Raw genomic sequence first — 113,603 nt, 5'->3', positions numbered from 1 at the left:
CGGTGCTAGTGTCAGAAAATGGCTGATAATCATTGGTTTCCATTTGCCAATGGCAGCCATGGAGGTACTGCATCCACCATGATCCGATACTTCAAGGAACTGTTGCTGGTTCTGTATTTACTCAAAAGCTACGACTATTACCTCGATCGTCTCGAGGCATTGGGCATCGGTTTGCCGATGTTGCTGTATGGCGGGATGTTCGTGGTGCTGACGATCGCGCTGTTCATGACCGCCTATATTCGTCAGACACTGGTCCGTCATTTGTTTGCGTTGGCGCTGTTTGGCTCGGCGATTTTCTTTGACGTGTATACGCACGTGACCGCCAGTTACCTGACCTACAGCAGTTTTGTGTCGCTGGTGTATTCCGGTGGGTTCATTCAGGAAGCGGCTTACCAGTACCGCGATGCGATCATCAGTGCGACGGTCAGTGGCTTGTTGCTGCTGTTGGGTATCGGGCTCAAGCCGCGTCGACGGCTACCATTGCCGGGACCGCTGTTGGTGGCGGCACCGGTGCTCGGCGTGCTGCTGCTCAGTGTCGTGTTGTTCGTGCGGGCCGGCGAGGGCGCCCGTGGCTTGCCGATCATGTACACGCCGTTGGCCTATCTGAATCTGTTTACCTATGAAGCGCTGCACAACACTGTCGGCCCGCGCGAGCCGGTGAGCCTGGCGCGCATCGATCGGCCGGTGGGTTACGACATCGTACTGATCATCGACGAGAGCATTTCCGGTAATTACCTGGACATCAACACGCCATTCGGTGTGCACAGCAACCTCAAGGAAGCGCACCCGGGCGTGGACATCTTCAATTACGGCTACGCCGCGTCCATCGCCAATTGCAGCGCCGACACCAACGTCACGTTGCGCTATGGCGGCACCCGTGGCGATTACATGCGGATCAACACCACGCTGCCGTCGATCTGGCAGTACGCGAAAAAGGCCGGGCTGCGCACGGTTTACATCGATGCCCAGCGCACGGGCGGCAACTTGCAGAACCTGATGAGCAATGCCGAGAAGCAGGACATCGACGAGTTCGTGCAATTCGACCAGACCAGCGTGCGTGAGCGCGACATGGCTGCGGCGGCCAAGCTGATCGACCTGCTCAACGACGGCATACCGGAGCTGGTGGTGATCAACAAGGTCGGCGCGCATTTTCCCGTGCACGACAAATACCCAGACGCGTTTATGGCCTACCGCCCGACCTTGCCTCGGGGGCAGTTTGTCGAGGTGGCGGACTCCGGTAAACGCGATGGCTTCAACGGTCAGCCGGATGATTGGGTGTTGTACCGCAATGCCTACAAAAACACGGTGCTGTGGAATGTCGGCGAGTTCTTCTCACGGGTTTTCGCCCAGGCGGATATGCGTAATGCGCTGCTGATCTACACCTCGGACCACGGGCAGGATCTGCATGAGCGCGGTAACCCGGGGCTCAACACTCACTGCGGCAGTGATCCGGTAGAGGAGGAGGGCTTAGTGCCGTTGGTGGTGATCTCGGGCAGCGATTTGAAGACGATGGACTGGCAGGCGCAGTTGCCGGCCAACAAGGACCGCTCCAGTCACTACAACATCTTCCCGACGTTGTTGCAGTTGATGGGCTATGACCTGGCGGGGGTCGAGGCGGTGTATGGCAAACCGTTGAGCGTGTCGACGGCGGATGATTTCACTTTCAACTATCGCTTCAATGCGCGGCTCGGCGCTGTGCCTGCGTGGAAGTACATCGATCTGAAGAGCATTGTGACGCCGGGGCCAGTGGTGCCGAGTGTGGCGGTGGGGGAGTGAGATTTTGATGAGATGACCTGGCCTTATCGCGAGCAGGCTCGCGATAAACGATAACGCGGTCCTGCTGCCGTCCGCTATCCTAGGCCCACTGCCTTCAACGAGCCTCCTCTCATGCTTTCGGTCCAGGGCGTCTTCAAAAGCTACGCCACCCCCCAAGGCCCTTTGCCGGTATTACAAGGCGTCGACCTCACGTTGAAACCCGGCAGCAGCCTGGCGTTGATGGGCGAGTCGGGCAGTGGCAAAAGCACCTTGCTGCACCTGATCGCCGGCCTGGACAAGGTCGATCGCGGCAGCATTCGCAGCGGCGAGCATCGGCTGGAACAGATGAACGAAGGCCAATTGGCCCACTGGCGGCGCACCGAAATCGGCCTGGTGTTTCAGCAGTTCAACCTGATCGGCAGTTTGCGGGTCGAGGACAATCTGGCGTTTCAGGCGCGTCTGGCCGGACGCCACGATTCGCGCTGGCAAGCGCATCTGGTGCAGCGTCTTGGGTTGGTGGATCTGTTGCAGCGCTATCCGGAACAACTGTCTGGCGGGCAACAGCAACGAGTTGCGCTTGGCAGGGCGTTGGCCTCGCAACCGAAACTGCTGCTGGCCGACGAACCCACCGGCAGCCTCGATGAAGCCACCAGCGATGAGGTGTTGAAGTTGCTGCTGGAGTTGCTCGACGACAGCCCGACGACGTTGTTGATGGTCACCCACAGCCCCAGAGTCGCCGCGCGGCTGGCGGAAAAAGTGGTGCTGCACAATGGCCGTCTGGCTGGCGCGGACGAGCGCTGAAGTGCGGGTTTTTCGCGAGACATTGCGGGCACTGCTCAGCCATTGGCGGCAACATCCGGTGCAATTTTTCAGTGTGCTGACCGGGCTCTGGCTCGCCACCAGCCTGCTGACCGGCGTGCAAGCGCTGAACAGTCAGGCACGGGAAAGCTACGCGCGGGCCAGTCAGTTGATCGGTGGCGAACCTCAAGCCAGCCTCAGTGCGCCCGGCGGTGGGGTGTTCCCTCAGCAATTGTTTATCGACCTGCGTCGCGCGGGTTGGCCGGTATCGCCCGTGTTGCGAGGTCGGGTGACGCTCAAGGGCCATGAAGACCAGCGCTTGCAGTTGATGGGTATCGAACCGGTGTCGCTGCCGGCCGGTTCCGCAGTGGCCGGGCAGGCGTTGCCGATCGAGCAGGTCGTCGAGTTCTTTACGGCGCCGGGCAGCACCTGGATCTCGCCGCAGACCTTGCAGGCGTTGGGCTTGCACGAAGGTGAAACACCGACGGCCGAGAGCGGCATCGCCTTGCCGCCACTGCGTGCCCAACCCGACATGGCCCCCGGTGTGTTGCTGGTGGACATCGGTTTCGCCCAGCAGATTCTGCAATTGCCCGATCAACTGTCACGTCTGTTGCTGCCCAAGGATTTCACCGCGACCCTGCCTGATCAGTTCAAGGGCCAACTCCAGCTCATCAGCAGCGGTGAAGAAAACAATCTTGCGCGCCTGACCGAGAGCTTCCATCTGAACCTCGATGCCTTGGGCTTTCTGTCGTTCGTGGTTGGCCTGTTCATCGTGCACGCGGCAATCGGCCTGGCGCTGGAGCAACGTCGAGGTTTGCTCAGAACCCTGCGCGCCTGTGGCGTCAGTGCGCGAATGTTGATTGTCGGCCTCGCCGTCGAGCTGGGTGGTCTGGCGTTGATCGGTGGTGTCGCCGGTGTGCTCAGCGGCTACCTGCTGGCTGGCGTGCTGTTGCCGGACGTCGCCGCCAGTTTGCGCGGCTTGTACGGCGCCGAAGTGCCGGGACAGTTGAGCCTCAGCCCGCTGTGGTGGTTCAGCGGCATCGGTCTGAGCTTGCTCGGCGCGTTGCTGGCAGGCGCCAACAGTTTGCTGCGCGCAGCGCGTTTGCCGCTGCTGGCGCTGGCCGATCCGCAAGCCTGGCATCAGGCCCACGCGCGCTGGTTGCGGCGCCAGGGCTGGGTCGCGGCGATGGCTGCGTTGATCGCGGTGTTGGCGTTGATGTTCGGCGACAGCCTGAGCAGTGGTTTCGTGCTGATGGCCGCGTTGTTGATCGGCGCCGCACTGGCCTTGCCGGTGGTGTTGAACAGCGTGCTCAACCGGGTGCTGCGGCGCAGTCGCTCGGTGCTCGGCCAATGGTTCGTCGCCGACTGCCGTCAGCAGTTGCCGGCCCTGAGCCTGGCCTTGATGGCGCTGTTATTGGCGCTGGCGGCGAACATCGGCGCCGGCAGCATGACCGCCGGTTTCCGCCAGACCTTCAACAACTGGCTCGAACAACGCCTGACCGCCGAGTTGTATGTCAATCCGCAAAATCCGGCCCAGGCCCGAGAGCTTTACACATGGCTCAAACAACAACCCCAAGTCAGCGCGGTGCTACCCAACTGGCAAGTGTCGATTCAGTTACAGGGCTGGCCGGCGGAAGTCTTCGGCGTGATCGATCACCCGACCTATCGCCAGCACTGGCCGTTGCTGGAAGCCTTGGGCGACGACCCTTGGGAACGACTGGCCAAGGATGACGCACTGATGCTCAGCGAACAACTGGCCCGGCGGTTGAAGGTACGCCTGGGTGATCACTTGACCATTGCCACGCCCAACGGTCCATGGTCGCCACGGATCGTTGGGATCTACGCCGACTACGGCAATCCCAAGGGCCATCTGCTGGTCAACATCAATCACCTGCTGCGCGGCTGGCCGCAGCTGACACCCAGCCGTTTCAACCTGCGCATCGAGCCCGCGTCGATTCCCGCGTTCCTGGCCGCGCTGCAAGCGCGCTTCGCCCTGGACGACAGCCGCATCGTCGACCAGGCCCGGCTCAAGGGCTGGTCCACGCAAGTGTTCGAGCGCACCTTCGCCGCCACCGCCGCACTCAACAGCCTGACGCTTTGCGTCGCGGGCGTGGCGCTGTTCATCAGCCTGCTGACCCAGAGCCAGAGTCGCCTCGGACAACTCGCGCCCTTGTGGGCGCTGGGCGTGACGCGGCGACAGTTGATGCTGCTCAACCTCGGGCAGACCTGGTTGCTCGCGGTGCTGACATTGGTGCTGGCATTGCCGTTGGGCATCGCATTGGCGTGGTGCCTGGACACGGTGATCAACGTGCAGGCCTTCGGCTGGCGCTTGCCGCTACGGGTGTTTCCGCTGCAACTGTTGCAGTTGATGGGCCTGGCCTTGCTCGCCACGTTGCTTGCGTCGGCGTGGCCGTTGTATTCGCTATATCGCACGCAACCGGCGGATCTGCTGAGGACGTTTGCTCATGAAGATTAAAATCTGCGTGTTGCTGCTGGCGTTGCTGAGCGGCTGCGACAACACGCCTGCGCCGGAAAAAGGCTTCGCCGGCCTCGGCCATCAGGCCACCGCATTTACCCCGGTGGTGCCCGGGCGAGAATTCAGTTTCCCGGCGGACCACGGCGCCCACGATGGCTTTCGCATTGAATGGTGGTACGTCACCGCCAACCTCAAGGACGATCAGGGGCGCGAGTTCGGCGCGCAATGGACGCTGTTTCGCAGCGCCTTGAAAGCGACGCCCGAGCAACCTGGCTGGGCCAATCAGACTATCTGGCTGGGCCACGCGGCCGTGACATCCGCCACCGCACACCATGCCGCCGAACGCTATGCCCGAGGCGGTGTCGGCCAGGCCGGAGTGATCCTTAAGCCGTTCAACGCATGGATCGATGATTGGCGTTTCAGCAGTCAGGCCACCGACGAAAACCCGCTGGCAGACCTGCAACTCAGCGCCCGCGACAAGGCGTTCAGCTACCAGCTTCGACTGACGTCAAGCCGGCCATTGGTACTTCAGGGAGACAAAGGCTTCAGCCAGAAATCCGAACAAGGCCAGGCTTCGTACTACTACAGCCAGCCTTTTTTCCAGGCCAGCGGCACCCTCGAAATCGACGGCAAAACCTACACGGTCAACGGCCCGGCCTGGCTCGACCGAGAGTGGAGCAGCCAACCGCTGACCGCCAACCAGACCGGTTGGGACTGGTTCTCCCTGCACCTGGACAGCGGTGAGCAAGTGATGCTCTACCGCATGCGGCAAAAGGACGGCGCGCCATACCTCACCGGCACCTGGATCGACGCTCAGGGGCAGACGCAGTTGCTGCACGCCGACGACATCAACCTTACACCGCAAGATACCGCCAAGGTCGCCGGGCGTTCGATGCCTGTGCGCTGGTCGATCAACATCCCGGGCAAGCACCTCGAAATTACTATCGACGCCCTCAACCCCAAGGCCTGGATGGACTTGCGCATTCCTTACTGGGAAGGGCCGGTGCGGCTGAGCGGCAGTCATGGGGGGCAGGGGTATCTGGAGATGACCGGGTATTGAGTTGGAGCTCTCGACGCCACGTTATTCGGTGAAATTGAAAGATCTGAACGTAGGGTAGAGCGTTGTGCTGACCTGTAGCGATGTGCTGAAAGTGGCCTGCCAGCACCCAAGCTGATCATTACTTGTACGTATTGATTGTTCTTGTGCGGATAGCTGTATAAGAACAATCAATTTTAATGGTCGAACCGGTGCGTTTAGGAAGTTTGTAGACGTTGTGTAAGCGGGGCCTTACGAAATATTACGTGCATAAATTTCATGTTTGTACACGAGGACATATCTGCCAAATTCTATTAAAATCCTTCCCGTTCGCCCGGTGTCAGGGCTCTTTACCGGTGCATGGATTGCCAGGCCATTACACTGGGCGAACACCTTCTTTGGGAGGTGCTGTTTAAAAGTTTCGGATATAAAAATGGGCGACCTTGGGGTCGCCCATTTTTATTGGCTGATGGAGCCAATCCGGGTCAGGCGCACGGTGTACGCCGTCAACAGCCAGATTCTGGCGTCAACTTGAAATGGTATTCACTCCCCGCGTGCTGGCCTGGAGCTGCTGTCGGTAATTGGCTGCTCGTTGAAGCACTCGGGTCAAGGACTGAAAGTTTGTCGGTTTGGTTAAAATATCATTGGCTCCGGCGGCCTTGAAACGTTCAATCTCGCTCGAAAAAGCGTTTGCGGTGAAAGCAACGATATAGCAAGTATCGCCCTGCGGTCGTTGGCGGATTTTACGCATGGCCGCTAATCCATCCATAACAGGCATATTGATATCCATGAAAATGATATCCGGAGTCGATGTCATACACTGATTGACCGCCTCCAGGCCATTTGACGCGAGGTCAGGCGTATAACCCAATGCCTGTAACATCGCCAGAGCAACTTTCTGGTTAATTGGATGATTCTCCACCAGCAGGATATCCAGTGGATAATCCTGGGCAAAAGAAGCGTCGAAACCAACCGCTGCCTGATTGCTCTCGATGGGTATCTCCGAAACTGAAAAAAGCTCCATGGGGAGTGAGAAAAAGAACGTCGATCCAACGCCAGGCTGACTGGTAAAGGACAACGTCCCCTGTTGTGCCTCGACCAGATTCTTGCAAATGGAAAGACCGAGCCCGCTCCCGGTAAAGCGTTGACTGGTCGGCCCTTTAAACTGGGTAAAGGGCTTGAACAGGCTGCTTTGCCGAGCCAAGGGGATACCTATGCCGGTATCGCGTATGGAGAAGTCGAGGCGCGCTCGAGGGCCGTAACCACGAGTCGTGACCACGAGTGATACTTGTCCGGCTTCGGTAAATTTGACCGCATTGCCCAACAAGTTGATCAATATCTGGCGAAGGCAATCACTATCGGCTTTGACCCACGGCGGTACGTCCGGTGAGACCTGGGCCTCAAGGACTATTGGTTTGTCCTGAATGTTTTGCCGGATCATTTCAATACTGGATGAAACCAGCACTCTCACGTCGAATACACGAGGCTTCAATTCAAGTTTGCCCGCTTCGATTTTTGCCAAGTCAAGAATATTGTCGATAAGAGACAACAGGGTTCGTCCACTGGTATGAATCGTTTTGACCAGATTGTTTTGCTCGGGAGTGAGGGCAGACCCAGCCAACAACTCGGTCGCGCCGATAACCCCGTACATGGGGGTGCGGATTTCATGACTCATGGTGGCCAAGAATCTGGTTTTTGAACGATCAGCGTCCTCGGCGGTATTTTTTGCCTGATTCAATACCTGTTCGTTTATTTGCAATTGCTGAAGATGCGCGCGCATGCGTAAAAGACTGAAGGCGAGAAATACCAGAATGGCAAGGAGGATATGGTGCAGGGAGTCCTGATTGAGTTGGTGGTAGTAATCCGCCAACGTCATCTCCGCCCCCACCACATAAACTGTTCCGTCCTGGGACTTCATCGGGACGAAGACAGCGCGAAAGTCTCCCCAGTGATCCGAGTAATCGATCCAGGTGGGCTCGGTGCGCTCAAAACTGTCGAGCAAAGCCTGACTGGCATCGGGATAAGGATCGAAAAAACGTACGAAATTCTGCTCTTGAATTTCTTTTTTCGATGCGCTGGAACTGACTAGATAGGCTTCCCCAGCGCGTTTGACCACGCTGTAGACAAACGCGGTGCCCATGGACTCGTTAAACCGGGAGAGCCGCTGAATGGCATCCCAGTCTTGCGCTTCCGTTTTCGACTGTTTGTCGATCAGATTGTCATGGTAGCGGTCGCCGAGGATGGCCGAAGCGCCCAACGCGGCATGCAGCAGCTTGTTATTAATGTTGTCAGTGAGGATGCCTTGGGTCTCGACGTAAAGGTAGTAGATATAACCACTGACACCTACGATGTAGACCAAAAGTAACGCCCATGTTTTCCGTCTGAGTTTGAACATTCATCACAGCCTCCATACTGTGAGCTCAAGCATAAATTGAAGACCGGCTGAAAACCAATATTTCTCAGTGTGGAAATTACTTGACCGAAGCGCCAGCTTTTTGGGTTTCCTGGTGGTCACGATTTTGCGGTAGAGTCCAATATAGTGGACGTTTGAAGGCTTTTGCTCCTGTATCAATAAATTTGCAGACGATGTTTTAGCAACCTCTTGCGAAATGCTGTGTGGATCAATTTGAGGAATGATATTAAACGTCGGATATAAAAATGGGCGACCCTGGCGTCGCCCATTTTTATTGGCTGAATTAAAGCTGCGCCCGTAACCGTCGGCCGACCACATCCAGCAAATCGCAGCCGTCCCGCAATGGGATTGCCAACACCCGCGCAAACTCTTGCAACAGTGCAGCGTCACCGCCAGGCGCTTCGCCCATAGACAGCGTTTCCAACAGTTGAGTGACGCAACGAATGCGATGCGCCGCCGTGTCGTGCAACACGTCGACAGGCGCTGCGGTGTCGATTAGCAGGGAAGGGATCGTGCAGTCGATGCCGGTAATCGGCATGTATCGAGTCATGGTTGAACCTCCTGAGCGTCGGACGTCCCACCGGTCGGGTCGAGGTTGTCCAGCGCCCGGTTTACCAACAACTCACCCAGTACAGCCAATTGCTGAATCGATAGCGCCAGGCTGCGGTGCGAGCCTTCGAGTTCACGGGCAAGGTCGGTGGTCAGTACGTTGAGCGAGGCGAGGGTTTCGCAGGCGTGGCTTAGCAGGGTTTCGGTGCGGATGTTGGGGAGAAGGGTGAAGACGTGGCTGATGGGGTCGGGGTTTTTGGGGTTGCGGAGGCGGGCGCTGACGGCGCGTTGGGTTGCTTGGCTGAGTTGAATGGGATCGAGGGAATCGGGTGGAAACTTTTTCACCGTGAAGCTCCTGAATCAAAGGAGCCGCAAAGCGGCATTTGCATGCCTTGTGTTCGGTCTGTCAAAACCGGTCGCTGAGGTTGCAGTGACTGAGGGAGGTTATCTGGGGAGGAGGGGGTTTACAAGTTCATGGATGGCGATGGGGGGGGCGGGAAATGTCCGATGCTTTTGTCAGACGACTCAAAGGGCAGAAAAATGAGTTAGATTTTTTAAGTGAGTACGGGCTTTTTGTCGTTCATATAAACTGAGGGGCCACAAAGTAGCGGGGATTTCGTTGTGAATTCAATTATCGAGCTGCTGTTCGAAGCATGGAGCGTGAAAATGTTTTCGCTCTGAGTGATTGTTATATTGGGTTTTTCTTTTGTAGGTATGTTTTTGATCGTCAGGTTGCTGATTTCGCTGCAGTTTAAACCGATGCGGCATGTCTTGAAGTCACTGATGATGGCCTGAGCATCTGGTTGTTTCGCTGTCAGGTTCCCAACGATCGAACCCATCAAAATGCTCATACGGCCACCTCATTTTCCAGATGGGCCTTCAACAGCCCGGTGAAATTTTCTTCCGTGAGTGGCGTGCGTTTTACGAAGCGCGCCACTTTTTCTCGAAGGTTGGATTCAGGGAACGAGAAGTACAGATCGGCATGATCCTCCTTCAACCACTGCATCATGTTGCCGATGACGGTCGACGGATTTTGCTTGGTCAGGCCATCCAGCAACGCCTTCGGCACCTCCCACCAAGGCCAGTCCTTCGCCGGTGGCACCGCGCGCGGCCCCACCTCCAGGCTCTTTCCATTGATCAGGTACCGATCAAACACCGGCAGCACTTCACCGGCGGCGTCGCCGAGTCCTGCCAGAATCGGGTAGATATGCCGCCCGTCCCAGAACCGGAAAAACACTTCAGTCCCATCCGGCATCCGAACCAGAGTGAGGCTACGCAGGTGTTCGAACACCACGTTCGGTTCGCTGTTGGAAACGGCCAGCCACCCCCAATCGAGGGCGTCGGTTTCGGCAATCCACGGTAGAAAACTTGAGTTGGGTTTCAACTCAATGAGGTAGGGCATCACCGGCTGCCAGCCCGCGTAAGGTGTACCGCCCCAAATCGGGGTCGCCTGGGTTGTGGGTTCGTTTTGGTAAAGCGACTTGAGCGCTTCGACATCACTGGCCGCACTAACAATCAAGTACAACCGCTCACCCGTCCGCAACGGCCGTTCAGCCAGCCACGCTTGTGGAGTCATCGGATCAGATCGCACAAGCACCTGCCTTGCACTTCTCGCACTCTTCACAGAACGGCGCATTGCGCTTCAGCGTATTAATCTGCGCCGGGGTCAACACCGCGCCAGCCTTGTCCGCATCAGCCTGTTTCAACGCCCCAGGCATCAACGGTGCTGCCCCGGTGCCGCTGCCCGGGCTGCCGCCGGAGTTCATGTTGATCGCCGGGCCGCTGAGGGTGACGCCGCTGGCATCGATCTTGATGAAGCTGCCGCCGGCCTTGAGGGTGAGTTCGGTGCCGGCTTCGAGCACGACTTTCATGCCGCTGCTCAGGTGGATCTCCTGGCCGGCTTCGATGAATTGGCCGGTGCCGACCTTGATGTGCTGGTTGACGCCCACGGTTAGGTGGTCGTTGGCGCGGGCTTCGACTTTGCGATCGGCGTAGACAGTGTGGTGTTCTTCGGCCTTGAATTCGCTGTAGCTGTTTTGCTCGACGGTGTCGTGGCGTTCGTTGCCGACGCGGATTTTCTGGTCGTGTTCGACGTTCTCATCCCAGTCGCGCTGGGCGTGCAGGAAGATCTGTTCCTGGCCTTTTTTGTCTTCGATGCGCAGCTCGTTGAATCCGCCGCCGCCCGGAGAACTCAGGGTTTTGAAGGTGCTGCGGGTCTTGTTCGCCGGCAGGGCGTACGGGACGACGTTTTCCTTGTGGTACAGGCAGCCGCTGATCAGCGGTTGGTCGGGGTCGCCTTCGAGGAAGCTGACCAGCACTTCCATGCCGATCCGTGGAATGGCGATGCCGCCGTAATGGGCGCCGGCCCAGGCGGAGGAGACGCGCAGCCAGCAGCTGGTCTTGTCGTCGGCCTGGCCTTCGCGGTCCCAGTGGAATTGCACTTTGACGCGGCCGTATTGGTCGCAGTGGATCTCTTCACCTTTTGGCCCGGTGACCACGGCGCTCTGGCTGCCGAGGATCCGTGGCTTAGGGTGGTTCAGCGGCGGACGGTTCGGCACGTCCCAGGGGGTGGCCTGGAAGCGGTTGCGGTAGCCCTGGTGGAAATCGTCTTTGAGATTGGTGGTGCTGCTGGTCACCGACTCTTCCAGCACTTGCGGCTGTTTGCCTTCGTGGAGGATTTCAGTCAGCAGCCACAGGTCGTTCCACTTGGCCTTGGGGTGTTGGGTCAGGGCCAGGAAGTGGCCGCTGACCAGCAACGGCTGATCGCTTCGGCCTTCGGCCAGCTGGAAGTCGCTGCGATGACGCTCGAGGGCGCGTTTGGCCAGTTGCTTGCCGCGTTCGCGGTCGATGAAGCGGCCGGGGTAGTCGTAGTCTTCGAGGTCGGGCAGGGCGTCGCCACGGTTCTCGCTTTCCAGCTTCAGGCGCGGCTTTTCGAAGTCGTAGTCGCGGCGGGTGGTACGGCTGGTGCGGGTTTCCAGGCGCAGGTCGAAGCGCTTGATTACCGGGTCGTTGGCGACCATGCCGGAGTCTTGCTGGTAGGCCACGGGCGCGAGTTTCGGGAACACCGTCTGGTCATCGCCGAACACCAGCTTGTGGGCCGTGGTGCTGTGCTGGAAGTGGTAATGGATTCCTTCTTCCTCGCACAGGCGCTGGATGAACTGCAGGTCCGATTCATCGTACTGAACGCAGTAAATGCGCTCGGGATAAATCGCCCCGACTTTGAATTCGTAGGCATTGCTCTGGATGCCGTGCTCTTCGAGGACCATGCCGATGATTTTCGGCACGGTGAGGTTCTGGAAGATGCGTTGGTTGATGCGGTGCGCCAGGTAGGACAGCTGCGGGCGCAGGGTCACGGCGTAGCGGGTCAGGCGTTTGCCCGAATCGCCTTGGGCGGCGCGGTAGATCTGGCCATGAATGCCGCTGCCGTCAGGCGAGAGCTGCAAAAAGGCCGGTTTGTGCAATAGCGTTTCGAGGTCCAGGGACGGCTGCTCACTGACCAGCTCCACCTCAAACACAAAAGGCTGGCTGATGGCTTCCCGACCTTGCAGGGCAAGAACCTGAAGGTCGTTTCCCAGACCTTCGACAGTCAGGGCAAAGTGAGTCTGATTGGCCGGCGCGAACATCCCTTGTTCCTCGTGCAGTGTTGCGGCGCGCGTTGACACCCGAAAGCCGGATCAACGGACGCGAAAATTCCTGGAAGGCGCAAATGACATCGACCAGCAGAGCTGGCCGATGTTTGGAACCGTCAGCCGCGATTAAGCGACTGGAACACGCCAGTCATCGGAACCCGAAGTACCGGATACTTCGTGGGTCCAGGTGATTTTGCGGTAGGTGAATTGCACTTCTTCCAGGTGCGTGAAGTGCGAGTTCGACGGATCCTGGCAGTTGTGCATTTTGTTGTTGATGGCGACGATGATCGCGTCTTCCAGTTTGGTGGTGTAGTAGTGCTCTTGGGTACCTTGAGCCGAAGTGCGGTACCACTGGATAACGATTTCGCTCATGCGCTCGCCGGAGGTCAGCGCCGCTTGCAGCAGTGGCGAAGACTTGTCGTAGACCTTGGTGATCACGACTGGCTTGTGTACACGCTGACCGGTCGGTTGGCCGGACTGTGGGTCACGCGGGATGATCACGTCGTGGCTGAACGCCTGAACCATGACCTGGTCTTCGTGGCCTTCCTGGTAGGTGTTGCCAACGGAGTCGGCGGTGAATGCGCCGGCAGTGATCAGGCCTTGTTTTTCGCCGGTAACGGACATGTACGCTGGTGTTGCCATGGGGTGCTCTCCTTGCGGATAAATTTAAAGTGCCCGGGAGGCGGTATCGCCCGGTGGGTGCCTGACTGTTATCAAGGAGCGTGCCGTAAATGTTTTTTGTCATATAAATCAGATGGTTGAGGCTATTTTTTAAGCGTGGAGAGGTTTTTCGGCAGCGATCACCTGAAAAAGTGCGCAACTTCTTGCGCAGTGGTGCGCAAGAAGTTGCGCACTCGGCTGGAGGGCTTGATCCACCTGACGTTCAGCGTTGTTGAGGTGTTTTTGGGACGAGTAACTGCGCAAGAAGTTGCGCATCAAGGCTATGAGCGATCATCCCGATAGACCCAGCCGTCTGTCCGGGCAATTCCAGTGGCGATGGAATTTTTTTCCGGACCTGTCGCTCTGCTGATGTAGAGACGTGCCGATTCAGCGTCCGCCAGCGAGCACCCGGTAAGCCATGAACAAGACCCTGGACGATTACAACCGCATGCGTGACTTTGTGGCGACTCCGGAACCGGCCGCCGCCAAGCGTTCGGGCAAAAAAGCGGTGAAGGATCATGCGCTGCAATTCTGCATTCAGAAACATGACGCCTCGCACCTGCACTATGACTTTCGCCTTGAGCTCGATGGCGCGCTGAAAAGTTGGGCCGTGCCGAAAGGCCCGTCGCTGGACCCCAAGGTCAAGCGCCTGGCAATCCACGTCGAAGACCATCCGCTCGATTACGCCACGTTCGAGGGCACCATTCCCGAAGGGCATTACGGCGCCGGCGAGGTGATCGTTTGGGACCGTGGGGTGTGGATTCCCCAGGACGACCCTGCCAAGGCGTACGCCAAGGGCCGGCTGAAATTCGAGTTGCAAGGGGAGAAGCTCGGCGGCCTGTGGAACCTCGTGCGCACGCACATGCCGGGCAAGCAGGAGCAATGGTTTTTGATCAAACATCAGGACGGCGCGGCCAGGCCCGAAAGCGATTACGACGTGGTCGCCGCCGAGCCCGACAGCGTACTCAGCGATCGCACCATTGTCGCCAAGTCGAAACCCAGTCCCGTTAAAAAGCCAGCGGCGAAGGCGCGCAGAGAGCGCTCATCACAACTGACAGGCGCTCGTAAAGCCAGGCTGCCGGAGCTGCTCAAACCCGAATTGGCGACACTGGTGGAATCCGCGCCGGACGGCGAATGGAGCTATGAGATCAAGTTCGACGGTTACCGGGTCATGGCGCGCATCGACCACGATGAGGTCAAGCTCTTCACCCGCAACGGTCACGACTGGACCCACAAATTGCCAGAGCAGGCTGCAGCGCTGGCGGCGTTGGGCCTGGAATCGGCCTGGCTCGACGGCGAAATGGTGGTGGCGGACGAGCAGGGTGTTCCGGATTTTCAGGCGCTGCAAAACGCCTTCGATGCCGGTCGTAGCGCCAGCATCGTTTACTACCTGTTCGATTTGCCTTACCTCAATGGCGTGGACCTGCGCGAAGTTCCTGTCGAAGCGCGCAGGGCGGCGCTGGCGACTGTGCTCAAGCCCGATGAAAACCCTCTGTTGCGGTTCTCCGACACGTTCAACGAGTCCCCGGAGGCGTTACTCGACAGCGCCTGTAAAATGCACATGGAAGGGTTGATTGGCAAACGCCTGGGCTCGCCTTACGTGTCCCGGCGCAGCAGTGACTGGATCAAACTAAAGTGCAAGCATCGGCAGGAATTCATCGTGGTCGGCTTCACCGATCCCCAAGGCTCGCGCAGTGCCTTTGGCGCGTTGCTGCTGGGGCTGCACGACCGTGACAGCGGGGAATTGCGCTATGCGGGCAAGGTCGGCACCGGATTCAGCGAGGCGAGCCTCAAGCGTCTTTACGAACAACTGAAACCGCTGCAGACGAAAAAGCCCTCGGTGGTCAACCCGCCCACCGGTGTTGAAGCCAAGGGAGTGCACTGGATAAAACCCGTTCTGCTTGCGGAAGTGGCCTTCGCCGAGATGACCAAGGACGGCTCGGTGCGCCAGGCCGTGTTCCATGGGCTGCGCGAGGACAAGCCTGCCGCCGACATCACCGAGGAGCGTCCGACAACCGTGAAAACCTCAACCACTAAAACTAAAACCTCCCAAGCGGCACCGTCACAAGTCGGCCTGGAGCAGGGCAAGGTGCGCATCACGCATCCGGATCGGGTGATCGATGCCAGTAGCGGCACCACCAAGATGCAATTGGCGGAGTATTACGCCAGCGTCGCCGAGTGGATTCTGCCGCAACTCAAGGACCGGCCGGTGGCGCTGGTGCGCGCACCGGACGGCATCACCGGCGAACTGTTTTTTCAGAAGAACGCCGAGAATCTGGCCATACCCGGCATTGTCACTTTGGACAAGGCACTGACCGGCCAACCGATGATGGTCATCAACAGTGCCGAAGCCCTGATTGGCGCGGTGCAGATGAGCACCGTGGAGCTGCACACCTGGAACGCCACGTCGGTCGATCTGGACAAGCCCGACCGCTTCGTCCTCGACCTCGACCCGGATCCGGCGTTGCCCTGGAAGAGCATGGTCGAAGCGACCCGGCTGATCCTCACGGTGCTGGATGAGCTGGGGCTCAAGGCGTTTCTCAAGACCAGCGGCGGCAAGGGGATTCACCTGGTCGTACCGCTCACCCGCAAACACGGTTGGGACGAGGTCAAGGACTTCAGCCATGCGATTGTCAGTCACATGGCCAAGCTGCTGCCGGAACGATTTTCCGCGGTGTCGGGGCCGAAAAACCGGGTTGGGCGCATCTTTATCGATTACCTGCGCAACGGCCTCGGCGCCACCACGATCTGCGCTTATGCCGTGCGCAGCCGCGAAGGGTTGCCAGTGTCGGTACCGATCTTTCGCGAAGAAGTGTCTGAGCTCAAGGGGGGTAATCAATGGAACCTGCACACTGTGCATGAACGTTTGGCCGAGGTGGGCGATGAACCCTGGGCCGATCTGAAGAAAACCCGGCAGACGATTACCGCCGAGATGCGGCGACGGATCGGGATGAAAAAATAGTGAATCGGAAGGGATGTGGCGAGGGGGCTTGTCGGAACGACGCATCGCCCCGTTTGAGTGCGTAGCACTCACAAAATCTTTGGTACATCAGAGATTTTGGGGCCGCTTCGCAGCCCAGCGGGGGCAAGCCCCCTCACCACAACAACTATTGCTTGCCCACTGCGGCAGCGAGTAGCGGCGCCACCTGTTCATCGGTCAATGCGGCGTGGACTTCCATGTTCATGAGGTCGCTCCATTCCAGTACCCACTTCTGAATCGCCACTGGATCACTGGCCTCGGCAATGCCCACTCCACTGGAGCCGCCGACAGCATGCCAGCGTCCCAACATGCTGACGCCTGCGGGTGGGGCACCACCGGTCTTGAGAAAACGTTCGATCGCGCTGTTACGTTGCTGCGGACTGATGGACCAACGGACCATGAATAACATCTGCCACCTCCTGCTACGGACTGGCACCTTTTATCTTCGCGTTCCTGGCTGGCGCCGGGGCCACGGTCACGCCTGAGTTTCCAGCTACGTCCTGGCTGGCCTGAAACCTGTTCTCCCATGAGAAGGCATAGCAGCGGACCGTGTCGCGTGTACGACCGCTGATCCTGTTTCAGGGCATTCTAATGAACGTATCGGGATAACGGTGCAAGCCATCAGGCATCACGCAACAAGTCGTTGGCATTGAGCAGCTCGTAGGCAACTTCCGGGTGCTTCTCCAGTCCTCGGCGAATGGCCGCCGGGATCGACTGACGGGTTTTGCGGCACAGGCCCGGCAGTTCGCCCAAGGTGATATTGATACCGCGCATGGTGCGCACTTCATTGAAGCCCGGAGCGATCTCCACGCGCAGACCCAACTGCTCATACATTCGCCGTTGCAGACGCTCCAGGTCGCTCAGGCTCTGGAGGTTTTCCAGGCGTTCGATCAGGCGTTTCTCTTCCGACTGGGTCAGGCTCAGGATGCGCAGGTCCGTGCCGGGGGTTTCCAACAGCTGCTCACGCTCGCAGATGCAAGCACCGGGAGGGCAGGGTTGGCGGATCGGAAGAGAGGTCGTCATGGGGTTCAATCATAGAGCGCTATGATCGGGTTTGCCCATGGGGTTGTTGTAGCTTTGAGCGCGATGTATTCCGTCGATGCAACACGCCTCCTGTTTACACAGTGTCTAGTGTGTTGCATCGACCGGTTGAATCTATTTTATCTGCACAATCACCGGACCTTCCGTCACGATCGGTGGTTTCACTTGAATATGCGAAGCATTTTTCTGAATCCAGTCGCGCGCCACTTTCAAGCTTGCATCAGTGCCGGTCTTGTCTGTGCAAACAGTTACCGCCGTGCCGCCATCACCCGTATTGAGCAGTGTGTAGCTTACGAGGCCGGGCACTGTCCGCAGGGTGGCTTCGACGTCGGCATTGCGCTCCTCCAGAAGCTTGAAAAGCTGTTCTGCTCCAGCGCCCAGGTAGGTTCTTATCACCGCATACATAGTCGTCTCCTTCGGGAGTGCGGTCTTGATGCCAATCAAGATCCGCTGATGGCCGCCATCACTCAGGTTTCAGTTCACCCCCCGATTTATTCAGCTTAGCCAAACGCCGGTGACAAGCGAAATGCAACGACCATCGGCCACAATTGGCCGCATTGGCGACCGTCGTTGGGCGGATTTACCTCTCTGTCGGTTCTTAGGGGCTTTACTTCTATTCAAGCCCTGTATGCACAGAGAGGAGAGCACGATGAGCGACGAACAGGTAGCACCTGAAACACAAGGCGTTGCGGTGAAGTTACTGGCAACGGTTGACCTTGGCCCCGAGATCGAAGGCATGGCAGGGCGCCAGCTTAGAATGCGCATGGTGACCATCGAGCCTGGAGGCGTCTTCGGGCCGGTTCACAACCATAAAGACAGACCCGGTACCGTCTACATACTGCAAGGAACCATCACCGACCATCGAAATGGCGTCGCCACGGACTATGGGCCGGGCGTGGGTTGGCCCGAGGACAGGAACACCACGCACTGGCTTGAGAACCGGGGCACGATTGCTGCGGTGGAGATCTCGGTCGATATTGTCAGGCAGGAGTAAGTTCAGGCCCGACATCTAGCACGGTCGGAACTAGAGTCGATTCAATCCGCTAACGGGGTTCCATAATCCGTAGTACCGGGTGCCCGTCGATATCCTTGAGCGGAAAATACGAGCGGTGTGTCGCGGCATCTACGGCAACGACATGCGCACGCGGGCCCACGCTGCCATTGCCAATTTTCGTGACCACTGCCCCCTTCACGTGGAACATCGACACAATGCCGGCCTCTCCTGCGACATAAAGTGTGTTCAGCACTGGATCGAACGCAAGCACATCGGGGGCTCCCCCGGTATCGAACGCCTGGATAACCCGCATGGTGTGCATATCCAGTACGAGGAGCTTGTCATTACCTTCGCACGCGATAAAGGCAAGCCGGTCATGCGGATTGATCAACAAACCATGATTGCCACGTGCCCCCGGCAGATCAATGCGCGCCACGATGTGGTCGGTCGCGGGATCGATTTCGATAAGTTGCCGACGAGTCTGGATATTGACGAAGACGTGTCGTGATATGGGGTCATATTGTGTATTGCCGACTTCACCTCCCAATGGAATCGTCGCAACACGAGTGTTCGTGTCCACGTCGATCACCGTTTCGGTTTCGCCGCTTTCGTTCGATACGTAAAGCTTGTGGAGGTGAGGCACATAAGCCATGCCGTCCGGATAGATGCCGCCTGGTATGCGACTGATAATTGCCAGGGTCGCTTCGTCTATTGCAACGATTTCGTTCGTACCTGTCGCTGAAGCGTAGACACGTGACAACTCAGGAATTACCAGCACACCGTGTACCGACGAGAGGTTCGCAATGCGCCCGACAACGCGGGACTCGCGCATGTCAAAGGCGATAACTTCACCGTCACCAAGATGAGCGATGAACATCAGGTTGCGCTCTGGATCGTAGCTCTCGTAGTCGAGCCGAGTGGCGCCACCGGGCAATGGAATGTCGGCGACGTGCTTCAGTGGCAGGTCGTTAGTCGGCAACTCGTCGGCGGCCAGACAGTAGCGAAGACTTGCGAAGCCCAAAATGGCTAGCACAGTCAGCAGGATCGCGAAGACTGGCAGAGTGAAACGTCGATTGTCTCGTGTGTTCATGAGGTCTTCTCCTGCTCGGACAAGGCGGGTTCAACCGCCTCGCCCAAGTCTCAGCAATGCGCAGATCAGAATGTGCCGTGTTTCACTGATCATGAGCCCAGTTCCGGGCTGGACCTCCGTGTGGACGCCTCTCACATCTGAGGAGGCCAATTATGCGACTCGCCCTGACATTCCTTGCACCAGGCATACAGGGCGTCATACAGGATCAAACCATGTGCCAGCATTTCGTGGTCATCGGCATAACATTGCGATAGTCCCAGCGAAATCGCATAGAGCCCAGCCGATTGCGGTGTCAGATCCAGGCGGGAGGTATCTGCGCCGCGCACGATTTTGGCCAACTGCTGCAAGGCAGGATCACTGAGCTGGTACTTCTTCAGGAACGCATCAAAGCTGCACAGCTCACCTACGTGGGAAAGCTCAACGCCCGGAATGTCATAAGGCGTTGCACCTTTCTCAGCGGCAATCTGCAGAACCTCTCTGCTGGGCACGTACAAGAACTCGGCCTGGGGATCGATAAAATGAGTGATCAGCCAAGGACAGGCAATGCGGTCGATCTTGGGTCGTTCACGGGTAATCCACCTCATGGAACACCTCCTGCCTAACTCAGTAGGCTGGGTGATCTGGCAGGCCCGGTGCCCGCCAGAAAATAGTTGATCATTGCGCGCTCTAGCGCAGTAAGTGCACAGTCAAACCAACGAGTGCGCAGGCCATCAGTACCTGAATCACGCCGCGCTTGAAGCGGAACAAGGCAATCGCCGCCGCAATCGCGATCAGCGCGGAAGGCCAGTCCAGGTTGCCGCTGAACCCTTTGGGCCAAAGAACGTGATAGCCGAAGAAACACGCCAGATTGAGAATCACCCCAACCACAGCGGCAGTAATCCCGGTAAGCGGTGCGGTGAACTTGAGTTCATTGTGAGTCGACTCCACCAGCGGGCCACCTGCGAGGATGAACAGGAACGAAGGCAGGAAGGTGAACCAGGTCACCAGCGTGGCCGCGACGGCTCCGGCCAGAAACACCTGATCGGCGCCGAACACCTGCGAGACATAGGCGCCGACAAAGCCGACGAAAGCCACCACCATGATCAGCGGCCCCGGTGTGGTTTCCCCCAGCGCCAATCCGTCGATCATTTGTGTCGGTGTCAGCCAGCCATAATGACCGACCGCGCCTTGGTAGACGTAGGGAAGCACCGCATAGGCGCCGCCAAAGGTCAGCAATGCGGCCTTGGTAAAGAACCAGCCCATCTGAGTCAAGGTGCCTTCCCAGCCAAAGAGCACGGTCAAGACCCCCATCGGCAACGCCCACAACGCTGCGCCGATGAGTGCCAGCAGCGCCAGTTTCAACCAGCTGAACCGGGCATGCTCAGGGGACGGGGTGTCGTCATCGATCAATGCTGGGCCGAAGGACTTTTTGGCGGCGCTATGGCCCCCGGTCCTGAATTTCTCGGGCGCCAGGCGGCCTCCTGCATAACCGATTAACGCGGCTCCCAGCACGATCAGCGGGAACGGCACATTGAACGCGAAGATCGCGGTAAATGACGCCGCCGCCATAGCCCACAGCCAGTTGTTCTTCAGCGCGCGTGAGCCGATTCGATGGGCCGCCTGCACGACGATGGCCGTCACGGCGGGCTTGATGCCATAGAAAAGCCCGGCCACCACCGGGACTTCGCCGAAGGCGATATACATCCAGGACAGCGCGATCAGGATAAACAGTGAGGGCAGCACAAACAGCCCCCCGGCGATCACCCCACCCCAGGTTCGATGCATCAACCAACCGATATAGGTTGCTAGCTGCTGAGCCTCCGGCCCTGGCAACAGCATGCAATAGTTGAGGGCATGCAGAAACCGCCGCTCGGAAATCCAGCGCCGCCGCTCTACCAGCTCCTGGTGCATGATCGAGATCTGTCCTGCGGGCCCGCCAAAGCTAATGAATCCCAACTTCAGCCAGAACCAGAACGCCTCACGCAAACTGATCGGTTCAGGCCTCGACAGATCCTCTTCAACAGCTGATGGGGAAGCCTTAATCATTGGGATGTTCCTCTTTCACGAACTCGGCGAGCAGGCCGTCAAAGATGGCGCTGGCAGCAGCCAACAAGTGGTCGTCATGGGTAATGGTTTCGCGTAGCCCTGCCAGCACCCGTTCGATGCCGGCAGCCTCCACCGGCTGAATGCCACCGATATCGAGGTAATGCACCAGTGCAGCGATGCGGCTCAGGCCCGGCTCTTGAAGTTCAAAGCTGGCTTGCAGGGTTTCAAAGGTCACGCGATTGCCGACATGACTGAAAGTTGCGTCATCGAAGTCGAAACCCAATGCATCGGCTGGGCACTCCTGTGGAGTGTTCAGCCAAAGGATCTGAGCCTGCGGATCAATGAAGCGCCGAATCAACCAGGCGCAAGCCAGGCGGTCGACCCATGGGCGTTTACGCGTTGCCCAGACACGGCATTGATAATCGTCAAGGCTCAGCGCCGTGATTGGCTGGTCGCAGCTATGCGGCTCATCCGCAGACAGCGCTCTGCTGACTGCTGTCTCCAGTTCCTGCAAAGCCGAGTCGATCTGCTGTTTGGGTTTACCTGGAAAGTAATCGATGCTGGCGAGCTGTTCATAGGCTTTGCGCAGCTTGCGAATTTGCTTGGTGGTGACCAGTGCATTCTCGGCATTGAGCTGTGCCCGGCATGCTTCGATCTCGGCGCCTAGCTTGCTGTAATCATCGCTACGGTCGAACAGCTCAATAAAGCGCTCACCATCAGGATCAACGACAGGCAGGACGTAGGCAGTGCCATTGATGGCCAAGATGTCGCGCTCGACAGACGTTAGCGCTTCTCGACAGGCAGCGGTATCAGGTAAGAGATAGGCGCCATCGCGTAAGACCACCGCTCCAGAGGCTTTTAGTGCGCGCCAGGCACGCATGCGTTCGGTGGCATTGGCAGTTGGCAGACCTAATATCAAAGCTAGCCAATTTTTCATGTAGCGTTTTCTACGATTTATGTAGGTCTTGCTACTTTATTCCTGATTCAGGCCATGGGGAAGCGCTCCTTCAGAAGTAGGGCGGCAAACGACCCTGAACGGTCATTCATTTTTGTTTTTCACCGTGCGAGCTAACAGAACCTGCCCATCCCAATCCGCATCTGCCATTCCTTCGGTCCGGGATACGAGCCGCCCACCCTCAAGAACGGCCGCTAGCATTCTGCGCGGTGTATTCGCATCGGGCTGTGTTGACGTTAACGTAATGAGGGCCAGGGGATGATAGAAACGCTCCTCGACAATCGAGCCAATCCACAGCGGCATAGTTCGCCCGTTTGTGAGCTCGATATCGACGATCCACAATCGAAGCACCAGACGCGAACCGGCAGGCCCATCATCGTTATACGGTCGAACGAGAGTCAGACTGGGAAGGCGACCACTGGCGAAAAGGGGGATGACCGGAAGATCGGCAGGGTCAGTCTGGACGGTAAACCAGTTCAGGGTATTCAACAGTGTCCATGCCGCTGAGGTGCGCCATCCGTTGCGCTGCAGGACATCTTGCAACTCCGGCAGACCACCGGCCCACTGAAACGTCAGTGGTTCATTCGTCTCGCCAGTGAGGTCGATACGCCGCACCGGCAGTTGCTGCCAATCCGACGCCCACCAATCGGTGGCAGCTAAGGTCAACGTTCCCACCTTGACGGCATAACGACTGCTGTCCGTCGTATGGTTACGGTAAATATTGAAGCCGCCGGCGAGCAGAAGTGTCACACATCCGAGGGCGAGCAGCCCCGCTGACCCAATGTGCTCGGCCTGCCGCCGCAGGTAGAAGAGGCTGAGTAGCGCCAGCCAAGCGGATCCGAATGTCAGCCCCCCGAGCACGTCGGAAAGCCAATGTGCCCCGAGGTAGAGGTGCGAGAATGCAATCAGAAATATCAGGGTGGCTGCGCCAGGAGCGACCACGAGGCGCCGTGCCGGGCGGGTATCACGCGCGATAAGGAAGGCGAGAAAACCGTATAGCACGACATTGATCGTGCTGTGGCCGCTGGGGAAGGAAAAGGCACTCCACCCGGAATAGAGAGGTTCCGCAGGGAGAGCTCGATACAGCGCTACCTTGATGACTATGGTGAGCCCCGAAGCGCCAGCAATCGCAATCAGCCAATAGGCAGCCGTACGCCAAGCGCGTTTCCACATGAGCCACAGCAAGACAACAATCGTGACCGCCAGCACGACCTTGGTGTCGCCGAGTTCTGTGATGGCGATCATCACCGCATCGCCCGGTGCAGTGCGAAGATCCTGGAGCACGCGGTATATCGCGCTATCTGCAAGCAGCAACGGGTCGCCGTTGATGATGTCCTCAAGGACACCGAAGAAAAGCCACGCGGCACCGACGAGCAGGACCGTCGACAGTGCGAGAGCCCGTGCTTCGGGCCGTGAAGGATCGAGAAAGTGAGTGAGACTGCGGCTCAGCCAGGTGTCGTGGGCGCCGGTCCAGCCCCGCAACCGCTGCACTGCGACGATGAAGTAGGGGATGCCGCGATGCAGCGCCCAGCGCACGATATGCAGGACCACCCAGCCCACCGCGACTAAAATGACCAGCAGGATCGCGAGCGGCTTTGCAGCTGCACCGAGAATGCTGAACGTCGCGCCGACGAGCACGCCGGGCAGGATATGCGACGGAGCCCAGGCGAGCGCCGACACGACATTGACGGCATAAAACCGACTGACCGCCATTCCCAGCGTGCCGGCGAGGAGCGGAACGAAGGCGCGGACGCCCGGTGTGAAGCGCGCGAAAAAGATACTTTTATCGCGATGACGGTTGAAAAAGGCTTCGCTGCGCTGAATCAGCTCAGGATGCCGGTTCAGTGGCCAGAGGCCAAGAATCTCGCGGCGGTATCGGTGCCCGAGCCAGAACGAAAGACCATCCCCCGCAATGGCGCCTGACGTGGCGGCGATCAGTAACGGCCAGAGCAATAACACGCCACTCGGCACCAGAGTGCTGAGCGCAAGGATCACGGCGGTGCCGGGAACGACGACACCGATGATCGGAATTGACTCGGAAAGTGCCAGGAGAAACACGGCCAGATACGCGATATGCGGGTGCGCCGTGAGTAACTCGATGATCGATGAGACCAAGGACGTCATATTTCGCGGCTGCCTATGGAGTACCAGTGGGGCGGCGATCGACACGGGTGTCTGCAATTCCCGGCTGCACAATCAGTTTGCGCAACAGACCAAGCATAGCTACTCATTGGCTATCGCTCCGTCCACTGCCTGCTTTTGGTCCGGAGTCGAGACTCTCGGAGGCTGTGATGGAGAGCGATTGCCTCCACGATCAAGAGGCCGCGACTGAAACTCCCGTCCGGGCAAGCAGTGTTTCGGACGCGACCATGAACTGACTGATATGCGCTTCAGTCATGCCCGTAGACGGCAGGATCGCCTGGCCCTTGCTGTTGAACATCACGCCGCTGCGATCCTCGATCTCAGGGGCAACCAGTAGCGGGACGATTCGCTTCGCGTACGTTTCGGCGGTGGGTGTCAGCATCCCGATCAGGCCCTCCGCGATGCGCGATTTCAGCGAGCCCTTGCCGAAAAAGTTATCACGGATACTGGTTTTGATCAGACCGGGATTCAAGCCAAAAGCGTCCAGGTGCGGGTAGCGCTGCACCGCATCCAGAACAAGCATTTCGTTGCCGGCCACCGTGTTCATGTGCGCGGACATGGCCTTGTAGGACCTTTCAGCATTGAGGTCGTCGAACGTCCCTATCTGGCCCGTGCCGGGATAGCCCACGACAATCACCCTTGGTTTGTTCTTAGCCTTGGGCCTGTCTGTACCCAACTTCGGCCCGACGTTGCGCAGGATGACCATGCGGTTCAGATAGCTGACTGCCAGATCGCGCTCAATGCCCTCCGCTGTTTCCTGACGTTGGGAGGCGGCGAAGATACCGGTGGTGAAAATGAGCAAATCCAGGGATTCCGCCGGCAGCAGCCTGGCGACCCGCAGCGCCTCACTCATCAGGCTCAGGTCTGCCTGGAGAAATTCGATGCCCTGGGTGCCAGCATCACGAAAGGTTTGCCCAACGACCAGGACGCGAGCGCCGCGAGCGGCCAGCAAGCGACTCAATGCCTGCCCGATGCCACCGGTGCCACCCACGACGGCAACCCGCATCCCTTTGAGGTCAAGGTTCTGTGGATCGACGTGGCGCCACGTCAGGCTGGTGTCACGCTTCATGATGGCTCTCACATAAATGGCTGGAGGCGCATCATCCCCTTTATCGTTTTTGGGATAAATATGGGTTTTTGGATTTGACTGATCCATTAATGGAGCAAACGTCCAACCCCTTGAACTCAAGGAAGTCGAGGAGGTTCTGACTGGGCCACGCTGGCTCTCAGCGCTCTGGCTACCTTGGCTTGAATCTCGTAAGCAGGCGCCTCGACGGCTGTGTAATCACGGGTATAGCGAGTGGAAAACTCCCGAACTCCCCATTGCTGGTACTGCTGCACGTGCTTCAATTCATGCGCCCACAGCGCGACATTGTTAAGAGCATCATCGGCACTGCGAAAGACGATGATGTCTATCAGGGTGACTGCAGTGACATCGGGATTCTGCAGCATGGTGTTTGCGGCGTTCAGCTCCTCATCATCGCCTACCTTGTAGCGGGCTGAATCAAGCACCTGGATGTCATAGTAGGGTTCGAGTTGGGCCCGGATATTCAGCGGGATTGTCCGAATATCGCCAGTTGCCGCGGTGTCGCGCGATTGCACGATCCAACTCTGTAATCCAGAGGAAGCTATTTGGCTCATGTTTTCAAAAATCGACCCGGTCTCCTCTTTGGAGCCCGGAGCACAAAAACAAGTGACCACGCAGACTTCGTACTGCCCTTTTGGGCAGGCGTAAACAGAGAACGAAGTGCCAACGGAAAAGAGCAGTACCGATAACCGGAAAACTTGACGCAAAAAGACAGCTGACAATTGGTTCTCCCAGAGGTAGTGGCAGTCGGCAGGTGATGCTTCTGGTAGCTCGCACCTGGTGTTCAACCGCGCGTTGGACCATTGCGGCCACCGTTTGTTGCCTTCAGAGCCCACAGCTTTTTCAGGCCACTTCCCACATTACCTGAAAGGCCGCGCTTGGCCGTTTCTACCCGTCGCGTTCACAGCCGCGCGGCCGACAAACGGTCGGTCGCGCGCTGTCGATCAATTGCTCATGATGGGGGCCAGTGCGGTCTGAATCCTGGCCATTTGTGCCGGCGTTGTCATGCGCGTCAGCAGCCGGCCAAAGTGTGGATGCTGCACGCCCGAGATAATGTACTGCCAGCGATAGGCGCTCAGCAGGCAGGCATGGATTTGCGCTGTCTCATCGACACTGAACGGTCTTGAGACACTTCTAATAAAGTAGTCGGCATCGGATGCCGATTGTGCCTGCAGGATTGCATCGACGGCCGCCACCAGCGCAATCAGATCGTTCACTGCCAGGTCACACTCGGCTGGCGACAGTTTCGCATGCTCCGCCTTCCACTCCAGTTCATCGAGTACGACGTGCCGGCTTTCATCCTTCCAGTGAAATTTGAAGACATCCTTGAATAGGGGGCACAACTCCTCGCGCGGTGCGATGCTCTGTGCGTAGTGCGCCTGAACAAAAAGCTCGATATGACAGGTCAGCGCCAGCACCGACCAAGTGCTGGCTGCAAGTACCGCACGTGCCACATCGTTTGGATCGGCAACTTGACGATATCCCGCGGGCAATTGCGAACCAATCATCGTCTCCATGCGCCGGAATAATTCCTGGTGCTTGATCTCGTCGTTGGAAAAGCGCACCAGCGCTTCGAGTGCAAGCTGATCGTCAAATACATGGGCTCGGCCTTGATCGAGCATTTTGGCACTGATAAAGCGCTCGACCAGGCCAAAGATGTACGCATAGGTCCGGCCCTGAATCTGACTGAGCAGGCGTGCTTCGGCCTCGACGAGAAAGGTCAGGCGGTCGATTTGCGAGAGTCCATCGGGCAGGAATTTGCGCGAGAAGTCGAAACTCCGGTCCTGTAGCAAATCGCGATCGATCTGCCATTCGGCTTTTTTCGATGATCTGACCATTTGAGCATAACGGGCGGCGTTGCCGGACTCTGAGCCGGGTAGGGTAGCGATGGTGTTCATCTAGATCTCCTGCTGCCTTGGTCGAGTTGGAATGGGGCAATTGCGGTTGACGTCGGAGCCAATGACCATCGATCTCTGAGTCCGCGTTGGTGCTAATCTAGGCATCGCGGTTCAGGTGGTGAATGACCGATGCGCCTGAATACCTGCTCCGGAGTCCGGAAAAGAGGACGGGCAAGTGTTGGATGCGCTTTCTGATGTCTTGCGTGTGATCAGGCTGTCTGGAGGGGTCTTCCTCGAGGCGGAACTCACTGCGCCCTGGTGCATCAACGGCAGAATCTCGGCGGATGATTGCAAACCGTTCCTGGCGGCCCCTCGACATATCATTGCGTCGCATTTTGTCGCCGCGGGGCACATGCAAATACGAATAGACGGTGGTGCCACCCTCGACGTGGGGGCAGGCGAACTCGTTCTGCTTCCTCGCAATGACGCCCATTCCTTTGGCAGTGACCTGAGCATTGCGCCCATGCCGGCGAGGGAAGCCATTCAGCCACCAGACGTCGGCGGCATTTCACGAATCAGGTACGGCGGGGGCGGCGAGGTCACGCAGTTGTTGTGTGGCTTCCTCGGCTCTGAAACACCCTTCAGCCCGTTGCTTTCGTCGCTGCCATCCTTATTGAAACTCGACCTGCGCGCGACGGCTTCGGGCACCTGGATCGAAAGCTCATTCCGTTTTGCTGTGAGTGAAATCGCGGCGGGACGGGTCGGCTCGACAACGGTCATCGCCAAGCTATCCGAATTGCTATTCGTCGAAGCCGTCAGCCAGTACGTCGCCAGCCTACCCGCTGAGCGGCGCGGGTGGCTGGCGGGTTTGCGAGACCCGCATATCGGGCACGCATTGGCGCTACTCCATGCTCGTCCAACCGAGGGCTGGACTGCAGAAGCGCTGGCGCTTGAAGTGGGCATGTCGCGCTCGGTATTCGCGGAGCGATTCACGGCATTGGTCGGACAGCCACCGATGCAATACCTGACGCTCTGGCGTATGCACGTGGCGGCTCAACACCTACGCGAAGGTCGCGGCAATGTGGCGCAAATTGGCTTTGCCGTTGGCTACGAGTCCGAAGCTGCGTTCAGTCGCGCATTCAAACGCCAGTTCGGCACGTCACCCGGCACTTGGCGCAGACAATCAGCATGAGAAGATCCGGAGCCGATGGAGACTCACTCAGCTAAATCGAAAGACCAAACCGACATTCGTGCTCTGCCCCTTTTCGAGACGCATGTTCGATCAAGAAGCCACACCGTTTGAGTACTTTTGCCGAGCCGATATTTTCAGCGTATACGGTGGCCACCAGTTGTTTAAGGTTCCAATGCAACTGCGCCTGCTGGATCAGATGCCTCACCGCCAGCGTTGCCAGTCCCTGTCCGCAAGCGCATTGGGCAATCCGGTAGCCGACTTCTGCCGACCGCTCGGTCATGTCGATGCCTTTGAGGTTCGCCCGACCCACGATGTTTCCGGCGTCATCTTCGATGACGAATGGATGCCAGGTTCCGGCGGCAAAATCAGCTAAATAAGCGTCAATGTGGTCGGTGACGCCCTGCACCGAGTAAAAAGCAGAGCCGCGCGCGTCAATGTGGCGCTCGAACCATTCGCGATTGTCCAACTCGAACGCCAGCAACGCCTCGGCATCAGTACTTTGCAGGGTACGAATTCTGACGGGCTTCATAAGGTCGCTTTCCTTGCGGGTGAAACTACTTGAATGATTGTGCAGTGGAACAACTGTCCGCTCCTGGCCGGTAGGGCGGACAGTCAGGACACTAGCGTCAGGCTTCGGATCGATGAGCCGCCCAGTGTTTCATCTCTTCGGCAATGAAGTGGTTCACCAGGTCGCTGTACATCTTCTCGATGGCATCCGGGCTCAGGCCCTCGGCTTCGGCCCATTCGCGTCGTGTTGCCAGCATGGCCTTGAAACGCTCCGGAGCGCGCACCGAAGTCACCGAGGTCTTGAACTTCGAGGCGGCCAGCACGTAGTGAAAACGCTTGCCCAGCAGCTTGATAACGGCCTGATCAAGGGCGTCGATTTCGCGTCGGATATCTTCCATGCCTGCACACTCTGCGGGCTGCAACTGATTGATGACTTCCATGTAGGTGACTCCGTTTGTTGAAAAAAATCGTGGGCTTCAAGTGCTGATTTTACGACGGCTACGCAGCCTCGCGAGCTCTGATAAATTCGATGAGCGCTTTCAAGGCGGGTGGCACATGGCGCCGGCTTGAGTAGTAAAGAAAGAACCGGCTGGGCGGTGCTTTCCACTCCTGGAGTATTTCTCTGAGATGCCCGTTCCGGAGATCGTCGCGCACCAGCTCCTCGTAGACATAGGCAATACCAGCGCCGTCTTTCGCTGCCTGGATCATCAGCCCATCGTCTTCCAGAATCAGCGGGCCGGTGACGGACAATCGTATCGGTTGACCGTCGGCTTGATACTCCCAGGCGTAAAGTTTGCCACTGGGAAAACGCCTGGCAATGCACGCATGGTCGAGCAAGTCGCGGGGGACGTGCGCGGTTCCCTTCGCGGCCAGGTAAGCATCCGAAGCAACGGTCACGAACGATTGAGGTGCGCCGACAGGGACTGCGATCATGTCACCGGCCAGGCTTTCACCAAAGCGGACTCCAGCGTCAAATCCCTCATTGACGATATCGGTCAATCCATCATCGGTGATCAGGTCCAACTGAATACGTGGATACCTGGCCACGAAGGGCGCCAGCACTTTCGCAAACACGATGCGAGCCGCGGGACGCGCCACGTTGAGGCGAAGTTTGCCAGTGGGCACTTCCTGCATCGAGGTCAATTGCGCTAATGCATCGTTAACCTGGTGCAGGCTCGGGACCAGCGTCGCCAATAGCTGCTGGCCGGCCTCGGTCGGGGTCACGCTACGAGTGGTTCGGTTCAGCAGCCTGATGCCCAAACGTGCTTCCAACGCTCGCATTGCGTGACTCAACGCGGAAGCCGAAACGCCACGTTCGTCGGCGGCCTTGCGAAAGCTGCGATGGCGAGCGACGGCGGCAAAGGCGTCGAGTTCAGAGAGATCGGGGTGATAACTCATGAGTGTTGTTCAGTAGTTCAAATACGATTACCTATCTTATCGTCATGAGACCTCTGCCGGATACTTCCTCCATCATTCGTGGAGAGGTCGCTATGCAAAACAATCGTCTTGGATCATCGGATTTTCTGATTTCGCCGATTGGCCTGGGAACCTGGGCAATCGCCGGCACCGGCTGGGAGTACAGTTGGGGAGCGCAGGATGACAAGGACAGCCTGGGCGCACTTGAATATGCTGTCGAACGCGGCGTTAACTGGATTGATACCGCTGCGGTTTATGGCTTGGGCCATGCGGAGCAACTGGTGGGGCAATTGCTGCGGCGGGTGCCGGCCTCACGGCGTCCTTTGGTGTTCACCAAAGGCAGTTTGGTCTGGGACCCGGTCACGAAGAAGATTTCGCATTCACTGGCCCCTCAATCCTTGCTTGCCGAGATCGACGCAAGCTTGCGCCGGCTTCAAGTCGAGACCATCGATCTTTATCAGATCCACTGGCCTGCTTTTCCTGCCGACGCCAGCAGTGAAGGCATTGAAATGGCGCTTTCGGCTTTGGCCGCCGCGCGCGATCAAGGAAAGATCCGCGCGATCGGTGTATCGAATTTCGATGTCGCTCAACTCAAGCGGGCGCAGGCGGTGACAGAGATCGTTTCGCTCCAACCGCCATACTCAGCCTTGATGCGGGACATCGAGCAGGACGTTCTGCCATTCTGTGAGCAGGCCGGGATGGGTGTGCTTGCCTATTCCACGCTTCAATCAGGGCTACTGTCCGGCAGCATGACGCGCGAACGCATCTCGCAACTGCCCGATGACGATTGGCGCAAGGCCCGAAGTGCTGATTTCCAGGAACCCCGTTTGAGTGCGAACCTGGCATTGGTTGACGTCATGGCACGCATTGGAGAAAGGCACGGGGTGAGCGCTGCTGCGGTCGCCATCGCCTGGGTTCTTCGCAAACCGGTCGTGACGGGCGCCATTGTCGGAGCCCGCCATCGCGCACAAGTAGACGGGCTGATTGCAGCCCTGGAGTTGCGCCTCAGCGCTGCGGAAATCGATGAAATTCGACCGTTCCTGCCGGCGGGCATGGGAACCAATGTCCCTGGTGCCGCCTGACACTATTAAGAAGAGGATGAGTGTTCAGTTTGCATACTGAACGCAGGCGTTCGATGGGTAGCAGAGCGGTCGATCAAGATCGCAATGCTACCCATCACACGGTGGGGGACACTCATCACTCAGAAGCGAGCGTGGCGTTCCCCCGTACCTGTGGGGTATCAGCGGCCGTCTGGCGATCCACCTTGAACCATGCGGCGTACAACGCCGGGACGAAGAAGATCGTCAGTAGCGTCGCCACGGTAAGACCGCCCATGATCGCAATTGCCATCGGCCCCCAGAACACACTGCGCGTTAGCGGGATCATTGCAAGCACGGTGGCCAGCGCCGTCAGCATCACCGGACGAGTCCTGTGAATGGCCGCATCCAGCACGGCATTCCACGGGTCGCGTCCTTCGGCGATCTCGGTTTGCACCTGGTCGATCAGGATGACCGAGTTGCGCATGATCATGCCACCCAGTGCAATGATGCCCAGGATCGCGACGAAGCCCAGCGGCGACTGGAACACCAGCAGCGCCGGCACCACACCGATCAAGCCCAGCGGCGCGGTCAGTACCACCATCCACATGCGAGAGAAGTTCTGCAGTTGCAGCATAAGCAGCAGCAGGATGCTGATCATCATCAGCGGGGCCACCGCCAGCAGCGCCTTGTTGGCCTTGTCGCTTTCCTCCACCGCGCCGCCCACGTCGATGCGGTAGCCCGACGGCAGTTTCGCTTCGATCTCCTTGAGCAACGGCCGGATCTGCTGCGTCACCGATACACCTTGCTCGCCATCTTTCACGTCGGCACGCACCGTGATCGCCATGTCGCGGTTGCGGCGCCACAGCACCGGCTCTTCCAGTTCCGAGCGCACCTGTGCGACTTGCGACAGTGGCACCACCGTGCCCTGGCGCGTGTAGAGGTTGATGTCTTTGAGTGTGTCGAGGCTCAAGCGCTCCTCAGGCACGGCGCGGGCCACGATGTCGATCAGGTCCTCGTGCTCACGCAGCTGCGACAGGGTTGCGCCGTTCATCACGGTCTGGGTCGCCAGCGACACGTCGGCCGGCGTGAGGCCCAGCGCGCTCGCCTTGTCCTGATCCAGCTGCACTTTCAGCGTACGCACCGGGTCGTTCCAGTCGAGCTGGAGGTCACGCACCTTCGGGTTGGACGCCACCACCTTCTCTACCTCGCGGGCGATCTGGCGCACCATTTGGGTATCGGGGCCTACGACGCGGAACTGCACCGGGTAGCCGACAGGGGGGCCCAACTCGAGCCGGGTCACCCGCACCCACGCCTGCGGGAATTGTTGGTCGGCCGAGGTCATCAGCCGTGCACGGACTCGCTCGCGTGCATCCAGGTCCTTGGTCATCACAACGAGCTGGGCAAATCCGGGATTCGGCAGCTCGGGGTTGAGCGAGAGATAGAAGCGTGGTGCGCCGGCGCCGGTGTAGGCAGTATAGAAACGCACGTCCTCGTCCTTCGCCAGGATCTCTTCCATGTGCTTGACCTGCTCGGTCGTCGCGGCGAACGAGGAGCCTTCCTTGACGCGCAGGTCAATCACCAGTTCAGGACGCGAACTGTTAGGGAAGAATTGCTGCGGCACTAGCTTGATACAGGCCAGCGCCAGCACCAGGGCGCCAAACGTCGCGCCGATGACCACCCAGCGGTGCTCGATGGCGGCGTCGATCAGGCGGCGCAGGCTGCGGTAGAACTTCGTGTCATACAGATCACCGTGCTGGTGCTTGCCCAAATCGTTGGGCAGCATCTTCACTGCCAAGTACGGTGTGAAGATGCCGGAGCAGATCCACGAGAACAGCACCGCGGCGCCGACGATCCAGAAAATGCCACCTGCGTACTCGCCGGTGGTGGACTTCGAGAGGCCGATCGGCAGGAAGCCTACGACGGTGATGAGTGCGCCGGTCAGGCGCGGCATGGCGGTGGACTGATAGGAGAAGGCGGCCGCCTTTATGCGGTCCATGCCGGTTTCCATCTTCGCCACCATCATCTCGATGGCGATGATGGCGTCATCCACCAGCAGTCCCAACGCGATAATCAGCGAGCCGAGCGAGATGCGTTCGAGGTTCCAGCCCATCGCCAGCATCACCAGCGCCACGCCGCCCAGCACCAGCGGCACCGTGGTCGCGACCACGAGGCCGGCGCGCCAGCCCAGGCTGGCCAGGCTCACCGCGATCACGATGATCAGCGCCTCGGCCAGCGCATGACCGAAGTCCAGGATGGCGTCCTTCACCGTGGTTGGCTGGTCGGCCACCAGCTCCAGCTCCACGCCGTGTGGAAGTTCGGACTGGATCTTGGCGACTGCCGTATTCATCGCCTTGCCAAGGTCCACGATGTTGCCGTCGCTGGTCATCGTGATGCCGAGCATCAGCACTGGCTGGCCGTTGTGGCGTACCGTGTAGGTGGGCGGATCTTCGAAGCCACGGGTAACGGTCGCAATGTCGCCGAGCTTGATCAGTCGACCGCCCGCAGTGATGGGCACGTTACGGATAGCTTCTTCACTGGCGAATTGGCCGCTTACGCGCACCATCACGCGGTCGCCTCGGGTGTCGATCTGGCCTGCGGGCAACAGGGCGTTCTGGCTCTTGAGGCTTTCGGCGATGGCCAGCGGAGTAATGCCCAGCGCTGCCAGGCGCTCGTGCGAGAACTCGACGTAGACACGCTTGGCCTGTTTGCCGATGAGGTCGATCTTCTTGACCATCGGCACCTTCAGCATCTGGCGCTTGATGTCTTCGGCCGCGTCCGACAGGTCGGCGTGACCGATGCCGTCGCCCTTGACGGCGTACATCAGGCCATACACGTCGCCGTACTCGTCGTTTACGATCGGCCCGATCACGCCGTCAGGCAGCTCGAGGCTCAGGTCGTTGAGTTTTTTACGCGCCTGGTACCAGGCCTCGCGCTGGTCAGCCTTGGAGGTGCCGCCGCGCACGGTGAGCGTCATGCCCGCGTAGCCTTGGCGCGCATAGGTGACCACCTTCTCGAAGTTGTCGATCTGCTCGAATTTCTTCTCCATGCGATTGAGGACCTCGTCCTGCATTTGCTGGGCGGTAGCGCCCGGCCAGATGACCATGGTGGTCATGGAGGGCACGGAAAAATTCGGGTCCTCGAGCTGACCGAGCCGGGTGAAGCTGAAGGCACCGGCCACCGCGACGAGGATGAGCATGAACAGGACGATGGCGCGGTGACGCAGTGCCCAGTCGGTGAGGTTGAAGTTGTTCATCGGGCGGCCTGCTGCGGGGTGTTCGCATCAACAATCGACGCGCCGGGAAGCGCGACTTTCAGCCCGGATGCCATCTTCTGCACCCCGGCGGTGACGACCAAAGCGCCGGCCTGTGGCCCGGAGACGAGCACCTCGTCATTGCGATAGCCCCACACCGCCACCTGCACCAGTTCGACGATGCCCGCCGGACCCTTGCCCTCGGGCGTGACCACCCACAGCGCTGGCTGGCCGCCGATTTGTGTCAGTGCCGTGGCTGGCACCGCCGCCACGGAGACATTTGTCATCATCCGCTCGGCGGTTACCGTGGCAGTGGCGCCCAGTGGCAGCGCCTGCACCGGCTTGAGCCGCGCGCGATAGGTGCGTGTCTGCGCCGCAGCTTGCGGCGACAGTTCACGCAGCGTGACATCGAAGACTTCGTTCGGTGCACTGGCCAGCGAAGCCTTGAAACGCGCCTCCTTGAAGACCGACAGCTGATCCTCGGGCACATCGATGACGATCTCGGACTCATCCGGATTCGCAACCGAGACGATCGGTTGGCCCTCGGCCACGACCTGTCCGGCCTCAAAGCGTACAGCCGTGACAACACCGCTACGCGAGGCGCGCAGCACGGTGTATTTGAGCCGGTTGCGCGCGAGTTCGAGCTTTCGTGCCTCGGCCTCGGCGGTTGCATGCGCGGTTTGGGCGTTGGTCTGCGCGCGCTCGTCATCGGCCGCACTGACCGAGCCATCAGCCTTCAGCGCGGTCAGGCGCTGGCGGTCGGAATCGGCCTGGCGCGTCTGCTCGACGGCAACCGTCCATTGTTGCCGCGACGCGTCTTCGGCGAGGCGGTAGTCGCTGTCATCCAGCACAGCCAGGATGTCGCCTTCGTGCACATACTGGCCGACATCGACCTTGCGCTGGGCGACCTTGCCGCCCACGCGGAAGGCCTGGTCGACTTCGTGCCGCGACTGTACGGTGCCGACATAGCGACTGATATCGCGGGCATTGTCGTAGCTGATTTCAGCGGTGCGAACCGGTCGTGGTGCCTGCACGATGGGTTGGTCCGGGCTGCACGCGGACAGCATGACGGCTACGGCCAGGGCGCCGGCCGCAGTAAGGGAATTCTTCAAGACGGTTCCTCTTTGGAAAACGACAGATTCTTAGGAAAGTGGTGGCCGGTCGGCTTCGATGGTTGCGGTGGGAGTGGCGGGGTGTTCGAACACCTGCCAGCCTCCGCCCAATGCCTTGTAGAGCTGCACGCTGTCGAGCAGCAGGCGGGTGTTGCTTTCGTTGGCGTTCAGGCGTGCCGCCAGACGCGCTCGCTGTGAATCCAGCAGCGGCAGCAGATCAATCTGGCCTCTATCGTAGAGTGACTGCGCGTGGCTCAGCGCAGCCTCCGCGGACTCGGTGGCCGACTGCAACGATTGGGCACGCTGGCGCTCCTGGGTCTGGGTGACGAGGGCGTTTTCCACGTCCTCGAGCGCGCGCACAATGCCGTCCTCGGCGCGCAGTAGCGCTTCACGTTGGCCGCTCTCGGCGACCTCGTTGATCGCGCGCGTGCGCCCGGCGTTGAAGATCGGCATGGTGAGCAGGGCGGCTACGTTGGTGAAGCGGGCGGCGCCCAGGTCCAGACCGTTCATCTCAAGGCCCTGGCGGCCATAGGATGCCCCGAGGAACAACCGTGGAAACCACTCGGCTGCGGCTTGTTGACGGCGCGCATTGGCGGCATCGAGTTGCGCCATCAACGCCAATACATCAGGCCTGCGCTGCAGCAGGGTGGCGGGCTGCCCTTGTCGGGCCGCGGGCGCCACCACGTTGCCGGGGGAGGGCTGGATACTCGCGGCATTAAAGGCCTGGTCACCGATCAATACCGCGATGCGGTGCCGCGCCACAGCCGCCTGGGTTTCCAGCGCAGGGATCTGCGCGCGCGCCGAAGCGGCATCGGTCTGTGCGCGCTCGACGTCGAAGGCGGTGGCCAGCCCGACACGGTGGCGGGCATTAACCAGGCGCAGTGTCTCGTCCTGCGCGGTCGAGATCGCGCGTAACGTTTCGGCCTGGCGCAGCGCACCGACCAGCGTGAAGTAGTTGCTGGCAACGTCGCTCATTACCAACAGACGCACGCCACGCACGCCGTCCTCCGCAGCCAGTGCCTCGGCCTCGGCTGCTGCCGCGCCTGCGCGCAGGCGTCCGCTGAGGTCGAGTTCCCAAGAGACGTCCAGGCCTGCGCCGACGGTCTTGGTGTCCGGAACTCCCTGCTTCTTGGCCGTGCTGTAGCCGCTACTACTGTCGGAGCCGAAGGCGGACATTCCGACGCTCGGAAAGAGCCAGGAGCGACTGATCGTCTCGCCGGCGCGAGCGGTGCGCACGCGCTCGGCGGCAATCTTGATATCACGGTTCTCGTGCATTGCGCGGCGCACCAGATCGGTCAACACCGGGTCGTTGAACGTTTCCCACCACGCGGCTTCGGGTTCCATCTCGGAGGCTGTGCTTGCTGCGAACTTGGCTGCCAGGGGCACCGACGGTTTGGCGGTCTCCGTGGAGCAACCGGTCAAGACCAGGGCGATAGAGGCGGCGAGCGCCGCACCCACGACGACGCCGAGCAGGCGTTCGGCATGTTGCAGGGGCGTGCGCCCGGCGCAGCGGGTCAGCGGATGGGAGGTTGGAGGTCGCGGCATCGGATTGGACTCGTGTAGATTCGAGGTGGCATCAGCGTAGGGCCCGGTGTGTGCGAAGTCGTCAGCGAAGCGTCGCCGTTCGGTCGCCATATCGAGTGTTGATTCAGGTTGGAGGTGTCACTCGCTGTCGGCATCTGCCGCGTGCTCGCCGGTCGCTGACGCGAGGTCGGAGTCAATCGACTCCAGCAACGCTTCGGCGGACGAAAACTCGCTTTGACGTCCGGTAACCAGGTTTTCGAGGCGGCCCACGAGCGCCCCGGGCATGGCGTCGCTACGCAGCTTCACGACATACGAGCGGCGGTTCGGGTACTTGGATTCAGGGTTCAGGCTCATTGCAGACCAGGGGATCAGAAAGTTCGACGACAGCGTAGGCCGTCCCCCTGGTCAAGTCGTAAGCGAAAGGTCGTACTTCGGTCGGGAATACTGCAGCCCTTGTGGGAGCCTGCCTCGGTGGCGAGGGGGCTTGCCCCCGTTCGACTGCGAAGCAGTCGTAAAACCGGTCGCCGCTTTCTAACTCAAAATCGCGGTGACTGGATTCGGGTGCGCTCCGCGCCCCAACGGGGGCAAGCCCCCTCGCCACAGAGGCTCGCTCCCACAGGTTTTGCGTCTTTAATTCACGGGCTTTGTAGCCTGAAGCAGCGAGCGCGCACGCTTCACCAGCTCGGTTCCATCGGTTTCGGGCAATTGCTCAACCAGCGCCGCCAGGGTCCGGCGGTCCTCGGTAGCCGCGTCGTGGTGCTCGCACAACTCGACCAGCGCGAGCAGCTCCAGCCACGGTGCCGCCTGGGTGCGCGCTTCCTCAATCGCTCGCCGCGCTGCGATGTTGCCGGCATCGAGCCGGTCCTGCATCCGCGCAATCGCTGCCTCCAGCAGCAACAGTTGCGGCAGGTACACGCGCTCGCCCAGTTCTTCCCCCACTCGTAGTGCTTCCTGTAGTTCGACTTGCGCAGCGTTCAAGTCACCCGCCAGCAGCAGCGCCTCGGCGGCGTAGCCGAGCACCTCGCTGGCACCGGAGCGCATGCCGAGTCCGGTGTGTTCGTCGTAGGCCTCGCGGATGCTGCGATAGCCGTCACGCGGTGCGCCATTGCGCGCCTCGGCCCAGCCGCGCCACCAGCGGCAAGCCGTGCGCCCCAGTGCCAGAGAATACTCGTCGACCAGCGTCTGCATGTCGTCAGCCAGCGCTGCCACCCGCAGAGGGTTCCCCATCCGCACCTCGATCAACACCTCTTGCCAGGTGGCGACCAGCCAAGTCATGGGCTGGCGAAGCGCCTGCGCGCGGGTTCGCGCCCGCTGCATGTGGTCCCGGCCTTGCACAACAAGACCGGAACGCACGAGTTCTATGGCCAACATACCGTGCAGCATGACCTGAGGATCGGCCGCAAAGATCTCGTTCGCCCCAATGTCCAGCGGCTCGGCGATTGCGAGCGCGCGCTCCAGCCAATGGCGGGTCGCTTGCGTGCGCCCCTGAAGATGATGCACCTCGCCCTGTACGATGCATGCCACCAGCATGAGCGCTGGATCATTCGCCTCGCGCGAAAGGGTTTCGGCGCGCTCTGCTACCGCCAGCGCCTGCGCATAGTCGCCGCGCAGCCCTAGCAGATAGCCGAAGCCATGCAGCAGGCGCCCGCGCATCGGATGCTCGGGTACCTCCGCTAGCCGCGTGTACGCGCGTTCGAACGCGTTCCTGGCTTCGTTGCCGACACCTAGCGTATGGAAAGCCGATACGCCCTGCAGCGTCGCCAAGGTAATTTCGAGCGTATCGCGCTCGATCCCTTCCGGTGCTTGCCGCAGCAGGACCAGCGCGCGCTCGGTGAGACCGATGCACAACGCCGGGCTGAAGTGCAGCAGCGCGGCTTCCGCGGCTTCGGCGTAATAACGCAGCGCGATCATCGGCTGCCGAGCCCGGTCGAAGTGTGTCGCCAGTTCCGAGGCAGCAACCGGCACGCCGGCCATGCGTTCGTGTTCGAGCGCAGCGCCAACCTGGTGATGAAGGTGGGTGCGCAACGAGCGCGGCGTGCGGTCGTACAGTACCTGGCGGAAGAGGGCGTGGCGGAACGAGTAGGGTAGCTCCGCCATTTCATCAGGTTCGGCGACCCGCGACCGCGTGAGCCACATCTGCTCGCGTACCAGTTCCTCGCAGGTGTCGGCCACGCAAGCGAGATCGCGCTCGAGGGCCAGCGAAACCGTCTCGACCCGAAATTCGACTCCGCAGACTGCTGCCGCCGAGAGCAGCGCACGCTGCTCGTGCCCGAGCCTGGTGATGTAGTGATCAATGATGGCCGCGAGGTTTTCGGGAACCGCCATTCCCGCCAGCCGGGCTTCGATGGTGGCGTCGTCGTCCGCCGGATCCATCACTTCACTGATGACTGACGACACGAACAGCGGCACTCCGTCGGTGCGCTCGTGCAGGGCGCGCACGAAGGCTTCATCGCGCGCCAGCGATGTCGAACGTAGCGCGATGTAGTCAGCGACTTCGGTTTCCGAGAACGGATCGAGCACCACTTCCTCGCACAGACGTTGTTGGCGCAGTTCGTGGCGCAACGAATTGAGCGGATGTTCGAGCGCTACCACCTCGGCGACGCGGAAGCTCGACAGCCACATAAGTCGTGTGCGGCCGCGCCGACGCGCCACATAGTCGATGAGCTGGACCGTCGCCCGATCGCTCCAGTGCAGGTCTTCAGTCACCAGCAACAGCGGTCGCTGCTCTGTGTAGCGGTCCAATAGCTCGCCCATTTCTCGCAGCATGCGATCCGGACCGATGCCCGCAAGTTCTCGCCGCAGCGCGTCTCGCTCTTGCGCTGTGCTCAGCCACGGCAGTTGCAGCAGCCAGGTCGGCGCCACGGTGCGCAGCAGTGCCGGCAGGGCAGGGTCGCTGCGGCACAGATCGGCCAAAGCCTCCAACACCGGCAGGTACGGTTCGCCGGTGCCGTAGTGCTCCACGCAGTGGCCGCGGGCACAGGCGATGCCGCCTAGGCTCGCGAGGAAATGCTCGATCAACGTGGTCTTGCCAATTCCCGGTTCTCCGGCCAGCCAAACCACCGCACGCTGCCCGCCGCAAGCCCGCTCCCATGCCCTTTGCAGTCTTGAGAGTTTGTCGGTGCGACCAATGAATGGTGTCGATGGATACGCGCCGACCACTGGCACCGTCGTGGATGCAGACGGTATCGAAGGGGCAGGGGATGGCCCGGCGATGAACCGATAGCCGCGCCGCGACACCGTCTCGATGAAGCGGGGCTGCCTGGGGTCGTCGCCCAGCACCTTGCGCAGATCGCTGATGGCCGTCTTCAACACTGAATCGCTGACAAACCGATGTCCCCATACTTCATCCAGCAAAGCATCCTTGGTCACCAGCGATCCCGGCTGGCGTGCAAGTGCACAAAGCAGCATGAAGGGCGTTGGTGCCAACGCCACGGCTTCTCCATTACGTGACAAGCAGGCGTTGGTTTCGTCGAGTTCGAACTCGACGAAGCACAGCTGGACCGGGTTCGGATGGGATTGCGGACGTGCCACGTTGGATTCCTGAAACTGAAACAGAGTTATGCGCCGTGAGGCAAGACACGTGGTCACTCCAATAACAACGCTGATCGGCTCGGAAGCCAAGCCTCGTCGGTCGGAAACTGGTGCCAAAAAATTAATGACAAGAATTTCAATATTGAAAAATGTTTCAATTTTACATACCTTCACCTTGCCTGACGATGAGACCTGCGTGTCTCACGACTTCAATCACAACAAGGGCTCGAGATGAACAACAACAAGAAAGGTTCCGAATTGCCTTCCACCGCTGTCGATGTGCTGGTCGTCGGTAACGGTCCGGTAGGGGCGACAATCGCGGCGTTGCTCGGCGGCTATGGTGTAAAGACGCTGGTATTGGACAAGTCCCATGAGGTCCTGCTGATGCCCCGCGCCATTGCCCTGGACAACGAGGCGCTTCGCATCCTGCAACTGGCCGGATTGTCGGAAGACGCTTTCGAGAAGATCGTTATCCCTGAAGTGAAGATGCATTCCCCGGTCCTCGGGCAATTCAGTCGGGCCAATACCGCGGGGTGCATCGACGGTCATCCCAAACTGGTGACGTTCTATCAACCCGATCTTGAACATGCGATGCGCAACCAGGTCTCCCGACTGAAGACAGTGACCAGCCTGGGCGGATTCGAGCTTGAGAATCTGGTCGAGGAGTCGGAAGGTGTCGTTGCCTCCGTACGGGATCAGGATGGCCACGTGCATTCCGTTCGCGCCCGATACCTGATAGGTGCCGATGGAGCAAGTTCCAGGGTCAGGGCCTTGATTGGCCAGGAATTCGAAGGACAAACCTATGCAGAGGATTGGCTGATTGTCGATACCAGGAACCGGCATCAATCAGCGATCGATCACGTTGAATTTATCTGTGATCCACGGCGCCCGACACCGCACATGCCCGCTCCCGGCGGAAGGGAACGTTGGGAGTTCATGCTGCACCCCGGCGAATCCCGGGAAGAGCTGGAAAGCCCGGAAAGCATCGCCCGGCTGATCGCGCCATGGATCAATCCGCAGGAGCTGGAAATCGAGCGCAAGGCGGTGTATCGATTCCACGCGCGCTGTTGCAACCGATTCAGCAAGGGGCGAGTCTTCCTTGCAGGGGATGCGGCCCACATCACCCCGCCCTTTGTCGGGCAAGGTCTCGTCGCAGGACTTCGAGATGGCGCCAACCTTGCCTGGAAACTGGCTTGGGTCCTTCACGGGCAAGCCGCGCCTTCAATACTCGATACCTATGACGTGGAGCGCCGGCCCCATGCCCAGGCGATGATCAATCTGGCGAAACTCATGGGCCGCCTGGTGATGCCGAGAAACAAGGTCGCCGCTTTCTTCATCCACGGCATGATGCGCACGCTGGCGTTGACGCCCGCGTCCAGAAAATACTTCGAACAGTTGGACATCAAGCCGAAGAATATCTTCAAAAACGGTCTGTTCATGCAGCATCGTCGTAGCGACAAACTGGTTCGCGGCAGTCTGTTTCCCCAGGCCTGGGTGCGCAACACACAACAGCGGATCCAGCTGAGCGACGATACGCTTGGACACAACCTGACCCTGGTCGGGTTCGGTGTTGACCCGTTATCACTGCTGAGCACTGCTCAAGTCTTTTCATGGATCAAGATGGGCGGTCACTTCTTGCAGATCGGCCCCTGTGGTCAGCGCTCCGACAGCGGTTGCGACTTCATCGAAGACCTGAACCATGAGATCCTGCCGCTGGCCGCCAAAGGCACGCTCGTTGCGATTCGCCCCGACCGTATCATCATGCACCACGCTCCCGGCACAGAGGCAGACAGTCTGGTTCGAGAGTGCCAGATCCTGATGGCCAGCGTCGATTCCACTGCCGATAGCGTTTCCATTACCATCAACGAGCCCCCTCGATTAAGAGCGTGAAGATGCCGTCCCCCACTTTTCCTTCAGAAGAAACTGCGCAAGAACCTCTCACTCGAGGCCACAAGAAGCGTGAACGCACCCGTCGCGGCCTGGTGGACGCGGCATTGCGTCTTGTCGCACGTAAGGAGGTGGGGGAGATTGCACTGCTCGAGGTCGCCGCGGAGGCTGCGGTATCCAACGGCACCATCTACAACTATTTTCGAACGCGCGACGAAGTGCTCGAGGCCGTTGGCATCGCCATGGCGTCCGAGTTCTCCGATGCCATTTCCGCCTTGAGCTCGGACGTGCATTGCGGCGCACAGCGGCTTTCGATCGGCGTGCGCATGTTCGTCCGTCGGGCTGCCTACGACCATCAATGGGCTAACGCGCTTCTGCGCATCATCCATTCCGATCAGGCCATGCGTTCGCGTTTGGCTGATCATGTGCTGGGTGACCTGCGTGAAGGTCTGCGCGCGGGCACTTTCGCTTATGAGGACGAAGGGGTCGCCCTGGACATGGTCGTATCGTGCACAACCGGAGCCATGCGCTCGGTTGTCGAGGGGCGTGCGGCGGCAGAGCACGATCTGCTGGTCGCCGAGATGATTCTCAAGGCTCTGGGCGTAACACCGGCCAGAGCCAAGAAAATCGCCGGTAAGCCGCTACCTTAGCCCCTGATATCATTCTCGATTCGCCAGGCCTTCTGCTGAACATTCATGTTCATTTTTGTTGGTGAATAGAACTCCAAATCTTTTCGTGGACCTTGAAAAAACATTCGAGGAATCCGTTTTTATGCGGCATAGAACGGTTTTCCTGGATGGTTTCATTCTTGATTCAAAAAACTTTGTTGACTGCAGCTGAACACGCGTGTTCAATTGACTCATAAGGTAATTTTGGAGAGAGAACGTGGAATCCCTGAATCCGACACAGCGCCGCATTCATCAAGCCGCTTTCCGCCTATTCGCTGAAAGAGGTACCTCCCAGGTGAACATCCTTGACCTCGCACAAGAGGCAGGAGTAGCGCGCGGAACGATCTACAGCAACATCGACAGCATGGAAAACCTGTTCGAGGCAGTTGCCAGCCATCTCGCCAGGGAGATGCATGAGCGCGTCAACAAGAGCTTCGACGCTCTCACCGATCCGGCTCAGCGTCTTGCCAATGGCATTCGACTCTTCATTCGTCGCGCTCATGAGGACTCCCATTGGGGGGCGTTCATCCATAAGTTCGCCATGAGCAATGCTTCGTTGCGTGAAATGTTCAGCAGCCAGGCGACTACCGATCTTCTAAGTGGACTTGCCAGTGGGCGGTACACGTTTGCGCAGGAGCAATTGCTCTCAGTTTTGACGCTGATATCGAGCAGTGTGCTGGGCTCGATTTTCCTGGTGCTGGAAGGGCATAGAACGTGGCGCGAATCGGGCTCTGACACGGCCGAGCTGGTGCTGCGGGCATTGGGTGTGGCACCAGAGGAGGCCCGTGCGCTGGCGACTACAGAGCTGCCAACACTTCCTTCTCTCGACTAGTTCGTAAGCCGATTCAACTAAACGCCTCTGGATTTTCAGGGGCGCGGGGACGGCTTTACCCTAAAAACCCGGAAAACAAGAACAATGAACAACAAAAACCAATTGCACCGGTTGGCAACGCAACAACCCGCCCGGCATCCGCAGCCGACGGTGAAGGCCCAGGGGCTGACTCACCTGATCTTTCAGCGGCCGGACTTGAACGAGGCGGCGCGGTTTTTGACCGATTTCGGCCTGACAGTCAGTCAGCAGGACGCCGATACGCTTTATCTGCGCGCCACCGACCCCACTGCGTACTGCTACCGAGTCCATCGTGCAGAACAGGCACGTTTTGTCGGGTTCGCACTGGCAGTCGAGTCGCTCAAGGAGCTGCAAAAACTAACGCGCATCCCAGGCGCCTCAGCGGTAGAAAAATCGGAACATCCTGGTGGCGGGTATTACGTCAGGCTGACCGATCCTTCCGGTTTCATCGTGGAAGCTGTTTGCGAGCAGATTCCAGGTAAAACGCTGGTACACAGAGCGCCTCTTGCCTGGAATCTGGCGCACGAGCAACCGCGAATCAACGCCACGCAGCGTCCGCCGATCGCTCCCCCTGAAGTACTCAGACTCGGTCACATCGTCATCGAAGTGGCCGACTACCAGGCGACCTGTGCCTGGTACACCAAGCACTTCGGGTTTATTCCCAGCGATGTGCAGGTGCTCCCCGATGGCACACCTATCGTCACTTTCATGCGCCTTGACCTCGGTGAAGTTCCCGCGGCTCACCATACGCTCGCGATAGCGCAAGGGTTCATGGCCACCTATAGCCATAGCGCCTATGAGGTTGTCGATGCCGATGCGGTGGGAATGGGGCAGCGCGTCCTGCGCGAGCGCGGTTGGGAGCACTCATGGGGAATCGGTCGACACATTCTGGGCAGTCAGATCTTCGATTACTGGCAAGACCCTTGGGGCGATAAGCACGAGCATTACTGCGACGGGGATGTGTTCACGGCCGCACAGCCTACGGGTATTCATCCCGTAAGCCCCGAGGCAATGGCGCAGTGGGGGCAGCGCATGCCCAAGAGCTTTACAAAACCCAGGATGAGTTTGAGCAAGCTGCGTGCGCTGATCCGGAACCTGCGACGCAGCCCCGACCTGACCCTTCGCAAGCTGGTAACACTCATGCGGATGTTCGGGTAGGGCTGCCAGCCTTTCCACAGAACAACACCACAGATCTCGCGCCGCCGCGGGCGGGACAAACGCTGCTCCAGGAGTACCTTCAATGTCTGCTGTACACGTAGTCCGCTTTGAATTTCAGAACGGTATCCACTGGGGCGTGCTACGCCAGGGCCGTATCACGGTTGTCCCCGGTGTTTTTGAAACCACCGGTGACTTCATTCGCCAGAACAGCCTCGACGACCTCGCTCAAATAAAAGGTACGGAGCTTGCGGAGGGCGAAGTGAAACTGCTGTCGCCGATCACCCGTAACCAGCAGTTCGTCTGCCAGGGCGCCAATTACCGTCAGCACATGATCGAGTCGGGCATGGACCCGGATGCGAAGAAATTCAACATGATCTTCACCAAGGCGACCAGTTGCCTGGTGGCGGCGGACAGCGACCTGATCAAGCCGCGCACCGTGCGCTTCCTTGATTACGAGATCGAACTGGGGCTGGTGATGAAACGCGCAATCACCGGCGCGGTGGCTGTTACCGACGCCAATCTGCATGAGTTCATCGCAGGCGTCGTCATCGTCAATGACTACTCGGCTCGTGACATTCAGATCCCTCAGATGCAGTTCTACAAGGGCAAGAGCTTCCGCACATTTGGCCCGGTCGGCCCGTACCTCTGCCTTCTGGATGCCAAGAGCATGCCTTACCTCAAGGCATTGCAGTTGCGCCTGACGGTCAACGACCAGGTGCGCCAGAACGACAGCACGGCCAACCTGGTTTACGGCCCCGCCGAAACCCTTACCGAACTCTCTGCCGTGCAAGACCTCGCCGTTGGAGACCTGATCGCCACCGGTACACCCGCCGGCTGTGCGCTGACCGTTCCTTCGCCGGCCAAACAGCGCATTGCGGCCCTGATGCCAGAAGCTACCAAGTGGAAGCTGTTCCTTAAGGCGCAGGAAAGCCGGACGCAGTATCTCAAGCCGGGTGATGTGGTCGAGGCGCGCATTCGCAGCGCTGATGGTGTGATCGACCTCGGCGTGCAACGTAACCGTGTCGTGGAGGAAGCCTGATGACGGTGCAGACCCTGAGTGACATCGAAAGTCTCGAACGAGTCCCCTTGTCGGAGCGTGGCCTGGCATCCAGCACTTATGAAGCGCTGCGGCAGGCCGCCAAGTGCACCCCCCGGGCGCCGGCGCTGAGCTTCTTCGCCAATGCCGCCGATTTCAAGCGCACCTGCGAGTGGAACTACTCCCAGCTCTTCGCGGATATCACCCGCGCGGCGAATGCCTTCCATGACCTGGGCATCAAACCGGGCGAGGTGCTTGCCTTCATCCTGCCCAACCTGCCGGAAACCCATTTCACCATATGGGGCGGGGAGGCGGCTGGCATCGTCATGGCGATCAATCCTCTGCTCGAAGCCAAGCAGATGGCTGGCTTGCTGAATGCCGCGAAGGCCTCCGTGGTGGTGACGCTCGCACCGACCCCGGGTAGCGATCTGTGGCCCAAACTGGCTTCGCAGCTGGATCAGTTACCTGCGCTCAGGTCTGTCGTTTGGGTCAGCATGGAGCCCTATGTCGCCGAACCGGTGTGCGGGATCCTGCAAGCCATGGCACTGAAGGAGCGAGACTTACACAACGGTATCGCGATCCACGATTGGCTATCGCTGATGAATACTCAGCCGCACACACACCTGATCAGCGGTCGACAAATCCGCCAGGATGAGTGCTCTTCCTACATCTGTACGGGCGGCACCACCGGGCTCCCCAAGATCGCCGCGCGAACCCATGGCTCGGAAGTATTCAATGCATGGGCCATGGCCGCTCACATGCAGCCACGCACAAGTGGCCAGGTTATCTTTTGTGGCCTGCCGCTGTTTCATGTCAATGGACAAATGGTGACTGGCCTGATGCCTTGGACTCAAGGCGACCATGTGATCCTCGGGACGCCTCAAGGGTATCGTGGCGAGGGGGTGATCCCGCGATTCTGGGAGATGGTCGAGCACTTCGGTATCAACTTCTTTTCCGGCGTGCCAACGGTCTATGCCGCACTTCTGCAAAATGAATGGCAGGGTCGCGACCTGTCCAGTCTTCGCTACGCAATGTGTGGCGCGGCGCCCATGCCGGCTGAGCTTCTGCGAGAGTTCGAGCGCCGGACCGGGTTAAAGATCCTTGAGGGTTACGGTCTTACCGAGGGCGCCTGCGTTTCCTCAATCAATCCGCCCCATGGCGAGCGCCGCATCGGCTCCATCGGGATACGGATCGCCTACCAGAATATGCGCGCGGTCGTGCTCAATGACGCGGGTGAATACCTGCGCGACGCCAACGTGGATGAAATCGGGCTCATCACGATCAGTGGTCCGAACCTCTTCGATGGCTATCTGGAGGAGCGTCATAACCAGGGCCTCTGGATCGATATCGACGGTCAGCGCTGGCTGAATACGGGTGATCTGGGTCGCCAGGATGCGCAGGGTTACTTCTGGCTGACCGGGCGCAAGAAGGAGTTGATCATCCGCGGTGGCCACAACATCGATCCGAAGCAAATCGAAGAGGTTCTGCAGGCGCATCCCGCCGTCGCCCTGGCCGCGGCAATCGGCAGCCCCGACGTTTATTCGGGCGAGGTGCCGGTGGCCTACGTTCAGTTGCGTCCCGGGCAAGTTTGCAAGGCCGAAGAGCTGGAGGCGTTCGCCCATCTCCACATCAGTGAGCGGGCGGCCGTTCCCAAGCGCATTGAAGTCCTGGAAGCATTGCCGCTGACGGCCGTGGGCAAGATATTCAAACCCGCTTTGCAGCAGCGGGAGATTGCCAGAGTCGTCCAGCAGGAAGCGGGGCGCCTGGGGCTTTCGGATATTGCTGTCGAGGTCGTGCAGGACACTCGTCGTGGGCCTGTCGCCTGCATCCGGGCCGGAGCCGACCAGGAAATCCTGGCGCCGCTCTTGGGACACTACAGCTTCCAGATCGAGTGGCTTACTTGAGTCTCTGATTCGCATCTGTCAGTCCAGCAGCCATGCCCTGGCGCTGTTCCGCCAGGGTTTTTTACACAACTTCGATCAACTCCAACCGGTGCTGAAAAGTTCACAGGAAGGCGAAGCCTTGCCTGCGTGCAATCAACAAAAACAATAAACAGAGGTGGAAAATGAAACTGAATAGCCGTGTGATCCCGTGTCTTTCTGTTCAGCGAAAGTGTGCTGTCTGGATTAAGTTCGCCAGTGCCATGGCACTGCTCAGCGCCTCGACCATTGCCGGCGCCAATGGCATTGGCCTCAACGAACAAAGTGCAAGCAGTGCGGGAACTGCTTATGCGGGACGGTCGTCATCGGCGCTGGACGCCAGCACCATTTACGGAAACCCCGCAGGCCTGACCAAGTTGCGGCGCAGCGAGATTTCCGGCGGGGCCGCAATTGTCTCGGTAAGCGATGACATCAGTGATGCGCAGAGCAGTGCCACGGGAACGAACAAGGGGGATTCGGTCCCTTTGGGGGTTGTACCCTTCGCCTATCTGTCGACACCGCTTGATGATCGTTTTTCGATGGGGCTGGGCCTGTATGCGCCGAGTGGTCTGATCAATGACTACGAGAGCACTTTTCAGGGGCGTTACCATGGTTCCTACAGCACGACCAAGGAGATAACCCTGCAGCCCACACTGGCCTATCGGATCAATGATTACGTGTCCATTGGTGGCGGACCGACCCTGAACCATTTCGATGCAAAGCTTCAGAATTACATGGCAACCGGCGCCCTGAACAACGGCCAGGACACCCTGGTCACCATCAAGGGCGATGACACGGCCGTTGGCTACAACGTCGGCCTCTTGGTTGACTTTAGTGAGGCCACCCATTGGGGGGTGACTTATCACTCGAAGGTGAGCTATCACCTAAAAGGGCATACAGAGGTTTCCGGCTCCCCGAGCGTTATCCCGCTGGACGGAAACTATGACACCCAGATAGATCTGACGATGCCCGAAAAAGTGGACACGTCCATCACCCATCATTTCAATAATCGCTGGACCGGATACCTGGGGACCACCTGGACACGCTGGAGCCGGATCCAGAAGGTCGAGGCAATCAACAGCGGTGTTTCCGCCATGGGCCAGGCTGCCGGCCTGGGGCGTGTGGCCGAACAAATGAATTGGCATGACACCTGGTCCACCGCGGTTGGCGCCTCCTATCAATTGAACCCGCAATGGCTGATACGCGCAGGCTATGCCTATGACCCGGCGCCTGTTGGAAATGCCGATCGCAGCGTGCGTGTTCCGGTCGGCAATCGCCAGGCCGTGACCCTGGGCGGCGCATATTCGCCGAACCCCGATCTGACGATCGACTTTGCCTATGGTTATCTCTGGGATTCAAAAGCTTCCGTAAAACACTCGAACGATTCCGGTCTTCAACCGGAATACAGTGCCCATTACGAAAACAGTGCGAATGGAATTTCAGTGCAGGCGACCTATCGGTATTAATTGCCGCTCCTATCAGTTTTTGCACTCCGCCATCACCACATGACAGGTCGTCGGCGTGCCACCGGATTGGCCGGCATAGCGTACGCAATTATCCATGGACTTTTGGCGAGCCATGTCCAGGGTGGAGCCCCAGGCCAGGCCGCCCTCGCCAGCAGTGGGTAGCGCTTTTGCATAGCAACTTGAGCCTGCGCTTGAGTCTGCACTTGAGGCCGAGTAGCGGGCCGTGGAAGTTTTGCCCGCACAGCCCGCGGTCAGGGCCAGGTTGATGACGAGCAGGGAAGGGAGGATCCATGACGAACATTGGCGTGCTGTTTTGCCGATCATCCCGTTTCCCCTGTATCAAGAGGCTGGAGGCGTGTTTGTGGTCGTGTTCTATTCAGATTAGACGGTGTTGCGCCTGCCTTGGTTAAAACGGCTCGTTAAATAAACGAGCCGTTTTTGTGAGGGTGTTCAGCGGGGCAAGTGCATGGATGTCAGATCACCTCAAAGGTGATCCGCATCAATCACAGCCTTGGCGAACGCCTGCGGATCTTCCTGCGGCAGGTTGTGGCCGATGCCGCCGCTGATCAGCCGGAACTCGTATTTGCCGGTGAAGCGCTTGGCGTAATCCTCGGGGGCGGGGTGCGGCGCGCCGTTGGCATCGCCTTCAAGGGTGATGGTCGGCACGCTGATGGAAGGCGCCGTGGCCAGTTTCTGCTCCAGCGCTTCGTATCGGCTCTCGCCCTGGACCAGGCCCAGGCGCCAGCGGTAGTTGAACACGGTGATGTCGACATGGTCGGGGTTTTCCAGCGCCTTGGCGCTGCGGTCGAAAGTGGCGTCGTCGAACGCCCATTTCGGCGAAGCCAGTTGCCATATCAACTTGGCGAAGTCGTGGGTGTTTTTCTCGTACCCGGCGCGACCGCGATCGGTGGCGAAGTAAAACTGATACCACCACTGCAATTCAGCCTTGGGTGGCAGCGGGTTCTTGCCGGCCGCCTGATTGCCAATCAGATACCCGCTGACCGAGACCAGCGCCTTGACCCGTTCTGGCCATAGCGCCGAGACAATATCAGCCGAGCGCGCGCCCCAATCGTAACCACCGAGCACGGCTTGTTTGATCTTCAGCGCATCCATGAAGTCGATGACGTCACTGGCCAGCGCAGCCGGTTGGCCATTACGAACGGTTTTATCGGACAGAAAATGCGTATCGCCATAGCCACGCGCATAGGGCATCAGCACTCGATAGCCCTTTGCGGAAAGCAAAGGGGCGACCTCGTCATAGCTGTGAATGTCGTACGGCCAGCCGTGCAGAAGAATCACCACCGGCCCGTCCGCCGGGCCTGTTTCGGCGTATGCCACGTTGAGCAGGCCGGCGTTGACATGCTTGAGCGGGCCGAATGGGGAGGGTGTTGCATGAGTGGCACCAGCATTGACCGAGGTTGGCTGCGCCGCGGCGGTCGTTTGTGCGTGGGCCGCACCGAGAACGCCGAACAGGGTAAACGCGAGGATCGACGAGCCGACCAGGCGGTGGCGGGTTTTTCCGGTTTTGTTCTGCAGTGCCATCTTCATGTGATGTCTCCGTTGCAAGTCGTTGGCCAGGGGTTCTGACTGAGCCCCTCGAAACCTTGTTTGCATTTGAACGCGGCGACGTATCTGGTCTGTGTCGAATCGCAGGCCAAGTGAAAAGCCATGTATCGAGAGGCTAATCAGACACACTGTGATACATAAGGAGAAATCTCGGTATCAAGTCGCATATCTGAAAAAGGTGGGGCCATTGAAATTAAAGTTCAGCCATGTGGATGTTCTCGTCAAAGACCTTGAGGAAGCGTGCAGGTATTACGCCCGTGTCTTCAGTGCCAAAATTTCAAAGACACTTGATTGGCAGCGCGACGGTTTGCATGTGCGCTATGCGATCGTCATGTTCGGCACGGAGCGCCTTATGCTGGTGCAACCGTTTACCGGAAATCTCAAGGCTCTGATGGACGCCAACGGCGAAGGCACCATCTACCGGCACTGCTATTCCACACCGGACATCGAGGCAGCCTACGACGAATTGATCGACGCAGGCGTCCAGCCGGAAAATGAGAACGGCAAACCGCTGTCTCGCGATAACCTCCAGTCGCCAAGTGGGACACGCATACTCTGGTTACCGAAACGCTTCGGGCATTTTTCTATTGAGTTGCTTGAAGAGAAAGAGCTGGAGGCATTTATCAAGGAGGCATTTGCTGAGGAGGATTTATCCCTGGTAGCGATAAATTCGGACATGTGTCTCCAGTCAGATCTTGATGATTAGTGTCGAGAGGGCGCGTTGCGGGCCGATACTGCTGTTGACCTGCGCCTCGATGCTGACCAGTACATCGCCAGCATGATAAGTGGGCAGGATTTCATTGGCATACCGAGGCCACTATCCTGCTCTTGGACGAAAACGATTCGGCTACCTACGGCTGCTCCCGGACCGGTTTCGGCCTGTCTCGATCGCAATAAAACGGCAAAAATGCAGATGCTTGATTATGAGGCAGGTACATTCAGAATACTTACTAAAAGAAAATGTACATGAAGAAGCTAAGTAATGATTTCAGTGGAGCACTCCGAACGTTTGCGTACTTCATGGCAAGTGGACGCCACTACATGCTTGAAAACGTGAAGTACCTCGACATTTATGGCTCTGAACCGAGTGCAATTGAGATGGTCTTCGCGATATTCGCGAACGTAATAGAGATGGACAGTGAAGGCAACGTGCTCAATTTCACCTACGCCCAAAGGAGAGCGACTGACTACTTAAGGTCATACTGCGACCCATCTTTCAAAGTAACGCCTCCTCTTGAAGACTGGGAAACTGAGCTCTATGGGCCGCCCTCACTCGGACGCTAAGAAATGGCTTTAGCTCGCAGACACGAGGGACCGGAAAGGGTCAAAAGTATCCAGACGAGTGGCAGCTTTTGGCCGACCGCTGTCTGTTCCGAAAGACTGCAACTTTTGGCGAACACTCGTCAACGTCCGTCAGGGTCGATAGCTGCTTGCTCCGCTATTGCAGCGGAACATACACGTCAGTCTGCCATTGATCCTGCGGCGTCTCGGGATAGACGCTCAGGTAATTGAAGAACAGCGGGTGGTCACGGAGTTCCTCGCCACTGGCAGGAAGCCAATCGCGGTAAATCGGATAGATCGTTTCGCCGATGTGATCCGGTGACCCCACGTGTCGCACCACGACGCAGCGACCACCAGGAATGACGATCTCGCGCACACCGAACTCATTCGGCGCCACAGCCTCGTGAATCTCGCCGCAGATGGCGAAGCGGAATGCTTGTGCAGGTGTCGTGTCGGGGTTGCCATAGGGAATGCCAAAGGTGCGACTCGATGCCACCGGCGACTGTCCGCTCTGCATGCGCCACTCGATGAACTTGCGCACGCTCTCATTGACGAGCCCGGGTGGTCCGCAGTGCTCAAGCGCTGCGACCCGGACTTCAGGGAACTCCACGATTCGTACTTGCATGATGATAGTCCTGGAAAAATGAGGGATTGCGAATACCGCATTCCAGACCTGCCAGTTCGGTTCCTTCCTGAACGCACTCGGCGTCATACCGAACGCCCGCCTGAACGCCCTGCAAAATGCCTCGGGGCTTTCAAAGCCGGCACCGAGTGCGGCGTCCAGTACCGAGTGATCAGCGAGGGCGGCCAGGCGATGTGCCGCGCGTCGTAGCCGCATCAGTTGCACATAACGTGAGACCGGCACACCTGCGAACGCGCTGAATTGTCGATGGAAGTGAAACACCGAAAAGTTCGCCACATGACTCAACGTCTTCACCGACAGGTCACCTTCAAGATTGGCATCGATGTAGGCGAGTACGGCGTTGAAGCGTTTTGTGTAGGCGAAGTTGCTCGGCATGTCAGACACTGGGAAAAGGCTCCTGGAAGTACGGTCGGCAATAGAATCGACTATAGCGGTGTAAACGTGCCTAGCCGCGTTTGCTCAAGGTACGTTTTGGGTTGGCCAATGTGATCTCTTCCACCATGAGACACCGTATATCCAGTCCGATCACTTCTGATCGACTGTTGCTGTCGTTGTGAGGGCAGCAATTACCCCCCCCAGGCAATCATCGAAAAGAGACCCGACAGGGATGCGCTAAAGTTATGCGGGTCATCGATCAATTGTGATCCGCTGTTCGCGTTGCTTCCGTCCCTGGAGGGCCCAATGCCGCCCATCATCACATGCCTGGTGGCGCTGTCTGTTCTTGGCCTGACTCTTGTAGTACAAGCCCAGACTAACGCCTGCCCACCTGGCGAGAAACAAGTGTGCCTGAACGGCTGCATCTGCCTGCCAGATCTGGGGCAGATGCCTGATGGCGTCTACCAGGTCGCGGCACCTGCCCTGGCGCTGTGGCTGACCCAAGCCCGCGCTGAAGCAGCCAGCGCCGAGATCCAACCCATTCCACCGCACATCCGGGAGCAACTGCTGCGCTGGTACGACCCCAGCGTCCTCGATGCTGCGCACTACAAAGTGAGCGACAACGGCCAATTCAGCGCCGCCACTTCCATGCTGCAAAACCCCGACGTCGGTGCCGTGACGCTGATCGACATCATCCTCTTCCGGGACACTCAAACCGCAGAACAGGACATCGCGCTCTGGGCTCACGAACTGAAGCACGTGCAGCAGTTTCGGGAATGGGGGGTAGAAGGATTTGCCCAGCGCTATACACAAGATTTCAATGCTGTGGAGGCGCCGGCTTATGCCATACAGGCTGAAGTTCGACGGTCGGTGCGGGGAGGGACTCAATGAAGGGTAGCGAAGCCGCCTGACATTACAGGCACAAAGCGGTCATTATTGGCTGAAAGCAGCCTGTCAGTTAGGGAAGAGTTGAATGGTGTTCAGGGTGATGGTGGTCGGTGGCTACGGAAACTTCGGTAGCATCGTTTGCAGGCATTTGGCGGTGATGCCAGATGTGGAACTGGTGATTTCGGGTCGCGATCCACACAAGTTGCAGAGCAAAGTCGATGAGTTGAAAAGCCAATCGGGCACTGTCGCCGAAAGTTGGTGCGGCAATGCCATGGGCACTGAGTTCAAATCCGTTTTGCGCTCGATGGACATCCAGTTGGTCATCCATACTGGCGGCCCGTTTCAGGGGCAATCCTATGCGGTCGCCGAGAGTTGCATCGAGGCTGGCGTGAACTACTGCGACCTGTCTGACTGTCGAACTTTCGTCAACGGCATTGGCGTACTCGATGCCCAGGCGAAACAGGCCGCAGTGGCGATCCTCAGTGGCTGCAGTTCGGTACCGACGCTTTCGTCAGCCATCATCGATCAGCAGCGCTATCGCTTCAGTCGTATCGATTCGATCGAGCATGGCATTTCCTCTTCGGCGAAGATGCCGGGATTGTCGACCGTCGAAGGCGTACTCGCCTACGCAGGTAAACCGATCAGGCAACTCAAGAATGGCAAGGTGCATGAAGTGTCGGGTTGGCAGGATCTGACGCTGCGCAAGATGCCGCATCTGGGCACTCGCGTGCTGGCCAATGTCGATGTGCCGGACATGGATATTTTCGCCAGCCGCTATGGCGCGCTAACCCTGAGCTTCAAGGCCGGCGCGGGCTTGAAGCTGGGTGGTGTCGCCAACTATCTGCTGGCTCAGGCGTTGAAGATCGGGCTGGTTCGCGACCACGCCCTTTGGGCCGCCAGACTGCATCGGCTGGGGACCCGGTTCGAACGCTTCGGCGATGGCAAAAGCGCGATGTACATCGACGTTCAGGGCAGGGGAGTTGATGGGGAACCGCTGGCTATGACCGTGCAACTGACGGCCATGAATGACAAGGGACCGCAAATTCCAAGCTGCGCATCCGTAGCCTTGGCCGCAAAAATGGCCCAGGGCTATGTGCCGCAACCCGGTGCCAGGGCTTGCGTGGGTGAAATTACCGTCGATGAATACATGGCAGCGATCAACGACCCTGACAATTTGAGCCTGTCTGTGCAGTTCTCTGAGGAGCCGCGCTGACATGCTCTATCTGTGCCTGAAGTACCTCCACATCATTGCCGCGATTTTCCTGTTCGGATTCGGCATGGGCTCCTACCTCTACCTGATCGCTGCCAGCCGCACGGCCAACCCTCAAGTGATCGCGCATGTGGCCCGAATGGTCGTGCGCTTCGACACCTGGATTACCACGCCGGCAGGCTTTGTTCAGATCATCACGGGCTACCTGCTGATGAGGCTCTCCGGACTACCCATGACCACGGAGTGGGTACTGACTTCGTTGATTATCTTCTTCTGCGTGGGTTCGCTTTGGCTGCCGGTGCTGGTGTTGCAGAAGCGGCTGTACCTGATGGCGTCGTGCGCAGTTGAGGCTGGCAGCGGACTCGATGATGAATACCGATCCGTGTACAAAAAATGGTGGTGGATGGGGGTGGTCGGTTTTGTCGGGATGTTTGTGATTGTGCTGATGATGGTGACGAAGATGACGCCGGTGCAACTGGTTGGGCTATTGGGGTAACAGGATCGGTTGGCTCAAGACTTTGGTGTTCAAGGCCTCTGCCAAACGTGAACGCGAGGCGGTCCAGTTAATGCGGGTGAGGGCGTTCATAGGGGCGCTTTCAAAAAGCGCTGTTCATGATCAGGATCCGGCAGCAGGCACGTGTCGTATTTCCCGAAGAGCCGATAACGATTAAGCGCAATGCGGTCGTATGCCCAATCTCGAAGCATGCGAGGGAAGATGCGCAACAAGTTCACTGGGCGCCAGAGTGCGGGCAACTGGGCGATGACTTCGAAAAATGCATCCGAACGCTCCCAGTAGTGTCGGTCGCGGATCACCGCCATGGTGTCGAATTGATCCACGGGCAAACCTGCCCACGCGAGCAGAGCCTGCCCCTCGGGTGACTGAACCGCCGCCAACCGCACGCGCCGCTGGCGGTCATGGCGAATCAAAAACCTCGCCCAGCCATTGCACAGCTTGCAGACACCGTCGAACAAGACCACCGTTTCTCCTGGTTTGAGCAGCGGCGCGGGTGAGGGGCGGACTTGCGAGGTGGGCATAAGCGTGGGTCCAAGGGAATCTGATTATCCGGATCATAACCGCGTGCCAGCGTTAAAGTCTGCATTTGGCCGAAGGGGGGGCTGCTCCTTGCCGGCAGCCGCAATAGCCAATGCGTTATCATTGTCCCTTTGAAATCAGCCAAGGAGGCATCCATGAGTGTGCGTGGTAAAGACCGGCAGATCGACAATATTGAATTTAATGTCGACGACATTGCTCGCAGCAAAGCTTTCTACGGCAGTGCGTTCGGCTGGACATTCGTCGACTACGGCCCAACCTATACGGAATTCAGTGATGGCCGCCTTACCGGTGGCTTCACTACGGGAGAGCCGGTTCGACCTGGTGGCCCTTTGATCATTTTGTACTCGGATGATCTCGATGAGGCGCAGCAACGGCTCAAAGCCTTGGGCGCTGTTATCACCCGCGAAATATTCTCGTTCCCTGGTGGAAGCAGATTCCACTTCATTGATCCGGATGGCTATGAACTGGCCGTTTGGACAGCTCAGCTGTAGGTCTCAGGTCGGCCCAAAGCGGTCCATTACCAGGGTTTGCTTTGGGCCGATACTCAAGCGGTAGGTGCGGGTCGAGCCATGACCCTGGTCACATAAATTTGAAATGCACAGCGTTGCTCGCCAGAATCGCGGGCCGATCCGGTCAAAGGTGCCGGACGTTCGTGGTGAAAAGGGGCAGCAGTTGAACCAACAGACATTGTCCATGCGCCTGGAACGCGTGGCGGCACATGTGCCAGCAGGTGCGCGCCTGGCCGATATCGGCTCGGATCACGGCTACCTGCCTGTGGCATTGATGCGTCGTGGCGCCATCGTGGCGGCGGTGGCCGGCGAGGTGGCATTGACGCCGTTTCGTTCGGCCGAACGCACCGTGCGCGAGAACGACCTGGACCAGTGGATCACCGTGCGCCTGGCCGATGGCCTGACGGCAATCGAGCCGGGAGACGGGATCACGGTGATCAGCATCTGCGGCATGGGCGGCGAGACGATCCGCGACATTCTCGACAGCGGCAAGGCACGTCTGAGCGGGCAGGAGCGCCTGATCCTTCAACCCAACGGCGGCGAGCAGCCACTGCGCCAATGGCTGATGGAAAATGGTTACTGCATCCTCTGCGAGGAAGTGCTACGGGAAAACCGCTTCGACTACGAAATCATCGTCGCCGAGCGCACCGGGCCGGTGATGTACACCGCCGAGGAGCTGTATTTCGGTCCGCTGCAGATGCAGGCACGCAGCTCGGCATTCCTGATCAAGTGGCAGCGCCTGTTGCGCGAGAAGCAGCGGACCCTGAGCAACTTCGCCAAGGCGCGGCAGGCCGTGCCCGAGGAGAAGGTGCAGGACGTCGCCCGGCAGGCCCGGTGGATCACCGACCTGCTGGCTTGAGCCCTTGACTAAGTAATTGCAGGGGCAAATTTCAACCTGACGGTTGCTGCTCTTATAGGGCTTGCGGTTAGCGGCAGCACAGGCAACCGCTGATCAGCGGTTGGTCGGGGTCGTTTTCGAGAAATGTAACCATGACTTCCATGCCCGTTCGGGGGGGCGTCATTTCACAACTCCAATTGGAAGTCCCCCTCAGCCAACAACAACTCTTGTCGTCAAATCTACCTTCGCGGTCCCAGGGGAACTTGACCTTGACCCTTCCGAGGCGCCTATCACCCTGGATCTCCTCGTCTTCCAGAGCGATGACCACAGCGGTGTGGTTGCTTGTTGCCTGAGGTTTCTTGTGAGCCAAAGGCGGGCGATAGGACACGTCCCACGGGAGAACGATAAAGCGGTTGCGGTAACCCTGATGAAAGTCATCCTCGTTGTCAGTGTTGCTTCTGGCGACGTTCTCGCTCAATACCTGTGGTTGCTTGCCTTCGTGGATGACCTGAGTCAGTAACCATAGGTCGTTCCATTCCTGGCGCGGGTGGCCAGAGATCTCCAGAACATGGCCACTGACTAACCGGGTCTGGTCACCTTGCCCTTCAGCTTGACGATAAGCCGCGTGGCGGCGCTCCATAGCACGCAGACTTATCTGCTTGCCGTGCTCATGGCTTGTGAAAGGCTTCAGCTTGATATCGTTTTCCATGCCTGGCTGTTGCTCGTTTCTCCCCAGGCGTAGGTTGAAGCGCTTGATCAGTGGCTCGTTGGCCACTCTATCGCTCTCTTGTCCATAAGCAGTGGGTTGCCCAATCCTGGGAAAAGCTGCCTGATCATCGCCAAAGACCAGCACGTGGCCTTGAGCGCTGTGTTGGAAGTGGAAGTGGATACCTTCTTCTTCGCACAAGCGCTGAATAAAGTGCAAATCCGTTTCATCGTACTGGGTACAGTAGTCACGCTCGGGGTAGGTCGACCCCAGATTAAACCGATAAGCTTCACCCACAATCCCGTGTTCTTCCAGTATCAAGGCGACGATTTTCGGCACCGAGAACTGTTGATAGATCCTCTGGTTGATGCGGTGGCGCAAGTAGGACAGGTGCGGTACGAGGGCCAGATTGTAGCGCGTCAAACGCTGAGCATTACCGCTTTGGGCGATGTGATAGATCCGTCCATGGATGCCGCTGCCTTTCGTGTCGAAGGTCAGAAAAGCCTCTACGTCGAAGAGGCTTTCGAGATCCAGGTCAGACCGCTCGCTAACAAGCTCCACGTTGAAGAGATAAGGCCTGCTGATCGCCTCATCTCCGGTAAATGCGAGTACTTGAAAATCGTGCGCAAAACCGTCGATGGTCAAACTGAAAGGCGTCTGATTGGCTGGGCTGAACATCCACTGTTCTCTTCTTGCATAAGGAGTTGAATCGGCGCTGTCGCAGATGTCAATGTCAGGAAGCCGGGTAAGTCCAGCTCAGGGCAAGAGCCTATAACAGGCACTAACCCACTAATTTGGCGCCCCTGTATATCGGCGTTTGCGTCTTACTTTCCGGACATAAATAGCCTCAACCTGCTGCTCACAGCATGTCCGCGTATAAAACAAAGACATGAATAGAGCAACAGGTGACAAATCAAGTCAGATCACACACCACTCTTCACTTTGGTCCAAATCCGTGTGCGGATTCGCTCCAGCTTCAATGGCAATGGCTCAAGTGGGATAAGTGTGGCAATAGTCTTTTTGTCTGGATAAATCCAGGGGTTGTCTCGCAACTTCTGCTCGACAAACTCAGCGGCATCTTTATTAGCGTTAGGGTAGAGAGTGTGGTTTGAGGTCTTGGCAATAATTTCTGGTCGCAACATATAATTAATAAACGCCATACCTTCCTTTGGGTGGGGCGCGTCTTTTAGAAGAACCAGATTTTCCGACCAGACCAGCGCTCCTTCGCGAGGAAGGCTGTAGGTAATCTTGCGTCCAGTGTTGGTCTTCTCGTTTATGGCCTGCGCGGCAAGGGCACCATTAGCCCATCCCACGACTGCACAAATATTGCCGTCAGCCAGGTCAGCGTCAATTCGGGAGGAGTCGAAATAGAGGACGTAGGGACGGATTTTTAACAGTAGGGCTTGAGCTTTCTGGTAATCATCCGGGTTCCTGCTGTTGCTGGGGAGCCCAAGGTAATGCAAAGCAATCGAAATGATCTCACTTGGAGAGTCAAGCATTGCCACACCACACGACTGGAGCTTGCTGATATTTTCTTCTTTGAAGATCAAATCCCAGCTATTCACCGGAGCATTATCACCCAATGCCGCTTTGACTTTGTCAACGTCATAGCCAATGCCGGTAGTGCCCCATAGATAGGGCACGGCGTAGCGATTACCAGGATCATTGACCGCGACCTGGGACAAAATATCAGGATCGATATGGGACAAATTACTCAGTTGATTACGATCCAGCGGCTGAAGCACTCCCGCCTGGATCAGGCTTGGCAACACATTGGAGGTGGCCACAACCACGTCATACCCCGTGCGCCCAGCCATTACCTTGCTCTGCATGATTTCGGCGCTGTCGAAAGCATCCATATGCACTCTGGTGCCGGTTGCCTGCTCAAACTCCTTTGGGGTCTCCGGTGCGAGAAGCCCGAACCAGTTGTACAGATGCACCCCAGGCTCTACAGCTCCCACTGATGTGCTCATCCCAGCACAGAGAAGCGAGGCCGAAAAAATGGTTCGCAAACGTGATTTTCTCATGCAACATCCTTGTCAAGACGATGTGCCCTCATGGCCATCGTAAGTCCTGGTAGCGAATATACCGGGCGTTACCAAATAGTAAATACCTACGAATACTTACCTCTGACCTACGAATCCCTAACCCAAAAGGGGTAGAAAATGCCGTTCGACCTTCATAGCCTGGCTTGGCACCGATCGATTGGGAAACTGATCATGCAGTTGAACCGTCCAGAATTCTGGAGTTCGCTTGTTCGTATATTAAACGAATACGTGCAAATCGATAATTGGGTTGTATTGATCTTTAGCAATCAACAAGTGCAAGTTGTTAGTCTTCCTGAGGTCGCAGATGTCGAAGAGGTGGACGCGTTCACTCATCGCTATGTGAAGGGGCTTTACCTGCTGGATCCATTTTATATAGCTAATCGAGAAAACCCCCAGAGCGGTTTCTTTCATTTGCTGGATATTGCGCCGGAATACTTTCTTGAAACTGAGTATTATCATCAATATTTTGCGCAATATATCTCTGTGGATGAAGCCCAGTACAATGTTCAGCTCGATGCCGATAGAACGTTATGCATTTCCATTGGTAGCAAAGTCCGTTTTGATCAAGAGCAAATAACAATGCTTGATATTATCAAGCCGTGGGTGACTGCATTAATGCATCAGCGCATGTGTTTTGAAAATGATGTAGAGAAAAATCTCGCTGAGCCACCTCTATGGCCAGAAACGATTACCCAGCTTGGCACGCAAATAACAGCGCGCGAAAGCGATGTGCTCAGATTGTTGCTCAGTGGCTTCTCTAATAAAGAGATAGCCGGAAAGCTTTCCCTCTCGGTGGAAACGATAAAGGTTCATCGTCGCAATATTTATGCCAAATTAAATATCAAGTCACAATCCGAGCTGTTTGCTCGATTCTTTATGCCCAAACAAGATGTTTTCTCTACAAGTTGAAGTCGGTGTTTTAGTCTGGATATTACCGTTAAATGGTCTCACGGCTTCAGGCGCGAACCTGGCCTGACCTCTAATTCTGGCTCGGGATGAGGGCATCACGCTAATTCGCGCGGGTAATCGGAGTCATGTTCCTGCAAGCATCAAATCCAGATTCTGCACTGCTGCTCCAGCTGCTCCCTTCCCAAGATTGTCAAACACCGCAGCCAACAAAACCTGCCCCGTCTCATCATTCTCAAACACTGACAGTCGCACATCATCAGTCCCGTTAAGTGCCTGAGGATCAAGGGACGTCAGCCCTTTAGCCTCCAGCATCGACATCACCTGTACATGGCTCGCATCGGCGTAGTGCCGCATCAGACACGCATGCAACTGCACCGCACTCACACCTGGCGCCAACAACCGGGTTTGCAAGGGGATGGTCAGTACGATCCCCTGCCGAAAAGCGCCATAGGCCGGCACAAACATCGGCCGCTCCGTCAGACCGCTTTGTTGTTGAATCTCTGGAATATGTTTGTGTGCCAACCCCAGCCCATAGACCTGAAACGCCGACGCCTGTGCTGCGTCTTCTCCCTCATGCTCTTCCACCCCGACACGTCCTTTCCCGGAATAACCCGACACGGCATGAATGTTCATCGGGTAATCCCTGGGCAGTAATCCGGCCTCCAGTAAAGGGCGCAGCAACCCTATGGCCCCCGTTGGATAGCAACCCGGATTGCTGACCCGTCGTGCGGCGGCGATGCGTTGGCTCTGCTGCGGATTCATCTCCGCGAAACCATAGGTCCAGTCTGGATGGGTGCGGTGCGCCGAACTCGCATCGATCACCCGCACGGCGGGGTTTTCGATGGTCGCTACAGCGTCGCGCGCGGCTTGGTCGGGCAAGCACAGAATCGCGATGTCGCAGTTATTGATGGCTTCGGCGCGACGTTGCGGATCCTTGCGATATTCGGGGCTGAGAGTGATAAGCCGCAGATCGCTGCGGTCGCGTAGGCGTTGATGGATTTGCAACCCGGTGGTGCCTTGGTCGCCATCGATGAATACAAGGGGACTTGCCATGGAATGCTCTCGGACATAGGAAATCAGGAGTTCCAATCTTCAGTGAGGCGCTAAGATAGGAAAAGTTGAATTTATAAACGATGAAATTCAGTTTTTCTGAACGAGGGGTCACTCATGCGCGAAATCAGCCTGGACCGTCTGCGCACGTTGGTGGCGATTGCCGACCTGGGTTCGTTTGCCGAGGCGGCCCGTGTGCTGCACTTGGCGCCACCCACGGTCAGTTTGCATATCGCCGACCTGGAGTCGCGCGTGGGCGGCAAGCTGTTGTCGCGCACGCGTGGGCGCGTTCAGCCTTCGGCGATTGGGAACACACTGGTGGAACGTGCGCGCCGCCTGTTGGCGGATGCGGAGCAGGCGCTTGAGGACGTGGAACGTCAGGTGCAGGGATTGGCCGGGCGTGTGCGGCTAGGCGCCTCCACAGGGGCCATCGCACAGTTGATGCCGCACGCTTTGGAGACGTTGAGCCAGCGCCATCCCGCTATCGATGTGCAGGTCGCGGTGCTCACGTCGCAGGAAACTTTGAAGAAGCTTGCCGAGGGCTCGTTGGAAATCGGTTTGGTCGCGCTGCCGCAGTCCCCGGTGAAGGGCTTGCGGATCGAGCCATGGCGACGGGACCCGGTCATGGCCTTCCTGCCGGCTCGCTGGGAATCCCCGGAGGTTGTGACCCCCGACTGGCTGTCCACTCAGCCATTGATTCTGAATGACAACACCACACGTCTTTCGCGTTTGACTGCGGAGTGGTTCGCCAGTGGTGGGCCGCAGCCTGCGCCGCGTATTCAACTGAACTACAACGATGCGATCAAAAGCCTGGTGGCGGCTGGCTATGGTGCGACGTTGTTGCCGCATGAAGCCTCCACGCCATTGCCCGATACCAGGATCGTCATGCGGCCATTAAAGCCCTTATTGTGGCGGCAACTGGGTATTGCCCACCGTAGTCGAGACATCGAACGGCCTACGCAACATGTGCTGGATGTGCTGTGGGAGTTGAGTGCGGGGTAGGGGGATTTTGTCAGGCGAATCAATCGTGGAATTGCTAAACCAACTGGCGGACTCCCAAAGATAAAATCAAACCGCCGCACAGTCGGTCGATAGCTTTTTTCCTCCCTTGATACGCGGACGCAATCTTGGGTTGCGAAAGAGTGATTGCGACCATTCCATACCAGGTCATTGAAACCACCACTACAACTGCCAGCATCGACAAAAACGTGCCTGGTGAAACGTGGGCGGGGGCTGCTGCTGAAAAAACAGCGGCATAGAAGGCCATGGACTTGGGGTTGCCGATGTTGGTAACCACCCCCTGAATGAAGGACTGCCGGCAACTACCGGCGACGGCATCATTTAGCGGGCCAAGCGCATTCTTCCCCGCGTTGATCAGCAGTCGGAATCCGAACCACATCAAGTAGGCGGCGCCCAGAACTTTTACAACAAGCGCAGCCCAAGGGAGCGCAGCAAATACAACCCCGAGACCTGCAATTGCACAGGTGGACCAGAACAGATTGACCAGTACGATGCCCGCTACCAAGGCCAGAGCTTCTGACCGTGTAGCAGCCACCGCTTTATGGACCACTGCAACGAAATTTGGCCCAGGGATAACGACACCGGCCAAGTAGACCAAAAAGACCGTCAAAACGGCGGAACCATCAATCATGTGTTTCCTCGCGAGTCCTGTGGACGGTGTTCGTCACGCAAATAAGATGTTCCAGGAGCAAGGTCGCTCGTGACCTCAACGTCCATCGAGACAAGAGTTTTACACAGGGCTCTCGAGATTAGGGGCTTTTTACGCACTCAGGACCTGGTTGTTCCCCCGTTAGGCGAACGGCTGGCCCAGCGTTATCGACCTGACGTGGTGATTCCCGCAGGATTGTTCCCCATAGGTTTGGGGTTCCTGCTGATGAAATGGGGCAGCAATGTCGTGCACGCCAGCTGGCTGATGATGCTTCCAGGCTGTCTGATCTCCGGAATCGTGCAACTGAGGTGGCTGTCGGAGAGTTACCTGGTCTTTCGTTCGAGCAAAGCTCGGCTATCGGTCCAGCAGAGGTGCCAGCAGTGCACACATGCCGCGCCAGTGCGAACCCTCCCAGTAAATCCGTTGGCAGGCGTCGCAGCGCAGGAAGTGCGAATAGAGGACGCCAACGCGTGGCGGCACCTGCGGCCGGGCCAGTTCCGGGCTGATCTCGTGCAGCGGCAGGTTGCAATGAAGGCACAGGCTGAAGGGGCGCGCGCTACGCGCCAGGTCGAGGCGCTCGTACAATTCGCGCAGCTGCAGCGACGGTTTCAGGGCATGCACGTAACAGCCGTGGCTGATGATCCGCCGCTTGAGCAGTTCGCGGTCGCGGGTTAGCACGATGCGTCCTTGCTGCGCAGCGATTTCAGCGATCTCGCTATCCTCGAAGCCATTGTCGTAGAGGGTGTCGAAGCCGCTCATGCGCAGCAGGCTGGCCAGCCCGCCAAGGTGCGCATCAGCGACGAAGCGCAGCACCCGTAAAGGTTGCGTACGAACCTTGAGCAACGGGCTGATGTCCAGCGCTTCGAACTTGGGATACACCGCCAACCGGTCACCGTCGAAGATCACCCGCTCGAAGCCCACCGACTCGCCGTTGAGCAGCACCATCTCGACCTCGGTGTGCGGTATCCCGAGCGCCTCGATCATGTGCTTGACCGTCGCCCCTCGCGCGCACTCGCAAGTGAAGGGCTGCCGCCGTCGCTCGGCCGGCAGGAAATCGTTGAGCTCCTCGTAGAAGCGGAAAGTTGCACGGGTCATGTTGAACAGTATGGCAGGGCTGCAGGAAGAATGAGTTCAGCTGCTCAGGGGAGGGATGGACTATCCGGTTGAGCCAGCGCCTTCGAGCAACCCTGCGGTAGCTCGAAGGCGCTCCGGTTACTTCAGGTTGCCGCTGAGGAATTGCTGCAGGCGCTCGCTCTTGGGGTTGCCCAATACGTCCTCGGGCGCACCTTGCTCTTCGACCCGGCCCTGGTGCAGGAACAGCACCTGGTTCGACACTTTTCGCGCAAAGCTCATTTCGTGGGTCACCATGATCATGGTGCGGCCTTCTTCGGCCAGACCCTGGATCACCTTGAGCACTTCGCCCACCAGTTCCGGGTCCAGGGCCGACGTCGGCTCGTCGAACAGCATGATCTCCGGTTCCATGCTCAGGGCGCGGGCAATGGCGACCCGTTGCTGCTGACCACCCGAGAGAAACGCCGGGTATTGATCAGCAACCCGTGCCGGCAAACCGACCTTGTCCAGGTAGCGCCGGGCGCGATCCTCTGCGTCCTTCTTGCTGACACCCAGCACCCGGCGTGGAGCCATGGTGATGTTTTCCAGCACGGTCATGTGGCTCCACAGGTTGAAATGCTGGAACACCATCGCCAGGCGAGTGCGGATGCGTTGCAGCTCATTGGCGTCGGCCACGCGCATGCCGTGGCGGTCATGGACCATTCGAATTGGCTGGTTGTCCAGGCTCATGGCACCGTCGTTGGGCGTTTCCAGGAAGTTGATGCAACGTAGAAAGGTGCTCTTGCCCGAACCACTGGCGCCGATCAGGCTGATCACATCGCCGGTCTTGGCGTTCAGCGAAACGCCCTTGAGGACTTCATGGTTGCCGTAACTTTTGTGCAGGTTTTCAACGGTCAATTTGTACATGAACAAGCATCCTGAATTAGTGAGCCGGGCCGAGGAAAGACAACCAACGGCGTTCAGCCAGGCGGAACAGGCCGACCAGGGAGAATGTGACTGCCAGGTAGATCAACGCGGCGAGGCCGAACGACTGGAAGGTCAGGAAGGTCGCCGAGTTGGCGTCCCGCGCGACTTTCAGAATGTCCGGGATGGTCGCGGTGAAGGCCACGGTGGTCGAGTGCAGCATCAGAATCACTTCGTTGCTGTAGTAAGGCAGCGAGCGACGCAGGGCGGACGGCATGATCACGTAGGCATAGAGCTTCCAGCCGGTCAGCCCGTAGGCTTTGGCCGCTTCGACTTCACCGTGGTTCATGCTGCGAATCGCCCCGGCGAAGATCTCCGTGGTGTAGGCGCAGGTGTTCAGGGCGAAGGCGAGGATGGTGCAGTTCATCGCATCGCGAAAGAACGCATCCAGTACTGGCTGAGCACGCACCGCGGCCAGGCTGTAAATGCCGGTGTAGCAAATCAGCAGCTGGATATACAGCGGCGTACCGCGAAACAGGTAGGTGTAGAACTGCACCGGCCAGCGCACCAAGACATTGCTCGAGACCCGGGCAATCGACAACGGGATCGACATCACGAAGCCGAAGAGGATCGAAGCACTGAGTAGCCAGAGGGTCATGGCCAGCCCGGTGATGTGATTGCCGTCCTGGAACAGGAAAGGTTTCCAGTATTCCTGCAGTAGCTCGATCATCGCACGGCCTCCCGGGTGCCTGCGGCGTAGAAAATTTCCATCCGGCGCAAGACGTAGTTCGAAACGGTGGTGATCACCAGATAGATCAAGGCGGCCAGAATCAGGAAGAAGAACAGCTGATAGGTGCTCTTGCCCGCGTCCTGGGCCACCTTGACCAGATCGGCCAAGCCGATGATCGACACCAGCGCGGTGGCCTTGAGGATCACCATCCAGTTATTACCGATGCCCGGCAGGGCAAAACGCATCATTTGCGGGAACACCACCAGGCGAAAGCGCTGGGAGCGGGTCAGGCCGTAGGCGGTAGCCGCTTCCATCTGACCTCGCGGTACGGCGAGGATGGCGCCACGGAAGGTTTCGGTGAAATAAGCCCCGTAGATGAAGCCCAGGGTAATGACCCCGGCGCTGAACGGGTTGATCTCGATGTATTCCCATTCCATGAAGTCGGTGAACGAGGACAGCCAGGTTTGCAGGCTGTAGAAGATCAACAGCATCAGCACCAGGTCCGGCACCCCGCGAATCAGCGTGGTGTAGGCCTGCGCAGGGACGCGCAGCAGTGCCGATTTCGAAAGCTTGGCGCTGGCGCCGATCAGGCCCAGGCCAACGCTCACCAGCAAGCACAGAAAGGATAATTTGACCGTCATCCAGGAGCCTTGCAGCAATAGCGGGCCGAAACCCTGAAGGCTAAAGTCTGACAGCCCAAGAATCTGCAATAAGTTTTCTAGCATTGAGCAGCCCTACCTCAATCAAAAAAGTGCCCATCCGGAAATGGGCGCAGGGTCATTATTTGTCGCTGTAGAGATTCAGATCGCCAAAGTGCTTCTGCTGGACAGCCGCATAGGTGCCATTGTCGTGCAGTGCCTTGATACCTTTGTTCAGCAAGGCCTGGAGCTCGACGTTGCCTTTGGTGAGACCCACCGCGGTCTTGGCTGGAAGGAGGGGATTTTCGACCGGCTCGCTGACCTGGAAGTCGGCGCCTGGTGGCGACTTCAGGAAGCCCAGTTCGGCTTGCAGCATGTCCTGGATCGAGGCATCGAGGCGTCCGGAGATCAAGTCAGCGTACACCTGGTCCTGGTTGGCGTAGGCCTGGGTCTCTACCCCGGCCTTGTCCAGCACGGCCTTGGCGTAGGCTTCCTGGATGGAGCCTTGCTCGTAGCCGATTTTCTTGCCCTTGAGGGAGTCCGGATCGGTGCCGATGGCCGCGCCTTTCTTGAATACCAGCGCGGTCGGGCCAGAGAACAGCTCGTTCGAGAAATCGATGACTTTCTCACGCGCCGGCGTGACGGTCATGGAAGAGATCACGCCATCGAACTTGTTGGCCTTGAGGCCGGGAATCATGCCGTCGAAGTCGCTTTCAACCCACTTGCACTTTACCTTCAGCTCCGCGCAGATCGCGTTGCCCAGGTCGATGTCGAAGCCCACCAGGCCGCCGTCGGCGGCCTTGGATTCGAACGGCGCATAAGAGGGGTCGACGCCAAATCGCAACTCCTTGTACTCCTTGGCCAGCGCAGAACCGGCAGCCACACACAAAGCCAATGCAGAAAGAGTGAGAAATGCTTTTTTCATTATTTTATTCCCAGGGACCATCGAAAGCGCTTGTGCCGCAAGAGCGCGTGTACTGCGCTGCGAAATGTCTTATGCACACGCAAGTACTTGTACAGACAAGCATATGCAATCACCCGGCCAATTCGCCGATTGGGCGTTTGAGAAAACGCGTACAGCGCTCTGGGATGGGCTTGGCAGGCAGGTGAACGCTGGGGGGGAGGCAACCTGCGGGGCTGTTACCTAAGCAGGTTTTTACACCCGGCTGGGGTATGCGGTAACAAAGTGTGGGTTAAGGGTGCCGACTTTCCTGGCTCAAGCCTTGACCCAACGCTGACGGCTCCAGCTACTCAATGTATCGACGGCCAAGACCAATAACAGCATCGCCAGAATAACCGTGCTGGCTTGAGCTTCCTGGAACAGGCTGAGGCTGACATAGAGCATTTGCCCCAAACCACCGGCGCCGACGAAGCCGAGCACACTGGCCATGCGGATGTTGTTTTCCCAGCGGTACAGGATGTAAGCCAGTAGCTGTGGCAACAGGTTGGGCAGGGTGCCGTAACAGAACGCCCATACGGCATTGCCGCCCTGCAGACGGATCGCGTCGGCCGGTTCTGGCGGGGTGTTTTCCAGTGCTTCGGCGAACAACCGGCCGAGCACGCCGGTGGTGTGCAGGGCCAAGGCCAGGGTGCCGGCGTTGGGGCCGAGCCCGGCGGCCAGGACCATCAGCGCGGCCCATACCAGTTCCGGCACCGCGCGCAAGGCGTTGAGCACCAGGCGTGACGCGCTCTGCAAAGGCCAGCCGTAGCGCCCGGCTGCGGGCAATGCCAATAACAGGCCGAACACCGCCGCGAGCAGGGTGCCAAGGGCCGACATCGCCAAGGTTTCCAGGGCGCCGTGGCCGATGGCTTGCAGATGGCCCGAGCTCAGGTCCGGGCTGAGAAAACGCCGGGCATAAGCGCCCATCTGCTTCAGGTTGCCGGCGCCGCCGAGCTCGCCGAGGTCGATGCCAAGGTAGTTGAACGAGGCGATGACCGCTGCGCCGATGCACAGAAGCAGTGCCAGGTTGAACAGGCGATTCATGTCAGCCTCCAGCGCAGCAGGCGGCTGAGTTGATCGGCGAGCAGCACCAGGACGAGGAACGTTAATAACAGACTGGCCACTTCACCGCCGGCGAACATGCGCAACGACAAATCCATTTGCTGGCCCAGGCCGCCGGCACCGACGAAGCCCATCACCACCGAGGCGCGGATGGCGCATTCCCAGCGGTACACCGTGTACGACAGCAGTTCCGCAGCGACATTGGGCAGGATTCCGTAGCAAAAGGCTGCGAGCCGACCACTGCCGGACTGTAGTAGCGCGTGTACCGGGCGCTGGTCGACCGACTCGAAAATTTCCGCGTAGACCTTGCCCAACATGCCGCTGTAAGTGATGGCAATGGCCAGTACCCCGGCCGTCGGGCCGAGGCCGACGGCGCGCACGAACAGCAGGGCCCAGACAATTTCCGGCACGCTGCGCAGGAAGATCAGTAAACCGCGTATGGGCCAACGCAGCAGTTGGCCCCAATAGCTCGGGTGGCCAGCGCGGGAGGCAGCAGACAGCGACAGAGCACGACTGGCGAGCAGGCCGGCGGGAACGGCCAACAGCAACGCCAGGGCCATGCCGGCCGTGGCGATGGCCAGGGTCTGCAGGGTGGCTTGCAACAACAGCTGGATGAACTCGTCGCCATGGGCCGGTGGCCAGAAGGCGGATACAAACCGGCCCATCTCGTTCTGACTGTCACTCGCCACCAGCACACGGAGGTCCAACTCGCTGAAGCGGATGCCGGGCCACAGCAAGGCAAGGGCCAGTAGGGTGAGCAGCAGACGGGGCAGGGCGGCCGGATCGCGGGTGTCAGACGTCAGCATCGGGGGATCTGCACACTCAAGGGAGCCGGAGGAATCGGCGAGGATTGCAACTGCTCATTGGCGTAGAGCTTGTCGAGCAGCTCGCGGTCGACGGCGCTGGCCGCAAGGTCGAACAGGATCTGTCCATCACGCAAGCCGATGATGCGCGAAAAGTGCGCCAGGGCGAGGTCCACCGCGTGCAGGCTGGCGACCAGGGTGACGTTCTGCTCCCGGGCATGGCGGCACAGCACCGAAAGCGTGTGCTGGGCCAACACCGGGTCCATCGCCGATACCGGCTCATCTGCCAGCAACACCTCGGGCGCTTGATACAACACGCGGGCAATGCCCACGCGCTGTAGCTGTCCACCGGACAGTTGCTGGCAATGCGCGAACAACTTGTCACTCAGGTCCAGCCTGGCCAATGCCGCGCGTGCGCCCGGAACATCCAGCGGATGCAGCAGGTTCAGCAGGCTCTTGCCCAGACCCCACTGACCCAGCTTGCCGGCCAGAACCGCGGTGACCACGCGTTGGCGCGGGGGCAGGGGAGGCGCCTGATGGATAAGGCCGATGCGCGCGCGCAGCCGCTGACGCTGACGGGCAGAAAGCTGCCAGACGCGCTCGCCGAGCACCTGCAGCTCGCCGTTGCCCGGCCGCAGGGCGGTGGCCAGCAGGTTGAGCAGACTCGACTTACCCGCGCCGGATGGGCCGATGATCGCGACCTGTTCGCGTGCACCGATGTGCAAATCCACGCCACGCAGCGCCTGGACACCGTTGGCGTGGGTAAGGCTGACCTGGGTCAGATGCAATGTCATTTGAGCAGTTCGGCGGCGCGTGCGGCTTCCTCGATGCCCTTGTAGTTCTCAGGCTTGGTTTCGATAAAGCGGCTGGCGGCCTGCAGGTCCAGAATCTCCTTGTCTTTCGGGTTCGCCGGATCGAGCGCCAGGAACGCAGCCTTTATCTTGGCTGCCAGCGCCGGATCGAGGGTTCCGCGCACCGTCCAGTTGTAGTCGAAGTACGCTGGGGTGGTCGAAAACACTTTGACTTTGGTGGTATCGACCTTGCCGGCAGCGACCAGTTTTTCCCACACGCTGGCGTTGAGCACCCCGGCGTCGACCTTGCCAGCCTGGACCCAGGCAACGGTGGCGTCATGGGCACCGGAGTAGCCCACGCGGCTAAAGTACGTTTCCGGCTTGATGCCTTCTTTGAGCATGAAGTAGCGCGGCATGAGACTGCCGGAAGTCGAGGACACCGAGCCGAAGGCAAAGGTCTTGCCCTTGAGATCGGCGAGGGACTTGACGGCTGGGTCGGCGGTGATGAATTTGCTGGTGAATTGGGCGTCCTGTTCACGCTGTACCAGCGGAATGGCATTGCCGGTTTTCAGGCGTGCCTGCACGAACGTAAAGCCGCCCAGCCAGGCCAGGTCGATGCGATCGGTAGCCAGCGCCTCGACCACCGCCGGATAGTCGCTGACAGGCACGAACTCAACCTTCATGCCCAATTGTTGTTCCAGATAGGCGCCAAGCGGCTTGAACTTGCGCAGCAGTTCGGTCGGCGCTTCATCGGGAATCGCGCTGACTTTCAGGGTCTCGGCGGCTTGCGCCAGCAGGGTGCAAAAAGACAAGGACAAGCCGACGGCCAGTGCCAGGGTACGCTTGAGCATGGAACATCTCCGGTGCATTTACGAAAGAATGTCGAGGCGCCTGGCACAAGGTGATTGCTGCGTGGCGCTTTGTGAGGGTAGCCGAAATGGAGCGAAATTGACTGCTTTTGGGCTATTGCTGTTTATTGAGAAAGGCGGCATACGGCCCGAAGCTGCCCGTTGAATCAGACTGCAATCGGCCGCAGTCACCGGCAAGCAGCAGTTCGTAACTGTTATCCGATGCAAAGTTTGGCCATTGAATTTATAAAGGCGGCAAAGCACCGTATCAGGACGCCGTAAAGGTATTTTCCATCGGCCAGCGCATTTCCAGATGTTCAGTCAAATAATGCATAAAAGCTTTGACCTTGGGTGTGATGGCGGCTCGTTCCTGGACACATACATAAATATCGAGCGGTTCAGCGTAGGCATAAGTTGAAGCGTGGCGATGTTCAAACAGAGGAACGAGTTGGCCACTTTCGATAAAGGGCGCCGCCACGAACTCCGCCAAACGGGTTATTCCCGCGCCACGGACGGCCATTTGGGCTAGAGCGTCAACATCGTCGCTGATTGCGGTCGCATTGAGAGTAGCGTCGTAACGTTGGCCATCCCGGATAAAACCCCAACGTAGAAAGCGTCCGTCTAGTGGGTAGCGAAACGGTAGACAGGCATGGTGCTGGAGTTCTTCAGGATCGCGTGGCCAGCCGGCTCGTTCCAAATAGATGGGTGACGCGCAGATGATAAAAGGGACTGAAACGATCTTGCGAGCGACGATCCCCTCTTCTAGTTGTGGTTTTATCCGCAGGCTCAGATCAATGCCTTCTTGAATATGATTAATTTTGCGATCTGTGGTTGAGAGTTCAAGTATCAGGCGTGGGTAACGTGCAGCGAAGCCGGCGATTAGTGGCGCCAACACATGCCGCCCGAAAGCGGAGGTAGAAGCGATGCACAGTCGCCCTTGGAGTTGAGTCTGCGCGCTGGTGATCGCGCTTTGCGCCGATTCGAGATCACGCGCTATACGTTTCACTTTTTCGTAGTACACCATGCCGCTTTCGGTTAACGCCATGCTACGCGTGGTGCGCTGGAGAAGGCGCGTACCCAGGTGGGTTTCCAAGCGATTTAGGGTCTGGCTAATGGCTGCCGCACTGACGCCCAGGGTTTTGGCCGCGCCCACGATGGAGCCCGCTTCAACCACTTTGATAAAGCTAGCAATCGCCCCTAACAGGTTCATCTTTGTTCCAGCGAGAAGAGTCATTCATAAGATTTTGTTTATAAAGCAACCACTGCTAGCCGTCTAGTTGCTAATTTTTGATCTTGCTATGGTGTTCATCACCTACCACTCGAAGATCAAAAAGGTCTGATATGAATCCAAAAACATCCTCTAAAGCTCTATTTTTCAACCAACGCAAGCTCTCGGTTCGCGCTACGCCTTATGTTTTCGCACTGTATATGGCCACCATCATGGCGCTCTTGATGTCATTCGTGATCACTGCGGCAAATTCCGGTATTGAGAATGATTACCTAAGTAATGCGCTGCACGCCTATAAATTGGCCATGCCAGTGGCATTCCTGTGCATACTCGTCGTTCGCCCCATTGTGCTCAAACTGGTGTCTTTGACTGTACACCCACATCGTTAAGGGCGACCGCTTGCGGCCCAATTGATGGGGCGTTGTGGACAACCCTATTGGGTCGACTGTTGCCGGCCGTCACAGGTCGGAGTCGACCTAAAGCTGACACTGTCCGCAGTCAGCTCCAAGCCTTCTCTCGATCCAGCAGGTTGTGGGCTATTCAGCGGCGCCACGACCCCTCGGGCAATTCGACCTGCCGATGCGCCGCAGCCAAGGCAACCTTCAGCCCCTCTTTATCCAGCGGTATGCAGTAGGCGGGTTTAGCCCGTTCGAATCGCCAGCTTTCATCAAGACTGCCCGCATCTACCGCGTCGAATCCAATCTCGTCCAACAACTTGATCACCAGCGCTTTCGCCGCCGGATCATCCGCCGCGATCGGCAGTGCGCGTCGGTCGGGCGCTGCTTTCGGGCGCGCGTCCTGCACCAGGTCCTTGGCGAGGATTGCATTGAACACCTTGACCACGCTGGAGTGGGGCAGATGCTCGGCGAGCAAGCGGCTGGTGGTGGTTTCGAATCGGTCGAGAGCGGCAATGTAGAGGAGGGTTATGAAGTGACTTTCAGAATTGGCCCGTTGACCGCGTCCAGTTTGACCGCCAGGCCGTTGGCGCCTTATCGGTTGGTAGCCTGTGCGGCACCGAGCTACCTGACCGACCGCGGAGTGCCGCAAATACCGGATGATCTGAAGAACCATGAGTGTCTGGGGTATGCCTATTGGTCCCGGCCGGCCGACCGCGAATGGGTATTCTGCAAAGGCCCCGCAGTTGAACGGGTACAAGTCGTCAGTCGATTGCAGGTCAACGAGAGCAAAGCACTGCTGTCGGCAGCGCTGGACGGGTTCGGGATTATCCTTGGTCCCGAAGACTTTCTTGAGCCCGCGTTGCGCAGCGGTGAGTTGGTTCGACTGTTAGCTGATTACGAAGCACCAAGCCGACAAATGCATTTGCTCTACACGGCCAATCGTCAGAGAACAGCCAAACTCCGACGATTTATCGAGGCTGCGCTCGTCCGCTTTGGTGCTCCTTGAGCAGGCTTTTGAGTTGTCTCAGCCGCATTGAATTGTGATTGATCGCGGTCGCAGGCCACTGCTTCATTGACTGGCTGTTGTTGGGCCGATTGTTGCCTGTCGCCAAGGGCAGTAAACGACCCATTGCAAGCGATCGCAGCCAATGCAGTTACGGTCAGTTTGCCCGCGCCGAGAGTCGCGTCGTGCAAGATCTACCCGGTTGCGCCGCACTAGAGCATCACGCTGCGTCAATGCCTGTTGCAACCGCCGAGCCACTGCTACGCCAGGACAATACGTTTGAGCTTGGCGTTCAGTGCGGCGAACGCCGCTTCGGTACTGGCCTTGTGGTTGGTGATAAGCACGTCGATGCGTTCTGGCGGGCAGAAAGCGACGCGGCTCTCCACGCCGATCTTGCTGTAGTCGGCGAGGATGACCACGCCTTCGGCATTGTCGGCCATGGCGCGCGCCACTTCGGCTTCGCGGTGGTCGTAGTTGCTGGCACCGCGCTGGGCGTCGATGCCGACGGGCGATAACAGCGCGAGGTCGGCCCGATAGCGGCCAATTTCCGCCACCGTGGTGCCGCCAACCGTAGCGGGAGCACGGTCGCCGAGCGAACCGCCCAGTACGATCACCTCGTTGTACTGGCCGCCTGGCACAGCGGGATTACGCAATTGCAACGCCACGTTGAACGAGTTGGTGATCACGGTCAGCCCTCCCAGCTTGGCCAGCTCTTCGGCGAGGATGACGGTGGTGGTGCCCGCGTCGATAAACACAGTCTGTCCGTGCGACAGCAGACTGACCGCTGCGCGCGCGAGGTCACGTTTGAATTTGACGTTGATGTTCGCCCGCTCGGCGATGGGCGCTTCGTCTTCAACGCGGATGGCGCCGCCGTGTATCCGCTTCAACTCCCCCTGTTCTTCCAGAGCGACCAGGTCGCGTCGCACCGTCTCGCGTGAAACGTTCAGCTCCGTGACGATGCGGTCGGTGGTGACGCGCTGCAAAGTCGATAGTAGTGCGCGGATCCGCTGGTAACGCTCTTCTTGCCACATACCGGGTGTCCCTGCTGTTCGAGTCGCTGTCCGAGCACGCATTGTGGAGAGGCGTCAGTCGCTGTCAAGTTTGGCGCGGCCTCGTGATCATTGGGCTGGCGCAGCCTGCGCGTCATGTTTGTGTGATATTGAGGCATTATTGTTTTTTTGTGTATTTGGAGCTAGCCTCGTGGCCGGACGGTTTCTTCCCCCTCGTCCGCATTTCGAAACACGCTTTCGCCATCGCCTCGGTTGTAACCTCTCATTTAGAAGTAGGAGCTATGCCATGCAGCGTCGCCAGTTTCTGAACACCCTCGCCACCGTTTCCGTTGTCAGTCCGCTGTTGTTGTCATCCCGCATAACGCAAGCCGCCACGCCCCCGGCCACACCAAGTGCGCTGGACCCGGCGCGCTGGTCGCCGCTCAACCAAAAGCGTCTGCAGGCGGTGATCGATGAGCACGGCGTCAAGAGCGCGTCCTACCGCCCTGACCAGCGCCCGTACGCGGTGTTCGACTGGGACAACACCTGCATCATGAACGACTGCGAAGAAGCGCTGCTGGTCTACCAGATCAATCATCTGCAGTACAAGCTGACGCCCGATGAGTTCGCTGAGGTGGTGCGTCAGGACGTGCCGAACGGCGCGTTCATGAAGGACTACACCACGGTGGACGGCAAGCCGGTCAAGATGGAAGACATCGCCAGCGACGTAGAAGCGGATTACCGCTGGTTGCACGCCAACTACAAGGGGCTCGCCGGCGACAAGAGCCTGGAAGAGATTCAGGCCAGCGAGCAGTACAAGGATTTTCTCGCCAAGCTCTACTTTATGTACGACGCGATCTGCGACAGTTACCCGGTGGAGATCGGCTATAAGTGGATTCTGTATTTCTACAAGAACATGACCACGGCTGAGTTGCAGGCGATGGCCGAGGCTTCCAACAACTACGCCATCGGCGACGCACTGCGCAAGGTCAAGTACGAGAGCTCACGCACGTTGCCGGGCAAGGCCGGGGTGGTGGCGGATACGCACTTTCATGGCATCCGCATCCATGAGGAAATCCGCGGCCTGATGCACACGCTGCGCGCCAACGGCATCGACGTCTATGTCAGCACCGCCTCGATCGACGATGTGGTACGCGTGTTCGCGGGCAATCCTCATTACGGATACGACGTTCCGCCTGAGAACGTGATCGGCCTGCGCATGGCGATGGAAGGCGGCAAATACACCACTCGCTATCAGCCGGACTGGCACTTCAACTACGGGCCGGGCAAGACCGTCGGCATCAAGAACGTGCTGGTTAAACAGAAGGGCTATGGCCCGGTGTTGGTGGCTGGCGACAGCGATGGCGATGCCTGGATGCTGCGCGACTTCAACGATACGGCGGTGGGGGTGATCGTCAACCGCATGAAGAAGGGCGAGATCGGCGCCGACAGCCAGCAGGCCGCTACCCAGTTGGGCACCCCGAACGCCCGCTTTATCCTGCAGGGGCGCAACGAGCACACTGGCCTGATGATTCCAGACGAGAAATCGCTCAAGTACGGTAAAGACGAGCTTAAGCTGCTGGCTTGATGGCACTGGCTCGCGGGTGGCCGGCGGCCATCCGCGACCCGCAGTGCAACTCGCCTTGTACCTGCGGGAATGATGATTCTGCGCCGGAAAGTCGTTACCGCTACCGGCCCGAGTGAGTCAGTCGTATCGAGTCAAAATTGTGAGTGGCCCTGGAATTACGAGGCGCGCCCCACAGACCGCTTTTGGCCGTTTGCTGCCCGTCGCACACCCTTACCGCACTGATGTCTGATAATCACCCGGAAGTACCGCGGCTTATCAAGCAGTTTCGCAAGAGCGAGCTCACGGCAAATCACTGGACGAAGTTTCCGAGGGTAAAGTTGTAGCGAACTGAGTCGTTTCAGCTAGCCAACCCTCAGCGCGCCTACCTGTTAGTCTTGCGCAGCAGTCCGTGGGCCATCTCGATGGCCTGCTCGCGTGAGGCGGCGAACAGCAGCGGGTAGCCCCAGACCTTGGCGAACAGGCCGGCGAATGCCTTGAATCCCAAGCGCTTTGCCGCGCTGGGTTCGACCATGATCAGGGCCAGAACCATACTGCGCAGTTGCGCCTTGTGCTTCTTCATCCACAACGTGGTGCGTTTCTTTTCTTCTGGTGAGTGCTCATGGTCATCGCCGGGTGGCGTTTCGCTGAGCAGCACGAATGGTTCGCCGCGCTGCAGGTTGGCTGCGAACTCGTCGAAGTCCTTCTGGGTATTGTGCCCGGGCTCGTGAGCGAAACTCATCCACACCAGCGGGAATTCAGTGCTATTCATCGGCATGGCGGGTTCCTTTGCGGTTGAGGTGACGCCAGCTGGCGGCGATGGCGCACAGGCCGGGCAGGGTGATGAAGAATACCGCCGAGAAGGCGACGTACCAGCCGTCGCGCAGCCCGTCACTGATTCCTCCGAGGGTATTGAGCAAGACAAGCAGGCTGCCGAAGATCAGGACAGCCCACTGGGTCTTGCGGGTTTCGATCAGGGCGAGGAGCACCGTGACGATCCAGGAACCATAGAAGGCGGGAAACACCCACAGCACGCCAGGCTCGAAGGTGATCGCCGGAACCGTGCCCTGTGCCCTCACGAAGTCGTTTACGTAGAAGAACAATTGGAAGGTCACGAAGAGCACCGCGCCAACGGTAGTCGTCAACCAGAACAAGGTGACCTTGTTCGAGTGGTGTATGGCCAATACTTCAGCCGGGTTTAGGGTAGGCATGAGCATGTTCTCGATGTTCAAGGTAGTAGGGACGCGAATCGCCAGCGGCGAAGCGCGTCCTGCGAGTAATCAGTAGCGGTAGTCCAGCGTGGCCATCAGGTTGCGCGGGGCGCCATAGGTCACGGTGTCGAAGTCCCCCTTCTGCAAGGCGTACTTCTTGTCGAACAGGTTGTTGACGTTGAGGCCCAGGTCGATGTTCTTGCTGAGGGCGTAACGCCCCATCACCGAGGTCAGTGCATAGGCGCTCTGTTCGCCGCCCAGCGTGCTGGTGCCGACGCCCGGCACCTGGTAGAAGCGGCTCTGCCACTTCACCCCCGTGCCCAGGGTCAGCTTGTTCCACGCACCGGGCAGCCGATAAGTGGTGAAGAGCTGGGCCGTGGTGCGCGGTAGTTGAGCGTTCAGGCGCTCGCCATCGCCATCTTCGGCGGTGAAGTGGGCGACACCGGCGTAGATGTTCCAGCCATTAGCCAGCTCGCCCTGCAGGTCGAACTCGATACCGCGCGATTTGGTGCCATCGGCACCGGTATAGGCATTGGCTCCGCCTGGGGTGAACGCGCCGGGGACCAGCTGCGCGGCGTTGTCCAGCGTGGTCTCGAACACCGCCACGGCAGCATTCAGGCGCCCGTCCAGGTAGGCGGCCTTGAGGCCGACTTCCTTGGTCTTGCCCTTGGACGGTGTGAGCACGTTGCCGGTCGTGTCGCGGAAGTCGGTTTGCGGGTTGAAGATTCCCGTGTAGCTGACGTAAGCCGAGTAGGTGCTGTCGATGTCGTAGACCAGTCCGGCGTACGGGGTGAATTCGTTGTTCTTCTTGTAGTGCAGCGTGCTGCCGTTGGCGTCGTCGTCGACCTCGTAATAGTTCAGGCGCCCGCCGACGATGAGCTTCAGCGGATCGGCCAGGGAGAAGCGAGCCGCGCTATAGATGCCGCTCTGTTTGACCTCGGTGCGGGTGGGGAGATGCGGTATGGCATCAAAGTTGGGCCGTGGCGTGCCTGGGCTCAGGGTATGGATGTTGATCGGCGTAAAGCCTGCGAAGAACGGCGCTACATCGTCCTGACTGGCCTTGCGGCGTGAACTTGTCGCTCCGACCACCAGATCGTGCTGGCGGCCGAGCATTTCGAAGGGGCCGCTGGCCATCACGTCAAAAGTGTTCTGGCGGCTACGCCCCTCGGACGCCAGTGCAAACGGGAAGGCGCCCAGCCCCGTGGCGGGGTCAGGCCGGCCACCCAGGGAGACCAGTTCGGCTTCGGTTTCGGTGCGGTACTGGTTGAACACGCCCTTGAGCGTCCAGCCATTGTCGAAGCGGTGCTCGACTTCGGCAAAGGCCGTCTTCAGGGTGTTGTCGAATTGGCTCCAGTCCTGCCCATAGCTCTTGGAGCGCGAATAATCGATCTGCGAACCGTTGCTGTACCACAGCGGCAAGCCGCCCCAGGTGGCACCCTTTGGCGTGATGTCTTGATAGTCGTAGCCCAGGCTCACCGTGGTATCGGTGGTCAGGTCGGCCTCGACGATGCCGTAGAATGCCTTGCGCTCGGGCTTGTATCCGTCAAGGTACGAGTTGCCGTCCTGATAGGTGCCTACCAGGCGCGCGCGGATGCGGCCGTCCTCGGTCAGCGGTGTGGAGACGTCGCCCATGCCGCGATGGGTATCCCAGCTCCCGGCACCGAGGGAGGCGGATGCGGCGAATTCAGGTGTCGGCCGTTTGCGCACCAGGTTGATGGCGGCCGAAGGGTTTCCGGTGCCGGTCAGCAGGGCTGAGCCGCCACGCACCACCTCGACACGGTCATAGAATGCGGTGTCCAGGGCGCTGATGCCGCTGCCGTTGACGGTGTTGCCGATCACGGTGGGGATGCCGTCGTACTGCACGTTGTTAATCAGCAACCCCCGCGAATAGAAGCTGGTGCGCTCGCTGTCGGCCTGGCGCGCGGTGACACCGTTGGTGTTCTCCAGCACGCTCTGCACCGTGCTGAGTTGCTGGTCGTCCATGCGCTGGCGCGTGATCACGGTCACCGCCTGGGGCGTTTCCTTCAGCGTCATCGGCAGGCGCGTCGCCGCTGCCGTCTCGCCGGTGGTGTAGGAGCCGGTTCCCTCGGTGGTCGCGTTGTTCATTTGGCCTGTCACGCTGATTGCCGGCAGGGCCACTTCCTCCTGGGAGGAGTCTGCTGCCTTGTTCTGCGGCTGCGCCGTCTCGGCGGCAAATGCGCCCGGCGCACTGAGCAGAAGCGCTGCCGCAATCGCCGAGCCCAGCGCGCTGCAGGGCGCGGTTTTGAGGTGCCCGGCGAGCGGTGGACAGACGACTGAATCGGCGCACAGAGCAAGAGACGAGCGAGACTTCCCTGTAATGGATGAAGCGTTCATTTAAGCAATACTCATTTGCATTTAGATGGCGCATTTAACAACAAAGGCAATGCGCCATGATGGTGAAATCAGGCCAGATTGTTATTCGATTCGGCCAATAATGATCGCGCCCTCCCGTTGGCCGTTTTGAGTAATAGTTATGGTTAATTACGGAATATGGTCGACTTGCCAGGCGGACTGACGAGGGGGGAAACGGCCGGCGTGACATGCGGCGATGTCGCCGTTGTGCGCGGTCGTCTTCATGGGCGAGCGGCGTTGCCGGGTGCGTGGGGGCTTCGCTGAAGTCCGCGGCTTTTTGATAAAGCAGCGCAGGCTTGCGTCAGGACAGGCGGATTGGATCAGAGGGCGATCGGATCGGGGAGCATGATTCCGGGCGCAGCTGTCGTCACCGCGCTGCCGGTGCGATCCGAAAGGTAGCGAGCCGGCGGCTTGCCCACCGCCTTGCGAAACATCGTGACGAAGCCGCTGGCGTTTTCGTAGCCCAGTTCCAGCGCCACCGTTTGCACGCTGTCACCCTTGGTCAGCCGTTGCAGCGCCAGGATCACGTGCAGCTGCCGACGCCAGCGCCCGAAGCTCATGCCAATTTCCTGCAGCAGCAGGCGGCTCATGCTGCGCTCGCTCATACCTATGCGCGTCGCCCAGGCGGTCTTCGACGTCTTGTCAGCCGGCGTCGCTAGGATCATTTCCGCGAGGCGACGCAAGCGTGGGTCGCGCGGCATGGGCAGGTGCAGGTCCTCCACCGGCGCCGCCACCAGCTCGTCGAGCAACACCGCCAGCAGCCGTTCCTCCCGTCCGCCTGGGGCGTACAGCTCGGGAACGGCGGTCGCCTTGAACAGCAACTCGCGCAGCAGCGGCGATACCGAAATTGTGCAGCAGGTGGTCGGCAGATCCGGCGCGGCATCCTGCTCGACGAACAGGCAGTAGCACTCCACTTCACCGGAACCCCAGGCCGAGTGGGGCAGGTCGCCGGGGATCCACAAGGCGCACTGCGGCGGCACGATCCAGACGCCTTCTTCGATTTCGCAGTTGAGGATGCCGCGAACCGAGTAGATCAGCTGCGCCTTGCGGTGCTGATGCGTGGCATTTTCCCAGTCCTTGGCGACCAATGTGGCACTCAGAGCCACAACCGGCCGCGAGACGTTGTCGACGTCCATGGTGGAGGTCAGATCGGTAACGGCAATGCTCGACATGAGGTGTAGAGACTCGGATAGAAAAGGAGGCCTTGGCCTAGCTGGAAAGTATCACGAGCCACTAATGTAATGACATCCGGCCATCCCTCCACAGAGGAGCATGGATCCTCCTGGCAGGGGATAGGTCGATTCTCTCCACGACCTGCATCTGTTTCCAAGATCCTTGTGTCTAGACCTCCGCCAAGGTTTGGGGCAAATACGTGCTGCAGCGGCAGTTCACACTGAGCAATATCAAGTGGGTTCGTGACGCCTGGATTATGCCAGCACCAGGCACCGTTCAAACGAGTTATGGCTTTTGGACGAAAGCAGTCTCCTGCTAATGGCTGCTTTTGGCCGAATGCTGCCTGTTGCGTCGATCGGTTGAATCCACAACCCAAAGCTGACACTGTCCGCAGTCAGCTCCAAGCCTTCTCTCGATCCAGCAGGTTGTGGGCTATTCAGCGGCGCCACGATCCCTCGGGCAATTCGACCTGCCGATGGGCCGCAGCCAAGGCAACCTTCAGCCCCTCTTTATCCAGCGGTATGCAGTAGGCGGGTTTAGCCCGTTCGAATCGCCAGCTTTCATCAAGACTGCCCGCATCTACCGCGTCGAATCCAATCTCGTCCAGTAACTTGATCACCAGCGCTTTCGCCGCCGGATCATCCGCCGCGATCGGCAGTGCGCGTCGGTCGGGCGCTGCTTTCGGGCGCGCGTCCTGCACCAGGTCCTGGGCGAGGATTGCATTGAACACCTTGACCACGCTGGAGTGGGGCAGATGCTCGGCGAGCAAGCGGCTGGTGGTGGTTTCGAATCGGTCGAGAGCGGCAATGTGACCGTCACGTTCCGGGTAGTAGTTATTGGCATCCAGCACGGTTTTACCCTCTAGCCACCTGGCTGGCACGCTTCGGTAATGCTCAAGAGGAATTGCCACGAGTACAACTTCGCCAAATTGTGCTGCGTCCTCGATAGTGCCGACCTGACTGCCAGGAATGCCACTGCGCACGCTGCTCATGGTCTGTGGCCCACGTGAATTGCTGAGCATCGCCTCGTGTCCCGCGGCGATGACCAATTGCGCCACTGCACGTCCGATGAAGCCTGCCCCAATAATGCCGATACGCATGTCCTTGCTCCGCTGCTAAAAAGAAGAAACCATGATGATTGCCAACCAATGGCAGATAAATAATCATCGGCTACTTAGTCTCGTTACCAGGAGTGTTGAATGATGGATCGTCTGACGAGCATGGGAGCGTTTGTGATGGCGGCGGAATCCGGCTCCTATGCCAGTGCTGCCGAGCGATTGGGCCTGTCGGCGCAGATGGTGGCCAAGCATGTTGCCGCGCTTGAGCAGCGGCTAGGTGCGCGGCTACTGAACCGTACCACCCGACGCCAGAGCCTGACTGAGTTGGGCAGTGCTTACTACGAACGCTGTAAGCACATTTTGAGCGAAGCTCAGGCTGCCGACTCCCTTGCGCAGATCATGAACGACACCCCGCGCGGCAAACTGAAAATCAGTGCTCCCGTCACGTTCGGCTCCTATAGCCTCATGCCTTTTGTGACGGAGTTTTTGCGTCAACACCCGGAAGTCGAAATCGATTTGCATTTGACCGATCGCTTCGTCGATCTGGTGGAGGAGGGTTATGAAGTGACTTTCAGAATTGGCCCGTTGACCGCGTCCAGTTTGACCGCCAGGCCGTTGGCACCTTATCGGTTGGTAGCCTGTGCGGCACCGAGCTACCTGACCGACCGCGGAGTGCCGCAAATACCGGATGATCTGAAGAACCATGAGTGTCTGGGGTATGCCTATTGGTCCCGGCCGGCCGACCGCGAATGGGTATTCTGCAAAGGCTCCGCAGTTGAACGGGTACAAGTCGCCAGTCGATTGCAGGTCAACGAGAGCAAAGCGCTGCTGTCGGCAGCGCTGGACGGGTTCGGGATTGTCCTTGGTCCCGAAGACTTTCTTGAGCCCGCGTTGCGCAGCGGCGAGTTGGTTCGACTGTTAGCTGATTACGAAGCACCGAGCCGACAAATGCATTTGCTCTACACGGCCAATCGTCAGAGAACAGCCAAACTCCGACGATTTATCGAGGCTGCGCTCGTCCGCTTTGGTGCTCCTTGAGCAGGCTTTTGAGTTGTCTCAGCCGCATTGGCTTGTGATTGATCTCGGCCTTGTGTATTCCGCGGTAGCAAGGGTTCATAGGCATGACCTGAAGCTAGCCGGCAAAAGAAGCTGCGCCTTAACTGACTGGCATTTACCAAAGCGCCAGGGTGTAGCTGAGGATCAAGCGGTTCTCATCCAGATCATTACCGAAGTTCGAACGCACCGACGCGTTGCGCCATTTGAGGCCCAGCCCTTTCAGCGTACCGTCCTGCACCACGTAAGCGATATCGGTGTTGCGCTCCCATTCCTTGCCTTCACCTGGCGCTGCGCGTTGCACATTGTCGCCAGAAATGTAGCGGGTCATAAAACTCAGCCCCGGCACACCGAGTGCGGCAAAGTTGTAGTCGTAGCGTGCTTGCCAGGAATGCTCGTCGATGTTGGCGAAGTCGCCGATCTGCACGAAGTTGACCAGGAATGGATCGCTGCGCCCAATATACGGAAACGGATCGTCGCCGCTCATGCGTTGGTAGCCGAAGCCCAGGGCATGGCCACCAAGGCTGTAGGTAAACAGTGCACCAAAGGCCTTGTTGTCGAGCTCACGGAAGCTGCCGTCTTCGGTACTGCGTGCATAGCGCACGTCGCTCTTGAGCGACTGGCCCTTGCCCAGGTCCAGCAAATGCACCAGCCCGAGGTAGTTCTGCTGGTAGATATTCTCCAGCGTGCCATAGCGGTACTGCGCAGTCAGGTTTGGCATGAACTGATAGTCAGCCCCGGCAAACTGGAACTTGTCGCTTTGCCCGCCGATGCGGTTGGCGGTCATGTTCTGATAATTGGTGGAGTCAACAACATTTATCTGTGTGAGTTGACCGGCTGTGAGCTTCAAACGGTCGATTTCCTGCACATTGACCATGCCGCCCTTGAAGGTTGACGGCAAGGCAACAAACGAGTGTCATTGGAGTTCACTACCGGGTCCTTGATTTGCAAAGTCCCAAGCTTCAGGGTGCTGTTGGACAAGCGCACTTTGGCGGTCATGCCCAATTTGCTGTAGCTATTCTGGGAGCCACCGGACAAATCCGCCGGCAACAGATTGGTGCCCGCCGTCCCCCCACCGGAGTCCAGTTTGAAACCGGCCATGCCCAAGGCATCCAGGCCAAAGCCCAGAGTGCCGGCGGTGTAACCGGACTCCATCCGCAACAGGAAACCCTGCGCCCATTCCTCTGCCTTGTCCCGCGAACCTGCCTGGCGGAAATCGCGATTGAAATAGAAGTTGCGCGCTTCGAGACTGCCTTTACTGTCGGCAATGAAATCCGCCTGGGCAGCCGGTGCACAGAACAGGCTCAAGCCGAGCAATGTGCCAACCGGGACGTACACGCGCTGGGTGGAAATGAAATCGTTCATGCCATGCTCCTTTTGCAGGCGCGAGCGAACCCTCTCGGGGGCGTTGCCGCTCGCGACCGATGTTGTCGATAAGAAGTGGATCAGCGACGTCTGAGCAGTCTTGCTCAGACGTGTCGAGGCTCAGGACTCGAGTTGTCGACCGCGGGTTTCCGGCAGACTCAGCGCCGCCAGAATCACCACGCCATAAGCACCTGCTGCGAAGATTCCGATACCCGTACCAATTGGCAGCTTGTCGCTCAGCGCACCGATGAACAACGGGAACAGCGCGGCGATGGAGCGTCCGGCGTTGTAGCAGAAGCCCTGGCCCGAACCACGCATGCGAGTCGGAAACAACTCAGTGAGAAAAGCCCCCATGCCGGCGAAGATGCCCGAGGCGAAAAAGCCCAGCGGGAACCCGAGCCAGAGCATCAAGCTGTTATCGATGGGCAACTGGGTGTAGGCCAGGACTATCGCCATGGAGCCGACAGCGAACAGGATGAAGTTCTTCTTGCGACCGATGGCATCGGTCAGCAGTGCACTGGTCACATAACCAATGTACGAACCGACGATAACCATCGCCAAATATCCCCCGGTGCCGAGCACGCTCAGGCCCCGTTCGGTTTTCAGGTAGGTCGGCAACCAGGTGGTGATTGCGTAGTAGCCGCCCAGCGCGCCGGTGGTCAGCAACGACGCACGCAAGGTGGTGCTGAGCATCCGTGGTGCGAAGATTTCGAAGAACGCCCACGGCGAATCCTGCTCGGGTTTGGCCTTGCGCTCACGCCGGGTGTGCTCAAAGGTATCCGATTCCTTGACCAGCCGGCGAATCACCAGCACAAACAACGCCGGCACCAACCCGATCATGAACAGCGCCCGCCAGGCTTCTTCCGGCGGTAGAAAGCTGAACAATCCGGCATAGAGCAACGCCGTCAGCCCCCAACCCAGAGCCCACCCGGCCTGCACCATGCCTACCGCCTTGCCCCGATCCTGTGAGCGAATCACTTCGCCGATCAGCACCGCGCCCGCCGTCCACTCTCCACCGAAGCCAAAGCCCATCAACGTCCGGGCCACCAGCAATTGCTCGTAGTTCTGCGCCAGCCCACACAAAAAGGTGAAGAACGCGAACCACAGGACCGTCAGTTGCAGGGTTCGTACCCGGCCGATGCGGTCGGACAAAATCCCGGCAACCCACCCGCCTGCCGCCGAGGCCAGCAGCGTACAGGTGCCGATCATTCCGGCATCCCCCTTGGAGATGCCCCAGGTGGCGATCAGTGTGGGAATGACGAAACTCAGCATCTGAGTGTCCATGCCGTCCAGGGCATAGCCGATTTTGCAGCTCCAGAATGTGCGTTTTTCATTTTTTGACAGAGGGCCGTACCAACTGAACGGACCGGCGCGGCCCGTGCCTGAAGGCACGCTGTCAATTATGGTCTTTTCCATAGGGGTTCCTGCGGCAGCAAGCGAAGATGACGGACACGCCTCATTATTTTTTTGTGAAGGCGGTGTCGTGGGAGGCAGGCGCAGTGGCTGCGTCATGGCGTGGATTCTTCGCGCCGCGGCAGAATGGCGTCAAACGGGAAAAAAGCGAGGTTGCACATAAGAAAATTTGATACCTGCGCGACGGCTTCTGGAGTAACAATTGCCAGGTGCCGAACATGTTTCCCTGTGGGAGAGCAGTGTCCGCACTCCCACATACAAAAGCTGCGAAAGCCACGAGAGTCGCCATGAACCTCAAATTTCTCGAAACCTTCGTCTGGGTTGCCCGACTGCAAAGCTTCAGCCTGACCGCGGAGAAAATGTTCAGCACTCAGGCCGCTATCTCCAGCCGGATTGCCTCGCTGGAAGAGGAGTTGGGCCTGCGCTTGTTCGTGCGTGATTCGCGTGGGGTGTCGCTAACACCCGAAGGTGTGAAAGTGCTCGACTATGCCGAGCAGATGCTTGAGGTTCAGCGAGCGTTGAAGCACTCGCTGGACAACACCAGCCAGCAGCAGGGCCTGGTGCGTATCGGCGTGATGGATACGGTGATCCACACCTGGCTCAGCCCGTTCATGTCGACCTTGATGCAGACTTTCCCCACCGTGGAAATCGAGATCAACGCCGACGCCGCGCGCAACCTGTGCGACCAGTTGCAAAAGGGCTATCTGGACATCGTTTTCCAGACTGACCTGATCCGCCACGAAAGCGTACGTAATCTCGAACTGGCGCACTATCCCATGCACTGGATCGCCGCCAGCAACTCGATCTATGCCCGACCCTTTGCCTCCCTTGCCGAGTTGGCCAGTGAGCGCATCATCACCTTCGTTAAAAACTCACGACCTCATCAGGATGTACTCAACCTTCTGCACGCCCATGGCATCAGTACGCCGCGAGTCAGTTGCGTCAACTCTGTTTCGGCCATGACCCGGTTGATTCGAGACGGCTTCGGTATTGGCGCATTACCGGCCGCATTAGTGGCTAAGCCCTTGGCCAGTGGCGAGCTGATTCAGCTGGAACCGGGCACAAGCTTGCCGCAATTGGATGTCGTGGCTTCGTGGCGCGCCGGGGTCGGCCTGGAATTGATCGAGAGCATCGTAAACATGAGCCGCCAAGTGGTTTGCCAATACGCTGAGGATGTCGGCCCGCTTCGAATGGTTCCAACGCCCGGTCTCAACAGTCGACAGCCCCTTGAATAACTATTAGTTGTTCGGGGGTAACAACATTCCTAGTTGGACGGCGTCGTCATGGTTTTCTAAAAAGAGTCATCGAACCTGAAGAGATGCCGTGATGAATCAGTCAGTCCTGTCCTTTGAGCAATTGCAGCAGCGTTCCCCTCTGGCCCTGCGCCAAAGCATCGCCGCCGGGCAATATCGGGACCACACCAGCGGTCTGGCCCAAGGTCGGGTGCAAGCCAATATCGTGATTCTGCCCAATGATTGGGCTAACGAATTTCTCCGGTATTGCACACTCAATCGACAGGCGTGTCCGGTGCTCGACGTTACCGAGCCGGGTGATCCGCATTTTCGTAATCTCGGGACGGCCATTGATATCCGCCATGACGTGCCCCGATACAGGGTCTATCGCCATGGCGAGTTGAGCGAAGAACCGTCGGATATCGAGCATTTGTGGCAGGACGACATGGTCGCCTTTGCCCTCGGCTGCTCGTTCTCTTTTGAACAACCCCTGCTTGAGGCTGGTATCCGCCTCAGGCACATAGATCTGGGGCGCAATGTCGCAATGTTCCGGACCAACATCGACACACGCTCCACCGCTCGCCTGTCTGGCAAAATGGTGGTGAGCATGCGCCCGATGAAAGCCGCCGCGGCGATCCAGGCGATTCAGATCACCGCACGCATGCCCAATGTCCATGGGGCGCCCGTACACATCGGTGATCCGGCGCTGATCGGCATTCATTCGCTAAGCAGCCCGGACTACGGCGATGCCGTACCGATCGAGGCCGACGAAATCCCGGTGTTCTGGGCCTGCGGCGTGACCCCGCAATCGGTGGTGCAAGCTTCACGTCCGCCGCTGTGCATCACCCATGCGCCCGGTTGCATGCTGGTGACGGATTTGTGGAATAGCGCTTTATAAAGGCGTACGGGGTCTGTGTAATAGTCATGTGAGCCGCGCATGAGGCGGCTCTCAACCAAGAATGGATACGACGGACAAACAATGAACACTGCTCAACTATCGATTCGACAGTACATCAAAGCCAAGGACGGCAACCGTCCACATTTGTTAGACCAGGCCTTTGCGCCGGACGCGATACTGGACATGGTCGTGCACACCGGATCCATCTCGTTTCCACCCCACGTCGAAGGCCTTGGGCCTATCGGTGATGTGCTGGTCAGGCGGTTCGGCCAGACCTTCGAAAACGTCTATACCTTCTGCCTGGGACACCCGCCTGAACCGCAGGCCAAAACCTTCCAGTGCAAATGGCTGGTCGGCATGTCCGACAAGCACTCCGGCGACGCCCGGGTCGGTTGCGGTCTGTATGAATGGCAGTTCAGCCCCGAGTCGGGACTTGTCCAGAGGCTCACTATCACCATTGAGCACATGAAAACCCTGCCAGCGACTGATCTGCACTGCATCATGGAGTGGCTATCGCATCTGGATTACCCATGGTGCTGCCCGCAAGCGTTAGTGAGCAATGCTCCAGACATAGACACGCTTGAAGAGGTGATCCATTACGTGAAGCAGGGCTGATCGCGCTAGCTCAATAGTCGCTCAACCTGCGCCAACTCCCAGGTGCTCAGTAAACTGACCGGGTCAGTGCCGTAACGCCAGGCCTGGAGTGTTCCCTCGCGACCGTCCGGACTCCGGCAGTGTTGGCAGTGGTGCAAGCGGTTGCCGTCGAAGTCGAGGGTCAGATGCCAGCCTTCGATATCGACCTGTACCTGACCGGGTTCACACGGTTCGTGGAGGCGCCGCAACGGGAGGACTTCCAGGGCGGCGTCTCGTAGGCGTTGGCAGACTTCGCGGGCGGTGAGGGCGGGTGTCGGGGTTAGGCTCTGCAAGGTCATTCTCATTCTTGGGAGTAGCTTTTGGAGCATTGTAACGAGACACGCCGGCGTCATATCACCGGATACGGATTTTCGGTGTCACGGACATGCCGACTCGCAGCTTCGCCGCCGCGGGCTGATCGGGATCGATGCGAATGCGCACCGGCAAGCGCTGAACGATTTTCGTGAAGTTGCCAGTGGCGTTGTGTGGCGCAACGGCGGAGTAGGTGACTCCGCTGGCCGGTCCCAGGCTGTCCACCGTTCCTTGCAGCGTCTCGCCCGGCAAGGCATCCACCTCGATATCCACGGCTTGACCCTTTTGTACGCGCGCCAGTTGCGTCTCCCTGTAGTTGGCCGTGACATAGACGGCATCGAGCGGAACAATCGCCAGCAAGGGTTTCCCTGCATTGACGAAGGCACCGATACGTACCGATTTCTGCCCGATCGTGCCGCCGATCGGCGCAGTGATGCGGGTATAGGAAAGTTTCAGCTCTGCGGTGGCTTGTGCGGCTTGCGCGTGGGCAAGAGCCGCCCTGGCTTTCTCCAGATCAGCTTTCAGGATATCCACTTGCTGCCGAGCGGCCTGCAAACCCGCCTGGCTCGTTTCCCCACGGGCCTGTTGAATGCTCAATTGCGCTTCGGCCTGTTGCCGCGCTTGCACCGTTCCCGAGCCGTCGGTGGCCAGGTTGCGATAACGGGTCTGATTGACGCTGGCCAGCTTGAGCGCAGCGTCGTCTGCGGCAACGGCCGCTTGGGCCTGGCGGATGGCGGTTTCCTGCTGAATCAGGTGCGCTTGCAGGCTGGCGATGCCGGCCCGGGCACTGGCGACCTCGGCCTTCGCCGCGTTCAGGGTCGCAACGAAATCACGGTCGTCAATGATCGCGAGTAGATCGCCTTTCTTGACCAGCTGGTTGTCTTCGACCATCACTGAGTCGACCGTTCCCGACACCTGCGGTGCAACCGTGGTGAAGTCGGCGAGGACGTAGGCATCGTCCGTGGACTGGGTCGATGCGCTGGATTCGGGGCGATTGAGATAGAGAACACCGCCGATCGCCACTGCAAGCAGTAGCACCGCACTGATGATCCTGGCTTTCTTTGGCAAGGCCATGATGAGTTATCCGTGTGAGGAAGATGAAGGAGAGGTAGAGGGTGAGGCCGCGCGCACGTCGGGTGCGGGGATGTAGGTCAGCCGCAGCACCAGAGGAATCAACACCAGCGCCAGAATGCCCAGCACGCGATAGGCGTCGGCGATCGACAGCACCTGCGACTGCTGGCCGATGAGGTCCATCAATTGGGACGGCTCAAGCGCCAGGGCGTTATCTGTCAGGGCCGCATGGTCCAGCAGCATTTCCCCATGGAAACGACCGCGCACGGTCATCAGCTGTCCGACCACTGCCGCACCGGCCAATGAACCGAAGGCGCGCAGGGTGTTGATGGTGCCGGACACATAAGGTCCTTCGGGGGGCTGCACAACGCTGGTGACCAGAAACAGCATCGATACCACCGCCATTGGCTGGCCGAAGGCTTGCAGCGTTTGCACCACGACGAACTGCTCGCGGTTCCAGTCGGAGGTCAATTGCGCGCCGCAAAAGCATGCCAGTGCGATCAACAACAACCCCAACGTGAACACGATGCGCGCATCGACTCGCTTCTGATACAGCAGCAGCGCCACGACGGGCCCCAGGACCAGTTGCGGCAAGGCGACGATCAAACCGATCGAGGCCATTTGCAGGGGCCGGTAGTTCTGCAGAGGGCCGAGATAACTGGCCGGCAAGAGTGAACTGGACATCAGCACCACCAACAGGCAGACGAACAGAATGCAGCCCAGTCCCAGGTTGCGGCGTCCGAGGATCTGCAATTTGATGAACGGCGAGGGGTGATACCACTCAGTCAGCAGGTAGACGGCCAGCAGGGCCAGCCCGGCCACCAGCGATAACGTGATCAAGGGCGAATGAAACCAGTCCAGCCGCACGCCTTGATCCAGTGCAACGGTGACCAGACCGAGCGCGGGCACACCGCAAGCCATACCAGACCAATTGGCTTGCCCAAAGCGTGCGATCTGAATGGGCTCCCGCGGCAATCCCCATCCGACCAACAATCCGGCGATGAGGGCCAGGGGAATGATCTGCCAGTACACCCAGCGCCAGTCGAACAGCCCATCCGTCCAGTACCCGGCCAGCCAGATCGAGAGATTGGGCGCGAAGGTCGCGGTCATCGCATACAGCGCCAGCCCATACAGCCGGATGGGCGCTGGCAGGAATTTCAGCGCCGCCATCATCAGCAACGGAATCGTCGTGCCGCAGGCAATGCCTTGCACAAAGCGCAAGGTCAGCAGCAGGTTCAGATCGTGGATGAAGGGCAGGATCACCGCCAACAGCGCACAACAACCGAGCATCCACAGCTCGAAGCGCCGCAGCGAAAGGGTAATGGCAAACCACGCCGCAAAGGGCATGGCAATCAGTTCCCCGGCGCTGTACGCGGTGGTCAGCCAGGAGGCATCGTCGAGGCCAAAACCGAGTGCACCACGTACATCGGCCAACGCCAATGCGCCGACGCGGGTGTTCAAACCCGCCATCATGGCTGCGATGAAAATCCCGACGAGACCTGCCATTGGGCGTATCGAGGGATTGGCCACGGGCGTTGTGGTAGCAGGGACGTCCGCTGGCGACAGTGCGACTCCGTTCATTGGTCGGCCTTCGAAGGTGAAACGACCGGAGGCGCGAGGGCAACCGATGGAGGTGCCGTCGAATGATCGATGCCAGCCTGTGGGTCCCAACCGCCACCCAGCGACTTGTAGAGGTTGACCACGGTGAGCGTGGCGTTGGTCGCGCTGTCGTTGAGACTGGTTTGGCTGGCAAGCACATTGAGCTGCGCCGTCAGTACGCTCAGATAGTCCGTAGCGCCTTGCTGATAGCCGCGTTCGGCAGACTGCAGTGCTTGCTTGTTCTGTTCATACGAATCCAGCAATTCAGCGTGCCGGCGTTGTTGGGCCGCCCAGGCATCCAGGGCGTTGTCCACTTCATGCCAGGCTCGCAATACCGTTTGCCGATAAGCCAGCGCGGCGGTTTTTTGCCGTGATTCGTTCAGGGCCAGGCGTTGCGTCAACCGTCCCCCCTGGAAGATCGGAAGGTAAACCGTCGGGCCGACGGAAAAGAAGCGCGAGTCCCAACTCGCGAGATCGCTGCTTTCAAAAGCTTCCACGCCGACTTTTCCTTTCAAGCCGATACGCGGGTAGAAATCAGCCTTGGCCACACCGATGGCGGCTGTGGCGGCATGCAGCTGGGCTTCGGCGCGCAGGATGTCGGGTCGCCGGTGAGCCAATTCAGAAGAGACGCCGACCGGCACGCGGGTCGGCAGCGAAGGCAAGGGCATGGTGTCACGCAGTTGCGCATCGAGCGCGCGTGGCTGTTCTCCCATTAACAACGCCAGGGCATTCATCAGGGCGTTGCGGCGCTGGGTCAGTTCGGGAACCAAGGCTTTGATCGTCGCCAATTGCGCGCGAGCGGACGAGGTTTCGAAGCGCGTCGCGACGCCGTTACGCTCGCGGCTTTCGGCCAGGCCGAGGGTGCGTTCGGCAATCCTCAGATTTTGCTGTGCAATGTCCAGTTGTGCCTGCATTCCGCGCAACTGCAAATAGGTGCGCGCCACTTCGGCGGACAAAGCTACCCGTGCCGCTTCGCGGTCATACACCGTGGCTTCCAGGGTCGCTGCAGCACCTTCGCGCGTGCGTTGGGCACGGCCCCACAGGTCTAGCTCCCAACTGGCATCGAATCCAAGTTGCCAGAAATTATCGGGGGCAGTAGGCGCTCCCAGGGCGGCGAACTTGCCATGTTCGCTGAGCCCCTCACGCGTGTAGCTGGCATTGGCCGCCACGCTGGGCAGCAACTGCGAGGAGGCGATGCCCAGTTGCGCCCGGCTTTGTTCAATGCGTTCGGAGGCTATGAGCAGATCAAGGTTGTCAGCCTGCGCACGTGATTGCAGCTCGGCGAGCACGGCGTCGTTGAACAACAACCACCATTGGGAGGGCACTGCGGCGTCGGAAGTCAGGGGGACGCTTGGGTGGTCCTGTCTGGGCGCCAGCACCACTTCGCGAAGACCATTCTCAGGCTTCACGAAATCGGGGCCGACCATGCAGCCGGCCAGCGAAACTGCGCCTAGGGTTGCGATTGCGCACTGCCGTAATTGTGAAAGCAGCCGTTGTGAGGTCATTGCAGCGTCCTGTCGAGGAAGGTATCGCACCCCAGACCGACATCGTTGAATCGACGAAGCCGGCCGAGTAGGGCGTCACCGAGCACGCAGCTGGCCGCGTGTGCGGGCGGTGCTGTCAGTGCACCGGGGTAAAAATGGGCTTGCTCTTGTCCTTCAACAGGACGACCAGAAACTTGGCGGGTTTGGTGAGACTGGCGTTGCGCCCGACCGTGTGGACGTCGTCCGGGCCTTCGTAGAAGGTCTGGCCCGGTGTCAGCGTGACGGATTCGCCGCCGCGCACACCCATCACAATCGAACCCTCCAGCACATAGATGAATCCGTGTGCATTGTGCCGATGCACGGGATCGCCTCCACCCGGTGGAAACTCCACCGTGATCATCACCGCTTCCTTATCGGGATAGTCCGCCAGTGCTTTGGTCATCAGCGGTGTTACCTGCGCCGGTGGCAATGCCTCCTGTGCGCCAGCGGCGCCGGTGGTCAACAGAAGCCCTATGGCGAACGTTCTGAAAATGGACATGGCGTGTTCCTCGTTGTCGATCTGTCAGGGGTTAATGTCGGTCAGTCACTGTGGCGAGGGGGCTTGTCGGATCGCCGCATCGCCCCGTTTGAGTGCGTAGCACTCACAAGATCTTTGGTGTGTCAGAGATTTTGGGTCTGCTTCGCAGCCCAACGGGGGCAAGCCCCCTCGCCACAGGTCACTCCCACACTGTGCGCGGTCAGGACAGGCCGGACTTGTCTACGCCGAATGCCTTGTCGTACGAGCCGGGCACGACCTGGAAGCCCACGTTGATGCGATTCCACGCATTGATCGACATGATCAGGAAGGTCAGGTCCGATAGCTCTTTCTCGGACAGTTGTATACGAACACGCTCATAGAGCTCATCAGGCACGCCATGGGCGGGAATCTGGGTGAGGATTTCGGTCCATGCCAAGGCCGCGCGTTCGCGTGGGCTGAACAGCGTTGACTCACGCCAGATGGCGACATGGTGGATCCTGAGCGGCCGCTCGCCATGGATCGTGGCTTCCTTCACGTGCATGTCCACGCAGAAGGCGCAGCCGTTGAGTTGCGATGCCCTGATATCCACGAGATCGCGCAGCGACTCCTCGATGGCGCATTGCTTGAAGGCAAGGCTGAACTCGACGAACTTCTTGAACAGCTCGGGGGATTGCTTCTGGTAATCGATGCGCTGGGTCATGGTGAATCCTCTGTGTGAGAAATACGTAGGTGGAGATTCGATAGCGTCCTGCCTGGCTGACTGGCGCGGTCCTTAAGCCGATGTGCGGCTGAGCCAGTTCAGGAAGCGTGTCGGACCGATGTGCGCGTCGTCGCCCGCGACCAGGGATCGATCATTCAACTCATCGCCGAAGTAGCGCGCATGTACGTCGGCGATGACCTGCCGTTTGTCGTGGTGCGCGGCAAGAAACTTGCGCGCCAGTTCGTCGAGAGGGAAACGATCCGGTCCGCCCACCTCGACCATGCCATTGACCGGTGCCCCGACCGCAAGATCGGCCAGCACCGCCGAGACGTCATCCGATGCGATGGGCTGGATAAGGGCAGGCGAGAGGCGAATCGTGTCGCCGTCGGCACCCGAATTGACAATGCCTTCGATGAACTCGAAGAACTGCGTCGAACGCAGGATGGTGTAGGGGATCTTCGACGCCTTGATCAACTCTTCCTGGGCGACTTTTGCCCGGAAGTAACCGCTTTGCGGAAGACGATCGGGGCCTACGACAGAGAGCGCGACATGGTGCTCCACCCCAGCGGCCGCTTCGGCTGCAAGCAGGTTTCGACCGGACGTTTGAAAGAACTCCATGACGGCCCGGTCTTCAAATGAGGGAGAGTTCGCCACATCGACGACGACCTGGGCACCGGCAAGCGCTTCGGCCAGCCCCTCGCCAGTGAGGGTGTTCACGCCCGTACGTGGCGAGGCTGCCACCGTCTCGTGTCCATAGAGACGTAGCCTGCTGACAATGTTTGACCCGATCAGTCCGCTACCGCCAATAACGACAATTTTCATGTCCCGCTCCTCGGTTGGGTGTCGATCAAATTCGTTGCAGTGATCGATGTAGGGAGCATGCTCGCCAGCCGGGCGCGATACTTTGTCGAAGCCTTGGGTTTCCATTGAATTTGGCTTGGCTATTTGTCCAGGAACCCGTGTTATAAATCACGTCGCCTGGCCGCCAATCGTCGGCCGGTAACCACGGGCATGTGCCCGACGCGTGAGTACGGGACAGGAGCCCTGAATGCTATTGGTGTTTGATGACTGCGTGCTTGACCTGGACCGGCGAGAACTCCTTCGGGCCTCCCAGGTCGTTGCCACTGCGCCCCAGGTTTTCGACCTGCTGGTTTACCTGGCGCAGAACCGCGAGCACGTCGTCAGCCGGGACGACCTGATCAATGCGATATGGACCGGCCGAATCGTCTCCGAGTCGACCCTGGCCAGCCACATCAATGCGGTGCGCAAGGCAGTCGGTGACAACGGTCAGCAGCAGCGTGTGATTCGAACGGTGGCCCGCAAGGGATTCCGGTTCGTCGCCGACGTCAAGTCGCTGGATTGCGTTGGCCTTCCAGGCACCGAATCCGCCCCCTCGGTTCAAGCCTCTGCATCCGAGCCGGCGCTGCCGGCCAAACCGTCCATCGCGGTCTTGCCGTTCGTGAACTTGAGCGGGGACGAAGAGCAGGACTACCTGGCCGACGGCGTGGTAGGGGACATCATCGCGGCGCTGTCGCAGTATCGCTGGCTGTTTGTCGTCGCGCGCAACTCGAGTTTTACCTACAAGACCCGCACGGTGGACGTGAAACAAGTCGGTCGCGAACTGGGCGTTCGCTATGTACTGGAGGGCAGTTGGCGCAAAGCCAACAATCGCGTGCGCATCACGGCCCAGTTGATCGATGCGACAACCGGGGCTCACCATTGGGCGGGTCGTTTCGAAGGTGTGTTGGGGGACATTTTCGAACTGCAGGACCAGATTACCGAGAGCGTGGTCGGCGCGATCGCGCCACAGCTTGAGCGAGCGGAGATCGAACGTGCGAGGCACACGCCCACCGAAAGCCTCGACGCCTACGATTATTACCTGCGGGCAATGGCCAAGCTTCATCATGGCACCCGGGAGGCCATCGACCAGGCGCTGCCGCTCTTCCATAGGGCCATAGAGTTCGACCCGGATTTTGCATCGGCCTATGCGATGGCGGCCTGGTGTCATAGTTGGCGCAAAGCCAATCGCTGGATGACTGATCACCCACGGGAGGTCGCGGAGGGTATCCGACTCGCTCGCCGGGCAGTGGAGTTGGACAAGGGCGATGCGGTCGCTCTCACCAGAAGCGGCCATACGCTTGGCTATCTTGCCGGCGACCTGCGGGGTGGCATTGCATTGCTGGACAAGGCACTCGTGCTCAATCCGAACCTCGCCGCCGCGTGGTTCCTCGGCGCGTTCCTCAGGCTCTGGCACGGCGAAACCGATGCAGCCATCGAGTACTTTACGCACGCCATGCGGTTCAGCCCCCTCGACCCGGAGCTGTATAGAATGCAAGCCGGAATGGCAGTCGCGAATCTCTTCGTGGGGCGCTTCGATACGGCGTCGTCATGGGCAGAGAAAGCACTTCGGGATTTGCCAGATTTTCTGTTGGCCGTCGCCATCCTCGCAGCGAGCCATGCGCTTGCCGGACGGATGGCCGAAGCGCAGCGTGCAATGGACCATTTGCGCAAGCTCGATCCTACGTTGTGCCTCAGCACTATCTCTGATTGGCTACCGATCCACCGGCCGGAGAATCTCGCCACGCTGGTGGACGGTCTACGCATAGCGGGACTGCCGGAATAAGGGGCGCCGCCTGTTCACTGAGCGCGGAGAGGCGTCTGGAGCAACCAGAATCGACATATCCAAACGCCCAACGCGGGTTAACGCTTCAGAGCCGCTTCGATCGCAGCGATGTCGATCTTGCCCATCCCCATCATGGCGTCGAACGCGCGCTTGGCCGCCGCTCGATCAGGATTGGCTATCGCGGCGCTGAGGACGCGTGGCGTGATCTGCCACGACAGCCCCCACTTGTCCTGGCACCAGCCGCATACATTTTCCTGACCACCGTTGCCGACAATCGCGTTCCACAAGCGGTCGGTTTCGGCCTGGTCGTCAGTCGCAACCTGGAACGAAAAAGCCTCGTTGTGCTTGACCCCCGGCCCTCCGTTCAGCCCAAGACAAGGGATGCCCATCACGGTGAACTCCACCGTCAAGACATCGCCCTGTTTACCCGCCGGGTAGTCGCCAGGCGCACGAAGGACAGCTCCCACGGCGCTGTCCGGAAACGTCTCGGCGTAGAACGTCGCAGCGTCCAGCGCAGTGCCGTCATACCAGAGACAAATCGTGTTCTTGCTGATCATCTTGGTTCTCCAGGGTTGGGACAGGTACGTGGATTTTAGCAGTGCAGGCGACCGCATATTCCTGATCTACGCTACAGGGCAGAACCGAGCGGCATATATGAGGTGGGGTTATGTCTGAGGATGGTTGTGGGCGCAGCAGGACAAGTATTTTTTTACCGGTTTTCAGTATCGGACAGTGCCCGATACGGCTAATGAAAAAGGCGCCTGACGACAGGATTGGAAATGCATTACTCATCACTTGTGGGGAGAGCCCATATATGATTTTTTAGCCGCTTTAGAGTCCCCCGAAACCGATAAACCAGGGGAGCATAGCCCCGCCTTTATGTCCTTTATACTCCGACTTTCTTCCAAGCTGCCTTCGACAATAAAGCAAGCTGATCATTGCTGGGATAAATAACAAGTTGAACAGCCATTGAAATGCATCTGTTGATTTCAAGGTGACCGCTGCAAGTAAATTTATTAGAACTATGCCAATGATTATAAGGTTGTATTTAATGTGTTGGCGATTGATTAAAGCAAAGCTTTCCCAGTCATAAATCAGCCAGTCGATGGAGAATTCGCCGCATTTAGGGCACTTATGGGTTGGCGGAAGTTTGTCTGCGATATAACCACAGCCAGGGCATAGAACTTTCATGGCGCTATCCTGAGACTCTCTCATTAGGTGACATGCCATGTCGCGTCTCTTGTCGCGGTAAGTGCGAGACCTATCGAGGGGAAACGCGACTGGGGCGACGGCAAGCCCGACTATGGTAAAGAGGGTAGCAGCGCCCCCCCTGTTCGCCACTAGTCTGTCCATCGACTGATTTTGGCCAATTTCTGCCTGCCACCGACCCAATGCTGCCGGTCAGATCCCATGGATGTCGGACAAATAGCCCAAACGCCTATGGCATCATCCGCAGCGGATCAGCGTCGTCCGGTCCGGGTGCTCACATCTACCCACACGGCCAACACCAGAATGCTGCCCTTGACGATCATCTGCCAATAACTGTCGACGTCGAGCATGGACATGCCGTTGTCCAGGCTGGTGATGACCAGCGCGCCGAGGAGGGCGCCGTAGACAGTGCCGGAGCCGCCGCGCATGGAGGTGCCGCCGATGAAGCAGGCGGCGATGGCGTCGAGTTCGCCCATGCTGCCGGCCGAGGGCGAACCGGCGGCCAGGCGCGCGGTGTTGACCACGCCGGCGAGGGCGCACATCACGCCCATGATCCCGAAAATCCAGAGCTTCACGGCCTGTACATTGATACCGGACAGGCGCGTCGCTTCCATGTTGCTGCCCACGGAATAGACGCGTCGGCCGAAGACGGTCTGACTGGTCACGTAGCTGAAACCGCCCAGCAGGATCAGCAGAAGCAGGACCGGCACGGGAATGCCGTCATAGCTGTTGAGGGTCTGGACGAAACCGGCCAGTACCGCGCCGATCAACAGCACGCGTGCTACGTCACGCACCAGTGAATGTGCCGCCAGGCCGTGAAGGGCGCGATTGCGCCGTTGTTTCCAGGTCAGGAACAACGTCAGTGCGAACAGCAGAACGCCCAGGCCCGTGCCGATCGTGTGTGGCAAATAACCCTGGCCAATGTAGACGAACTCCGGCGACACCGGGGCGATGGTCGTGCCGCCGGTAATCCCCAGCAAAATGCCTCGGAAAGCCAGCATACCCCCCAGCCCCACGATGAAAGACGGAATGCGCAGGTAGGCGGCCATGTAGCCGTTGGCGAGGCCGATCAGCAGTCCGCACAGGGCGACAAGGCTCAGGTTCGCCAGCAGCGGTATGTGATAGATAACGTCGAGAATGGCCGCGACGCCACCGAGCAGGCCCAGCAATGAGCCGACCGACAAATCGATCTCGCCGCTGATGATGACCAGCACCATGCCGCAGGCGAGAATCCCGGTAATGGACATCTGGCGTAGCAGATTGGAGAGGTTGCGCGGTGTCAGGAATCCGCCCTCGGTCTGCCAGCTGAAGAACAGCCAGATAAACGCCACGGCAAACACCAGCGCGAGCATCTTGTAGCGGGTGAAGAGTTGTTTGACCTGATTCATTTACGCAGATTTCCGATCTTTATTGTTATGGCTGTCAGGCTGGCTGAGTGCGGCGGCGAGCACCTGTTCCTGAGTGAGTTCATGGTTGATGAAGTCGCCCTGCAACCGGCCTTCGCCGATCACCAGTACGCGGTCGGAAACGCCGAGCACTTCGGCCAGCTCCGAAGACACCATGATGATCGACACGCCTTCGGCCGCCAGCGCCCCCATCAACTTGTAGATCTCGTACTTGGCGCCGACATCCACACCTCGGGTGGGCTCATCGAGAATCAGCACCCGGGGTTTGGTCAGCAGCATCTTCGCCAATACGGCTTTTTGTTGATTGCCGCCGGACAGACTGGTGATCGGCAGGAACGGGCTCGCGGTCTTGAGGTGCAGGCGCGAAATTTCTCGATCGATGCTGCCGAGTTCGGCTTCGGCATCGATGCGGGTCAGTCTCGAGTAACTGTCCAGCACGGCCAGGGTGATGTTCTGGCCGACTCCCAAGTCTGGAATGATGCCCTGGCGCTTGCGGTCCTCGGGCACCAGGCACAGGCCGGCACGGATTGACTTGAGCGGCGTGCGGGTGTCGATGAGTTGGCCATCCAGCCAGACTTCGCCTTCGTGACGACCGGGGTAGGCGCCGAACAGCGCGGTCACCAGTTCGGTGCGGCCTGCACCGACCAGCCCGGCGATGCCGAGGATTTCCCCGCGCTTGAGGGTGAACGAAATATCGTCGACCCGTTTGCGCCTGGGGTTGTCGACGTCGTAGCAGGTGATGTGGCGGGCTTCGAAAATCACCTCGCCAATGTCGTGTGGCTCGGTGGGGTAGAGGTTGCTCATTTCCCTTCCGACCATCTGGGTGATGATCTGTGGAATATCCATGTCCGCCATGGCGGTCGTGGCGATGTGTTTGCCGTCCCGGATCACCGAAATGGTGTCGCACACGGCGGCCACTTCATCGAGCTTGTGGGAGATGTAGACACAGGCAACACCCTTGGCCTTGAGGTCGCGGATGATGTCCAGCAATACCTCGATTTCCGAACGGGTCAGGGCCGATGAAGGCTCGTCGAGGATCAGCAGGCGCGCGCGCTTGTTCAGCGCCTTGGCGATTTCCACCAGTTGCTGATAGCCGCCGCCGTACTGCGAAACTGGCAGCGATACGTTCATGTCCGGCACTTTCAGTTCACGCATCAGGGCTTCGGCGCGGTGGATCATCGCCGGGTAATTCATCCGCCCACCAGGCAGCGTCAGTTCATGGCCCATGAAAATGTTCTCGGCCACCGACAGGTCGGGAACCAGCGTCAGTTCCTGGTGAATGATGACGATACCGGCGGCTTCCGTTTCGCTGATCGATTGCGCCTTGAGCGGTTGACCGTCCCAGAGGATCTCACCGTCCCAGGTGCCATGGGGGTACACCGCGGAAAGGATCTTCATCAGCGTGGACTTGCCGGCGCCATTCTCGCCGCACAGCCCGACGCACTCACCCGGCTTGACCTTGATATCGATGCCATTGAGCGCTTTGACACCGCCGAAGGTTTTGACGATACCGTTCATTTGCAGCAGATAGTCGGACATGGCAGAGACTCATAAGCGGCAGGTACGAGGCTGGTCCCGCAGGAGCGAGCTCCTGCAGGGGGGCATTACGGGGTGATGATCACTTTCCGGCAATCTGCGCCTTGGTGTAGAACCCGTCCTGTTCCAGCAGGTCGATGTTGTCCTTGGTCAACGGCGTCGGAGTGAGCAGGATGGTGTCGACTTTTTTGCTGCCGTTGTCGTACTGCGAGCTGTAGGCGGGTTTCTCGTTACGCGCCAGTTGCACCGAGAGCTTGGCGGCTTCGGAGGCGATGAGTTTCAGCGGCTTGTACACGGTCATGGTTTGAGTGCCGGCGATCACTCGCTTGACCGCTGCGAGGTCCGCGTCCTGCCCCGAAATTGGCACCTTGCCGGCCAGTTGCTGAGCGGCCAGGGCCTGGATGGCGCCGCCTGCCGTAGCGTCGTTGGAGGCGACGATGCCGTCGATTTTGTTGGCGTTGCGGGTCAAGGCGTTTTCAACAATGCTCAGCGCTTCGATAGGGTTCCACTCCTTCACCCATTGTTGGCCGACGATCTTGATATCACCCTTGTCGATGGCCGGTTGCAGCACTTTCATCTGACCTTCGCGCAGGACTTTTGCGTTGTTGTCGGTAGGCGCACCACCGAGCAGAAAGTAATTGCCCTTGGGCGCTGCGTGCAGCACGCCGCTGGCCTGCATCTCACCGACCTTTTCGTTATCGAAGGAAATGTAGGCGTCGATATCCGCGTTGAGTATCAGACGGTCATAGGACACGACCTTGATTCCGGCTTTCTTCGCTTCGGCCACTGCATTGGTCAGGACCGTGGCGTTGAACGGCACGATGACGATGACATCGACGCCACGGGAAATGAGGTTTTCGATTTGCGAAATCTGCTTTTGCTCGTTGGCATCGGCCGACTGTACGAAGACTTTGGCGTCCATTTTCTCCGCCGCCGCAACGAAGTAATCGCGGTCACGTGACCAGCGTTCCAGCCGCAGATCATCAATGGAGAAACCGATTTTCGGGTGGGTAGCATCGGCCATCACCGGCAGAGACAGCAGAGCCAGGGCGCTGGCAAATAGCGCGCGTTTTACGTTCTTCATGGTGGTGCGTCCTTTTATTTTTGTTTGAAAGACACGGCCTGACGATGAGTATCGGGCTGGTAGAACTGTAGAGAATCTGCAGACGCAGAGGACACAGATTTGTCGTGCGAATGTCACAGCGTTGTTGCGCCCGCAGACTCCGTTGGCGATCAGCGATAGATAAACCGGTTGACGAGGTTTTCGAGCATCTCCTGCCTGCCGCTGACGGCCTGCGGATTCAGCTCGTTGGCGAATGCGTGTTCGGCCAATGACTGGAGGTTGAACTCGCCCGCCAGCACCGCCTGCCCGAACGGCTGCTGCCAGCTGGCGTAGCGTTGATCCTTGAGCAGCTGGAGCTGGTCGTTCTGCACCATGGCGGCTGCCCGCTCCAAGGACAGGGCGAGGACGTCCATTGCGCCGACGTGACCATGGAACAGATCGATCTCATCGAGGCTCTGGCGGCGGACCTTGGAGTCGAAGTTGAACCCGCCATTCTTGAACCCGCCGGCCTTGAGAATTTCATAGGTGACTAAGGTCATTTCTTCGACGCTGTTGGGGAATTGATCGGTGTCCCAGCCGTTTTGCGGATCACCGCGGTTGGCGTCGATGCTGCCGAAAATCCCCAGCGAGACGGCCGTCGCAACCTCGTGATGAAAGCTATGACCGGCCAGGGTCGCGTGGTTGGCCTCGATGTTGACCTTGATTTCCTTTTCCAGGCCGAACTGCTGGAGAAAGCCAAACACGGTGGCGCTGTCGTAATCGTATTGGTGCTTGGTCGGCTCCTGCGGCTTGGGTTCGATCAGCAGGTCGCCTTTGAAACCGATCTTGTGCTTGTGCTCGACCACCATGCGCATGAAGCGGCCCAGTTGTTCGCGTTCACGTTTCAAGTCGGTGTTGAGCAGGGTTTCGTAGCCTTCGCGACCGCCCCACAACACGTAGTTGGACCCTTTCAGGCGTTGGGTCGCGTTCATGGCGCTGAATACCTGGGCAGCGGCGCAGGCGAACACTTCGGGGTCAGGGTTGCTGGCGGCGCCTGCGGCAAAGCGCGGGTTGCTGAAGCAGTTGGCAGTTCCCCACAGCAGCTTGATCCCGGTTTCTTCCTGGTGTCGCTCCAGATGATCAATCATTTGCGCGAAGTGGTTGCGGTACTCCTTCAGTGAATTGCCTTCCGGGGCAACATCCGTGTCGTGGAAGCAGTAATAGTCGATACCCAATTTGGAGAAGAACTCGAACGCGGCTGCCGCCTTGCCAATGGCCAGCTCCATCGGGTCGCCGGCGTGTTGCCACGGGCGCTTGAAAGTACCTGCACCGAACACATCCGAACCCGGCCAGACGAAGGTGTGCCAATAACAGGCGGCCATGCGCAGGTGTTCGCGCATGGGTTTGCCGAGGATGATTTTGTCGGCGTCGTAGTGACGGAAGGCGAGGGGAGAATCGCTGGCAGGGCCTTCGTAGCGGATCCGGTCGACATCGGGGAAGTACGGCATTGGCAATGTCCTTGTTGTTCTTGGGCGTGTCTCGATACTAACAACGGCCCCATGCCTGCTGATTATGAAAATCACCAACAGCGGGTGCGATTTTGCGTATTGAGATTCGCCGTCTGCACGCCTAGTCTGTGCAAACCGCCTCCGTGACAAGGGGCTCGGAACAAGCCTGAAAACAATGAAAACCGTACCGCCTGTTCACCGCATCGCACTGTTGTTCAACGGGAGCAAGATCTATGACCGCGGCATCATCAGCGGCATCGGCAACTACCTGAGCAGCACCCGCGCGTCCTGGGACCTGTTCCTGGAAGAGGACTTTCTCTGTCGGTTGAAAGGGATCGAGCGCTGGCAAGGTGATGGAATCATTGCCGACTTCGACGATCCGCTGATTGGCGAGGCGCTGGCCGATATCAAGTTGCCCGTGGTGGCGGTGGGTGGTTCTTATCAGGATGAACGGGCCTATCCCAAAGGGATCCCGTACGTCGCTACCGACAATAACGCACTGATCACACTGGCTTACGCGCACTTGATCGAGGCAGGGCTGCAGCGTTTTGCCTGCTTCAGCCTGCCTGAAGCGCAGGCAAATCGTTGGGCTCAGGAGCGGGAAAAATCCTTTCGACGACTGATGCAACGTGACGGCTTGCACGCCGAGGTCTATCGCGGCATGGGTACCAGCGCACCGCTCTGGGACAGCGCCGTCGAACAACTGATCGCCTGGCTCCAGAGCCTGCCCAAGCCCATTGGCATCATCGCCGTCAGTGACGCCCGCGCCCGGCAGTTGCTGCAAGCCTGCCTGACCGCCGGAATCGCCGTACCGGAGCAGGTGGCGTTGATCGGCATCGACAACGACCCCCTGACACGCTGCCTGACCCGGGTCCCCCTGAGCTCGGTCATCCAGGGCACCGAAACCATGGGCCGCACCGCCGCGCAACTGCTGCACCAGATGCTGCACGGCAAGCCGTCCACGGGCACGCACATCCTGATCCCGCCTGATGCGATCAACGTGCAGGTGTCGAGTTTGCACCAACCTTTGGGCAACCCCTACGTCATGCAAGCGCTGCTGTTTATCCGCCAGTATGCCTGCCAGGGCATCAAGACGGCGCAAGTGGCGGCTTATGTTGGCGTGTCGCGCTCATCGCTGGAGTCGCACTTTCGCACTGTGCGAGGCTGCAGCGTGCACGACGAGATTCTGCGCTTCAAACTGGCGGCCGCCACCAGCGGCCTGGAAAATACTGACACAGCGATTGCGGACGTTGCCCGTAATTGCGGTTTCAAATCCGCTCAATATCTACACACGGTGTTCCGTCGCGAGTTTGGATGTACGCCCCGTGAATACCAGCAGGGCGCGAGATAACGATGCGGGGGTGCAATTGGTCGATTGTTGTGTGGTGCGAAGGGCTGGTTTCGACTGTGGATTCAACCGGTCGATGCATCGAAATGCACCGGATTGTAGTCGCGGAGATCTGCGCAAAGCGCTGGATGTCTTCCTGCGAGAAGCAGCGGGAGAGGGTGAAGCTATCGCCTGTCTGGAGCCCTTCGGCTGCACGCTGTCTGAAGCTTTTCATTGAAGGGCCTTCTCCTTCGACTAAAAAGAATGCTCGGTCCCTGGAAAGTCGCCTGCTTGCACATCGCCGGCGAAGTCGCGCGTGGCCCCGAGCAGCACGCCTCGCAGGTCGGCATATTGCTTGACGAACCTGGGCAGAGGTCCGGTGCGCAATCCCGCCATGTCCTGCCACACCAATACTTGAGCGTCACAACCGTTGCCAGCACCGATGCCGACGGCCGGATCGGGCCACAACACCATTTTTGTCGATGACAAAGACCCGCTTCGTCAGGGCTTTCAACTGGCTTGATCGGTCGCATAATGGTGCTAGGGCTTTTTGCGCTTCTACAGTTAGCATTAGGCTTTATCTATGCAGTAACCGAGTGGGTCGAACATTGATCGAACGACGTCAATTCAGCGGAGGCATGAAGGGGAAAAATCTCCGCTATCTGAATGAAAACCCTGATGAGCCTGCTCGTATGACCCGGGCAGGCTTTGTACTGCTCGAGCATTTTTCGCTGCCTGCGTTCACCCAGGCACTGGACACCATTGTCACCGCGAATCTTCTACGACCCAGGTTGTTCTCTTCGCGAACGTTCGGCTTGAACGACGGCGAGGTCATCAGCGATCTGGGCCTGGTCATCCGGCCGGATGCACGTCTGGATGCTTCAGCCATTCACGACCTGGATCTGCTGGTGATTTGTGGCGGCTACAGGACAGAGCTCAAGGCTGATGATGAGTTCATCAGCCTGTTGCGAATGGCGGCGAACCAGGGTATCTGCCTGGCCGGGTTGTGGAATGGCGCATGGTTTCTGGGCAGCGCAGGTTTGCTCGATGGGTATCGTTGCGCCATTCACCCCGAACATCGCCCCGCACTCGCGGAAATCTCCAAGGCGACGCAAGTCACCAGTGAACCCTACGTCATTGATCGCGACCGCCTCACCGCGTCCAGCCCCTCGGGGGCATTTCATATGGCGCTGGACTGGATCAAGGGCCTGCACGATAAAGCCCTCGTCGAGGGGATCGAGGACATTCTGGCGTTCGAGGAGTCTCGCTATCGGCGCATCAAACCGGCTGAAAATATCTGTGTGAGCGCGCCCTTGCGCGAGGTGGTCAAGCTGATGGACGCCAACCTCGAAGAGCCTCTGGAGCTGGAGCAACTGGCGGCCTATGCCGGTCGTTCCCGGCGGCAACTGGAACGCTTGTTCAAGGAGCAACTCGGTACAACGCCGCAGCGGTATTACATGGAACTGCGGATCACCGAAGCACGGCGACTGCTCCAGCACACAGAACTGTCCCAGGTCGACGTGTTGGTGGCTTGTGGCTTCGTGTCGCCAAGCCATTTCAGCAAGTGCTATAGCTCGTACTTCGGGTACAGACCTTCCAAGGAAAAGCGGCTCGTTAAGTAAGGACTTTCTTGCGAGTCTGCGTACCTGGCTTCCGGCCCGATTGCTGCCCCGTCCCGCAGGGCAGCCATCGATCGGCTTTTGACGCTATTTGTAATGCTGCTCAAACATCGCCACCTGATCCGGCGTGATCAGCTGAAAGGGTACCCAGACATCCGCTTCGACCGGCTCGCCCTTGATCATCTTGATGGCCGCTTGTACCGCGCTGATCGCCTGGGCCTTGGGGTCTTGAAAGACGGAGGCGACCAGCATCCCGCGCTTGATCGCCGCCAGGCCGTCGGGCAGGCCATCAATGCCGACAATCGCAATCTCGCCCTTGGCTTTGCCGGCTTGCTGCAGTGCCATGGCCGCGCCGATGGCCATCTCGTCGTTGTTGGCGACGATGGCATCGAAGCCAGTGCCAGCCAGCAGCCAATTGCTGGTCAAGTCCATCCCTTTGTTGCGCTGCCACTCGGCACTTTGTTGTTCGATGATCTTGATCCCGGGGTAGTCCTTGAGCACCTGTTTGACCCCTTCGGTGCGGTCGTGCGTGGAGTTCTGCGCGAGGTCGCCCATGATGATCGCGATGTTGCCTTTGCCCCCCAGCTTGTCGGCCAGGTAGCGCATTTGCAGTTGCCCGGCCTCGATGTCATTGGACGCCACCGTGACCACGCCTTTGGGTAGCACGCGTTCGTCCGGGTGGCGGTTGACGTAGACCAGCGGAATCTTCGCCTCGACGGCTGCGCGGGTCATGTTGGCGGTGGCGGCGGTGTCCACGGGCAGGACGATGACGGCATCCACCTTCTGGCCAAGAAAACCCTGAACCTGATTGAGCTGGCGAACCACATCGCCCTGGGCATCCTCGAACTGGATCTGTACGTTCTCCTTCGTGGCAGCGTTTTCCAGGCCGCTGCGTACATAGGTCATGAAGTTGTCGTCAACCCTGGCAATGCTGACGCCGATGCGATAGTCGGCGGCGGCCCATTGGCTGACGAGCAATAACAGCGTGGCAAATAGAAGTGTGCAGCGACGCATGATGGTTTTCCTTTTGTTGTTATGAGAGATCCAAAACGTAGGGGCTGGTTACGCTGTAGCAGCTGTCGAGCCCCAGCGAGGCTGCGTTCGGCTGCGCAGCAGTCGTCAAACCAGAAGTCGCGGTGCGTCAGGCACACCGCGTCAGCCGGATTCACGACGGCTTCGCCGTCGAACGCAGCCTCGCAGGCTCGGCAGCTGCTACAAAGAGAGCGACATTTCAATCAAGCGTGAAGGCTTGCCGAAAACGCTCAAGTGCCGCTTCGCTGTCGCCGCTGGCCCAGCCCTCGAGCCCGACGACCCCGGTGTATCCCATGCCGAACAAGGCCTTGGCAATGGCCGGATAATGGATTTCACCGGTGCCGGGCTCCATGCGGCCGGGGACATCGGCCACCTGGATTTCGCCGATGGCGTTGCCGGCGCGCTGGATCAGTTCGATCAGGTTTCCTTCGCCGATCTGGGCGTGATAAAGGTCCAGGTTCATCTTCAAATGCGGGCTACCCACGGCCTCGATCAGCGCCAGGGTATCGTCGGCGCGAGCGAAGGGCGTGCCGGGGTGGTCCACTTCGGTATTGAGGTTTTCCAGCAAGAACACTCGGCCCGCGTCTTCGCCCAGGCGAGCGATTTTTTCCAGGGTCTTGCAGGCGCTCAACCACATGCGTCCGGTGGTGTGGGCCACGGGTTTGACCGGCAAGCCTTTATCGCCCAAGCCAGTGCCATGCAGGTTGAGGCTCGGGCAATTCAGTTGTGCGGCGACGGCCAGCGATTCCCGTGCGCTGTCGAGCAGGTGCTGGATGCCTTCGGGGTCGGTCAGGTTGCCCGAGATGTAGCCGGTCATGGAGGTGAAGTCAGCGCCGGTGGCGACCAGGGCCGGAATGTCTTTCTTCGTCCAGTCCCAGAGTTCGGCGCTGAAGCCCAACGCGTGAATGCGTTTGACGCGTTCGGTGAACGGCAGGTCGAGGAACACCATCTCGGCACTGATCGCCAGTTTGAACGGGATGAAACTCATGAACGGGCTCCTTGCACGCGCACTGCTTTGCCCTGTTGGACGGACTCGATACACGCGCGGGCAATGGTCAGTGCCGCTCGGGCATCTTCACCGCTGGCCAGTGGTTTTTCACCGGTGCGCAGGCAGTCGACAAAGTGATTGAGCTCGGCCACATAGGCATCCCGCAACAGGTCGGTGTCCATGCGTTGGGTGTCGGCCTGGATGCCATTGGCCAAGTAGCGCACCAGGTCTGAGTCACTGACGCTGCCCATGCTCAGCATGCCGGCACTGCCGAACACTTCCCCTCGAACATCGTAGCCATAAACGGCCTGGAAATTGGCCTCGGCCGTGGCGATGGCGCCGTTGTCGAAACGGATCGTGACCACGGCGGTGTCCAGAAACCCTTTGCTCTTGTAGTCCGGTGCAATCAGCGCATCGGCCATGACATAAACTTCGACCGCTTCGGCCCCGGGATTGAGGTAGCGCAGGGTATCGAAGTCATGGATCAGGGTTTCGAGAAAAATCACCCACTGCGGCGAAGCGGCCGGATTGTTCAGCGCCGGATCGCGGGTCAGTGAGCGCAGCAGTTGCGGCGTACCAATACGGCCGGCGACCACGTCCAGATGGGCGGTGCGGAAGCTTTTGGCAAAACGACGATTGAAGCCAACCTGCAGCGGCACGCGGGCATCGGCGGCTGCGGCGATGGCGCGGTCGGCCTCGTCGAGGGTAATGGCCATGGGTTTTTCACAAAACACACCTTTGCCGGACCGGGCCGCACTGATCACCAGTTCGGCATGGCTGCGGGCGGGGGCGGCGATCAGGACGCCGTCAATTTCCGGGTCATCGAGCAGTTGCTGTGGATCGGTATAGACCTTCTGCACCCCCAACTCTGCCGCCAACCGAGCGGCCTGGCCGGGGGTAGGGTCGGCGATGGCGGCCAGGCAGGCGCCGGGGATGTGCCGGGCGGCCGTCTGGCCGTGAAAACTACCCATGCGGCCGGCGCCGATGAGGCCCAGGCGGATGATCTTGGACGTACTCATGAATTGACTCCCTTTTATTGTTGTTCAGTAACTCGGCCGCAGGAATGTCCTCGGCTGGCATAAGCCTTTGAGCAAGCGCTGTGCCAGTATTTAAGTCATTGATATTCAAAGGGTTAATCAATATTTTTTGAAAGAAGTGTTCATTCTCAGGACATGTCTACACTGACATGTCAAAAACATGAACATGGAAGCGGATGTCGATGATGGTCAACCCACAGGTAACAGCCTTCAGCGCGCAAGACCTCGATTACATCACCGCTCTCGGCCCCGCGTCGTTGAACGAAGGCTCGATCGCCGCGCTGGAACAGGCCTGGCTGGCGTGTCTGAACGGGCGCACCGATCGACCTGCCGGGGTCAGGCAGGTGATTTGGGATTCCTGGCGGCGCAGCGTCGGCACCGGCCTCGATCCTGAGGATGGCGAATATCGATTTGTTGCTCCTGCCGTTCTGGCCGCGACGCTGGCGGCCAATCGCACGTTGATTGCAGCGGCGGCGCAGGTCATGGGGGGATTGCTGGCCTACAACCCCAGGGGCCATATCAACCTGACCGATGCTCAAGGCACGACCCTGTATTTCTGTGGTCTGGACCTCACACCGGTGGGCAGCCGATTGCTGGAGTCGGTGCAGGGCACCAACTGCACGGGGCTGGCGCTTGCCGAAGATCGCTTGGTGTATGTGCTGGCCGAGGAAAACTTCGCCAGCGGCTTGCGTCGACGGCGCATGCACTGCGCCGCCGCGCCGATCAGGGATGCGCAGGGCAGGACGCTCGCCATGCTGACCCTGACCGCTGAGCCGGGCTGGTTTCATTTCCATACGCTGGGCACCGTCCAGGCCGCGGCCGAAGCGGTCTCGCGGCAGATGGCGCTGCAGAGCCTGCTGGAAGAACAACAAACCGTGCTTGAAGTGCTCAACGAGGGACTGGTGGTACTGGATGAGCAGGGCTGCATCAAGGCGCTCAACCGTTATGCCCGGCAATTGTTCCGCGTGGGCCAGGATCTGCTCGGCACCCCGTTCCGTCGTCTGGGGCAAAGCGAACTGACCGATAAGATTCTGCTGCATGGCGGGGAAGGGCTGCGAGATCTGGATTGCACGTTTGAACTGCATGATCGCAGCCATTTGGCGTGTCTGGTGTCGGTGTGCCCGCTGGAGCAGGGTGGGCGGATTGTTTCGTTGCGTGAGAACCGGCGCATCCGCGAAATTACGCGCCGGGTCATCGGCACTCAAGCCAGCTACACCTTCGAGACCATTCAAGGTAATTCGCGAGCGATACAAGACGCCTTGCGCCTGGGACGGATCGCCAGTCGCAGTGAATCGACCACGCTGATTCTGGGTGAGAGCGGTACCGGCAAGGAGCTGTTCGCCCAGGCGATCCATAACGCCAGCGAGCGTTGCGACGGTCCTTTCGTGGCGGTCAATTGCGGAGCCATTCCGCGCGATCTGGTGCAAAGCGAACTGTTTGGTCATGTCGAGGGTGCCTTCACCGGATCGGCCCGTGGCGGATCTGCCGGGAAGTTTGAGTTGGCCGATGGCGGAACGATCTTCCTCGACGAAATCGGTGACATGTCTTTCGATGCCCAGGTCAGTCTGCTACGGGTCTTGCAGGAAGGCGAGGTGACGCGCGTGGGGGCGAAAAAATCGCAGCAGGTGGATGTGCGCATCATCGCCGCCACCCACCGCAACCTGAGCCAGGCGGTGGCCGATGGCGCTTTCCGTGAGGATCTTTACTACCGGCTCAACGTCCTGAATCTGACGGTTCCGCCGCTGCGGATGCGCCGGGAAGATGTGCCCTTGCTGGCGCGACATTTTCTCGGTCGTTGCGCGCGGTCATTGCGCAAATCGGTGCAGGGCATCTCGCCAGAGGCGCTGGATATTCTTTCGGCCTACAGCTGGCCGGGTAATGTTAGGGAGCTTGAAAACACCATCGAGCGCGCAACCAATCTGGCGATGACCGAGATGATCCAGCCGGGTGATCTGCCACTTGAAATCAAGCAAAGGCTGCGGCCATCGGTGCCGGGAAGTGTGCCCGAACCCCGGGCTGCGCTGGACCTTGGCACCCATGAAATGAACGCGATCATCGCCGCCCTCAGGGATGCCCGAGGCAACATCCGCCTGGCCGCCCGGCAACTGAACGTTTCTCGTGGCGGGCTGTACAACAAGATGAATCGGTTCGGGCTGAGTGCCGATGCTTTTCGTGCGAGCACCGACCTCTGATGGGTAATGCTGTTCACTTAAGCCGTAATGCGATCTGTAGCAGCTGCCGAGCTTGCGAGGCTGCGTTCGGCTGCGCAGCAGTCGTAAAGCCAGAACTCGCGGTGTGTCAGGCATACCGCGTCAGCTGGATTCACGACTGCTGCGCAGCCGAACGCAGCCTCGACAGCTGCTACCAGCGAACGCAGCCTCGAGCGTTCTCTGAGGTAATGATCTGCAACGGGATATGCACCCGATGCCGGAGCGGATCGAAGTCCG

The 113,603-nt window shown here is 59.1% G+C and carries 102 protein-coding genes and 5 pseudogenes (1 of these 107 only partly in view); 35 read left to right on the top strand and 72 right to left on the bottom strand.

Features of this window, described 5'->3' with window-relative positions; genetic code table 11:
• Positions 1-78: 78 nt before the first annotated feature.
• From JUI81_RS08030 to JUI81_RS08015, 4 genes are all read left to right on the top strand, one after another.
• A complete protein-coding gene (locus tag JUI81_RS08030; RefSeq protein ID WP_204124061.1) occupies positions 79-1,776 on the top strand; it encodes a sulfatase-like hydrolase/transferase in 1,698 nt (565 codons plus the stop codon).
• A gap of 111 nt (positions 1,777-1,887) precedes the next feature.
• Positions 1,888-2,556: an ABC transporter ATP-binding protein gene (locus JUI81_RS08025; protein WP_204124060.1), complete on the top strand. Its 669-nt coding sequence runs from the start codon at positions 1,888-1,890 to the stop codon at positions 2,554-2,556.
• Position 2,557: 1 nt separating this feature from the next.
• The gene (locus JUI81_RS08020) at positions 2,558-5,029 is read left to right on the top strand and encodes an FtsX-like permease family protein (RefSeq protein ID WP_204124153.1); all 2,472 of its coding nucleotides are present in this window, start codon (positions 2,558-2,560) and stop codon (positions 5,027-5,029) included.
• Positions 5,019-6,089: a lipocalin-like domain-containing protein gene (locus JUI81_RS08015; protein ID WP_204124059.1), complete on the top strand. Its 1,071-nt coding sequence runs from the start codon at positions 5,019-5,021 to the stop codon at positions 6,087-6,089. Before JUI81_RS08020 ends, JUI81_RS08015 begins: the two co-directional genes overlap by 11 nt.
• Positions 6,090-6,591: 502 nt before the next feature.
• Here the strand turns inward: JUI81_RS08015 and JUI81_RS08010 are convergent.
• The 7 genes from JUI81_RS08010 to JUI81_RS07980 form a co-directional block, all read right to left on the bottom strand.
• On the bottom strand, positions 6,592-8,460 hold the full coding sequence (locus tag JUI81_RS08010) for an ATP-binding protein (RefSeq protein ID WP_028941313.1): 1,869 nt from the start codon (positions 8,458-8,460) through the stop codon (positions 6,592-6,594).
• A gap of 301 nt (positions 8,461-8,761) precedes the next feature.
• Positions 8,762-9,028: a hypothetical protein gene (locus JUI81_RS08005; RefSeq protein ID WP_019580140.1), complete on the bottom strand. Its 267-nt coding sequence runs from the start codon at positions 9,026-9,028 to the stop codon at positions 8,762-8,764.
• Positions 9,025-9,372 carry a DUF6124 family protein gene (locus tag JUI81_RS08000; protein ID WP_028941314.1) on the bottom strand — a complete coding sequence of 116 codons (348 nt, stop codon included), beginning with the start codon at positions 9,370-9,372 and terminating at the stop codon, positions 9,025-9,027. The genes JUI81_RS08005 and JUI81_RS08000 overlap by 4 nt, the downstream gene beginning before the upstream one ends.
• Before the next feature lie 209 nt (positions 9,373-9,581).
• Positions 9,582-9,878 (bottom strand): hypothetical protein, encoded by a 297-nt coding sequence (locus tag JUI81_RS07995; protein WP_239077669.1) that lies wholly within the window; start codon positions 9,876-9,878, stop codon positions 9,582-9,584.
• The gene (locus JUI81_RS07990) at positions 9,875-10,603 is read right to left on the bottom strand and encodes a DUF4123 domain-containing protein (RefSeq protein ID WP_374707260.1); all 729 of its coding nucleotides are present in this window, start codon (positions 10,601-10,603) and stop codon (positions 9,875-9,877) included. The genes JUI81_RS07995 and JUI81_RS07990 overlap by 4 nt, the downstream gene beginning before the upstream one ends.
• A gap of 4 nt (positions 10,604-10,607) precedes the next feature.
• Entirely contained in the window at positions 10,608-12,650 is a 2,043-nt protein-coding gene (tssI, locus tag JUI81_RS07985) for a type VI secretion system tip protein TssI/VgrG (RefSeq protein WP_204124058.1), read from the bottom strand.
• Between the two features lie 132 nt (positions 12,651-12,782).
• Positions 12,783-13,298, bottom strand: a complete 516-nt coding sequence (locus JUI81_RS07980) for an Hcp family type VI secretion system effector (RefSeq protein WP_007900657.1) — start codon at positions 13,296-13,298, stop codon at positions 12,783-12,785.
• A gap of 436 nt (positions 13,299-13,734) precedes the next feature.
• Between JUI81_RS07980 and ligD the strand changes: the two genes are divergently transcribed.
• Entirely contained in the window at positions 13,735-16,278 is a 2,544-nt protein-coding gene (gene ligD, locus JUI81_RS07975; protein ID WP_204124057.1) for a DNA ligase D, read from the top strand.
• 145 nt (positions 16,279-16,423) lie between these two features.
• Here ligD and JUI81_RS07970 read toward each other — a convergent pair whose 3' ends face one another.
• From JUI81_RS07970 to JUI81_RS07960, 3 genes are all read right to left on the bottom strand, one after another.
• Positions 16,424-16,705, bottom strand: a complete 282-nt coding sequence (locus JUI81_RS07970) for a DUF3303 domain-containing protein (protein ID WP_007937010.1) — start codon at positions 16,703-16,705, stop codon at positions 16,424-16,426.
• A 212-nt stretch (positions 16,706-16,917) separates the two neighbouring features.
• Positions 16,918-17,319, bottom strand: a complete 402-nt coding sequence (locus JUI81_RS07965; protein WP_007937009.1) for a hypothetical protein — start codon at positions 17,317-17,319, stop codon at positions 16,918-16,920.
• A gap of 132 nt (positions 17,320-17,451) precedes the next feature.
• Positions 17,452-17,742 carry a hypothetical protein gene (locus tag JUI81_RS07960; protein WP_019580144.1) on the bottom strand — a complete coding sequence of 97 codons (291 nt, stop codon included), beginning with the start codon at positions 17,740-17,742 and terminating at the stop codon, positions 17,452-17,454.
• Positions 17,743-17,986: 244 nt separating this feature from the next.
• Here JUI81_RS07960 and JUI81_RS07955 point away from each other — a divergent pair, with 244 nt between their 5' ends.
• Positions 17,987-18,331, top strand: coding sequence for a cupin domain-containing protein (locus JUI81_RS07955; protein ID WP_019580145.1), 345 nt, complete (start codon positions 17,987-17,989; stop codon positions 18,329-18,331).
• A gap of 49 nt (positions 18,332-18,380) precedes the next feature.
• Here the strand turns inward: JUI81_RS07955 and JUI81_RS07950 are convergent, their stop codons facing one another.
• From JUI81_RS07950 to JUI81_RS07915, 8 genes are all read right to left on the bottom strand, one after another.
• Positions 18,381-19,421, bottom strand: a complete 1,041-nt coding sequence (locus JUI81_RS07950; protein WP_204124056.1) for a YncE family protein — start codon at positions 19,419-19,421, stop codon at positions 18,381-18,383.
• Positions 19,422-19,552: 131 nt separating this feature from the next.
• On the bottom strand, positions 19,553-20,005 hold the full coding sequence (locus tag JUI81_RS07945) for a chromate resistance protein ChrB domain-containing protein (protein WP_019580147.1): 453 nt from the start codon (positions 20,003-20,005) through the stop codon (positions 19,553-19,555).
• A gap of 82 nt (positions 20,006-20,087) precedes the next feature.
• The gene (gene chrA / locus JUI81_RS07940; RefSeq protein ID WP_018925604.1) at positions 20,088-21,446 is read right to left on the bottom strand and encodes a chromate efflux transporter; all 1,359 of its coding nucleotides are present in this window, start codon (positions 21,444-21,446) and stop codon (positions 20,088-20,090) included.
• Positions 21,439-22,383 (bottom strand): chromate resistance protein ChrB domain-containing protein, encoded by a 945-nt coding sequence (locus tag JUI81_RS07935; protein ID WP_204124055.1) that lies wholly within the window; start codon positions 22,381-22,383, stop codon positions 21,439-21,441. The genes chrA and JUI81_RS07935 overlap by 8 nt, the downstream gene beginning before the upstream one ends.
• Positions 22,384-22,485: 102 nt before the next feature.
• A complete protein-coding gene (locus JUI81_RS07930; protein WP_028941320.1) occupies positions 22,486-24,525 on the bottom strand; it encodes a bifunctional DedA family/phosphatase PAP2 family protein in 2,040 nt (679 codons plus the stop codon).
• Between the two features lie 190 nt (positions 24,526-24,715).
• Complete coding sequence (locus JUI81_RS07925; RefSeq protein WP_204124054.1) at positions 24,716-25,612, bottom strand: SDR family NAD(P)-dependent oxidoreductase; 897 nt, start codon at positions 25,610-25,612, stop codon at positions 24,716-24,718.
• A 116-nt stretch (positions 25,613-25,728) separates the two neighbouring features.
• On the bottom strand, positions 25,729-26,352 hold the full coding sequence (locus JUI81_RS07920) for a DUF4157 domain-containing protein (RefSeq protein WP_239077668.1): 624 nt from the start codon (positions 26,350-26,352) through the stop codon (positions 25,729-25,731).
• Between the two features lie 222 nt (positions 26,353-26,574).
• Entirely contained in the window at positions 26,575-27,528 is a 954-nt protein-coding gene (locus JUI81_RS07915; protein ID WP_204124053.1) for a diiron oxygenase, read from the bottom strand.
• Between the two features lie 175 nt (positions 27,529-27,703).
• Here JUI81_RS07915 and JUI81_RS07910 point away from each other — a divergent pair, with 175 nt between their 5' ends.
• Entirely contained in the window at positions 27,704-28,660 is a 957-nt protein-coding gene (locus JUI81_RS07910) for an AraC family transcriptional regulator (RefSeq protein ID WP_204124052.1), read from the top strand.
• A gap of 31 nt (positions 28,661-28,691) precedes the next feature.
• On the opposite strand, the gene JUI81_RS07905 is transcribed toward JUI81_RS07910, so the two are convergent.
• The 3 genes from JUI81_RS07905 to JUI81_RS07895 form a co-directional block, all read right to left on the bottom strand.
• On the bottom strand, positions 28,692-29,189 hold the full coding sequence (locus tag JUI81_RS07905) for a GNAT family N-acetyltransferase (protein WP_204124051.1): 498 nt from the start codon (positions 29,187-29,189) through the stop codon (positions 28,692-28,694).
• A 97-nt stretch (positions 29,190-29,286) separates the two neighbouring features.
• Entirely contained in the window at positions 29,287-29,607 is a 321-nt protein-coding gene (locus JUI81_RS07900) for an isochorismate lyase (RefSeq protein ID WP_007937000.1), read from the bottom strand.
• 58 nt (positions 29,608-29,665) lie between these two features.
• Positions 29,666-30,565, bottom strand: coding sequence for a LysR family transcriptional regulator (locus JUI81_RS07895; protein WP_204124050.1), 900 nt, complete (start codon positions 30,563-30,565; stop codon positions 29,666-29,668).
• A 92-nt stretch (positions 30,566-30,657) separates the two neighbouring features.
• On the opposite strand from JUI81_RS07895, the gene JUI81_RS07890 reads away from it, so the two are divergent.
• Complete coding sequence (locus tag JUI81_RS07890; protein WP_096479947.1) at positions 30,658-31,665, top strand: aldo/keto reductase; 1,008 nt, start codon at positions 30,658-30,660, stop codon at positions 31,663-31,665.
• A gap of 115 nt (positions 31,666-31,780) precedes the next feature.
• Here JUI81_RS07890 and JUI81_RS07885 read toward each other — a convergent pair whose 3' ends face one another.
• From JUI81_RS07885 to JUI81_RS07865, 5 genes are all read right to left on the bottom strand, one after another.
• On the bottom strand, positions 31,781-34,876 hold the full coding sequence (locus JUI81_RS07885; RefSeq protein ID WP_204124049.1) for an efflux RND transporter permease subunit: 3,096 nt from the start codon (positions 34,874-34,876) through the stop codon (positions 31,781-31,783).
• Positions 34,873-35,985 carry an efflux RND transporter periplasmic adaptor subunit gene (locus JUI81_RS07880; RefSeq protein ID WP_204124048.1) on the bottom strand — a complete coding sequence of 371 codons (1,113 nt, stop codon included), beginning with the start codon at positions 35,983-35,985 and terminating at the stop codon, positions 34,873-34,875. The genes JUI81_RS07885 and JUI81_RS07880 overlap by 4 nt, the downstream gene beginning before the upstream one ends.
• Positions 35,986-36,015: 30 nt before the next feature.
• The gene (locus JUI81_RS07875; protein WP_019580159.1) at positions 36,016-37,530 is read right to left on the bottom strand and encodes an efflux transporter outer membrane subunit; all 1,515 of its coding nucleotides are present in this window, start codon (positions 37,528-37,530) and stop codon (positions 36,016-36,018) included.
• A gap of 117 nt (positions 37,531-37,647) precedes the next feature.
• Entirely contained in the window at positions 37,648-37,863 is a 216-nt protein-coding gene (locus JUI81_RS07870; protein ID WP_019580160.1) for a hypothetical protein, read from the bottom strand.
• A 276-nt stretch (positions 37,864-38,139) separates the two neighbouring features.
• Positions 38,140-41,040: an AAA family ATPase gene (locus tag JUI81_RS07865; protein ID WP_204124150.1), complete on the bottom strand. Its 2,901-nt coding sequence runs from the start codon at positions 41,038-41,040 to the stop codon at positions 38,140-38,142.
• A gap of 231 nt (positions 41,041-41,271) precedes the next feature.
• Here JUI81_RS07865 and JUI81_RS07860 point away from each other — a divergent pair, with 231 nt between their 5' ends.
• The 7 genes from JUI81_RS07860 (at position 41,272) to JUI81_RS07830 (ending at position 50,024) form a co-directional block, all read left to right on the top strand.
• Positions 41,272-42,930 carry a bifunctional 3-(3-hydroxy-phenyl)propionate/3-hydroxycinnamic acid hydroxylase gene (locus tag JUI81_RS07860; protein WP_028941330.1) on the top strand — a complete coding sequence of 553 codons (1,659 nt, stop codon included), beginning with the start codon at positions 41,272-41,274 and terminating at the stop codon, positions 42,928-42,930.
• Between the two features lie 2 nt (positions 42,931-42,932).
• A complete protein-coding gene (locus tag JUI81_RS07855) occupies positions 42,933-43,577 on the top strand; it encodes a TetR/AcrR family transcriptional regulator (protein ID WP_019580163.1) in 645 nt (214 codons plus the stop codon).
• Positions 43,578-43,812: 235 nt separating this feature from the next.
• Entirely contained in the window at positions 43,813-44,427 is a 615-nt protein-coding gene (locus JUI81_RS07850) for a TetR/AcrR family transcriptional regulator (protein ID WP_019580165.1), read from the top strand.
• 84 nt (positions 44,428-44,511) lie between these two features.
• Positions 44,512-45,603, top strand: a complete 1,092-nt coding sequence (locus JUI81_RS07845; RefSeq protein WP_204124047.1) for a VOC family protein — start codon at positions 44,512-44,514, stop codon at positions 45,601-45,603.
• Positions 45,604-45,685: 82 nt separating this feature from the next.
• Positions 45,686-46,642 carry a fumarylacetoacetate hydrolase family protein gene (locus JUI81_RS07840; protein ID WP_019580167.1) on the top strand — a complete coding sequence of 319 codons (957 nt, stop codon included), beginning with the start codon at positions 45,686-45,688 and terminating at the stop codon, positions 46,640-46,642.
• Positions 46,642-48,543, top strand: a complete 1,902-nt coding sequence (locus tag JUI81_RS07835; RefSeq protein WP_019580168.1) for an acyl-CoA synthetase — start codon at positions 46,642-46,644, stop codon at positions 48,541-48,543. The genes JUI81_RS07840 and JUI81_RS07835 overlap by 1 nt, the downstream gene beginning before the upstream one ends.
• 161 nt (positions 48,544-48,704) lie before the next feature.
• A complete protein-coding gene (locus JUI81_RS07830; RefSeq protein ID WP_204124046.1) occupies positions 48,705-50,024 on the top strand; it encodes an outer membrane protein transport protein in 1,320 nt (439 codons plus the stop codon).
• Between the two features lie 12 nt (positions 50,025-50,036).
• Here JUI81_RS07830 and JUI81_RS07825 read toward each other — a convergent pair whose 3' ends face one another.
• Together JUI81_RS07825 and JUI81_RS07820 are read right to left on the bottom strand one after the other, a co-directional pair.
• Positions 50,037-50,348, bottom strand: a complete 312-nt coding sequence (locus tag JUI81_RS07825) for a hypothetical protein (RefSeq protein ID WP_081791092.1) — start codon at positions 50,346-50,348, stop codon at positions 50,037-50,039.
• Positions 50,349-50,507: 159 nt separating this feature from the next.
• On the bottom strand, positions 50,508-51,572 hold the full coding sequence (locus JUI81_RS07820; protein ID WP_028941335.1) for an alpha/beta fold hydrolase: 1,065 nt from the start codon (positions 51,570-51,572) through the stop codon (positions 50,508-50,510).
• A gap of 205 nt (positions 51,573-51,777) precedes the next feature.
• Between JUI81_RS07820 and JUI81_RS07815 the strand changes: the two genes are divergently transcribed.
• Positions 51,778-52,296, top strand: coding sequence for a VOC family protein (locus JUI81_RS07815; protein WP_204124045.1), 519 nt, complete (start codon positions 51,778-51,780; stop codon positions 52,294-52,296).
• A gap of 260 nt (positions 52,297-52,556) precedes the next feature.
• A complete protein-coding gene (locus JUI81_RS07810) occupies positions 52,557-52,874 on the top strand; it encodes a hypothetical protein (RefSeq protein WP_204124044.1) in 318 nt (105 codons plus the stop codon).
• Between the two features lie 154 nt (positions 52,875-53,028).
• Here JUI81_RS07810 and JUI81_RS07805 read toward each other — a convergent pair whose 3' ends face one another.
• Positions 53,029-53,898: a GyrI-like domain-containing protein gene (locus tag JUI81_RS07805; protein ID WP_028941337.1), complete on the bottom strand. Its 870-nt coding sequence runs from the start codon at positions 53,896-53,898 to the stop codon at positions 53,029-53,031.
• A 297-nt stretch (positions 53,899-54,195) separates the two neighbouring features.
• Here JUI81_RS07805 and JUI81_RS07800 point away from each other — a divergent pair, with 297 nt between their 5' ends.
• The 3 genes from JUI81_RS07800 (at position 54,196) to JUI81_RS07790 (ending at position 56,483) form a co-directional block, all read left to right on the top strand.
• Positions 54,196-54,780 carry a DUF4157 domain-containing protein gene (locus JUI81_RS07800; RefSeq protein WP_019580175.1) on the top strand — a complete coding sequence of 195 codons (585 nt, stop codon included), beginning with the start codon at positions 54,196-54,198 and terminating at the stop codon, positions 54,778-54,780.
• Between the two features lie 82 nt (positions 54,781-54,862).
• Complete coding sequence (locus JUI81_RS07795; RefSeq protein WP_096479951.1) at positions 54,863-55,990, top strand: saccharopine dehydrogenase family protein; 1,128 nt, start codon at positions 54,863-54,865, stop codon at positions 55,988-55,990.
• Position 55,991: 1 nt separating this feature from the next.
• Entirely contained in the window at positions 55,992-56,483 is a 492-nt protein-coding gene (locus JUI81_RS07790; protein WP_018925626.1) for a DUF2269 domain-containing protein, read from the top strand.
• Positions 56,484-56,569: 86 nt separating this feature from the next.
• Here the strand turns inward: JUI81_RS07790 and JUI81_RS07785 are convergent, their stop codons facing one another.
• A complete protein-coding gene (locus JUI81_RS07785) occupies positions 56,570-57,022 on the bottom strand; it encodes a thiol-disulfide oxidoreductase DCC family protein (protein WP_026331787.1) in 453 nt (150 codons plus the stop codon).
• Positions 57,023-57,175: 153 nt separating this feature from the next.
• On the opposite strand from JUI81_RS07785, the gene JUI81_RS07780 reads away from it, so the two are divergent.
• Together JUI81_RS07780 and JUI81_RS07775 are read left to right on the top strand one after the other, a co-directional pair.
• Positions 57,176-57,532 carry a VOC family protein gene (locus tag JUI81_RS07780; RefSeq protein WP_204124043.1) on the top strand — a complete coding sequence of 119 codons (357 nt, stop codon included), beginning with the start codon at positions 57,176-57,178 and terminating at the stop codon, positions 57,530-57,532.
• A gap of 181 nt (positions 57,533-57,713) precedes the next feature.
• Entirely contained in the window at positions 57,714-58,409 is a 696-nt protein-coding gene (locus JUI81_RS07775; RefSeq protein ID WP_290371297.1) for a class I SAM-dependent methyltransferase, read from the top strand.
• 67 nt (positions 58,410-58,476) lie between these two features.
• Here JUI81_RS07775 and tssI (JUI81_RS07770) read toward each other — a convergent pair whose 3' ends face one another.
• Together tssI (JUI81_RS07770) and JUI81_RS07765 are read right to left on the bottom strand one after the other, a co-directional pair.
• Positions 58,477-59,772 (bottom strand): type VI secretion system tip protein TssI/VgrG, encoded by a 1,296-nt coding sequence (gene tssI / locus JUI81_RS07770; protein ID WP_204124041.1) that lies wholly within the window; start codon positions 59,770-59,772, stop codon positions 58,477-58,479.
• A gap of 245 nt (positions 59,773-60,017) precedes the next feature.
• The gene (locus tag JUI81_RS07765; protein WP_064618647.1) at positions 60,018-61,121 is read right to left on the bottom strand and encodes a polyamine ABC transporter substrate-binding protein; all 1,104 of its coding nucleotides are present in this window, start codon (positions 61,119-61,121) and stop codon (positions 60,018-60,020) included.
• 138 nt (positions 61,122-61,259) lie between these two features.
• Here JUI81_RS07765 and JUI81_RS07760 point away from each other — a divergent pair, with 138 nt between their 5' ends.
• Positions 61,260-62,051: a response regulator transcription factor gene (locus tag JUI81_RS07760; protein WP_028941341.1), complete on the top strand. Its 792-nt coding sequence runs from the start codon at positions 61,260-61,262 to the stop codon at positions 62,049-62,051.
• Between the two features lie 123 nt (positions 62,052-62,174).
• Here the strand turns inward: JUI81_RS07760 and argC are convergent, their stop codons facing one another.
• Positions 62,175-63,104: an N-acetyl-gamma-glutamyl-phosphate reductase gene (gene argC / locus JUI81_RS07755; RefSeq protein ID WP_204124040.1), complete on the bottom strand. Its 930-nt coding sequence runs from the start codon at positions 63,102-63,104 to the stop codon at positions 62,175-62,177.
• Positions 63,105-63,218: 114 nt separating this feature from the next.
• Between argC and JUI81_RS07750 the strand changes: the two genes are divergently transcribed.
• On the top strand, positions 63,219-64,103 hold the full coding sequence (locus JUI81_RS07750) for a LysR family transcriptional regulator (protein WP_096479956.1): 885 nt from the start codon (positions 63,219-63,221) through the stop codon (positions 64,101-64,103).
• A 34-nt stretch (positions 64,104-64,137) separates the two neighbouring features.
• On the opposite strand, the gene JUI81_RS07745 is transcribed toward JUI81_RS07750, so the two are convergent.
• The 11 genes from JUI81_RS07745 to JUI81_RS07695 all read right to left on the bottom strand — a co-directional run bounded on the left by JUI81_RS07745 (position 64,138) and on the right by JUI81_RS07695 (position 73,766).
• Positions 64,138-64,752 carry a LysE family translocator gene (locus JUI81_RS07745; RefSeq protein WP_019580184.1) on the bottom strand — a complete coding sequence of 205 codons (615 nt, stop codon included), beginning with the start codon at positions 64,750-64,752 and terminating at the stop codon, positions 64,138-64,140.
• A 372-nt stretch (positions 64,753-65,124) separates the two neighbouring features.
• Entirely contained in the window at positions 65,125-65,865 is a 741-nt protein-coding gene (locus tag JUI81_RS07740; protein WP_204124039.1) for a Mut7-C RNAse domain-containing protein, read from the bottom strand.
• A 117-nt stretch (positions 65,866-65,982) separates the two neighbouring features.
• Complete coding sequence (locus JUI81_RS07735) at positions 65,983-66,747, bottom strand: ABC transporter ATP-binding protein (RefSeq protein WP_019580188.1); 765 nt, start codon at positions 66,745-66,747, stop codon at positions 65,983-65,985.
• Between the two features lie 16 nt (positions 66,748-66,763).
• Positions 66,764-67,474 (bottom strand): ABC transporter permease, encoded by a 711-nt coding sequence (locus tag JUI81_RS07730; protein ID WP_204124038.1) that lies wholly within the window; start codon positions 67,472-67,474, stop codon positions 66,764-66,766.
• Entirely contained in the window at positions 67,471-68,199 is a 729-nt protein-coding gene (locus JUI81_RS07725) for an ABC transporter permease (protein ID WP_204124037.1), read from the bottom strand. Before JUI81_RS07725 ends, JUI81_RS07730 begins: the two co-directional genes overlap by 4 nt.
• A 55-nt stretch (positions 68,200-68,254) precedes the next feature.
• A complete protein-coding gene (locus tag JUI81_RS07720; protein ID WP_096479959.1) occupies positions 68,255-69,037 on the bottom strand; it encodes a transporter substrate-binding domain-containing protein in 783 nt (260 codons plus the stop codon).
• A gap of 291 nt (positions 69,038-69,328) precedes the next feature.
• Positions 69,329-70,096: a phosphonate ABC transporter, permease protein PhnE gene (gene phnE, locus JUI81_RS07715; protein WP_204124036.1), complete on the bottom strand. Its 768-nt coding sequence runs from the start codon at positions 70,094-70,096 to the stop codon at positions 69,329-69,331.
• On the bottom strand, positions 70,093-70,920 hold the full coding sequence (phnE, locus tag JUI81_RS07710) for a phosphonate ABC transporter, permease protein PhnE (protein ID WP_028941347.1): 828 nt from the start codon (positions 70,918-70,920) through the stop codon (positions 70,093-70,095). The genes phnE (JUI81_RS07715) and phnE (JUI81_RS07710) overlap by 4 nt, the downstream gene beginning before the upstream one ends.
• Positions 70,914-71,711 carry a phosphonate ABC transporter ATP-binding protein gene (locus JUI81_RS07705; RefSeq protein ID WP_028941348.1) on the bottom strand — a complete coding sequence of 266 codons (798 nt, stop codon included), beginning with the start codon at positions 71,709-71,711 and terminating at the stop codon, positions 70,914-70,916. The genes phnE (JUI81_RS07710) and JUI81_RS07705 overlap by 7 nt, the downstream gene beginning before the upstream one ends.
• Entirely contained in the window at positions 71,708-72,559 is an 852-nt protein-coding gene (locus tag JUI81_RS07700) for a putative selenate ABC transporter substrate-binding protein (RefSeq protein WP_019580195.1), read from the bottom strand. Before JUI81_RS07700 ends, JUI81_RS07705 begins: the two co-directional genes overlap by 4 nt.
• A gap of 265 nt (positions 72,560-72,824) precedes the next feature.
• A complete protein-coding gene (locus JUI81_RS07695; protein WP_096479961.1) occupies positions 72,825-73,766 on the bottom strand; it encodes a LysR family transcriptional regulator in 942 nt (313 codons plus the stop codon).
• A gap of 131 nt (positions 73,767-73,897) precedes the next feature.
• Between JUI81_RS07695 and JUI81_RS07690 the strand changes: the two genes are divergently transcribed.
• Positions 73,898-74,173 carry a DUF2798 domain-containing protein gene (locus tag JUI81_RS07690; RefSeq protein WP_018925645.1) on the top strand — a complete coding sequence of 92 codons (276 nt, stop codon included), beginning with the start codon at positions 73,898-73,900 and terminating at the stop codon, positions 74,171-74,173.
• A gap of 151 nt (positions 74,174-74,324) precedes the next feature.
• Here JUI81_RS07690 and JUI81_RS07685 read toward each other — a convergent pair.
• Positions 74,325-74,699: pseudogene (locus tag JUI81_RS07685) on the bottom strand (NADPH-dependent F420 reductase); the annotation flags it as partial.
• On the opposite strand from JUI81_RS07685, the pseudogene JUI81_RS07680 reads away from it, so the two are divergent.
• Positions 74,697-75,188 (top strand): annotated as a pseudogene (locus JUI81_RS07680) (LysR substrate-binding domain-containing protein); the annotation flags it as partial. The pseudogenes JUI81_RS07685 and JUI81_RS07680 sit on opposite strands and share 3 nt — an antisense overlap.
• Before the next feature lie 257 nt (positions 75,189-75,445).
• Here the strand turns inward: JUI81_RS07680 and JUI81_RS07675 are convergent.
• Positions 75,446-76,258: a DeoR/GlpR family DNA-binding transcription regulator gene (locus JUI81_RS07675; RefSeq protein WP_230175050.1), complete on the bottom strand. Its 813-nt coding sequence runs from the start codon at positions 76,256-76,258 to the stop codon at positions 75,446-75,448.
• 223 nt (positions 76,259-76,481) lie between these two features.
• Between JUI81_RS07675 and JUI81_RS07670 the strand changes: the two genes are divergently transcribed.
• A complete protein-coding gene (locus JUI81_RS07670) occupies positions 76,482-77,762 on the top strand; it encodes an HAD family hydrolase (RefSeq protein WP_018925648.1) in 1,281 nt (426 codons plus the stop codon).
• A gap of 361 nt (positions 77,763-78,123) precedes the next feature.
• Here the strand turns inward: JUI81_RS07670 and JUI81_RS07665 are convergent, their stop codons facing one another.
• The 5 genes from JUI81_RS07665 to JUI81_RS07645 form a co-directional block, all read right to left on the bottom strand.
• Entirely contained in the window at positions 78,124-78,516 is a 393-nt protein-coding gene (locus JUI81_RS07665) for a hypothetical protein (protein WP_019580200.1), read from the bottom strand.
• Entirely contained in the window at positions 78,503-78,949 is a 447-nt protein-coding gene (locus JUI81_RS07660; protein WP_231380620.1) for a hypothetical protein, read from the bottom strand. Before JUI81_RS07660 ends, JUI81_RS07665 begins: the two co-directional genes overlap by 14 nt.
• 69 nt (positions 78,950-79,018) lie before the next feature.
• Positions 79,019-81,304: a TonB-dependent siderophore receptor gene (locus tag JUI81_RS07655; protein ID WP_019580202.1), complete on the bottom strand. Its 2,286-nt coding sequence runs from the start codon at positions 81,302-81,304 to the stop codon at positions 79,019-79,021.
• A gap of 338 nt (positions 81,305-81,642) precedes the next feature.
• Positions 81,643-82,494 (bottom strand): helix-turn-helix domain-containing protein, encoded by an 852-nt coding sequence (locus JUI81_RS07650; protein WP_019580203.1) that lies wholly within the window; start codon positions 82,492-82,494, stop codon positions 81,643-81,645.
• A 437-nt stretch (positions 82,495-82,931) separates the two neighbouring features.
• Positions 82,932-83,594 carry an NADPH-dependent F420 reductase gene (locus JUI81_RS07645; protein WP_019580204.1) on the bottom strand — a complete coding sequence of 221 codons (663 nt, stop codon included), beginning with the start codon at positions 83,592-83,594 and terminating at the stop codon, positions 82,932-82,934.
• A 99-nt stretch (positions 83,595-83,693) separates the two neighbouring features.
• Here JUI81_RS07645 and JUI81_RS07640 point away from each other — a divergent pair, with 99 nt between their 5' ends.
• A complete protein-coding gene (locus tag JUI81_RS07640) occupies positions 83,694-84,590 on the top strand; it encodes a LysR family transcriptional regulator (protein WP_204124035.1) in 897 nt (298 codons plus the stop codon).
• Between the two features lie 133 nt (positions 84,591-84,723).
• Here the strand turns inward: JUI81_RS07640 and JUI81_RS07635 are convergent.
• A pseudogene (locus tag JUI81_RS07635) lies at positions 84,724-85,970 on the bottom strand (OprD family porin).
• Positions 85,971-86,090: 120 nt separating this feature from the next.
• Complete coding sequence (locus tag JUI81_RS07630; protein WP_019580207.1) at positions 86,091-87,386, bottom strand: MFS transporter; 1,296 nt, start codon at positions 87,384-87,386, stop codon at positions 86,091-86,093.
• A gap of 284 nt (positions 87,387-87,670) precedes the next feature.
• On the opposite strand from JUI81_RS07630, the gene JUI81_RS07625 reads away from it, so the two are divergent.
• From JUI81_RS07625 to JUI81_RS07615, 3 genes are all read left to right on the top strand, one after another.
• On the top strand, positions 87,671-88,618 hold the full coding sequence (locus JUI81_RS07625) for a LysR family transcriptional regulator (RefSeq protein WP_018930034.1): 948 nt from the start codon (positions 87,671-87,673) through the stop codon (positions 88,616-88,618).
• A gap of 91 nt (positions 88,619-88,709) precedes the next feature.
• The gene (locus JUI81_RS07620) at positions 88,710-89,513 is read left to right on the top strand and encodes a putative hydro-lyase (RefSeq protein ID WP_026286717.1); all 804 of its coding nucleotides are present in this window, start codon (positions 88,710-88,712) and stop codon (positions 89,511-89,513) included.
• 81 nt (positions 89,514-89,594) lie between these two features.
• On the top strand, positions 89,595-90,128 hold the full coding sequence (locus JUI81_RS07615; RefSeq protein ID WP_096479967.1) for a hypothetical protein: 534 nt from the start codon (positions 89,595-89,597) through the stop codon (positions 90,126-90,128).
• A gap of 5 nt (positions 90,129-90,133) precedes the next feature.
• On the opposite strand, the gene JUI81_RS07610 is transcribed toward JUI81_RS07615, so the two are convergent.
• The 7 genes from JUI81_RS07610 to JUI81_RS07580 all read right to left on the bottom strand — a co-directional run bounded on the left by JUI81_RS07610 (position 90,134) and on the right by JUI81_RS07580 (position 96,651).
• Entirely contained in the window at positions 90,134-90,445 is a 312-nt protein-coding gene (locus JUI81_RS07610; protein ID WP_096479968.1) for a hypothetical protein, read from the bottom strand.
• 55 nt (positions 90,446-90,500) lie between these two features.
• A complete protein-coding gene (locus JUI81_RS07605; protein WP_111455118.1) occupies positions 90,501-91,532 on the bottom strand; it encodes an HlyD family secretion protein in 1,032 nt (343 codons plus the stop codon).
• 6 nt (positions 91,533-91,538) lie between these two features.
• Positions 91,539-93,035, bottom strand: coding sequence for an MFS transporter (locus JUI81_RS07600; protein WP_204124034.1), 1,497 nt, complete (start codon positions 93,033-93,035; stop codon positions 91,539-91,541).
• Between the two features lie 71 nt (positions 93,036-93,106).
• Positions 93,107-94,633, bottom strand: coding sequence for an efflux transporter outer membrane subunit (locus JUI81_RS07595; protein ID WP_204124033.1), 1,527 nt, complete (start codon positions 94,631-94,633; stop codon positions 93,107-93,109).
• A gap of 115 nt (positions 94,634-94,748) precedes the next feature.
• Entirely contained in the window at positions 94,749-95,150 is a 402-nt protein-coding gene (locus JUI81_RS07590) for a cupin domain-containing protein (protein WP_028941363.1), read from the bottom strand.
• A gap of 199 nt (positions 95,151-95,349) precedes the next feature.
• The gene (locus JUI81_RS07585) at positions 95,350-95,829 is read right to left on the bottom strand and encodes a carboxymuconolactone decarboxylase family protein (RefSeq protein WP_018930043.1); all 480 of its coding nucleotides are present in this window, start codon (positions 95,827-95,829) and stop codon (positions 95,350-95,352) included.
• Positions 95,830-95,901: 72 nt separating this feature from the next.
• Complete coding sequence (locus tag JUI81_RS07580; RefSeq protein WP_204124032.1) at positions 95,902-96,651, bottom strand: SDR family oxidoreductase; 750 nt, start codon at positions 96,649-96,651, stop codon at positions 95,902-95,904.
• 226 nt (positions 96,652-96,877) lie between these two features.
• On the opposite strand from JUI81_RS07580, the gene JUI81_RS07575 reads away from it, so the two are divergent.
• Positions 96,878-98,452, top strand: a complete 1,575-nt coding sequence (locus JUI81_RS07575; protein ID WP_019580215.1) for a winged helix-turn-helix domain-containing protein — start codon at positions 96,878-96,880, stop codon at positions 98,450-98,452.
• A gap of 77 nt (positions 98,453-98,529) precedes the next feature.
• On the opposite strand, the gene JUI81_RS07570 is transcribed toward JUI81_RS07575, so the two are convergent.
• The 6 genes from JUI81_RS07570 to xylA form a co-directional block, all read right to left on the bottom strand.
• The gene (locus JUI81_RS07570; RefSeq protein WP_019580216.1) at positions 98,530-99,009 is read right to left on the bottom strand and encodes a VOC family protein; all 480 of its coding nucleotides are present in this window, start codon (positions 99,007-99,009) and stop codon (positions 98,530-98,532) included.
• 274 nt (positions 99,010-99,283) lie between these two features.
• Positions 99,284-99,643, bottom strand: a complete 360-nt coding sequence (locus JUI81_RS07565) for a hypothetical protein (protein WP_032831217.1) — start codon at positions 99,641-99,643, stop codon at positions 99,284-99,286.
• A gap of 269 nt (positions 99,644-99,912) precedes the next feature.
• Positions 99,913-101,049, bottom strand: coding sequence for a sugar ABC transporter permease (locus JUI81_RS07560; RefSeq protein ID WP_204124031.1), 1,137 nt, complete (start codon positions 101,047-101,049; stop codon positions 99,913-99,915).
• Positions 101,050-102,606 (bottom strand): D-xylose ABC transporter ATP-binding protein, encoded by a 1,557-nt coding sequence (gene xylG / locus JUI81_RS07555; protein ID WP_204124030.1) that lies wholly within the window; start codon positions 102,604-102,606, stop codon positions 101,050-101,052.
• A gap of 79 nt (positions 102,607-102,685) precedes the next feature.
• Positions 102,686-103,687, bottom strand: coding sequence for a D-xylose ABC transporter substrate-binding protein (gene xylF, locus JUI81_RS07550; protein ID WP_204124029.1), 1,002 nt, complete (start codon positions 103,685-103,687; stop codon positions 102,686-102,688).
• 149 nt (positions 103,688-103,836) lie between these two features.
• Positions 103,837-105,153, bottom strand: coding sequence for a xylose isomerase (xylA, locus tag JUI81_RS07545; protein WP_204124028.1), 1,317 nt, complete (start codon positions 105,151-105,153; stop codon positions 103,837-103,839).
• Positions 105,154-105,328: 175 nt separating this feature from the next.
• Here xylA and JUI81_RS07540 point away from each other — a divergent pair, with 175 nt between their 5' ends.
• A complete protein-coding gene (locus tag JUI81_RS07540; RefSeq protein WP_028941371.1) occupies positions 105,329-106,504 on the top strand; it encodes a XylR family transcriptional regulator in 1,176 nt (391 codons plus the stop codon).
• A gap of 77 nt (positions 106,505-106,581) precedes the next feature.
• Here the strand turns inward: JUI81_RS07540 and JUI81_RS31770 are convergent.
• Positions 106,582-106,715 (bottom strand): annotated as a pseudogene (locus tag JUI81_RS31770) (acyl dehydratase); the annotation flags it as partial.
• A 20-nt stretch (positions 106,716-106,735) separates the two neighbouring features.
• Positions 106,736-106,936: pseudogene (locus tag JUI81_RS07535) on the bottom strand (3-methyl-2-oxobutanoate hydroxymethyltransferase); the annotation flags it as partial.
• A 182-nt stretch (positions 106,937-107,118) separates the two neighbouring features.
• Between JUI81_RS07535 and JUI81_RS07530 the strand changes: the two are divergent.
• Positions 107,119-108,102 (top strand): GlxA family transcriptional regulator, encoded by a 984-nt coding sequence (locus JUI81_RS07530; RefSeq protein ID WP_028941382.1) that lies wholly within the window; start codon positions 107,119-107,121, stop codon positions 108,100-108,102.
• An 84-nt stretch (positions 108,103-108,186) separates the two neighbouring features.
• Here the strand turns inward: JUI81_RS07530 and JUI81_RS07525 are convergent, their stop codons facing one another.
• From JUI81_RS07525 to JUI81_RS07515, 3 genes are all read right to left on the bottom strand, one after another.
• Positions 108,187-109,113 (bottom strand): sugar ABC transporter substrate-binding protein, encoded by a 927-nt coding sequence (locus tag JUI81_RS07525; protein WP_204124027.1) that lies wholly within the window; start codon positions 109,111-109,113, stop codon positions 108,187-108,189.
• A gap of 217 nt (positions 109,114-109,330) precedes the next feature.
• Complete coding sequence (locus JUI81_RS07520; RefSeq protein ID WP_019580226.1) at positions 109,331-110,119, bottom strand: TIM barrel protein; 789 nt, start codon at positions 110,117-110,119, stop codon at positions 109,331-109,333.
• Complete coding sequence (locus JUI81_RS07515; RefSeq protein WP_204124026.1) at positions 110,116-111,138, bottom strand: Gfo/Idh/MocA family oxidoreductase; 1,023 nt, start codon at positions 111,136-111,138, stop codon at positions 110,116-110,118. The genes JUI81_RS07520 and JUI81_RS07515 overlap by 4 nt, the downstream gene beginning before the upstream one ends.
• A 194-nt stretch (positions 111,139-111,332) precedes the next feature.
• Here JUI81_RS07515 and JUI81_RS07510 point away from each other — a divergent pair, with 194 nt between their 5' ends.
• Positions 111,333-113,348 carry a sigma-54-dependent Fis family transcriptional regulator gene (locus JUI81_RS07510; protein ID WP_019580228.1) on the top strand — a complete coding sequence of 672 codons (2,016 nt, stop codon included), beginning with the start codon at positions 111,333-111,335 and terminating at the stop codon, positions 113,346-113,348.
• Positions 113,349-113,517: 169 nt separating this feature from the next.
• On the opposite strand, the gene JUI81_RS07505 is transcribed toward JUI81_RS07510, so the two are convergent.
• Positions 113,518-113,603, bottom strand: the 3' end of a protein-coding gene (locus JUI81_RS07505) for a substrate-binding domain-containing protein (protein ID WP_019580229.1). 976 nt of this gene lie beyond the right edge of the window; only the last 86 of its 1,062 coding nucleotides appear in the window; its start codon lies off the right edge, out of view; the stop codon is at positions 113,518-113,520.

The sequence above is a fragment of the Pseudomonas sp. 008 genome (assembly GCF_016861935.1).
Lineage (GTDB): Bacteria > Pseudomonadota > Gammaproteobacteria > Pseudomonadales > Pseudomonadaceae > Aquipseudomonas.
The sequence above is the reverse complement of the archived record's forward strand: the minus strand, read 5'-3'. Positions and strand labels throughout refer to the sequence as shown.

What these genes read in the sequence shown, in the direction of transcription:
- JUI81_RS08030 (WP_204124061.1), top strand. Translation starts at nt 79, where the DNA reads ATGATCCGATACTTCAAGGAACTGTTGCTGGTTCTGTATTTACTCAAA.
- JUI81_RS08025 (WP_204124060.1), top strand. Translation starts at nt 1,888, where the DNA reads ATGCTTTCGGTCCAGGGCGTCTTCAAAAGCTACGCCACCCCCCAAGGC.
- JUI81_RS08015 (WP_204124059.1), top strand. Translation starts at nt 5,019, where the DNA reads ATGAAGATTAAAATCTGCGTGTTGCTGCTGGCGTTGCTGAGCGGCTGC.
- JUI81_RS08010 (WP_028941313.1), bottom strand. Translation starts at nt 8,460, where the DNA reads ATGTTCAAACTCAGACGGAAAACATGGGCGTTACTTTTGGTCTACATC.
- JUI81_RS08005 (WP_019580140.1), bottom strand. Translation starts at nt 9,028, where the DNA reads ATGACTCGATACATGCCGATTACCGGCATCGACTGCACGATCCCTTCC.
- JUI81_RS07995 (WP_239077669.1), bottom strand. Translation starts at nt 9,878, where the DNA reads ATGAGCATTTTGATGGGTTCGATCGTTGGGAACCTGACAGCGAAACAA.
- JUI81_RS07990 (WP_374707260.1), bottom strand. Translation starts at nt 10,603, where the DNA reads ATGACTCCACAAGCGTGGCTGGCTGAACGGCCGTTGCGGACGGGTGAG.
- tssI (WP_204124058.1), bottom strand. Translation starts at nt 12,650, where the DNA reads ATGTTCGCGCCGGCCAATCAGACTCACTTTGCCCTGACTGTCGAAGGT.
- JUI81_RS07980 (WP_007900657.1), bottom strand. Translation starts at nt 13,298, where the DNA reads ATGGCAACACCAGCGTACATGTCCGTTACCGGCGAAAAACAAGGCCTG.
- ligD (WP_204124057.1), top strand. Translation starts at nt 13,735, where the DNA reads ATGAACAAGACCCTGGACGATTACAACCGCATGCGTGACTTTGTGGCG.
- JUI81_RS07970 (WP_007937010.1), bottom strand. Translation starts at nt 16,705, where the DNA reads ATGTTATTCATGGTCCGTTGGTCCATCAGTCCGCAGCAACGTAACAGC.
- JUI81_RS07965 (WP_007937009.1), bottom strand. Translation starts at nt 17,319, where the DNA reads ATGACGACCTCTCTTCCGATCCGCCAACCCTGCCCTCCCGGTGCTTGC.
- JUI81_RS07960 (WP_019580144.1), bottom strand. Translation starts at nt 17,742, where the DNA reads ATGTATGCGGTGATAAGAACCTACCTGGGCGCTGGAGCAGAACAGCTT.
- JUI81_RS07955 (WP_019580145.1), top strand. Translation starts at nt 17,987, where the DNA reads ATGAGCGACGAACAGGTAGCACCTGAAACACAAGGCGTTGCGGTGAAG.
- JUI81_RS07950 (WP_204124056.1), bottom strand. Translation starts at nt 19,421, where the DNA reads ATGAACACACGAGACAATCGACGTTTCACTCTGCCAGTCTTCGCGATC.
- JUI81_RS07945 (WP_019580147.1), bottom strand. Translation starts at nt 20,005, where the DNA reads ATGAGGTGGATTACCCGTGAACGACCCAAGATCGACCGCATTGCCTGT.
- chrA (WP_018925604.1), bottom strand. Translation starts at nt 21,446, where the DNA reads ATGATTAAGGCTTCCCCATCAGCTGTTGAAGAGGATCTGTCGAGGCCT.
- JUI81_RS07935 (WP_204124055.1), bottom strand. Translation starts at nt 22,383, where the DNA reads ATGAAAAATTGGCTAGCTTTGATATTAGGTCTGCCAACTGCCAATGCC.
- JUI81_RS07930 (WP_028941320.1), bottom strand. Translation starts at nt 24,525, where the DNA reads ATGACGTCCTTGGTCTCATCGATCATCGAGTTACTCACGGCGCACCCG.
- JUI81_RS07925 (WP_204124054.1), bottom strand. Translation starts at nt 25,612, where the DNA reads ATGAAGCGTGACACCAGCCTGACGTGGCGCCACGTCGATCCACAGAAC.
- JUI81_RS07915 (WP_204124053.1), bottom strand. Translation starts at nt 27,528, where the DNA reads ATGAACACCATCGCTACCCTACCCGGCTCAGAGTCCGGCAACGCCGCC.
- JUI81_RS07905 (WP_204124051.1), bottom strand. Translation starts at nt 29,189, where the DNA reads ATGAAGCCCGTCAGAATTCGTACCCTGCAAAGTACTGATGCCGAGGCG.
- JUI81_RS07900 (WP_007937000.1), bottom strand. Translation starts at nt 29,607, where the DNA reads ATGGAAGTCATCAATCAGTTGCAGCCCGCAGAGTGTGCAGGCATGGAA.
- JUI81_RS07895 (WP_204124050.1), bottom strand. Translation starts at nt 30,565, where the DNA reads ATGAGTTATCACCCCGATCTCTCTGAACTCGACGCCTTTGCCGCCGTC.
- JUI81_RS07890 (WP_096479947.1), top strand. Translation starts at nt 30,658, where the DNA reads ATGCAAAACAATCGTCTTGGATCATCGGATTTTCTGATTTCGCCGATT.
- JUI81_RS07885 (WP_204124049.1), bottom strand. Translation starts at nt 34,876, where the DNA reads ATGAACAACTTCAACCTCACCGACTGGGCACTGCGTCACCGCGCCATC.
- JUI81_RS07875 (WP_019580159.1), bottom strand. Translation starts at nt 37,530, where the DNA reads ATGCCGCGACCTCCAACCTCCCATCCGCTGACCCGCTGCGCCGGGCGC.
- JUI81_RS07870 (WP_019580160.1), bottom strand. Translation starts at nt 37,863, where the DNA reads ATGAGCCTGAACCCTGAATCCAAGTACCCGAACCGCCGCTCGTATGTC.
- JUI81_RS07860 (WP_028941330.1), top strand. Translation starts at nt 41,272, where the DNA reads ATGAACAACAACAAGAAAGGTTCCGAATTGCCTTCCACCGCTGTCGAT.
- JUI81_RS07855 (WP_019580163.1), top strand. Translation starts at nt 42,933, where the DNA reads ATGCCGTCCCCCACTTTTCCTTCAGAAGAAACTGCGCAAGAACCTCTC.
- JUI81_RS07845 (WP_204124047.1), top strand. Translation starts at nt 44,512, where the DNA reads ATGAACAACAAAAACCAATTGCACCGGTTGGCAACGCAACAACCCGCC.
- JUI81_RS07840 (WP_019580167.1), top strand. Translation starts at nt 45,686, where the DNA reads ATGTCTGCTGTACACGTAGTCCGCTTTGAATTTCAGAACGGTATCCAC.
- JUI81_RS07835 (WP_019580168.1), top strand. Translation starts at nt 46,642, where the DNA reads ATGACGGTGCAGACCCTGAGTGACATCGAAAGTCTCGAACGAGTCCCC.
- JUI81_RS07830 (WP_204124046.1), top strand. Translation starts at nt 48,705, where the DNA reads ATGAAACTGAATAGCCGTGTGATCCCGTGTCTTTCTGTTCAGCGAAAG.
- JUI81_RS07825 (WP_081791092.1), bottom strand. Translation starts at nt 50,348, where the DNA reads ATGATCGGCAAAACAGCACGCCAATGTTCGTCATGGATCCTCCCTTCC.
- JUI81_RS07820 (WP_028941335.1), bottom strand. Translation starts at nt 51,572, where the DNA reads ATGAAGATGGCACTGCAGAACAAAACCGGAAAAACCCGCCACCGCCTG.
- JUI81_RS07810 (WP_204124044.1), top strand. Translation starts at nt 52,557, where the DNA reads ATGAAGAAGCTAAGTAATGATTTCAGTGGAGCACTCCGAACGTTTGCG.
- JUI81_RS07800 (WP_019580175.1), top strand. Translation starts at nt 54,196, where the DNA reads ATGCCGCCCATCATCACATGCCTGGTGGCGCTGTCTGTTCTTGGCCTG.
- JUI81_RS07795 (WP_096479951.1), top strand. Translation starts at nt 54,863, where the DNA reads ATGGTGTTCAGGGTGATGGTGGTCGGTGGCTACGGAAACTTCGGTAGC.
- JUI81_RS07790 (WP_018925626.1), top strand. Translation starts at nt 55,992, where the DNA reads ATGCTCTATCTGTGCCTGAAGTACCTCCACATCATTGCCGCGATTTTC.
- JUI81_RS07785 (WP_026331787.1), bottom strand. Translation starts at nt 57,022, where the DNA reads ATGCCCACCTCGCAAGTCCGCCCCTCACCCGCGCCGCTGCTCAAACCA.
- JUI81_RS07780 (WP_204124043.1), top strand. Translation starts at nt 57,176, where the DNA reads ATGAGTGTGCGTGGTAAAGACCGGCAGATCGACAATATTGAATTTAAT.
- tssI (WP_204124041.1), bottom strand. Translation starts at nt 59,772, where the DNA reads ATGTTCAGCCCAGCCAATCAGACGCCTTTCAGTTTGACCATCGACGGT.
- JUI81_RS07765 (WP_064618647.1), bottom strand. Translation starts at nt 61,121, where the DNA reads ATGAGAAAATCACGTTTGCGAACCATTTTTTCGGCCTCGCTTCTCTGT.
- JUI81_RS07760 (WP_028941341.1), top strand. Translation starts at nt 61,260, where the DNA reads ATGCCGTTCGACCTTCATAGCCTGGCTTGGCACCGATCGATTGGGAAA.
- argC (WP_204124040.1), bottom strand. Translation starts at nt 63,104, where the DNA reads ATGGCAAGTCCCCTTGTATTCATCGATGGCGACCAAGGCACCACCGGG.
- JUI81_RS07750 (WP_096479956.1), top strand. Translation starts at nt 63,219, where the DNA reads ATGCGCGAAATCAGCCTGGACCGTCTGCGCACGTTGGTGGCGATTGCC.
- JUI81_RS07745 (WP_019580184.1), bottom strand. Translation starts at nt 64,752, where the DNA reads ATGATTGATGGTTCCGCCGTTTTGACGGTCTTTTTGGTCTACTTGGCC.
- JUI81_RS07740 (WP_204124039.1), bottom strand. Translation starts at nt 65,865, where the DNA reads ATGACCCGTGCAACTTTCCGCTTCTACGAGGAGCTCAACGATTTCCTG.
- JUI81_RS07735 (WP_019580188.1), bottom strand. Translation starts at nt 66,747, where the DNA reads ATGTACAAATTGACCGTTGAAAACCTGCACAAAAGTTACGGCAACCAT.
- JUI81_RS07730 (WP_204124038.1), bottom strand. Translation starts at nt 67,474, where the DNA reads ATGATCGAGCTACTGCAGGAATACTGGAAACCTTTCCTGTTCCAGGAC.
- JUI81_RS07725 (WP_204124037.1), bottom strand. Translation starts at nt 68,199, where the DNA reads ATGCTAGAAAACTTATTGCAGATTCTTGGGCTGTCAGACTTTAGCCTT.
- JUI81_RS07720 (WP_096479959.1), bottom strand. Translation starts at nt 69,037, where the DNA reads ATGAAAAAAGCATTTCTCACTCTTTCTGCATTGGCTTTGTGTGTGGCT.
- phnE (WP_204124036.1), bottom strand. Translation starts at nt 70,096, where the DNA reads ATGAATCGCCTGTTCAACCTGGCACTGCTTCTGTGCATCGGCGCAGCG.
- phnE (WP_028941347.1), bottom strand. Translation starts at nt 70,920, where the DNA reads ATGCTGACGTCTGACACCCGCGATCCGGCCGCCCTGCCCCGTCTGCTG.
- JUI81_RS07705 (WP_028941348.1), bottom strand. Translation starts at nt 71,711, where the DNA reads ATGACATTGCATCTGACCCAGGTCAGCCTTACCCACGCCAACGGTGTC.
- JUI81_RS07700 (WP_019580195.1), bottom strand. Translation starts at nt 72,559, where the DNA reads ATGCTCAAGCGTACCCTGGCACTGGCCGTCGGCTTGTCCTTGTCTTTT.
- JUI81_RS07695 (WP_096479961.1), bottom strand. Translation starts at nt 73,766, where the DNA reads ATGAACCTGTTAGGGGCGATTGCTAGCTTTATCAAAGTGGTTGAAGCG.
- JUI81_RS07690 (WP_018925645.1), top strand. Translation starts at nt 73,898, where the DNA reads ATGAATCCAAAAACATCCTCTAAAGCTCTATTTTTCAACCAACGCAAG.
- JUI81_RS07675 (WP_230175050.1), bottom strand. Translation starts at nt 76,258, where the DNA reads ATGCGTGCTCGGACAGCGACTCGAACAGCAGGGACACCCGGTATGTGG.
- JUI81_RS07670 (WP_018925648.1), top strand. Translation starts at nt 76,482, where the DNA reads ATGCAGCGTCGCCAGTTTCTGAACACCCTCGCCACCGTTTCCGTTGTC.
- JUI81_RS07665 (WP_019580200.1), bottom strand. Translation starts at nt 78,516, where the DNA reads ATGCCGATGAATAGCACTGAATTCCCGCTGGTGTGGATGAGTTTCGCT.
- JUI81_RS07660 (WP_231380620.1), bottom strand. Translation starts at nt 78,949, where the DNA reads ATGCCTACCCTAAACCCGGCTGAAGTATTGGCCATACACCACTCGAAC.
- JUI81_RS07655 (WP_019580202.1), bottom strand. Translation starts at nt 81,304, where the DNA reads ATGAACGCTTCATCCATTACAGGGAAGTCTCGCTCGTCTCTTGCTCTG.
- JUI81_RS07650 (WP_019580203.1), bottom strand. Translation starts at nt 82,494, where the DNA reads ATGTCGAGCATTGCCGTTACCGATCTGACCTCCACCATGGACGTCGAC.
- JUI81_RS07645 (WP_019580204.1), bottom strand. Translation starts at nt 83,594, where the DNA reads ATGCGTATCGGCATTATTGGGGCAGGCTTCATCGGACGTGCAGTGGCG.
- JUI81_RS07640 (WP_204124035.1), top strand. Translation starts at nt 83,694, where the DNA reads ATGATGGATCGTCTGACGAGCATGGGAGCGTTTGTGATGGCGGCGGAA.
- JUI81_RS07630 (WP_019580207.1), bottom strand. Translation starts at nt 87,386, where the DNA reads ATGGAAAAGACCATAATTGACAGCGTGCCTTCAGGCACGGGCCGCGCC.
- JUI81_RS07625 (WP_018930034.1), top strand. Translation starts at nt 87,671, where the DNA reads ATGAACCTCAAATTTCTCGAAACCTTCGTCTGGGTTGCCCGACTGCAA.
- JUI81_RS07620 (WP_026286717.1), top strand. Translation starts at nt 88,710, where the DNA reads ATGAATCAGTCAGTCCTGTCCTTTGAGCAATTGCAGCAGCGTTCCCCT.
- JUI81_RS07615 (WP_096479967.1), top strand. Translation starts at nt 89,595, where the DNA reads ATGAACACTGCTCAACTATCGATTCGACAGTACATCAAAGCCAAGGAC.
- JUI81_RS07610 (WP_096479968.1), bottom strand. Translation starts at nt 90,445, where the DNA reads ATGACCTTGCAGAGCCTAACCCCGACACCCGCCCTCACCGCCCGCGAA.
- JUI81_RS07605 (WP_111455118.1), bottom strand. Translation starts at nt 91,532, where the DNA reads ATGGCCTTGCCAAAGAAAGCCAGGATCATCAGTGCGGTGCTACTGCTT.
- JUI81_RS07600 (WP_204124034.1), bottom strand. Translation starts at nt 93,035, where the DNA reads ATGGCAGGTCTCGTCGGGATTTTCATCGCAGCCATGATGGCGGGTTTG.
- JUI81_RS07595 (WP_204124033.1), bottom strand. Translation starts at nt 94,633, where the DNA reads ATGACCTCACAACGGCTGCTTTCACAATTACGGCAGTGCGCAATCGCA.
- JUI81_RS07590 (WP_028941363.1), bottom strand. Translation starts at nt 95,150, where the DNA reads ATGTCCATTTTCAGAACGTTCGCCATAGGGCTTCTGTTGACCACCGGC.
- JUI81_RS07585 (WP_018930043.1), bottom strand. Translation starts at nt 95,829, where the DNA reads ATGACCCAGCGCATCGATTACCAGAAGCAATCCCCCGAGCTGTTCAAG.
- JUI81_RS07580 (WP_204124032.1), bottom strand. Translation starts at nt 96,651, where the DNA reads ATGAAAATTGTCGTTATTGGCGGTAGCGGACTGATCGGGTCAAACATT.
- JUI81_RS07575 (WP_019580215.1), top strand. Translation starts at nt 96,878, where the DNA reads ATGCTATTGGTGTTTGATGACTGCGTGCTTGACCTGGACCGGCGAGAA.
- JUI81_RS07570 (WP_019580216.1), bottom strand. Translation starts at nt 99,009, where the DNA reads ATGATCAGCAAGAACACGATTTGTCTCTGGTATGACGGCACTGCGCTG.
- JUI81_RS07565 (WP_032831217.1), bottom strand. Translation starts at nt 99,643, where the DNA reads ATGAAAGTTCTATGCCCTGGCTGTGGTTATATCGCAGACAAACTTCCG.
- JUI81_RS07560 (WP_204124031.1), bottom strand. Translation starts at nt 101,049, where the DNA reads ATGAATCAGGTCAAACAACTCTTCACCCGCTACAAGATGCTCGCGCTG.
- xylG (WP_204124030.1), bottom strand. Translation starts at nt 102,606, where the DNA reads ATGTCCGACTATCTGCTGCAAATGAACGGTATCGTCAAAACCTTCGGC.
- xylF (WP_204124029.1), bottom strand. Translation starts at nt 103,687, where the DNA reads ATGAAGAACGTAAAACGCGCGCTATTTGCCAGCGCCCTGGCTCTGCTG.
- xylA (WP_204124028.1), bottom strand. Translation starts at nt 105,153, where the DNA reads ATGCCGTACTTCCCCGATGTCGACCGGATCCGCTACGAAGGCCCTGCC.
- JUI81_RS07540 (WP_028941371.1), top strand. Translation starts at nt 105,329, where the DNA reads ATGAAAACCGTACCGCCTGTTCACCGCATCGCACTGTTGTTCAACGGG.
- JUI81_RS07530 (WP_028941382.1), top strand. Translation starts at nt 107,119, where the DNA reads ATGAAGGGGAAAAATCTCCGCTATCTGAATGAAAACCCTGATGAGCCT.
- JUI81_RS07525 (WP_204124027.1), bottom strand. Translation starts at nt 109,113, where the DNA reads ATGCGTCGCTGCACACTTCTATTTGCCACGCTGTTATTGCTCGTCAGC.
- JUI81_RS07520 (WP_019580226.1), bottom strand. Translation starts at nt 110,119, where the DNA reads ATGAGTTTCATCCCGTTCAAACTGGCGATCAGTGCCGAGATGGTGTTC.
- JUI81_RS07515 (WP_204124026.1), bottom strand. Translation starts at nt 111,138, where the DNA reads ATGAGTACGTCCAAGATCATCCGCCTGGGCCTCATCGGCGCCGGCCGC.
- JUI81_RS07510 (WP_019580228.1), top strand. Translation starts at nt 111,333, where the DNA reads ATGTCGATGATGGTCAACCCACAGGTAACAGCCTTCAGCGCGCAAGAC.